The sequence below is a fragment of the Sphingomonas rustica genome (assembly GCF_039652585.1).
GTDB classification, from domain to species: domain Bacteria; phylum Pseudomonadota; class Alphaproteobacteria; order Sphingomonadales; family Sphingomonadaceae; genus Sphingomonas; species Sphingomonas rustica.
The window spans coordinates 455,476-570,818 of sequence record NZ_JBDIZK010000002.1; the positions used below are offsets into that span (position 1 = coordinate 455,476).

A 115,343-nucleotide genomic window follows, 5' to 3' on the forward strand; every position below is an offset into this window, starting at 1 on the left:
CCGCTATTATCTGTGTCGCCCCTTCCTAGCAGCGCGGGGCGAAAGGGGAAACCGCGTCGCGAGGCGCCGTCTCCCCTCCGATGCGATCCTAGCTTGAAGTGACCGGGATGACATTGTCGTCGCCGTTGCGATCGACATATTTGTTATAGGGATCGATCCCGGCAAAGGCCGGCTGGCGGGTGCTCACGATCCTGATCCGCTGCGCGCCCGAACGCACCGGTTCGCGTGTCATCGAGATGACGTCGGACTTCTTGAGCACGCCATAGCCCGGATTCTGGTCGAACAGGCCGATATCGATCCGATCGGCCAGCGGCGCGGCGCTTTCCTTGCCCTTGCCGTCGGCATAGGCCTTGCCCGCCTCGACCGTCAGGGTCGTTTCCCAGCGGCCATCGGCCAGCTTGCGCGTCGTCGCCGTCTTCGCCTTCAGGTCGTACAAGGTGATGCGGGTCAGCAGGTCGTCGACCAGCTGCCGCTCCTCGGCATTGCGGGCCAGGCTGCGGAAGCCGTCGACCAGCTCGGTCGAACGCGGATAGGGCGCGCCCTTGAAGCGATGCTCGGCGATCTTCTGGCGCAGCATCGCATTCACCCGGCCCTCGCCCAGCCGATCCTGGAGCAGGTACATGACCAGCGATCCCTTGCGATAATGGATATAGCCCTGGTTCTCGACCCGCTCGAGCGGCAGTTCCTCGATCGCCTCGCTGCCGCGGCTGCGCAGATAGCTGTCGAGTTCGTACTTCAGGAAGCGGCGGATATTATCCTCGCCATAGAGCTGCTTCATCACCATCAGCGCCGAATATTGCGCCATGGTCTCGACCCAGATGGTCCCGCCCTGCATGTCGGCGGAGATGACCTGGTGCGCCCAATATTGGTGGGCGAGTTCGTGCGCGGTGACATAGGTCACATAGTCGATCTTGTCGGCATCGCTGTTGTTCGCAAGGAAGCCGAGCGATTCCGAATAGGGCATCGTCCCCGCGAACGCCTGGGCAAAGCTCTGATAGCCCGGGAATTCGATGATCCGCGCATGATCGAACTGATAGGGGCCGAAATTGGCCTGGTAATAGCCGAGCGAGCTCTTCAGCGCGGCGAGCATCCGGTCGACGTTGAACGGATGCTTGCGATCATAGAATACCGTCAGACGCACGCCGTCGGCATCCAGCGACTTCTCGGCATAATCGGCCGACTGAATCGAGAAGAAGGCCAGGATCGGCGCCTCGGAGACGAACCGCGCCGTCCGGCGGCCTCCATTGGTCGTGTCCGCGACTTTGCGACCCGGCGCGATCGGGGTCTGACCCGCGTCGGTCGAGATGGTGATGTCGCTGCGCACCCAGGACGCATTGCCGACATAGTTGCGACGCTGCGCCGACAGGTCCTCCAGCTTCGCCTGGCGAAGTTCGGGGGGCAGTCCGTATTTGCGGCGCTTGACGCGGTCGCTCAGCAGGCCCTGGCGGTCCATGCCGATTGCGGGAGCAATCTCGAAATTGTTGAGGAACGTGCCGTTCCCGACGAGGCGGGTGTCGAGATTGTTGGCCCGCAAACCACGCGTCTCACGGGTCACGGTGAAGGCGATCGTCCCTGTCGCACCCGGCGCCAGCGGCTTGGGGAAGCGGAAGATGCGATAGTCGAAATCCTTGTCTTCCATCGCCAACGTCGCGCCCGGCACCGCGATCTTCGCGAGCTTGCTCGACCGGTCGGGGAAGCGGACATGAAGATCGCTCAGCGGCGCGCCGGTGTCGTTCACGAAGCGATACTCGCCCGTCGTCGTCATCTGCTGGCGCGACGGGTGCAGATCGACGTTCAGGCGGATGTCGGTCAATGACGGCTGGCGGACCGTCTCGTACTTGAGATATTTCTTCTCGTAATTCGCCAGCCGCTCGTCCTCGCCATCGCGGGTGCGATAGTCGTTGAGGACGTTCATATTATAGTAGAGCCAGCCGCCGCTGACCGCGGCGACGGCCACCGCCGCGCCCAGGATCATCCCGGGGGTGCCCGCCAGGCGCCGCGCACCGCGAGACAGTCGCGGACGCAGCCGCGTCTCGGTACCGCGTCGCCAGATGAGATGCGCCAACACCGCCAGTGCCAGGGCGAAGGCGCCCCAGTATAGCCGTAGCCACCACGCCGTCGCGCCGCCGACCTGATCGCCGTTCATGTCGGAGAAGCGCACCGTTCCGGTGGTGCCATAATTGTAGAGCGGGTGATCGAAGCCGATGTTGCTCAGCGTGATCGTCGCGACCAGGTAGACGACCATGATGCCCCAGCCGACATATTTGTTGGGACTGATCGCCTGCACGAACACCGCCAGCACGGCGAGGATCGCCATGTCGATCGTCATCGGCACCAGATACCAGGCGAGATACTGGCCGATCTCGATGTCGGTCACGCCGCGTGCGAGCTGGATGATGATGGCGGCGACAGCGGAGATCAGCAGCGTCGCGAACAGCACGCCGGTAACCGCCAGCGTCTTGGGTACCATATAGGCCCAGTTGGGCAGGGCGGTCGCATCGATGATCTCGTGCATTTTGCGGTCGCGGTCGCGCCAGACCAGTTCGCCCGAATAATAGATAGCGATGATGATCGGGATGATCCCGAACATGCCCTGCAGGTCCTGGATCGTGATGAAGGTGAGCGGTCGCGACGGCGTGCCGTAGATCTCGTTGGCGAACAGCAGCCCGCCGATCGTATTGAACATGCCGATCATCAGGAGGACGAGGAAGGCAGGGCTGCGGAAGACCAGCCCCATCTCGAACCGGCAGCGCTGCCACAGCTGGGTCCATGCGGCTGCTTCCGGACGGGCGGGGGGCAGGGTCTCGACGGTCTGCGGCCGGGTCGCGGCCAGCTTGTCCGCCTTGCGTGCCTGCTTGCGCAGCTTGCGGGCGGACACGCCCCTTTCCGCGAAGGAGAATCGCCAATAGGCGACCACCAGCGCGCAGAGCCCGACCACGCCCCAGATGAGCCGGTTGCCGAGCAACGGGCCGGTGAAGGCGGGCATCATCGCGTTCGATTCCGCGGCGGTCCAGTAACGGGTGACGTTGGAGAAGGCGGCGAGGCCGAACGGTTCGATATAGCCGCTGATCTCGCGCAACTCGGGCTTCGCGCGAAGGACGCTCATCAGCACGAAGTAGAGAACGAGGAAGACGACGACGCTGACATAGGAATACATCATCGACCGCGTCATCGTGGCGACCGCGAAGAAGATCGCCGCGGTGAACAGGACGTTGGGCAGGCCGAGCAGGAAATAGGCGTAGAGATAGTCGGACAGCCGGTTGGGTCCGAGCGTCTCGCTATCGAGCCACGGCATCATCGACCCGAGCCAGATGGCCAGCGGAATCGCGGCAAAAGCAATGGCGCAGATCACCGCTGCACCGGTGAAGCGCCCGATCAGATAGGAGAATTTCGACACCCGCGTCGACCGAACCATCGGCCCGAAGCCGCTCTCGTCATCGCGCACGATGATGTTCGCGACGAACGCGGTCGTGACGAACATGAAGAACAGCGAGAGGATCAGCATCATCTGCGCGATCGCCTCGGGGCTGTTCGCGTGGACGTTGCCTCCGGACCCGATCTGGATCTGCTCGACCGTCATCGCGCCGAAGGCGAGGAGGAAGAACAATATCGCGACGACCCAGAAGACGGGATTGCGCAGCTGGTAGCGAAGCTCGAAGCTCGCGATCTTTCCGAACATGCCGGTGTCTCCGCTCAGGCCGCGACGGCGTCGGTGACGGGGCGGCGGCTTTGCGCGAGCGTGGAGAAATAGACGTCCTCCAGCCCGCCATCGACTGCGGTGAATCCTTCGCCGGGATCCTGCGGCGACAGGATGTGAACGACGGTGCGGCCGGCAAACAGGCGCGTGGAGATCACTTCATAGCGCGTGCGATAGGCGTCGAGTTCGCTGCGATCGATCGTCTTGGCCCAGACGGTTCCGCGGGCACGGGCGATCAGGTCGAGCGGTGCCCCCTCCAGCTGGATCCGCCCGGCCGCGAGCACCGCCATGCGTGGGCACAGGTCGGCGACATCCTCGACGATATGGGTCGACAGGATCACAACGACATTCTCGCCGATCTCGGCCAGCAGGTTCAGGAAGCGGTTGCGCTCCTCGGGATCGAGGCCCGCAGTCGGCTCGTCGACGATGATCAGTTCGGGATTGCCGATCAGCGCCTGGGCAATGCCGAAGCGCTGGCGCATGCCGCCGGAGAAGCCGGCGATCGCCTTTTTGCGCACCGTCCACAGATTGACCTGGTTGAGGAGCGTCTCCACTGTGTCCTTCCGCTCGCGGGCGGAGGCAATGCCCTTCAGCACCGCCATGTGGTCGAGCATGTCATAGGCCGACACGCGCGGGTACACGCCAAAGTCCTGTGGCAGATAACCGAGCGTGCGGCGAAGCCGTTCGGGTTCGCGCACCACATCGATGTCGCCGAAGGTCACACTGCCTGAGGTCGGGCTCTGCAGTGTCGCTACGGTCCGCATCAAGGTCGACTTGCCGGCACCATTGGGGCCCAGCAGGCCGAACATGCCCTTCGGAATGGACAGCGTGACATCGTCGAGCGCACGCGTGCCGTTGGGATAGACATGGGTGAGCTGCTTCAGGTCCAACATGCGATTTCCCCCGTATGTGATGAGCAGACCATAACGGGTGTTTTACAAAGGTAAAGCAGCTGAAGCTGGTGTGATGCTTGAACATTCCCGATCTTGTCGGCTTCGCTGCAAAGCAGCATAGGTGGGGGCTAGCCAGCGGGGAGCCGATTTGCGCATCGCCATCATCGACGAGAGCGGACTGCGCGCGACGATCCTCGAAGAAGGTCTTCGAGAGGCGGGTTTCGACGACATCATCGTGATGCCGCCGACCGGCGCCTTCGTCGCCCGGCTGGAGCGGATGGCGCCCGATGTCGTGCTGATGAACCTGGGCAATCCCAGCCGCGATTCCCTCGAGGAGATGCTGGCCGTCAGCCGCGCGCTGGCGCGGCCGATCGCGATGTTCGTCGACCAGAGCGACGACGACATGATCGGTGCCGCGATCGATGCCGGCGTCTCGGCCTATGTCGTGGACGGACTGCGCAAGGACCGGGTGAAGCCGATCCTCGACCTGGCAATCCGGCGCTTCCACGCCTTTTCCAAGCTTCAGACTGAGCTCGACGCCGCCCGGTCGGAACTGGCGTCGCGCAAGACGATCGATCGCGCGAAAGCGATCCTGATGGAAAGCAGGGGGTTGAGTGAGCCCGAAGCCTATAGCCTCCTGCGCACGACGGCAATGAACCAGGGTCGTCGCGTGGTGGACGTCGCCGAAGCCCTGATCACCGCCGCAGGACTGCTGGGAGGCAGGTCATGACGCAATTGTCCATCGCGTTCCTGCCGCTGACCGACAGCGCGCCGATCATCGTCGCGGCGGAACTTGGCTTTGCCGAGGCCGAGGGCATCACCCTGAACCTGGTGCGGGACACCAGTTGGGCAACGGTTCGCGACCGGCTGGTCTATGGCCAGGTCCAGGCCGCGCACCTGCTCGCGCCGCTTGCAGTCGCGGTGACGCTGGGCCTCAGCCAGACGCCCTGCGCGATCGCAGCGCCGTTCAAGCTGAACGACAATGGCAATGCGCTGACGCTGTCGGCCGACTTCGCCGCAGCGCTCGATCCGGTGCCGCGCAACCGCATCGACGATCCGGTCGCCACGGCGCACGATTTTGCCGCGGCGATCGGCCTTCATCATCGCAAGCCGGTGATCGGCATTGTCCATCGCTTTTCCAGCCACGCGCTGATGCTGCGTTACTGGCTGGGATTTGCGGGCGTTAACCCGGACCGCGACCTGACGCTGCGGGTGTTGCCGCCCTCGCTGATGACCGAGGCGCTTCGTGCCGGCGAACTCGACGGGTTCATCGCCGGCGAACCCTGGAGCAGTGTCGCAGTCGATGCGGGGCTGGGGGAGATTGCCGCGGTCGGCGTCAACATCTGGAAGCGCGGTGTCGAGAAGGTGCTCGCCACCCGCGCCGACTGGGCCGACGCGAACCCGGAAGTGCTGGACCGTCTGTTGCGTGCCCTGTCGCGTTCGGCGGCGTGGTGCGACGATCCGGCAAACCGCGATGCCTTGTCCGACCTGCTGTCTCGCCCGACGCATCTCGATCAGTCGCCCCGCCTGATTGCGCAGGCCCTCGCGGGGCGGATGCCGTTGCGGTACGGGGCAGACCCGGTCGAGATTCCCGACTTCACTGTTTTTCACCGCGGCGCAGCGAACTTCCCGTGGCGCAGCCAGGCGCTGTGGATCTACTCGCAATTCGTGCGCTGGAAGATGATCGATCCAAGCCCCCAGGCCGAGCGTGCGGCCGCCGGCGTCTTTCGATCCGACCTGTACCGCCGCGCGCTGGCCGGCGAGCGGATCCCGATGCCAGGGGCCAGCATGAAGGTGGAGGGCGCGACCGAGGCACCGTTGAGCGCCGGCAGTCACAGCGGCAGCCTGACGCTGCCGCCGGATCGCTTCTTCGACGGGCGGACGTTCGATCCCGATGCGATCGCGGACTATTTGCGCAGCCTCAAGGCGATTCCCGGCGATTGATTTTTTTGCACTTGCGAAGAGGTCGATGTCTCGTCAGGTTTTGAGAGTCGCCCAGGGACGGGGAGACGTCAGCGGAAGGTTTGGCCGATGAAGGCCTGACATTCCATCACACGACAGCAAAGCCGCTGTCCGATCACTGCCTTTCGGGCGGCGGGTCGGAAGCGGCTTTTTTCGTGCCTGCGCGGCACCGGGGAATGCGGCGATGAAGATGACGGAAGTGATGCAGGCGGGATACGCCTTTGCCGGAGGCGGCAGCGATGTCGATCCGCGACCAGCACGGGCGCGATCGGCGTTCTGGACCAGCGGGCATACGCCCACGCTGATCGCTGCGTTTCTCTATTTCGACCTGGCCTTCATGGTCTGGGTCCTGCTGGGGCCGCTGGCGCCCGACATTGCGAAGACGTTGCAGCTGACCGCTGCGCAGAAGGGGCTGATGGTCGCGACGCCGACACTGGCCGGCGCAATCCTGCGCGTGGTCAACGGACTGCTCGTCGATCGCATCGGTCCCAAGCGGTCGGGCGCGATCAGCCAGGTGATCGTGATTGCCGGGCTGCTCTTCGCCTGGGGGATGGGCGTGAACAGCTTCGCCGGAACGCTCGCGCTGGGCGTGATCCTGGGCTTCGCCGGCGCCAGTTTCGCAATCGCGCTTCCGCTGGCCAGCCGCTGGTATCCGCCGGAGCATCAGGGCAAGGCGATGGGACTGGCCGGCATGGGCAATTCGGGCACGGTGCTCGCGGCGCTGTTCGCCCCGGCGCTGGCCAAGATGTTTGGCTGGAACTCGGTACTGGGCCTTGCCTGCATTCCGCTGACCCTCGTCTTCATCGCCTATATGATCATGGCGAAGGACCCGCCCAATGCACCTGCGCCGAAGCGGCTGGTCGATTATTTCGAGCCGCTGAAGCGCGCCGATGCCTGGTGGTTCATGGGCTTCTATGGGGTGACCTTCGGCGGTTTCGTCGGGCTGGCGGCGTCGCTGACCATCTATTTCACGGACCGGTTCGGGTTGAGCACGATCATGGCGGGCTATTGCACCGCGGGCTGCGTGTTCGCAGGTTCGCTGGTGCGGCCGATGGGCGGGGCGCTGGCCGATGCGATCGGGGGCGTGAAGACGTTGAGCGTCGTGTTCATCGTCGCTGCCTTCGCGCTCGCAGGTGTCAGTGGGGCCTCGACGGTCACGGCGGCGCTGGGCCTGTTCGTGCTGGCGATGTTGGCGCTCGGCGCAGGCAATGGCGCGGTGTTCCAGCTGGTGCCGCAGCGCTTCTCCAGCGAGATCGGGGTGATGACCGGGCTGGTCGGCATGGCCGGCGGCGTCGGTGGCTTCTATCTCGCATCGTCGCTGGGGGTCGCCCGGCAGGTGACCGGCAGCTACCAGTCCGGCTTCCTGGTCTTCGCGGCGCTGGCGCTGCTCGCCTTTGCCGGGCTGGCAATGGTCAAGACGCGCTGGCGCGGCAGCTGGGGCGCGGCCGAGGGCGTCCGCATCTGAAGGTGGGCGCACGGGCGGCCTGCCGCCGCCCGTGCCGGCTCTTGGGGGAAATCCGATGAAAGTTGCACTTGCAACGGCGGCCGCACTGGTCGCCGCAGGGGGAGCGCATGCCCAGGACCTGGCGGTCCAGCCGCTGGTCGAGGCACGGCTGCGCTCTGAACATGTCGATCAGCAGGGCCTGGCCGATACCGCCGATGCGGTCACGCTGCGCGTTCGCGCCGGCGTATCCGCCACCCGCGGGCGGATCGCGGCGCTGGTCGAAGCCCAGGGAAATCTGGCGATCGTCGATCGCTATGATGACGGGCTTCACGGTGTTGCGACCCGGCCGATCGTTGCCGACCCGGAGAATGTCGCGCTGTATCGCGCGCAGCTTCAGTATCGGAGCAAGCCGCTGACGGTGACGCTCGGCCGGCAACGGATCGCGCTGGATGACGAGCGATTCGTCGGCGCGGTCGCCTTTCGCCAGAATGGCCAGACCTTCGACGCGGTGCGCGTCGAATGGACCGGAGTGGCGGGACTGAAGGCCGATGTCAGCTATGCCTGGGGCGTGCGGACGATCTGGGGAATCGACGGCATGGGCGCCCGTCAGCGGGCCGTGTCGGGCGACAATGTCTTCGCCAATCTCAGCTATGCCTCCCCGGTCGGCAATGTCACCGGCTTCGCCTATCTCGTCGATCAGGACGAGGGCGCGGTCCAGGGATTCCGACTGTCGAGCCAGACCTTCGGCGCCCGGCTTGCCGGGTCGCGCAAGCTCGGGCCGGTTACATTGGGCTATCAGTTGAGCGGCGCTCGCCAGCGCGACTTCCGCCACAATCCCAACCGCTACACCGCTGACTATCGTCTGGTGGAGGGATCGCTGGAACACGGCCCGTTTCGCCTGGGTGCGGGGCAGGAGGTGCTGGGCGCGGACCGGGGCGTTGCGCTCACCTCGTTCCAGGCACCGGTCGGGACCTTGTTCAAATTCAACGGCTGGGCGGACAAGTTCCTGATCACGCCCCCCGATGGCCTGCGCGATGCCTATGCGACGCTGGGTTTCAACAAGGCCATCGCGGGACCGTTCAAGGCGCTGGCGCTGCAGGCTAGCTATCATCGCTTCGACAGCGATCGCAGCGTTCGCCACTATGGCGATGAGATCGATCTGCTCGCGAGCGTCAAGATCGGTCGTTACACCTTCGCGGCACGTTATGCGGATTATGATGCCGACCGGTTTGCGACCGACACCCAAAAGGCGTGGCTTCAGCTCGACTGGGCATTCTGAAGATGCTGCATTGCAAAAATAACACTTGATCGTGTCAGTTACAGTCCGCATCATGCGGACATCGGGCGACGCTGTCCGAACGAGACATAGCTGCTGTTTCCACTGACGGAAGCGTGCGGTGCATCGGACGGGAACTCCCGTTCAGGGTGATTGGCAAGGCCGCCATGCGGGCACTTCTTCGGAAGTGACCCTCATGGCGGCCTTTTCGCGTTTGGAGCAGGCGAGATGGAGTTTTCGGGGAACGACTGGAGCAGCGAGGATAGCGGGGAGACGCCCGGCGTCCCGCCGCGGCGCGAGCATCTGGTGGTGATCGGCAACGGCATGGCCGGATGCCGCGCGGTCGAGGAACTGCTGGCGCGCGATGCGGGACGCTACCGCTTGACGATCTTCGGCGCCGAGCCGCATGTGAACTATAATCGTATCATGCTCTCGCCCGTCCTGGCGGGTGAGAAGACCTTCGACGAGATCATCCTCAACACGCATGACTGGTACCGCGACAACGGCATCGAGCTGATCGCCGGTGACGCGGTGGTCGCGATCGATCGGGCGGGTCGGCGGGTCACCGCCGCCTCGGGACGCAGCGTCGACTATGACCGGCTGTTGATCGCGACGGGATCCGACCCGTTTATCATCCCCTGTCCGGGACACACGCTCGATGGCGTGATCAGCTTTCGCGACATGCACGATGTCGACCGGATGCTTGCGGCAGCCGACCGGGGCGGCGACGCGGTGGTCATCGGCGGCGGCCTGCTCGGTCTCGAGGCAGCGCACGGGCTCAGCCTGCGCGGCATGAAGGTCACGGTGCTTCACCTGATGCAGACGCTGATGGAGCGCCAGCTCGACGAGGCGGCCGGCTGGTTGCTGAAGACCGCACTGGAGACGCGAGGCCAGACGATCCTGACCGGCGCCGATACCGCCGAGATTTTGGACGACGGCAACGGCAAGGTCCGCGGCGTCCTGCTGAAAGACGGCACCGTCATCCCCGCAAGCATTGTCGTGATGGCCGTAGGCATTCGCCCGAATGTCCGGCTGGCGCGAGAGGCTGGGCTGGCGGTCGGTCGCGGCATCCAGGTCGACGATCACATGGTCACGTCGGACCCCGCGATCCTGGCGGTCGGCGAGTGTGTCGAGCATGACGGCAACGTCTATGGCCTGGTCGCGCCGCTGTTCGACATGTGCCGGTCGCTCGCCGACGGCCTGGTCGAGCGCCCCAGCGGCTATCGCGGATCGGTCACGTCGACCAAGCTGAAGGTCGCCGGGCTCGACGTCTTTTCGGCGGGCGACTTTTCCGGCGGCGACGGCGCGGAGGACATCGTGCTGCGCGATGCCTCCCGCGGTGTCTATAAGCGGGTGGTCCTGCGCGACGACCGGGTGATCGGCGCGGTCCTGTACGGCGATACCGCCGATGGTGGCTGGTATTTCGACCTTCTGAAAAAGCAGGAGGACGTGTCCGACCTTCGCGACGTGCTGATCTTCGGCCAGGCCTTCGCCTCGGGAGGGGGGCAGGCGGACCCTAAGGCGGCCGTTGCGGCGCTCTCGGACGATGCCGAGATTTGCGGCTGCAACGGCGTCACCAAGGGGCAGGTCGTCGCGTGCATCGGCAAGGGGGCGAGCAGCCTCGATGCGGTGCGTGCGGGGTGCAAGGCATCGGCAAGCTGTGGGTCGTGCACCGGCCTGGTCGAGACGCTGCTGGCGCTGACGCTGGGCGACGAGGTCGAGGCGGGTCCGCGGACTATGTGCAAATGCACCAGCTTCGGGCATGACGATGTCCGGCGCGAAATCGTCGCGCAGGATATGCGCTCGATCCCCGAAGTCATGCACAAGCTGCACTGGGGTACGCCCGACGGCTGCGCATCGTGCCGCCCGGCGCTCAACTACTATCTGCTGTGCGCGCTGCCGGGCGACTATGTCGATGACCAGCAGAGCCGCTTCGTCAACGAACGGATGCACGCCAACATCCAGAAGGACGGCACCTATTCGGTCGTGCCGCGCATGTGGGGCGGGATCACCAGCCCGCGCGAGCTTCGTGCGATCGCCGACGTGGTCGAGAAGTTCAATGCGCCGATGGTCAAGGTCACCGGCGGCCAGCGGCTCGACATCTTCGGCATCCGCAAGGAGGACCTGCCTGCGGTCTGGGCCGATCTGAACGCCGCCGGGATGGTGTCCGGCCATGCCTATGGCAAGTCGCTGCGCACGGTGAAGACGTGCGTCGGATCCGAATGGTGCCGCTTCGGAACGCAGGATTCGACCGGGCTGGGTGTCAGGATCGAGCGGATGACCTGGGGCAGCTGGATGCCGCACAAGTTCAAGATCGCGGTCAGCGGATGTCCGCGCAATTGCGCCGAGGCGACGATCAAGGATTTCGGGATCGTCTGCGTCGACTCCGGATACGAGCTGTCGGTCGGCGGCAATGGCGGGATCAAGGTTCGCGCGACCGACTTCCTCTGCAAGGTCGCGACCGAAGCCGAGGCGATGCACTATTGCGCCGCCTTCGTGCAGCTCTACCGCGAGGAAGCCCGGTATCTCGAGCGCACCGCGCCGTGGATCGAGCGGGTTGGCGTCGATTATATCAAGGCACGCATCGTCGAGGACGATGAAGGTCGCGACGCACTGGCCGAACGCTTCCTCTACTCGCAAAGCTTCAGCCAGGACGATCCCTGGGCCGAACGTGCGGCGGGCGTCGAGCGCATCCAGCACAGCCACATGGCCGAATTTCATCCCCAGGGAGAACTCGCATGACCCCCGACTGGCTCGATATCGGACGCCTCGACGAGATTCCGGTTCGCGGCGCCCGCACGGTGCCGGTCGCGGGCGGCGAGGAGATCGCGGTGTTCCGTACCGGCGACGACCGGGTCTTCGCGCTGGTCAATCGCTGCCCGCACAAGAAGGGCCCGCTCAGCCAGGGCATCGTCCATGGCCACAGCGTCACTTGTCCGCTGCACAACTGGAATATCGCACTCGCGACCGGTGAGGCGCAGGGTGAGGATCGCGGCTGCACCCCGACGGTGCCTGTGCGGATCGTCTCCGGCCGGGTGCTGATCGGCCGCGCCGCCGCGCTGGCGGCCGCCTGAGATGGGCGCGGCGATCCGCACGACCTGCGCTTATTGCGGCGTCGGCTGCGGCATCGCCGCGACCGTCACTGGCGAGCGCAGCGTCACGATCGCCGGCGACACGGAGCATCCCGCAAACCATGGCCGGCTGTGCTCGAAGGGGACGCATCTGGGCGAGACCACCAGTCTCGAGGGCCGGCTGCTTCATCCCGAGATCAACGGGCGGCGGGCGAGTTGGGACAAGGCGCTCGATCTGGTGGCGAAGCGGTTTCGTGACACGATCGCGCGTTACGGGCCCAACAGCGTCGCTTTCTACGTCTCGGGCCAGTTGCTGACCGAGGACTATTACGTTGCCAACAAGCTGATGAAGGGCTTCATCGGCTCGGCCAATATCGACACCAACTCGCGCCTGTGCATGTCGAGCGCGGTTGCCGGGCATCAGCGCGCTTTTGGTGAGGATGTGGTGCCTGCCAGCTATGACGATCTCGACGAGACCGACCTCGTCGTGCTCGTCGGGTCCAACACCGCATGGTGCCATCCGGTCGTCTATCAGCGGATCATGGCGGCCAGGGCGGAGCGCGGCGCGAAACTGGTGGTGATCGACCCGCGCCGGACGGAGACCTGCGCCGACGCAGACCTCCACCTGGCGATCCGGCCGGGCACCGATGTCGCGCTGTTCAATGGCCTGCTCGCGCATTGCCGCACCGAACGCCTGATCGACGAGACTTACCTGTCCCGAAGCGTCGACGTCCCCGACGACTTCTGGGGCAAGGTGGGAGAGGGGGGCGACCTGTGGTCGGTGGCGCGGACCTGCGATGTTCCGCCTGCCGACCTCAGGCGCTTCTTCGACCTGTTCGCTGCCAATCCGCGCACCGTGACGATGTTCAGCCAAGGGGTGAACCAGTCGCTGCGCGGGACCGACCAGGTCAATGCGATCCTCAACGTCCATCTGGCGACCGGCCGTATCGGCAAGCCCGGGGCAGCGCCCTTCTCGATCACCGGTCAGCCTAACGCCATGGGCGGCCGGGAAGTGGGCGGGCTGGCGTCCACGCTGGCGGCGCACATGGACTTCGCACCGGAAAACGTCGCCAGGGTCGCTCGCTTCTGGGGTAGCGATCGCGTTGCGTCGAAGCCCGGCCTCAAGGCGGTCGACCTGTTCCGCAGCATCGCGGAGGGGCGCATCAAGGCACTGTGGGTGATGGCCACCAACCCGGCAGTATCGATGCCCGACGCCGGCGCGGTGCGTGACGCACTGGCCGCCTGTCCGTTCGTGGTCGTATCGGACTGCATTTCCGACACCGACACCGGCCGCTTCGCCCATGTGAAGCTTCCAGCGGCGGGCTGGGGCGAGAAGGACGGCACGGTCACCAATTCGGAGCGGACGATCAGCCGCCAGCGCCGCCTGTTCGACCTGCCGGGCGAAGCGAAGCCCGACTGGTGGATCATCAAGGAGGTCGGCCGGCGCATGGGCTGGGTCGGCGAGTTCGCCTATAGCCGCCCGGCCGACATCTATCGCGAACATGCCCGGCTCTCGACCTATGGGAATGACGGCGCACGGCTGTTCGACATCGGGCATCACTCGGCGATCGGAAATGCCGACTATGACGCGATGGGGCCGTTGCGCTGGGGCGAAAAGCCGTTCGCCGACGGGCGTTTTCCAACGCCGAACGGTCGGGCGCGTCTGGTTCCGGTTATGCAGATGACGCTGGCGGCGCCGCTGGCCAAATGGCCGCTGACGCTCAACACCGGACGATATCGCGATCAATGGCACAGCATGACCCGCACCGGCCTTTCGCCCAAGCTGGGCACGCACCGTCGCGAGCCGCTGGTCGAGATCCACCCGGAGGATGCGGCGCCGCGGGGCATCGGCGAGGGCGACCTTGCCCGCATCTCGACGCCGCAGGGCGAGAGCGTGTTTCGCGCAACGCTGAACACCGATCAGCGCCGCGGCGAGATCTTCACCCCGATCCACTGGACCGATCGACAGTCGACCGGCGGTCGGACGGGCCTGTTACCGCGCCCGCTCGTCGATCCGCATTCGGGACAGCCCGGGTTCAAGTCGACCCCGGCAGCGGCGTGCCGCGTCGAGATTGCCTGGCGTGCTTTCCTGGTCAGTCGTGAGGAACCCGGCAGCATCGATGCGCTCTGGGCGACGCGTGTCCGGGTGGCGAACGGGTGGTTGGTGGAACTTGCGGGGGAGGGAGACCCCGCCCGGCTGATACGGCAATTGCTGCCGCACGGCGAACGCATCGAGGCAATCGATGCGGTGCGCGGACAGAGCCGCCACGCGGTGGTCGTCGATGGACGGCTTGTCGCGGCTCTCTATTGCTCGCGCGGCGATCTGCCCTCGCGCGACTGGCTCATCGCCCAACTCGACGACGCTGCTGCGGCGTCTGCGATCGAATTGCTCGCCGGCCGCCCCGCCAGGCCCGCGCCTGATCGCGGCCCGATCGTTTGCGTGTGTTTCGATGTCGGGTTGAAGACGATCCTCGCGACGATCGCGGAGCAACGGCTGACGAGCGTCGAGGCGGTCGGAGGGGCATTGTCCGCGGGGACCAATTGCGGCTCGTGCCGCCCCGCGATCCAGCGCCTGCTCGCCGACCACAAGGAAGCGGTTCATGGTTGATCTGATTGCACCGGGTGAAGTCTGGCTGGTCGGCGCCGGTCCCGGCGATCCCGATCTACTGACGCGAAAGGCGGAACGGCTGATCGAATCGGCGACCGTCATCTTCTACGACGCACTCGTCGGTCCGGCGGTGCTGGACCTGATACCGGACTCCGTGCGGCGGGTGCCGGTCGGAAAACGGTCGGGCAGGCACTCCAGGGCTCAGGAGAGCATCAACGACCTCCTGCTCGCCGCGGCTCGCAACGGAGAGCGCGTCGTTCGGCTGAAGGGGGGCGATCCCTCGGTTTTCGCCAGGTCTGCCGAAGAGATGGCGCATCTTCGCGCTCATGGCATCTCGGTCCGTGTCTGTCCGGGCATCACCGCCGCAAGCGCGCTGGCCGCCAATGCCGGGGTTTCGCTGACCTTGCGCGGCATGGCACGGCGGCTGCAGTTCATCACCGCACATGCCCGCGCCGGCGAACCGCTCGATCTCGACTGGGCCTCACTCGCCGATCCGGGCGCGACGCTGGCAGTCTATATGGGTCGGGAAGTCGCACGCGACGTCGCGCGCGGCCTGATGGGGCAGGGCATGCCGGCCGATACGCCGGTGCTGATCGCCGCCAATGTCAGCCTCCCGGACGAGCGCCTGCTCTTTACCCGGCTCGACCTGCTCCACCTTGCCGTGGCGTCCTTTGCCAATGGCGATCCCACGCTGCTGCTGATCGGGGACGCGGTGGCGCAGTCGACTGCGCCTGTCGGTGCTGCGTCTCGCCGCGCCTGCTCGGCGAACCCGGCGCTGTAGGAGCTCGCCGATCCCATAGTTGGTCTTGCCCGGCGGGGCCCAGGCGTGAAGAAGGCACGGGGTCTGATCTTCCGGAAACTGCCGCCAATGCCGATTCGAACGCTCTCGTCGCTGCTGGGCCCCGGTGAAGCCGGTTTCCGGACCGCGCTCTCCGACAAGACCCGCTGGCACTGCCCGGAAGCGATCGAAACAGTGGAGGCGAACGCGTTGCTGCCGCTTCTTTCGCTAGACCGCATGTTCGGCAGCGGTGCCGTTCCGGTGCAGCAGCTGCGCGTGCTGGTAAACGGCGCCGAGGCGATGCAGTCTCTATATGTCGACGGCAACGGCCTTCGCACCGATGCGCTTCAGTCGTTTCTCAAGCAGGGCGCGACGCTGTCCATCGCCGACATTGGCGCGATCGTGCCGCAGATCGGCGAACTCGCGGCTGCGATCGAGCGGGACCTTGGCGTTCGCTGCGGCGTGAACGCCTATATCACGATCGGCGACAAGGCGGCCTTTCGTCCGCACTATGACGGTCACGACGTGCTGGTGCTGCAGTGCCAGGGTGCGAAGCGGTGGTATAGTCACGGCACCACCCACCCATATCCGCTGGTCGGAGCGCAGGTCTCGGCCGCGCCCGAGCCGGTCTGGGAAGCGGTGATCGGCGCCGGCGACCTTCTGTTCCTGCCGCGCGGGGAGGTCCATTCCACCCGCCCGGAGACCGCGCCGTCGGTGCATCTGACCTTCGGGCTGACCGAGCCCACCGGGGCGGATTTCCTCACCTGGCTCAGCGGACGAGCCGGCGAGATCGAGGCGCTGCGACGCGATCTCGGCACGACGCTGACGCCGGACGATCGCTCGGTGCGGGAGAAGACGATCAAGGCGGCGATTCACGAGCTTGTCGACGATGCGTCGATCGAGCAGTTCCTCCAGCATCAGGTGATGCGCAGGGAGCCAAGACCGGTAGTGAACCTCGCTCGGGTATCGACCTTGAACGGGTCCGCATGCCTGACCACAGCATTGCGTCGGCGTGTGGACTTGAAAGGCGATGAACCCGGCGACCTGGCCGTGACGCTGGGGTCGAAACAGTATCGGCTGTCGCAAGCAGCTCGCAGGATTCTCGCGCTGCTCGGAGAGCAAGACCGGGCGCGGCTTGCCGACCTCGCGCTTGCCACCGGCCTGGATGCCGCTTCGGCGGAATTCATATCAGCGGTGGATATATTGCTTCAGTCTGGCCTGGTTGCCACTACCGATTGAGAGATATGGGCGATCTTCGTCGTCGGTATGTGAAGACTATGCAGGGGTAAATGAGCGCGATTTTCGGAATCATCCGGTTCGACGGCAAGCAGGTTACGGATGACACGCTGAAGCGGATGGGCGCGGCGATGCGCACGCGTGGTCCCGACGGCATTCGTCACCTGAACATCGGCCCGGCCGGCCTGGGTCACTGCCTGATGCGAGTCACCCGTGAAGACCGGTTCGAATGGCAGCCGATCGAGCAGGATGGGTTGGTTCTCGTCGCGGATGCGCGGATCGACAACCGCGACGCGCTGGCAGAGACGCTCGACATCGCGCCCGATCGGCTGGAGCGGATGGCCGACAGCGACCTGATCCTTGCGGCCTATCGTGAATGGGGCTCGGAATGCGCCGACCATCTGCTCGGCGATTTCATGTTCGCCATCTGGGACGATGCGCGGCAACGGCTGTGCCTGGGACGCGATCCCATCGGCATGCGTGGGCTCTACTGGTATCAGGGTGATGGTTTCGCCGCGTTCGCAACCGAAGCGAAGGCGCTGATGACCCTTGTCGATGTGCCGCGCAAACTCGATGACGTCCGTCTGATGCGGGCTATCGTCCGGGACTTCCGGACCGGTGAGAACAGTTCCCCGGTGACGGGACTGACGACGATCAGGGGGGGCACGATCCGCTTCGTGTCGCTCGACGGCGTGGTCGAAGACACCGTCTATTGGGAGCCGCATGCTGCATCCGAACATGTCGGTCGCGATGCCGCTTACTATCATGAGACCTACCGAAGGCTGCTGATCGAAGCCATCGATTGCCGCCTGCGCAGGCTGCTCGATCCGCCCGGCCTGTTGCTCAGCGGCGGCTTCGACAGCGCCATCATCGCCGGTATTGCGGGGCAGGGCATGGCCGGGACCGGTCACAGGATACTGACGATTACATCGGCGATGGCGCCCGATGAACGCGATGCGTCGCATCGCGACTCGGATGCGCGGCGGGGCGCGCAATGGTGCCTCGACCATATGCCGCATCTCGATCACAGTTGGTGGGTCCAGTCGGACGAGGACTTCCTGAAGGCGGCGGGCACGGCAGAACATGTCGGCGACGATGTCCCGCTGCAGCTCGGCTTCGTCTTCGACGAGATGTACCGCGATCTGCGAAGCCGCGGCGCGCGTACCGCGTTCGACGGCATCGGGGGTGACGAGACGGTCAACCCGCGCATCCGCTCCGCGCTGGCCAGCTTGTGGCGAGCCCGTCGATGGGGGCGATTCTGGCGTGAGGCGAGGATCGAGGCGCGGAGCGCGCATGTCGGTGCACTCCGGCTGGCGATCGGGGTGATGTTGCCGCAATGGCTCCGGCGACTTGTCCGTGGCCGCCCGGGCGTTGACGGCGTCCACTGGACATCGCGATATTGTGTTTCGGAACAGCTAGAGGCGTTCGTCGAGGCAGGAGACGTCCAGCTTCCCAAGCAGGTTATCGTGGGCGATCTGGGCGCTCGGCTGCGCACCCTCGAACTGCTGCGGTCCCGCGCGCGCCAGAACAACGCCAACGAGGCAGCTGCGCAGGGGCTGGAATTGGTTCGGCCGATGCTCGACCGGCGCCTTATCGAATTCGGGCTCGCGGTGCCGGACAGCGTGCAGAGGGTGAACGGCCGCTATCGCGCGCTTGCCAGAGCGGCGCTCGCCGACATTCTGCCGCCGGAGTTCGCGACTCGGCCGCCTGGACAGGAAATGCTGTTGCCTGGAAGTGAACGAATGATCCGCGGTGCCGCATCGGCAATGCGCGAGGATCTGATTCGCTGGCAGGACCGGCCCGAGCTCAGCTCGCATCTCCGGATCGATCGACTTGTGGAGGATCTGGCGCCCGACCGCGTCGAGACGGCCGACGGCATTCAACTTGCCGTCATCGCGCGCATGTATCTCACCGCGCGCTATATTGCATGGTTCCGCGGGCTGAACTGACCGTCGCGACGACGATCAGTTCAGCCCGGGCTTCGACAATCAGGAAGGCCGGTCGGTCGGAACCGTGGACTCGAGGAAGGTCGGCAGCTGGTTTGCAGCGGTGTCCGCCGCAGCCGAGGTGATGATCTGCGGTGCGACCCAGACCCGACGCGCGCCTTCGCGCGATTCCGAGCTGACGTCGCGGTTCGAAATGTCACTCATTACGATCCCCTGTTTACTTGAACCGACCGGCGGTTGCCCGGTCATGATCATTTCGTCAATAACCTGTGCTGCAACCTTGCCCATGTTCCTTCGAGCAGTACGGGCCGATCGATTAGTCCATCAGGAGGTTGCGACCTAAGTAATGTTACCTGTTTCCGTTTGGCCGATCAACATCGAGCAGGATGCGCTTTGGTTCCAGCGAAAGAAAAGGCCTCGGGACGTTACTCCGATAGAATCGCCATTTTGAGTACATTGGAGTTAGCCAGGCCCAAGCGAACGCCAGCCGAGTTTCCGGGTCTGGCGATCGGGGCCCGGCAGTCGCTTGACTCATCAATCGAGGTGGACAACGAGCAGTGCGTTCGTCGCCGGATGGGCACGTCGGAGGCTCGGTGCGTCGGTGGATCCGACTGCCGTGGGACGATCGACAGTGCCGGGAGGCTATTGGGGTAGGCTTTCAAGTCTGGGTGGGTAAGTGGTGCAGTATCTTGTTTGCGGACTGGCGGTCGAAAGCGATCTTCTGCTGCCGGCGTTCAGCCCCCCATCGGTCGGCCCCGTGGGAGTGCTCGATGCCATCATCTCCCTCCAATCGGAGTTGCCCGAGGTCACCGACGTCACGCACCGGGGCCCGAACTGGACGTTGGGGCAGGACCAGTATCGCCTGAAGGTGCCGGGCATCGTCGATATGCTCGTTCGGGGCGGACGGACCATCGATTACCATCTGCTCGGCGGGACGGCAGCGGATGCTGCTGCATTCGTTGCGTCTACCGGCCTCGGCGCACTTCTCCACCAGCGCGGCGATGTCGTGCTTCATGCCAGCGCGGTACAGGTCGGGCAGGGTGCCGTCCTCTTCTGCGGCCCGTCGGGCGCGGGGAAGTCGACCATCGCGGCGGCGCTCGTCGAACGCGGTTACCCGCTGGTCAATGACGATTTCTGTGCGGTCCGCACCCTGGGCGATCAGGTGCTGCTGTACCCCGATGGCCGTCAGCACAAGTTGTGGGAGCAGGCCGTCGATCATCTGGCGGCGGGTGACCGGGTGGGCCAGCCGATCCGTCCTGCGCTCAGCAAATTCTATGTCGCTCCGCGTCTGGCAAGCGCCAATGGTGAGCCACTCCCGATCAGCGCCGTCTATGCCTTGCGGGAGGATCGCCGCCCGGACAGCGCAACGATCGAGAAGTTGAACGTGGTGGACGCCGCCCGGGCGTTGCGGCGCAACGCCTATCGCCCGATGTTGACGCGACTGATGGGTCAGCAGCAACTCTATTTCGAGATGAGCGTCCGCCTCCTCCGCCAGGCGGTCGTCGGCGAATTGGTGCGCGCGATGGACTTTGCGTCGATGCCGGTGACGCTCGACCGGCTGGAAGCCGAATGGGTGCGTTCGGGACTGCTCCAGGCCGCCTGATGAAGCGCTATTGGCTCGCCTCCTATCCCAAGTCGGGAAACACGTGGCTACGGCTTCTGCTCGCCAATATCGGTCGTGAAGAGCCTGTGAGCATCAACGGCTTTGGCGGAAGCCGTACCGGTATTGCCAGTGCGCGGGGTTGGTTCGAGACGGCGCTTCATTTGCCATCCGGGCTGCTGACCCATGCGGAATGCGATGCCCTGCGCCCGCTCGTCTACGCCTCCGACGAGATGATCGAGGAGGATGGGCAGCTGGAGTCGAGCCCCCTTGGCGACGTCAGCTTTTGCAAGGCGCATGACGCCTATGTGCATGTCGCCGACGGTATTCCCCTGATGCGCGGCGGTGCGTCGATCGCCGGGGCGATCCTGATCGTGCGCGACCCGCGCGATGTCGCGACATCGCTCGCCAATCATCTCGGGCGAGATGTCGACCAGGCGATTCGGTTCATGTCTCGTCCCGATGCGGCGCTGTGCGAGGCAACCGACGGCCAGCGCAACCAGCTGCGGCAGACCCTGCTTGACTGGGGCGACCATGCCCGGAGCTGGCTCGACCAGAGCGACCTCCCGGTCCATCTGCTGCGTTACGAAGAACTTCACGCGAATACCGAACGTGCACTCATGGAGGCACTCGAATTTTGCGGGATCGCCATTGACGAGGCGGAGGTGGCGCGGTCTGCTGCCTTTGCGGACTTCGGCACCTTGCGTGCCCAGGAGGATCGGGAAGGATTTCGCGAGGCTCCGGTCTTCGGAAACGATACCGCTCGCTTCTTCAGAAGCGGGCGCGTCGGAGGCTGGCGCGACGAACTCAGCGAGCAGCAGGTCCGTGCGATCGAGGCTGCCCATGCTCCGGTCATGCGACGCCTGGGGTACGAACTTCATTATGCAAAGGAACATTCATGATCTTGGCACAACAGACCGGCTGGCTGGTTTCTCATGTCGGTGACGAAGTCCTGATGCTCAATATCGACCGCGGCGAGTATGTCGGGCTGAACCCGAGTGGTGCCGCCATCTGGGAATTGCTCGAGGCACCGAAGACGGTACCGGCGCTGATCGACGAACTCGTCGCCCAGTTCGAGGTGACCCGCGACCAGGCAACCGCCGATGTCGATGCGTTCGTCGAAACCGCCCTGCAGCGCGGAGTGCTGGTCGAGGTTCCGGAAGCGCGCGACTGACTGTTGCGTTCTCGTCCGGTGCCGGCCCAAATGATCCCGGCATCGCGATCATGACTGCCATCGCCTCACATCAGGCCAAATCGGCTTAAAAAAAGATCCTGCGGGCCGTGGATCGGTCTGCGCTGTCGTTGACTCGTCCAAGCATCTGCCTCACCCTCGATCAATATTCAGAATGCGTCGGCGGATGTGTTCTCGGGGTATAGTTGCAGCCTATTTATGGACGTGTCGAAGATGGCGGCGGTCTCGGCGATCTGTGCTTCTTCCAGATCTGAAACCTTTTCTGGAAGGCTTGGCCGCCTCGGGGGCGGCGTCGCATGATGAGTGCGGCGGAGATGCTCGACCGGATCTTCGTCACCGTTCCGATGCTGCGCGTGGAAATGTGCGGCGAAACCGTGTCGATCAGTAATGTTGCAGCGGGTACTGCAAAGCGGTGCGGACCCGAGATCCTCGAGCTCCTGGAATATTTCCGGGAGCCTCGGACGCTGCGCAGCTGGCTCACCAGACCTGGCGCCTCGCCCCAGAATGTTCCGACCGCGATCAGCCATGCGTTTCTGATCGATGTCGATCAACTCGTGACGGCCGAGGTTGGTCCGATCGGCAGCGCCACGCGCGTCTCGGAGCTGCTCGCGCAGGAGGTTAGGGCCGACACCGTGATTTTCGGCGCGCCCGTCGATGTTGCCTCGACGGGACGGGGCGGGGCACGTTGCGGACCGATGGAGATCCGGAAGCAGATGCAGCTGCCGTTTGCAGCCGCGGGCACCGCAGCGGGCACTGTCTATCTCGATTTCGAGATGCGCCGCCAATATTCCGGGCCGCCGCCGTCGATCGCTGATCTCGGGTCGGTCGCCGGACTGGCGGGAGAAGGGATGGCCACCTACGGTCCGAGGATCACGCTGCTGTCCGAGATGATCCTGGGAAGCGGTGCGGTTCCCGGCATGCTCGGCGGCGACCATTCCTGCACGGCGTTCGCGCTGGAGGCGCATCTGCGGCACTGGCCTGCCCTCGGCATCCTGCATTTCGATGCCCATCACGATCTGTGGCCGCCGGCTGGACCGCAGTTCGATTATTTTACCCACGCCAATGTCTTTCATCGGTCGCTGGGGTCTCCGATGTTGAAGGCGATCCGCCAGTTGGGACTGCGCGTCTTCGAGGCGGCCTCGGCACATCGGCTGCAGGACGACTCGCGCGTGAGCTTCTTCAGCGCGCGGGAGCTTCAGCGAATGGAACCCGAGGCAGCGTTGGCCGGGCTGCCGCGCGACATTCCCTATTATCTGACGTTCGACATCGACTGCATCGATCCGATCCAGGCGCCCGAAACCGGCACGCCGTTGCCGGGTGGGCTAAGCTATCATCAGGCGCTCGATCTGGTCGATTATGCCGCCCGCGAATTCGAACTGGTCGGCTGGGACATCGTTGAAGTAGGTCAGGCCTCGGGCGCCTTCAACGGCGCCGCCGGCTGTGCTGCGCGGCTCGTTCGGCAGCTGTTGTTGGGCAACAGGCCGTTTGAGCCGCTGGGCGCCTACACCCAACCCGTCTCGACCTCATTGCGGGCTCCGGTGGATCCGGCGTCGGCCGCGCGTCGCCAACCTCAACTGGATGGACTGGGCATTTGGACCGGCTCGAGCCACTGACCCTCGCCCGAAATCGCACGCTGGCCGGCGCGCTCGACCAAGTGGCGCCGTTTCTGCCCGATGTGCTGATGTCGCGGCAGAGCCTGGATCACACGCGCCGGGTCGCGGCGCTGTTCCCATCCGACGCGGTCGATTTCTTCGGTTTCGAATCCCGCCTCGGCGATGTGGCCAGCAGTTCGACCGATTGCGCCCTCAACCTGTCGCCATCGGGTGCGCGGGCGCTGGCACGCGACGCGATCGGCCCGGACACCGAATTGTGGCGACGCATCGGCCGCTTCTACCGGTTGTGGGAAGAGACCCACCGCGATCCGTTCGCCGACGCGCCGGCCACCTGGCTGGAGTTCGATGCAAGCGCGGTCGAGCCGTCGCCCAACCTTCTGTTCGGCTATTGGCCCGATGACGAGCAGGCCGATCGGCCGTGGCGGTGGATGCAGGATAGTGTCTTCCCGATGCTGTTCGGCGGAAATTACTCGGCACCGCTGCGGGACAGCCTGGATCGCTGTTTCCACGCCTGTCCGCCGGGGACGGTCGATTTCCAGATCGGGCTGATGCTCAGCCGGCCGATCCAGGCGGTACGGCTCTGCATCTTCGACCTGCCGATCGACGCCTTGCCGGGCTATCTCGACGCGATCGGATGGACCGGGGACCGGGCAGGGCTGGAACGGCTGATCGGCGCATTTCGGCCGCACTGCGATTTTGTCGGGCTGCATTTCGACGTGGCCGCCCAGGTCTTTCCCCATATCGGGATCGAGCCGAATTTCCGGTCGGGAAGCTGGTCGCGCCAGCCCCATCGCGAGCCGCGCTGGCAGGGCTTGTGGCAGGTGCTGACGGAGGCAGGCCTGCTGCGCGAGGCGAAGCGAGATGCGCTGCTGGGCTGGACGGGCCACCAACAGGTGATCCTTGATGACATGCCGACGCTGCTGCTGCGCGGGCTCAGCCATATCAAGGTCGTTCAGGCGGCCGATGGCTCGGCGATCGCGAAGGCCTATTTCGGGATCGCCCTGCGCGAGGCTGCCCAGCCATGACGCTACTGCTCGCCGCGTCCGCACGGCTCGACGCCGCTATTGCGCGGGCCCAGGATTTTCTCCTGTCTGCGCAGGATGCCAATGGCGGCTGGCGCGATTTCCTGCTGCCGGCGGGGCTGAGCGACGGGTGGGTGACCGGCTATGTCGGTGAAGCGCTGATCGAGGGGGAGGGCCCGGATCGCCCGTGGCCGGCCGCGCGTCGGGCGTGGCGGTTTCTGCAATCTGCCGAAACCCCGCTTGGCGGATGGAGCTACAACGCGAACGTCCCCGGCGATGCCGATAGCACCTTGTGGGGACTGAGGTTCGCGGAGGCGATCGACGAGGCGACGATGCCCGTCGCCGAACGCGCCTATGCGTTTCTTGACCGCCATATCCGAAAGGATGGCGGGCTCAGCACTTATGCCGAGGCCGGGCCGATCCGCGACTATACCGGGATGCCCGCCTTCGTGCCGTTCGATGGCTGGGTCAGGTCGCATGTCTGCGTGTCGGCGGCCGGAGCCAATCTGTCGCGGCGGCCTGCCGGGCTCATCGACTATCTTGTGTCGCAACAGGATGAGGATGGCGGTTGGTCGGGTTATTTCTGGTTCGATCGTGAATATGCGACCGGCGAGGCCGTGCGCGCCTTGTCGCGCATCGGGCCCGACGATTCCCGGAGCCGTGATGCGATCGATCTCGCCGCCACGTGGCTGACGCGCCGTGTCCTGCACCTTGCTGCGGCCGAGGGGCGGGTGCGCCCGACCTTCGCGCTGGCCTGCGCCGCCCGTGCGCTTGCCGATGTTGCACGGAACCGCGATGCGCGCGAGGCGCTGGCGCGGGCGGCGGACAGCCTGGTCGAGTGGCAACGCGAAACCGGATCGTGGGGCCCCTCCGCTCGCCTCAGGGTGCCCCCCCCCTATGCAATCGTTCCACCGGAAGAGGCGACCTGGACGCGCTGGGAAGGTCTTCCGCCCGACACATCGTCGTCCGCCGAAGTGCTGGCGGCGACCTTCACCAATTTCAGTCCCGATCATCGCGGGCTCTTCAGCGCGGCGACCGCGTTGCGGGCGCTGCGCGCCATCGCCCGAGGGAAGGTGTCGTGACGATGGCTGCCGTCCGCCCGAGGCCCGATCCGCAACAGTCGGACTTCGCCGCGCAGGGGCATTGCCTGATACGCGCTGCCCTGCCGGCCGAGACGGTGGAGGCCGCGGCGGGCCCGTTCCGGGCTTATGTGCGCGATCGCCACGCAGGCCTCAACGGCTTCGAGCGCTCGCTGGGCGCAAGCGCGACGCGCACGGTCTTCGACCTCGCCACCGCGCCATCCTCGATCCGTGAACTGGTCTGCTCACCGGTGCTGGGTCGCATCGCCGCGGACGCGCTCGGGGTCGCGGCGGTCCGGGTGTTGCACTTCAACGGGTTCTACAAGCCGGGCGGCGGCATGGCCACGCCGTGGCACCAGGACATGGGCTATATCCCGCTGACGTGCGACGCGGTCGTGACGCTCTGGCTTCCGCTGGTGCCGGTCACCGCGGAGATGGGGCCGCTGATCTTCGCCAGCGGATCGCACCATGACGGCGCGCTCGACCTTGCCGGGATCGACCAGCGCTATCCCGTTTCGGTGAACGCGCCGATGCAACCCGGAGACCTTTCGCTGCACAGCGGCTGGACGGCGCATCGATCGGAACCCAATCGCTCGGGCCGCACGCGCGAGGCCGTGGCGATCAGCTATTTTCCCGACGGCGCTCGCGTCCGATCGGCACATGGCGGACCGCCGATGATGGCGAGCCTGCTGGCGGAGGCGCTGGCCGGGATCGAACCGGGGTCGCCGGCACGCGGCGACACGGTGCCACTCGTCTATGCCCATGGAGGCATGCCCCCATTCGAAAGGGATCATGGATCATGATGCTGGCCGATCTGCCATCGCTCGACAGCCATTATGCGATCGCAACGCAGACGATCGCCGACTTCCGCCGGGACGGTCATCTCAAGCTGAGCGGCGTATTCGAGCGGGAGGAAATCGCGGCCTTCCGACCCGCGCTGAAGGACGCGGTCGCACGTTCCAACGCCGACCATCACTCGATGGAGCAGAAGGTTGCGGGCAACGGCAAGAACTGGATGTTCGTCAACAATCTGTGGACGCTCGATCCGATCGCCCGCCTCTTCATCCTCGCGCCGCGACTGGGTCAGATCGCAGCCGATCTGATGGGGGTCGATGCCGTCCGCCTGTTCCGCGACCAGAGTTATTTCAAGGGGCCGGGTGGTGCCAACACGCCCTGGCATCAGGACGCCTATTTCATGCCACTCGACAGCGACCAGATCGTGACGATGTGGATCCCGCTCACCGACATCGTCCCCGAACTGGCGCCGATGAGCTACGTCACCGGATCCCATCATCATGGCTTTATCGGCCCGTCCAACGGCGACGATGAGTCGATGGATGCGTTCGAGGCCGAAATGCGCGGGCGCGGCCTGGGCATTCACAATTATCAGCGGCTGAGCGCCGGCGACGTCGCGGTCCATTCGGCCTGGACGATGCATTCATCGCGATCGAATACGGCGGACCAGCTGCGCGAGGCGATCGTGATCGTTTTCTTCGCCGACGGGGCGCGGCTGTCGGCGGAGCGCCCGATGACCCGGGACGCGCCGCCGCAAGAGTTCTTCGCGCGGTTGATCCGCAAGCAGAATCGCGAGACGTCGCTCCCCGGACTGCAACCCGGCGATCTCGCGGCTGGCGACATGACGCCGCTGGTATTCTCGCGATGACGATGGCCTCCAGCGAGACGGCTGCCGTCACGATGATCGACCCGGCGCCGCGCGATCCCGACACATTGCGGTTCGAGGATCTGATCTTTCCGCTGCGGCGAAACGAGTTCCTCGCCGACTATTGGGAGCAGCGGCCTTTCGTGTCGCGCGCCCGTTCGCCGAGCCATTTCCGCGCCTTGTTCTCCAGCCGCGACGTCGATGCGGTGATCCACTATCAGCGGCCGCGTCCGGGCAGCATCGATCTGGTGACCGACCATGGTTTCGTTCGCGACAATTTCTTGAACGCCGACGGCACCGCCAACATCAATCTGGTCTATCAGAGTTATCTGAAGGGCAGCACGGTGATCCTCAGCGGGCTGGAAAACAGCTGGCCGCCGCTTGCGACCTATTGCCGCCACCTGGAGGGGGACCTCAATCATCCGGTGGGCGTGGCAGTCTATATGACCCCGCCGCACACCGCGGGGGTGAAGCCGCATTTCGATACCCAGGAAGGCTTTCTGGTCCAGGTCGACGGGTCGAAGCACTGGAAGGTCTATCCGCCGCTGCAGGAGTTTCCCAAGGTCGAGGGATCCTACAGTCCGGTCGAACGGGCGATGCTGGCAGAGCCGATCCTGGAGGTCACGCTGGCGCCGGGCGATGTCCTGTATATCCCGCGCGGCTTCCCCCACGAAGGCGTCTCTGCCGATGATGGCGCATCGCTGCACATCACGCTCGAGATTCATGTCCGGTCATGGTTCGACCTGATGTCGGATGCACTGGAGGCGCTGGCTGATCGAGACAAGCGCTTTCGCCAGTCGGTCCCGCTCGGCTTTCTGGAGGATGCGGCGGCGCGCGAGATCCTTGTCGGCCAGTTCGACGCGTTCAAGGCGCGGTTCCACCGCGACAGCCGGCTGGACGATGCGGTCTTCAAGCATGTCGAGCACCTCGCGGTGCAGAAACCGCCGCTTCCCGACGGCCATTTCTCGAAGATCTTTGCGGACATTGCGCTCGATACCCGGCTTCGCAAACGCCGGATCGCGCTGTCCCGGCTGTTCGAGGTGGAGGGAACCGCGGGCATGCAATTCTCCGGCAACAGCATCGCCGGGCCGGCGAAGATCGGCCCGGCGCTGGCGTTCGTCCGGTCGGTCGACGACTTTACGCCGGCCGATCTTCCCGGGCTGGGCGACAGGGAGCGGCTGGTGCTGGCGCGCCGACTGGTCGCCATCGGCCTGCTGACGCTTGCCTGACATGCTCGCGACGCGAAACAGCCTGCTCGACCGCCTCGTCGCCCCTCTTTCGGCACGCAGCTTTCTCGACGACTATTGGGAGCGCAGGTCACTGGTCCTTTCGGGCGACCCGTCGCGGTTTCAGCATTTCTTTGCGCTCGGCGATGTCGGGCGCCTGCTCCATTATCTGAAGCCGTCGCCGCCCGAGGGCATGATGCTGGTCAGGGAAAGCCAGCATTATGCCCGGCGCTGGACCAATGCGGACGGAACTCCGCGGCCGTCATCGGTGCGGGCGGCGCTGGGCGAGGGCTATTCGCTGATCGTCAACGGGATCGATAAATTATGGGAGCCGGTCGAGCGTTTTGCCGGCGAACTTCAGGCGCAGTTGCAGCATCCGGTCGACGTGAACCTCTACGTGACCCCACCTGGTGCGCGGGCATTCTCGCATCACTGGGACATCATGGATGTGTTCATCCTACAGGTGGCGGGAAGCAAGACGTGGCAGATCCGCGAAGCCGCCGTGGATCGTCCCTTGCCCGACGAGCATGCGCCGGTCGGCGACCCGCCGCCGCCTCTGGTCTTCGAAGGTGATCTCGACGCAGGCGGTCTGCTCTACATTCCGCGCGGTCACGTCCATTCGGCCTGCACCACGCGCAGCCTGTCCATGCATCTGAGCGTTGGCGTGCACCCCAAGACCTGGCTCGACCTGATGTCCGCCGCAATCAAGGCCTCGCGCGGGGACAGCAGGCTGCGGGGGGCGCTCCCGCCCGGCTATCTCGATGGCAGTGGCGTTCAATCGGGCTTTAGGGAACTTGCAGCGGCACTTCCCGCGCTGCTCGATCCCGACCGTGCGCTTGGGCAGTTGGCGCAGGACTGGCTCGTCAGCCAGTCGCCCCCGCCGGGCGATGCATTTCTGGATGCGGGACCTGACCTGGCAGCGGATTCCGTGGTCCGGCTTCGTGCCGATATGCTCTGCCACGTGTTCGAGGGCGAGGGGCGCGCGGGAATGAGCTATTCCGGCGGACAGATCGCCGGGCCCGCGAAGATCGGGGCGGCGCTGCGCACGCTGTCGCAGCGGGGCGCGGTAGCGATCCGCGATCTCGACCCGCGGCTCAGCGAGCGCGAGGCGCTGGTGCTCGCGACCCGACTGTATCGGGACGGGCTGCTGGAGCTCGAGTGCCAGCACTCGTGAGAAAGGGAGCGGCCGACGAGGCCTATCTGCGTCGCATCGTCGAAGAGTCGGCGACGATCGCCGAGCGGGTGCATGGCGAGTTCGAGCCGGTCATCGGCTCCGCCTCCGCTGACCTGGCGAGCGAGCGGCTTTCGCGGTGGCGCGCCAAGCTGTCGGTGACCAACCCGAGCGCATTCGATCGGCGGCTCGACTGGCTCGGGACGTCCGCGGCCGAAGTTGCGCCGCTGCTGGGGGAGGTGCGTTTCGCGGGCGAACTGCCGCCATGGTCGATATGGCTTGGACATGCGCTTGAAGCGCCTTCGGCAGGGCCTGCACCCGACTGCCCCTTCGGTGCCTTGATCGCACCCTTTGTCAGCCAGGCGCGCCAGGCGATCGCGCCTGCTCTCCACAACGGTTTCACCTCCGAAGCGATCGAGGCGCTGCTGTCGGACCTGGCCGAGGAACTCAGCCATATCGCCGCGCCAAGCTTCTACCTGGCCTTTTCGGCCTTGCGCTCGGCCAGGGGGGGCGCTGTTCCGGGGGCGACGACCGTCTATGACTTGTTCGTCGCCGACATGCTGGCGGGGGGGATGCACGACTTCCTGCTCGATTATCCGGTACTGGGTCGGCTGCTGGCGGTCACGCTGTCTGATTTCGTCGATAACAGCCTCGCCTTGGGCCGGGCGCTGCAAGCCGATCTGGAGGCGCTCGAGCAGGAATTCGCTGGTGGACGCACGGTCGAAAAGGTCGTCGCCGTGCGCAGTTCGCTCTCCGACAGGCACAATGGCGGGCGCACCGTCTCCTTGCTCAGCTTCGCATCAGGCCAAAGGCTGATCTACAAACCGCGCGACATCGGCGTCGAACGGGCCTGGTTCGATTTGCTTGCCGAATTGAATGCGCGCGGCGGCGGTGAGTTCGGGCTGTTGCGCGTTCTTGCCAGGCCGCTTCACGGGTGGGTGGAATTTGCCGAACCGGCACCCTGCGCGGATGCGGCGGACCTGACGCGCTATTACCGGCGGGCGGGGATGCTGCTCGCCATGCTCTACGCCATGGAAGCGTCGGACTGCTTCTTCGAGAATATCGTCGCGCGCGGTGCCTGGCCGCTGCTGATCGATATGGAAACCCTGATGCATCCGGTGATCAGGGGCAGGTCCGATCTGTCGCCGGCCGAGATGATCGCCGACGACATGTTGTTCAACTCGGTGTTCCGCGCCGGCTTTCTCCCGGCATGGGAGATGGGGCCGGCGGGGCACTGCGTCGATATCAGCGGGCTCGCCGCTGAACCGGGCCAGGAAACCTCCTACGTCAAGCGCGTCTGGCGCGATGCCAATAGCGACGCGATGACTCTGGCGCAGGAGCCGATTTCGGTCGACCGCAGCGATCACCTGCCGATTATGGGTGGCGCGCCGGGACGGGTGGCCGACCATGTCGAGGACGTGATTGCCGGATTTACCCAAATCTATCGGCTGATCCTGTCGGACCTGGCCGCCTTTGCCGGCCCGGAGGGAATCGCGCGGCGCTTTGCCGGCAGCGAGATCCGCTTCGTGTTTCACGCGACCCGCATCTACGGGCTGGTGCTCAAGCGGCTCGGCGCCCCGCGTCACATGCGTAGCGGGGTCGAACGCAGCATCGAGATGGACGTGATCAGCCGCTTCTATCTCGACTCGCACAAGCAGGATCGATTCCGCCAGATCCTCGACGCGGAGACTGCGTCGCTCGACCGGCTCGACATCCCCAAATTCACCGTTCGCGCCGACGAACGGTCCCTGCGGCTTCCGACCGGCGTCTGCCTGGACGATCTTTTCGAGGAATCGGCGATCGAGCGCGTTCAGCGTCGGGTCGCCTCGTTCAGCGAGGATGATCTTCGCCTGCAAAGCGAGTTCATCCGAGCATCGCTGGACCTCGCTTCGACGGTCATGCAGCACGAACCCATCGCAGCCGCGGTGGCTCTGGACACCATGCCACCGGTCAGCTCGGACGAACTGATCGCCGAGGCGCAGGTGATCGGCGCGGAACTGGCGGCCAGGGCGATCATGTCGAGCGACGGCGGGGCCACCTGGATTGCGCCGCAGTTGCTGCCCGGCGCCAATCGTCACGAGTTCCGGCCCCTGCGCATGGACCTTTACTCCGGCGTCGCGGGCGTGGCGCTGTTTTTCGCCGCGCTCGACCGGGTGACCGGGAGCGGTCGCGATCTCGCGCTGGCGGCTTTGGCACCGCTGCGTCGCTATCTGAAAACCGCCGATGCCTCGCGAATGGTCCGCGACGGCTATACGCTTGGAGCCGCGACCGGCGTGGGGTCTTTCGCCGCATCGCTTGCCTGGTGTGGCGAGCTGCTCGACGAACCGGTCCTGCTCGTCGAGGCGGTCGCGTTCAGCAGCGGGCTGTCCCCGAAATGGATCGATGACGACGACGCCTATGATGTCATGGCCGGATCGGCCGGGGCGACCCTTGGGTTGCTGAGCCTGTATCGTCGCAGCGGCAGCGCCGACGTGCTGGCGAAGGCCGTGGCATGCGGCAACCATCTGATCGCGCGGGCCGACACGGTCGATGTCGGGCTTGCCTGGCGGCCGCCCGGCGGCGGACGCCATCTCACCGGCCTGTCGCATGGGACTGCCGGGATTGCGACGGCGCTGTCCCAACTCGGTATCGCGGCGGGGGAAGCGCGCTTCGTGAGAGCGGCCGAGCAAGCAATTGCCTATGAGCGTGCGGTGTTCGATCGGGAGCATGGCAACTGGCCGGATTTCCGGCAGGGCGGGGAGGGAACAGCCAGCTTCATGCACAGCTGGTGCCACGGTGCCCCAGGCATCGGGCTGGCGCGTGCTGCCGGCGGCGGCGACCTGTCGGCATATGACCGCGCCGATCTGGAGGCGGCCTTCCGGACGACTGCCCGCCACGGGATCGGCGATCGCGACGGGGTGTGCTGCGGTGCGCTGGGCCGCGCCGAATTGTTCCTCGTGAAAGCCGCGCTCGACAGCGATGCCGAAGCTGACACCCGCGCACGGCAATGGGCGGCGCAGGTGCTGGCCCGAAAGCGCAGCGCGAACGGCTATCGCCTGACGGGACGCGCCGGGCAGGAGTTCTTCGACCCGTCCTTCTTCCAGGGACTGTCGGGAATTGGATACCAGCTGCTTCGAACCGCCGACCCGCGCCTGCCGTCGGTCCTGAGCTGGCAATAGCGTTCCATGGGGAGCACGACCACAGTCGGCACCTGGTTGAAGGCAAATGCACACGCGGTGGGGCCGGACGATCTGCGACTGCTGGAGCAGGCGGCGATCCTGTTCGAGGGCGCCAACGTCCATCTGCGGCAGCGGGAGGCGCGCGGCGTGGATCCGGTGTTCGCGCTGCAAAGGCTTCGCGCGTCGCCACCGGCCGACAGGGCCGGCCTTTACCGCGACCTCATGGCGATTTTCGCGCGGTTCGGCGACCGTCACACGCGCTGCATCTTGCCTCCGGCCTGGGATCGGCAGTTTGCCTATCTCCCGCTGACGGTCGCGGAGTGCTGGCAAGACGGCGCGTGCGAGATGATCGTGACCGGCTCGGCCGATCCGCGACTGCGCCCGGGCGACCGGCTGGACACGTGGAACGATCGACCGGTCAGCGAGATCGTGGAAGCCCATGAGGCCGGGCAACTCGGTGCCAATCCGGCGGCGCGGCGTGCAAAGTCTTTGCAGACGCTGACCGTCCGCCCGCTGGCGCTGTTGCCGCCGCCCGAAGGAGCCGTGAAGCTTACCGGCAGCAGAGGGAGCGTGCACCTCGAATGGCGGATGGCGGACATGGCGCAGCTCGGGCGGGACCTCGCCGCGTGCATCGCTCCCGAGCCCGACTTCGAGGACGCAGCCGCCGGTCTCGGGGTCCGACGCGTATCGACATCGGCCGGTCCGATCGGATGGATCAAGATCACATCGCTCCGCGTCCCGGCCGACGCATTCTTGCCAGCGCTGGCCGCGGCGCTGGAGCACCAGCCGAGCCTGGGCGTAGTCCTGGACCTGCGCGGGTGTGAGGAGGGATTTGTCCAGACCGGGGAGGCGATGCTTCGCCTCTTCACGGATCGACCGATCGAACCGCTCCAGTTCGAACTACGTGCCACCGAATGGATGCGCGATCTGGTCCGCGCGAGTGCCGCCATGGCCGACTGGCGCGGTCCGGTCGAGACGGCGGCGGCCGCCGGACGGGGCTATTCCCTTGGGCGCCCCCTGACCGCGGAAGCTGCTTTCGAGACTGGATTAAAACCCTATCGCGGACGGCTGATCGTGCTGGTCGATGCCCTGACCTACAGTACCGCGGAGATGTTTGCCGCCGGTGTGCAGGATCATCGCATCGGGACAGTGATCGGCGTCGCGCCCTCTACCGGCGGCGGGGGCGGCTCTGCCTGGTCGCATGAACTGATCCACCGGCTCAGCGGGGACGCGTTTCTGGCGCCGGCTGCCGACGCCCCGCGGCTGCGCATGGCGGTGCTGCGATGCCGCCGGACCGGCGCGAATGCCGGTCGGCTGATCGAGTGCGAGGGCGTCGTTCCGGACCTGATCCACCTGCCGACGCGCCGCGATCGGCTTGAGAGCGATTCCGACCTTATCGACGTCATTGTCCAGCGGATGGAGGCATGTCCATGACCGATGCATATCGTCAGGCCGGGGTGGCGCTGGTGCGGGGCGCGATCGACCCCGCACTGATCGATGAATGGCGGGACCCGATCATTGAAACAGCGTCGCGGCTTCCGAACACCGCGCGCGACAACGAGATCACCGCCATTCTCCAGCCGGACCGGGCCGATCCTCTCATCCTGAATATCCTGACCTCGCCCTTTCTCGGGCGCGTCGCGGCCGAGGTTCTCGGGACCGATCGAATCCGGCTGATTGCGGGGGCCGTGTATATCAAGCCGCCGGGAGCACCTGCGACGTTCTGGCATCAGGATCTGTGGTTCTTCCCGGTCGCCGACGCGCCCATGACGACCCTGTGGCTGCCGCTGACCCGGGTCGCGGAGGATAATGCGCCAATGCTCTACGCTGCAGGGTCGCAACAGGCCGGCTTTATCGACTGGGAGGAAGAAACCCTACCGACGGACTGGTCTGTCGAATGCCTGTGCCCGATGGCAACGGGCGACGTCGCCATTCACGATGGCTGGACGCTCCACGCCTCGCGCGCGAACACCAGTGACCGGCCGCGCGAGGCGGTCGGCCTGTCCTTCATCCCCGACGGCACCCGCTTCGCGACCCGCGACTCATTGAGGCGTGAGCCGGCGCGGTGGAACCGGCTCTCATCCTATCTGGATCATGACGGGTATCGGGAGGGCGATGTCATCGAAGGTCCCGGATGTCCGCTGGTCGCGCTGAGCTAATCGGATTTGCGCCGGAACCGAACGTGCCAGACCCGTTCCGTACTCACCTCCATCGAATCCACGGCGCCGTCGGCGTCGCGGCGGAAGCGGATCGACAGTCCGCCCGGGCAGGCGAACTGGTCGATCGAAAGCGGCGTGAGCGGGTAGGTGCCGCGCCTGCCGCGCGACAGCAAGAGCGCCGGACCATCGCCCACGACATCATAGGCGATGTCCAGTTCCTCGCTGAAATAGCGGCCCGAATAGTCCTGGTGCGGCGGCAACGTTTCGGTTGCCTCCGCCGCGACTGCCTCCAGCATCGCGGTCTCGGTCCCGCCATAGAAGGTTCGGAAGCGCATCGGCTTGTCCGGGATAGGCTCGAACAGGCAGGTTGCGTCCAGTCCGGCAAAGGCAAAGCGATCCTGCCCGAGCGGGATCAGCTCATAGTCGGGCCCGCCGGGAGAGGCGAGGAACAGGCGACCGTCACGATACGCAATGTCGGCCAGATCGTGGCCGCCGGGCTCGCGGTAACGCCCGCAATAGTTCAGCAGCGTGTCACCGTCCGGGGCCGTGATCCCGGTCGCTCGGCTGGCCTGGGCAGCCGTCACATGGCTTTCGGTTTCCCTGGCGGAGAAGGCATCCGACAGGATCAGGTCGGCGATCTCGCGCGCCAGCTTTCCAGGCGGCGCAGCGGGCGTGTTGCAGAAGATCGCGATCGCCAATCGATGATCGGGGAAGCGGATGAAGTGCGCGCGAAACGCCGCGTCGCCGCCGGCATGTTCCGCGATCCGCAACCCGCGATAGGTGCCCAGCGCCAGACCATAGCCATAGCCCGTCGACTGTCCGTTGCCGAGCGTGCCCGGCCGGTGCATCTCGGCGATCAGATCGGCGCTGCAGATTTGCGGAGAGGCCAGGTGACGTTCCCAGGCCGCGAAATCGGCTATCGTGGTGAACAGGCCGGTCGGTCCCGCAGTGCCATAGGCGGGGTTGTTGATGCGCAACGCGCCGGTGTCGTCCTCGTCATAGGCATCGGCACGGCCGGGCACGATTCGGTGGAACTCGTCGTGGAAATGGGTGCGGCTCATGCGCAGCGGATCGAAAACCTGTTCCTGCGCGAACTCGCGAAGCGACTGACCGGTAATCTGTTCGATGATCGTGCCGATCAGCGTGTAGCCGGTGTTGATATACTGAAATCGCGAGCCCGGCGCGAAATTCAGGGAATGCTGGCGCGTGGCCAGGCGAACGATATCCCCGGTCGTCTTGAGGTCCTCGTGGCGCCAGCCGGCAAGGTCCAGAAGACCCCATTGGTCGCGAAGGCCGCTGACATGGTGGAGGATCTGCCGCAATAGGATGTCGCCACCGGCCTGAAGCTCCGGCAGGAGCTCGCCGAGCCGCGCATCGAGATCGAGCAGACCGCGTTCCGCCAGAAGACCGGCGCAGAATGCTGTGACCTGCTTGGAGAGAGACGCGATGTGGAAGACAGTGTCCGCTGTGATCGGGACATGCTGTTCGATGTTCGCGAGCCCGTACGCGCGCATCAGCGCCGGCTCATCGCCGCGATAGATACCGACCGCGCAGCCCGGGCCGTCCGTTTTGACCCAGTCGAATAGCGCGTCGATATTCGACACTGCAATCGGCGCGCCGTGCGACGGCTCCGTCATCGGCGCCATGTCCGGTGCCGCATGCGGCTGACCGCTTCCGGTCACGGGTCGGCCCTGTCGTTCAGGGGGCGTACCGGAAGCGGCAATCGACCTGCGCGATTCAGCAACCCTTGTTGCAGTTCGCACCCCAGGAGCAGGAGCCTTCGGCCATCTGCAGCAGTTGCTCGTCGGTCAGTTCTTCGCCGAGTGCCAGATCGATATTGGCCTCTTCCGAATTGGCGGCGGGGTTCAGTTCATGGTCCATGTCATGCATCCCATTTGCGCCGACGCGCCGGATCCGCATCGGAACCCGGCGCTTCGGACCTTTTCACGAAAGACGGCCGCGGCGATCAGCCGCGGCAGTTGGCGCCCCAGGAGCAGGAGCCTTCGGCCATCTGCAGCAGTTGCTCGTCGGTCAATTCCTCGCCGATTGCGCTCTGAAGCGCAGCTTCGATCCGGTCTGCCGAGGTGTCGCCGGTCGAGAGTGTCTGTTCGCTGTCCATCTTGTTTCCCCGTTTGCTGATATGACCGTGATGGTCGTCCTGCAGTGTGCGGCGCGCGATGGCGCCGCCGGCGGTTCAGTAGCTCTTGGCCGGTGCGCCCGAGACGTGCGCAACGGTGGCGCCCAGCGCGAACCAGATCACCTCATCGGGAACGCCGGAAGGCTTCTCCTTGACGGTGAACGTTGCCGTTTCGCCGCCTGGATTATACTCGTAACCGATGACGGTCTTGCCGAGCCCGGGCGTATCGGTCGTCGCCGTGCCCGAATTCTCCCCGTCATAGACGGTCTTGTGCTGTTCCGTGCTGGCCGACTTCAGGGCGGCCCAGTCTGCCGCCGAGAGATCGGAGATCGTATTGCTGCTCATGGATGGGCCTCCTTGAGGGGTCCGTGAATTCGATCCGTTTCGAGTTCACGCCGGGATGGTGTACCTGCCCAGAATTGCAGTCAACTTCAATCGAGTCCGATTCAGCAGTGAAATGACAGTATCGCTAGTCTATTGGACTCGAAAACATCTTTGGCGATACATAATCTATAGTTGTAGGTGAAAGTTGACAGTCCCGAGGGTTCAACCGCGGCCCGTAAAGCTGGTCACCCGATTGCCGCTTCGGCCGGCCGCTGGTCGGCATACCAGGCGGCAACGTCTGTCGTACCGCCGGGGAACTCGGCAGGCGTATCCGGGATGCGCATGACCTGTCGCATGGTCAGCGCCAGGTATCGCTCCCCGTGATGAAGCAGCAGCTGTCGCCGCTCCAGATCGTCGAGGATCGCCAGGATTTCCGCTTCGCCCGGCTGCTCGGGATCGTCGCGAAGAAGGGTCTGCAACGCCGGGAGCGATCGAACACTGTCGCACAGGTCGTGGACGCGCAGGCTGAGGCCACTGAGCTGATGCTGTTCGGCGATCGCGCCCGGTCGGGTGTCGGTGATCCGCATGCCCGATGAATCCCGCACACCGTGCAGCGTCGGCTTCTCGCCGACGACCGGTCCGGCAAGCCCCCAGAGCTGGTTCCACCGCCCGACGATCTGGATCACCCGCTTGAGATGCGGGCGCGCGTCGAGCGCGACCTGGGCCGGGGGACGTCCGACCGCGTCGAAATAATAGGCGAGCTCGGACAACTCCGCTTCGGCCACCGGATAGACCGAGCGATAGGCGGGGTAAGGAGTCAGTGTCAGCCCGAACTCTTCGGCGCGCTGATGATAGGGGCTGAAGCGGTGGAACTGGATGCGGTCGATCCCGGGCGGCTGAAGATGCGAGACATTGGGAAGCCAGTCGGCCATCTCGCCGTACATCTCGTCGGTCTCGCCAGGTACGTCCCACAGGAAATTCCAGGTGATGAAGATGCCGAGCTCGCGCGCCCATTTCAGCAACTGGATATTCTGGAGCGCGGTCGTGCCCTTGTCGATCAGGCGCAGGATGTCGTCATGCATCGTCTCGACGCCGGGCTGCAGGCGGCGAATCCCGGCATCTGCAATGACCTCGAGATGTTCCCGCTTCAGGTTCGCCTTCGTCTCGAAAAACAGGGTGTAGGGGTCGTCGCTTGCCAGTCGCGGCAGCAGGTCGCGCAAATATTTGAGGTCGAGGATATTGTCGACGACGTTGAACTTGCGGATCCCGTACTTGCCGGACAGATTTTCCAGCTCATCGAACACGCGATCGGCCGATTTCGACCGGAAGGCCATGTTGCCCCCGTTCAGGCCGCAAAAGGTGCAATGCTTCTTTGCGCCCCACCAGCATCCCCGGGAGGTCTCCATCGCTAGACCGGGAGCGATGTAGCGCCGCAGCGGCGAGCCTGCGAGCGTATCGAAATAATCGTCGAAATTGGGCTCGGGCACATCGTCCATCCGCAGGACGGCGGCACGGGGGGCTGCCTCGCCGGTGCCGACTCGGTCGATATTCGCATCGCTGATCACGCCCGTCGCCAGCGCCTCGGGCGGCAGATCGCGACCTTGCTCGATCAGCTTGTCGCACAGATCCGGAAAGAGCAGGTCGGCCTCTCCCGACACGACGAAATCGACCCAGGGGAAGCAACGCTTCGTCGCGACCCCCATTGCGGCCTCGCAGTTGGCGCCGCCGATCACGGTGATCACGTCCGGATCGAGCGCGCGAATGCGGCGCAGAAGTGCCAGCGAGGCGGTGTGTTGGAAGAAGGTCGAGGTACAGCCGACGACCTTGGGGCGGGCGGCCAGGATGCGACGTGCCACCCGGTCGACGAACCCGGGCGCGGCGTCCCGCGTCCGGATCAGCGCGGCGCGCGGGTCCTCACGAAATCCGCTGCGCAGCGACAGGCCGCGGGACACTGCCGCGGAGAGGACAATGTCGAGATAGGCGTGGAGGTCCGGCTTGAACTCGGGAAACGCCGCGCCCGCAAAGGTCCATTCGCCGATCAGGAACTCCTGCTTGCTGTCGGCAATGAAGGAGAAGACATCGAGGCCGATCTCCTCGGCGAACCACAGGCAGGGATACCAGCTGCGAGCGGTGATGCCGCGTCGTTCGAGCGCACTTTGCAGCAATCCGAGTGCGACCGAGGGCTGGTCGATGATCGGATAGGGCATCGAGACCAGACAGACGTCGCTGGCGAGGCCGGGCTCCGCTGTCTCTTCCGATCGCCACGATGGGAGGGGAGGGGCTGAGGCCCCGCGCCAGTTCGGCTCCGCGTGCCAGGCGAGGCTGCTCGGATGCTGGACTCCGTCGCTCACCCTTCGAGCAGCGCGCGCAGATAGTCGTTGTAGAACAGGCCGTTCGGGTCCTGCGATCGGCGATAGTCATTGAACGCCTGGAGCGGCGTGCCTCGGCGGGTGCGCAGTTCCGCAAGGAAATTGGGATTGAACGCCGCACCGAAATTGCCTGCCGCGCCTTGCGGATCATAGAAGCCGTACATCTTCCCGTTGTGCGGGAAGCCGCCCATCGCGACCCATTCGCGCTCCACGTCGGCGAAGAACTTCAGCAGCGCTGCGGGATAGTCGGAGGTCGGCGTCGCGCGGATAAAGCCGATCAGGTCGAGATTGACGAACGTCGCATCGGGATTGGTCGTGTAGGTGCCGGCCATCGCGATGTCGCTGCCTTTTACGAAGCGGAACTCCATCGGGGCGGCGATGTAGAAGCTGCTGCCGCGCTGCATGCGCTTGCCGACCACCTGAAGGCTGTCCCACACCTTGCCGAGCGACGCCGCGTCGATCGCGGGCATCTCGATGAAGTAGGACATGAACATTACCCGGGCGGCCTCGGTCAGCCACACATCGGAATAGGCGGCGTTTGCCTTTGCGACATTGATCGCGATCGTGGCCATGCCCGCCACGGTAACCCCGCCCGCCAGGAATTTGGCGCCTTGCGCGATGATCGCCGCTTCCTCGGCAATATCCTCACCGGGCAGCATCGGCGCGCCATATTCGTCATCGGCCGCCAGGGTGCAGGCACTTTCCGCGGGGATCGGCTGGTTCGGGATCTTGTTGGCCGGGTTATCGACCACGTTCCACCATGCCGCGAAATATTCATTGGTGATCGGCGGGAAATAATAGGGATTGTAGAAGGTCTCGATGCGATCATGCGTTGTCAGCAGCGTCTGGAAGGTGGCGGCGAACTGGTCTCGCGTAGGGGCATCGAACGAGGTGCTGCCGCCGTCCAGTGTCGTGGCATAGGGCCGGTCGAGCACATCGATCGTCACCGACGTGACGATGCCCAGGCCGCCCAGATTGACCCGGGCGAACTGGAGCGGGTTCCAGCCGTTGACCGACGGTGTCGACTCATCGATCGTCACGACGGTCCCGTCGGCACGCAGGATGGTGAAGGCCGAGACCGTGCCGGCAAAGACCGGCGCCGCGACTGTCGCGCCATGCACATCCACCGAGGTCATGCCACCCACGCTGAAGAAACCGCCGGCGGTAACGGTGCGCAGCATCAGGTTGTTCTGGGTGAGCAGATCGATGATCTGGTCCTCGCGAACGCCGGTATTTACCGTGATCTGCTTGTTCGCGACATCGACGATCATGTTCTGGTCGCCATTGGGGCCCAGGTCGGCGTAGCAGGACATGTCGACAAGATAGTTCACGGCACCCGTCGATGACGTTGCCGAGGTATCGATCACCAGCGGCGGTTGTGAATGGCGTTGGCCGGACACGCGCAATACGGCATTGTCGGTGGTCCCCTTCTGGAGAACTGCCTGTAACTCGCTAAGGTTGCTGGGTGAAAAATAGTAATAGGAAACGCTGGGCGGCGGTTGATGGACAATATTCTTTGTCCAATTTGTCCAAATTGGGTTGGATTGTTCGGGAAGCGAGCCGGCGTCCATCATCGCTTGTCTCCAAAAGCTACTGGAGTCGTCTTACGCACATTGACCTGGACCAGCGGCGAAGGTCATCCATCTTCAGTCGCAGCGCAATGGTGTTAATTGGCCGAAATGGTTCGATATGAATTGCGCAGAGGCGATGGTCCGATGCGGCCTTGGCAACGCGTCGTGCGTCAATGGCCTATCCGCAGTGGGTGGCGCGCCAATCTGCTCCGCCGTTCCTCGCACGGAACTGGATCGTGTGGGCAAACGATCCCGGCACCCGGGATCGTGGGGCGTACTGCTTTGCCTCTCGGGCAGGCGTGGTTACCTGCCGGCGAGGTCGATTGGACGGAGGCGCAACGGGGCTTTCACCTGCCTGGACGCCGGCCCTTCAGCGCTTCGATCGCACCTCAGTGCGGCGCGGCGCCGTCGAGAAATGAACGGACCAGGAGGCAGGCTTCATCAGTTGCGGCGTCGAGAAAGCCGTGGGTCCATTGGGGCGTCTCGACGATCCTGCCGTTCACCAGGAGGGGCGCCGCGCGACGGGTATATTCCGTCAGGTCGTCGTCATTGTTGATGACCAGGATCGGCTGGCGGACCTGGGGCAGGCCCATGTCGGGCAGGTGATTGAAGGCCGCCCGGTGGCCCCACCAGCCACGGCCACGGCCCAGCAGGGCATCGGGAAACATGTCGGCGATCGCCTCGAGCGGCAGGCCGCTGGGCCGGTTGTGCCGCAGCCAGCCATTCCAGCGCTTCAGGATATGCGATCCGTCTTCCTTCGGCGTCTCGGGTGCATAGAGCGTGCGCATCGCCGTCCGCTCTTCGTCGGTGAAGATCGGGGTGGAGACGAGGACGAGGCGGCGGACCTGGCCGGGCCGTGCCCGCGCGACATCGCACGCGATCATCGACCCGGTGTGATAGCCGATCAGGTCGACCGGTCCGGCAATGCCCAACGCATCGATCGCCGCCATCATCGCACGCGCATAGTCGGCGATCTCGGGTGGCGAGTCCGGCGTATCGGACATGCCGAAGCCCGGTGTATCCACCGCGACCACCAGCCTGTCCTCGCCCATCTGCGCCATGAACCCGGTATAGATGCGCCCCGTCATCGGGCTCATGTGGAAGCAGATCAGCGCCGGCTTCGCGGTCGCTTCGCCGGCGATGCGCAGGTGCAGCTGGCCGAACGGGCCATCGACATAGTGACGCCGGACTTCAACCACGGATGATGCCTTTCGATATCGTCAGACGAGCGGACAATAATCTTCCTTCTCGACCAGATCGTAGGCGAAGATGAACTTCGCCATTCCTGTCAGCACCGCCATCACGACGCCCAGCTCCACGAGTTCCGCGTCGCTGAAATGCCGTTTGAGGCGGGCGTAAAGCTCGGGCGAGACCGAGCCCTTGGCATTGGTCAGCACCATCACGTCGGCGAGTTCTAGCGCTGCCTTCTGCCTGTCGTCGAACGGGCCAGTCGCATAGTCGCCGATCGTGTCGATTTCCGCATCGCTGAGGCCCGCTTCGCGCGCGGCGATACGATCGCTGCGATTGCAGAAGGCGCAGCCATGCACGTTCGCGAGGCCAAGCCGGACCAGTTCCAGCACCTTGCGATCGCAGCGACCGGAATGAAAGAGCTGTCCGTAGAACTGGTCGGCATACCATTTGGCGACTTCGGGCGCGTTGCCCATCACCTCGACGAAGGTCGTGTCGCCGTGCAGCGCCTGGGTGGTGTCCCACATCGGCAGCAGCGCGGGATCGAGCGCCTCTCGCGGGACGCGGTTGAATGGTGTGTCGGGCAGCATCAGCAGGTCTCCTCGGGGGCGTCCAAAGGCGAGCCGGTGAGTTCTTCGAGCTGGAACAGCGAGTCCATATATCCGCCGACGACACCCTTGACGTACAGATGGTCGCCATCGGTCGAGAGCCACATGTCATAGGGCGGGTGGTTGTTCGTCGTGCCGCGCAGGCGAATGCGGCGGCATTCGAATGTGCCCGCAGGGACCGTCACCGTTTCGAGCCCGACATATTCCAGCCCACTGTGCGTCGTCGTGAAATACGGCCCGCTCGCACCCAGATGGTGCAGGCTGTGCATCAGGTTCGTTCCCCAGAACTTGACGTGCCCCGGGCCTTCCTCGAACGGAAAGCTGGCGCCCAGCCAGCCGTCGCTCTGTACGGCATGGACGCCGAAGCCGCGCAGCGGCCGCTGGATCGGCATCCGCTGCGACAACCGTCCCTCCGCCTCGGTGTAGGTCTCGCACTCGGCATGCGATTGGTCGAAGCGGAACCAGCCCGTGCCGGTCAGCCGGCCGCCGTTCATGATCCGGACATAGGCGTCGCAGGGCTGGAAATCGGCGTCGACCGACAGGACGCTGTCCCGCACGACATCGTCGCTGCCGATCGCCATCTCGCAATGTGCGCTTAGCACGCGCCGACCGTCGCCGCCCCGCGTGATGCCCCAGCGCTCGGTGCCCCACAGCCCGCCATCGGCATGGCGATAGGTGATGAGTCCGTCGCGCCGGGGAAGCGGGGCGAAGCGCGTCATCCGCCGATCCGCACCAGCGCTCGGCCCTCCGTCCGGCCAAGCGCGACACGCTCGATCTGGGCGCCGGCCTGTTCCAGGCCGTCCGCCACGTCCTGCACCTCGATCAGCCGGCCGTCGCGGATGAACGGAGTCGCGTAGGCGACCCATTCGGCACGGCGCGCGAAATAGTCGTACACGACCAGTCCGAAAAGCTGTGCGCGCTTGCCGATGATCGGCCCGACCGGCAGCCGGGCGACGCTGCCGTCGCCATAATGCTGCGCGAGGCCGCACAGCACCATGCGGGCGTTGATGGCGAGGCGCGGGAGCACCGCGTCCAGCACCCGTTGGCCGACATTCTCGAAATGGACCGAGATGTCGCTCGGCAGCTTCTGTTCCCAGCCGTCGAGCTTATAGTCGATACAGTCGTCGAAGCCGTAGCGCCCGGTGGCGATGGCGCATTTGTCGGCACCGCCGGCGATTCCGATCACGGTCGCGCCCTCGATCTTCGCGATCTGGCCGGCGGTTCCCGCGACAACGCCCGCGGCGGCATCGACGGTGAAGACGTCACCCATCTTCACCCGGGCGAGCTGGGTCATGCCTGCCCAGGCGGTAAGGCCGGGCATGCCGAGAATGCCGAGATGCTCGGCGACCGCGATGTCGGGATCGACGCGGCGCAGGCGCGATACCCGGACGATCGCCTCTTCCGCCCAGCCGCAATTACCGACGACATGGTCCCCGACGGCAAAGGCCGGATCGTTCGAGGCGAGGACGACCGCGACGCTTTCCGCAGGCAGCGGCTCGCCCGGGGCTGGGGGCTTTTCGCCCATGTGCCGCGCGCGCAACGTCTGGCCAACATAGGGGTCGAGCCCCAGCCACAGCAGCCGGACCCGGACGCTGCCGGCGGGCAGCGTATCCGGCAGGCGGCGCTCGACGATCTCGAAGTCGCCGGCGACCGGCGCATCGGTGACCGCGTGTCGAAGCACGACTTCACGCACGGCGCTCATGCGATGTCTCCCACGCAGACGGGGCAATCCTCGATCGGCGCATCGGCGATCGATGCGATCATGGTCCTGAGCAACTCGACTCTTCCTTCTCTTAGGGGCGGCGCCTGCACGATCGGGGTGGCGGCAAGCGCGGCCTTCACCCCCTCGGCAAGCGGATTGATGACGGGGATCGATGCGGCCTGCGCGATGCGATCTGCGATCGGCGACATGCAGGTGCAGCCCAGCAGCACGGCATCGGCACCCCGGGCGGCCGCGCGCGCGACCGCAGCGTCGATCGCGTCCAGCAGCGCGGGCTTGCCGCTTTTCACGTCGGCCAGATAGCCATCCGGACCGGTAAGCCGATCGAGGTCGCCTTCCTGGCCGACATTGTCGATCCCCAGGCAGGCCTGGCCATGACCATATTCGTGCAGCAGATCGGTGACCACGAAGTTCATCGATTGCGGCCAGACCGTCACGACCGCGAAACGGCCATGGGCGGCGGCGCTCGCCATGCCCGCCTCGCCCGAGCCGACCGCCGGAACCGGGAGCGCGGCGCGCATCGCGGCGAGGCCGTAATCCCCGACACTGTCGATCACGACCGCGTCGCAACCCTGTTCCGCCGCGGTGATCGCGGCCTCGGCATGGCCCAGCACCTGCATCGCCCGTTCGAGCGGCGTGTGCGGAAAGGCGCCGACCCGGGACGGCCAGGCGCTGAGCGTCACGCCCGTCGGCAGCAGCGACGCGAGCTCACTTGCCGGGGTACGGCGTTCGAACGGATTGAAGGGGGTGCCGATCAGGCCGATGCGGTTCATCGCGCGATCTCCACCAGCTCGAGCAATTCGCCGGCCGGCCCGACAACCGTCGCCGCGCGGCGACCTTCGTAAAAGGCGTCGTCGCGGACCCGGGGCGGGGTGATGAAGTCGAGCCCGAGACCGTCGAGCGTGTCCACCGCCAGCGTCACGAGCGCATTGCCCGGCGGCAACATGCCCTCGTCGCGCCGCCGCTGGTCCGCCTGTTCGGGATAGTCGTCGATCTCGACGATCGGCATCCGTCCCTTCTGCGCCATGCTGATCGTCGTCAGCGTGGCGGCATCCAGCCCGAAGGCCTTGTTTATCATCGAATAGGGGATGGTGTAGGTGCCGCCTTCCTCAAGCCCGAGCCGGTCTTCGTACCAGCGCATCGCCGCCGCGCGGTCGGGGGCGGCGAGGATGACGATGAAGAGGTGGTCGACCGGCGATCCGGCGCGCGGCAGGTCGGAGGTCGGCGTGTCCTGACGGACTTCGTTGAGATACACCATCTCGCGACCGCGCCCGAGCATCTGCATCGCGACGAAATAGGGCAGGCCCGGGATTTCCTTTGGTACGCCGACGATGTCGAACCCGCTGTCCTTTAGCCGTTCGGGCCAGCCGAACACATCCTGCACGGTGATCTCGTACGCCGCCCAGCCATAGCTGCGGGTCGGGGTGAAATCGGCACGCAGCGGCTGTTCGACCAGCCGCAGCCGGCACGGCGCGCCGCTGGCGGGGGCAAGCGTGGCGAAGCGTGCGCCTGCCGCTGCCGGGCAGCCCCAGCTTGCGGCGAGATCGGGCGGAAGGGTGCCCTGCTCGATCGCCTCGAGGCCAAGCGCGTCGCGATAGTCGGCGAGCGCCGCATCCAGGTTGGGCGTGGTCGAGAGGCCGCCGATGATGCGGCCATGGGTCAGGAAGGTCATGCGCCGCCCCCTGTGACGAAATCGGGTTTGCGCTTGGTCAGGAACGCGTCGACGCCCTCGGCGAAATCGGGGAGCGAAAAGGCTTCGGCGAACAGTGCCGACGTATCGGCATCGTCATCGGTCTGGCCATCGAGGATGCGGCGGACCATCGCCTTCGACTGGCCGATGCTGTGCGCCGAATTGGCTGCGATCGTCTCCACGAGTGCCTGCGGATCGTCATCGATCATATCGATCAGGCCGATGCGCAGCGCTTCCTGGGCATCGATCAACGCGCCGGTGAACAGGATCCGCTTTGCCTGGGACGGGCCGACCAAGTCTACCAGAAGCTTGGTGTCGTGGAGCGAATAGACGAGGCCGAGCTTGGCCGGGGTGATGCCGAAACGCGCGGGCGTGCGGGCGACGCGAAGATCGCAGGCGATGGCGATGCCACAGCCGCCGCCGACGCAGTCGCCCTCGACAAAGGCGATAATGGGCTTTCCTGCGCGGGCGATGGCGCGCTGGGCATGGGCGATCGCCGTCTGATTTGCAGCCCGCCATTGAGGATCGCGAGCGCCCGACCCGAACTCGGCGATGTCGGCACCGGCGGAAAAGGCGCCCGGCTCGGCCGCGCGGACCACGACCACGCGCACTGCGGGGTCGGCGAGGGCGGCATCGATCAGTTGCGGCAGCGCTTCCCACATCGCCTGGGTGAAGGCGTTGCGCTTCGCCGCGCGGTCGATCAGCAGATGGGCGACCGGCCCGCGCGTCTCAAGCCGAAGCGTCATGTCGGATCGACCCTGGCCAGATGATGCGCGATCTCGCGCCGCGTCGCGATCCACACATCGCCATGCCCGCGGACATGGCGCAGGAATTCCTCGAGCGCCCAGATACGCGCCGGCCGCCCGATGATGCGCAGGTGAAGCCCTAGCGACATCATCTTTGGATTGCCCTCGACGCCCTCGCGATACAGCTGGTCGAAGCAGCGGCGGGCATAGTCCAGCCAGTTATGCGGTGCATAGGCCGGGTCGGTCCACATCTTCATGTCGTTGGTATCGAGCTGGTAGGGCACGATCGCGATCGGCCGGCCCGGAACGGTGTCGCGGTCCCAGAAAGGCACGTCGCCCGAATAGTCGTCCATATGATATTCGAAGCCTGCCTCGATCAGCAGGCGACGGGTATTGTCGGTGTGGAAATATCGGCTGAGCCAGCCATAGGGCCGGGTGCCGGTGGTCCGCTCGATCGACTCGACCGCCTTGGCTATGAACGCGCGTTCGGCGTCCTCGTCCATCTTGAACTGATGGACCCAGCGCCAGCCATGGCTCACCGGCTCATGGCCCAGCTCGCGGATCGCGGCGGCGATTTCCGGATGGTTCTCGAGCGAGAGCGCGGCGACGGTCCAGCTTGCCCGCACGTCATGGTCGCGCAGCAGCTTCACGATGCGCGGCGCGCCGGCCTTGATGCCGTAGCGATAATTGCTCTCGTTGCCGTAGTTGCGCAGCGGACCCTTGATGTGGATGCCAAGCTCGTCGACCGGCTCCATGCCGCGGTCGCCGCGCAGGACCGTCATTTCGGAGCCTTCCTCGACATTGACGACGACCGACAAGGCGATCTTCTCGCCGTTCGGCCAGTCGATCCGTTCCTCGCGCATCAGTGCATCTCCTCGCCGCCGGAGACATTGATCGCTTCTCCGGTCACATAGCCGGCCGCATCGGACGCGAGCCACGCACAGGCGGCGGCCGTGTCGCTGGCCTTGCCCGGACGACCCATCGGGTTCTTCCTGGCCATGTTGGCGAGGTACGCCTCGGTGTCGGCGAAGCCGAGCAGCTGCGAGAAATAGGCGTTCTGCTGGGCGCCCAGGCCGGTGGTGACGTGATTGGGGCAGACCGCATTGACGGTGATCCCGTGCGCGCCGAGTTCCAGCGCGCTTGCACGGGTCAGGCCGATCATGCCGTGCTTCGAACTGACATAGGCGGGCAGGTGCGGGAAGGCCGACTTGGCGGCCTGGCTGGCGATGTTGATGATGCGCCCGCCCTGGCCGTGCGCGATCATCGCGCGCGCCGCGGCCTGGGTGGCATAGAAGGCGCCCGACAGGTTGACGGCGATCACCGTCGCCCAGTCGGCCGGATCCACGTCGAGCAGGGGCTTCATCATGAAACCGATGCCGGCATTGTTGACGAAGATATCGACCCCGCCGAACGCGCGCACGGTCCCATCGACCAGTGTCGTGCACTGCGCGGCGTCGGAGACGTCGCAGGCTATGGCTTCGACCTTCGCGCCGGTCGCGCGCAGGTCATCGGCGACCGAGATGGCCTCGTCGTCGATGACGCGGTCGGACACGATGCAGTTCGCGCCCTCCTCGGCGAAACGACGCAGGATCGCCTGGCCGAGCCCCTTGTCCTTGCCCGATCCGGTGACGACGATCGTCCGTCCTGAGAACTGGGCCATTACAGGTCTTCGGTCAGCAGGAACTGCGGATGGTCGGCGAAATCCGCGAAGGCGCCCGCCACCTTCTGGAAGGCCTCGGTCGACACTTCCGCCACGAACGGGTCGAGCGCGACGATGTCGATGACTTCGACATAGTGATAGGGTGCGGGCGCATCGCTGCCGAACAGGCCGGTCGTGCGATGCACGCTGAAGCGCTCCACCGACTTGAGCGCGTTGACGCCGGGAATGTCGGCTTCGCGCGCCCAGGCTTCATAGGCGGCGGCATCGACACCGGGCTTGAGGTTGAACAGGACGATGATCCGCATCGATAGTCTCCGTCAGGCAGGGTTGAGCGGCGCGTCCGCATCGACGCGCGCGACGAGGGTCCGGGCAAGGGCGATCAGCGCGACTTCGCTGTGCGCCGGTCCGATGAGTTGTACCGCAACCGGCATGCCGTCCGCGTCTCGACCGGCCGGGATCGACAGCGCGGGAAGTCCGGCGACGTTGGCGAGCGCCGTGAAATCGGCCTGATTGGCAGGCGCCCGGCCGCCCTGTTCGAACGCGACCTGGGGCGCGGTCGGCAGCAGCAGCACGCCATCGTCGCGGATCGCCTCGCGAAGCGCGGTGGCGGTGACGGCCAGCAGCGTCGGGTCCGCGACGGCGCGATCGGCATAGTCGAGCAGCCAGCGAAGTTCGCTCGACAGCAGCTCGGCCTTCTCCACGCGATCCTTGCCCAGCCAAGTCGACAGTTCGCGCGCGCTCTTTACGAACCCGGCCGTGCGGATCGCCGCAAGGTCGCCGAGGCGGAGGGCCGCCCGGTCGAGACGATCGAGCGCAGCCAGCGCGCGATGGTAGGCCGCAATGACGGCGGGCTGGCACTTGACACCTCCGAGCCCGTCGAGCAGCACGAGCCGGTTCAGCGTCGGCGCATCGTCCCGGTCGGACACTGCCCGCCAGATCGCCTCGACATCGTCCAGCGAGCGGGCGAGCGGTCCGATGCAATCGAGCGATCGCGCCAAGGGGACCAGCCCATCGTCCGACAGAGTGCCGTTGGTCGGCTTGAGGCCGAGGACGCCGCAATAGGCGGCGGGAATCCGGATCGACCCCAGCGTGTCGGTGCCGAGCGCGGCGATGCAGAAGCCGGCCGCGACCGCTGCGCCGCTGCCCCCCGAGGATCCCCCGGGCGTACGCCCCTGCCGGCGCGGATTGATCGCAGTGCCGAACCAGACATTGTTGGTCGTCGCGCCGAGCGCGGCCTCGTGCATATTGAGCGTGCCGAGGATGATCGCGCCGGCATCGCGCAGGCGCGCGACGCACGGCGCGTCCCGGTCGGCGACGATTCCGCGACGCAGACCCATGCCGGCATTCCATTCGAGGCCGGCGACCGCGATGTTCGACTTGACGCCGATCGTCACCCCTTCGAGCGCACGCGCGGTGCCCGCTGCAAACCGCGCGTCGCTCTCCTCCGCGGCCCCGCGAGCAGTGTCCCGGTCGAGTTCGATGAAGCTGCGCAGCGCCGGATCGCGCAGGTCGATATCGGCCAGCGTCGCCGCCACCAGCGCGCCGATGCTCGTCTCGCCCGAGCGCACTGCCGCATGCATGCCCGCGATATCGGGTCGATCGGGCGAGAGGGCTGCGACCGTCATCAGCCGCGTTCGTCGATCAGGCGGATCGGCTTTTGCCGGACGTCGATCTGGGTCAGCGGCGCGGTGCCGCCGGGCGTCTCGAATTCGACCAAGACCTCCACGCCGAGCCCCTGGCGCAGCACCGCGGCAAGCTCGTCCCGGGCGCTGCCGCCGCGGCTTTCGAGCACCACGACCATGTCCTCGCGCTGGGTCGCAGGATCGCGGACCATGCGGCAGACGAACTCGCCGGTCAGGTCGGGGCGGTTTTCGATGATCGCGCCGATGGCGTGCGGGAAGACATTGATCCCGCGCAACTTGACCATGTTGTCGCTGCGACCCTTGAACCCGGCGATCCGCTTGAAGACGATGCCGGTGTCGCTCTGGCCAGCAAGTTCGTGCGTGATATCGTGCGTGTTGAAGCGGATGCAGGGCGCGATGTCGTCCTTGTAGAGGCAGGTGACCACCATGTCGCCTGTATCCCCCGTTTCGATCGCGGCACCGCTGTCGACGTCGAGCAGTTCCAGATACTGGGCATCTTCCCAGACATAGAGGCCGTTTCGATCGGGCCCTTCGCCGGCAATCGCGCCGGTGTCGCCGACGCCGTACCAGTCATAGGCCTTGGCCCCGCCCCACGCGGCCTCGACTGCCGAACGGTCCTCGGTGCCGAGATGCGCGAAGATCATCCGGATGTTGAGCTGTTCGAGCAGTCCCTCGTCGCGCGCGACATCGGCCAGCTTGCGCAGATAGTCGATGAAGCCGGCCAGCACCGTCACGCCGAAATCGGCCATCAGGCGGACCTGGTTGATCGATCGCGTCTCGATCCCCGTACCGGCCGACAGGAAGATCGAGTTGGTGTAGCGGGTAACGGCCTCGCGGATATAGTGGCCGCCGTTGATCATGCCGTGTCCATATACCGACTGGACCACATCGGCAGGCTTGAGGCCCTGCCAGCGATACATGCGGCCGACGAGCAGGTTCGGCACCTCGCGCCCCTTCGGACCGAACAGCAGCGGCTGCGGGCGGCCGGTGGTGCCAGACGTCGTGTGGAAGATCACCGGGGGATGATCGTCGCCCTCGATGCCTGCAAAGTCGCCGAAAGGCGCATATTCGGCGACCGAGGCCATCAGGTCCGACTTGTCGTAGGTCGGCAGCTTCGTGATGTCGGCCAGCCCGCGAATGTCGCCCGGCTCGATTCCCCTGGCGCCCCAAAGGCGCTGGTAGAAGGGGATCTGCCAGCCGCGGATCATCAATTTGCGGAATTGCGCATCCTGCAGCGCGAACAGCTCGTCGCGGCTCATCCCGGTATAGCGTGCCTCAAAGGCATCGCCGACCGGATAGGCGTCGAGCATCGCCCGGGTATCGAAGGCTTCGAAATAGGTAGGATAGGTCATGCCGCCTCCGGTTGCGTGAAATAGGCCAAAGGCGCGTCGAAAAGGCGCGGATCGACCGCCGGGTCCGCCAGCTCACGCGCAAGGTTGCGCTTGGCAGCGGTGCCGGCGGCATCGAGCGGGGCGCCGGGGCTGCCGAGCGTGCCGGATATCGGCCGGCTGATGCGAGTGCCATCGATCAGGGTGACGGTCAGCCGCTGGGGCGAGAGCGCATTGGGATCGGGATTGTCGTCGACATGGACGACCAGCCTGGCTGCGAGCGCCTGCAACTCGGCATCGCCGAAACTTTCCGGCGTGAAGCGCCGCGGGTCGATACGGCCGTCGCGCAGCATCATCGCGGCGAGAAAGGGCAGGCACAGCCGGGCATAGGCAGGTGCCATGGCGTGCGCGAGCGGGCGATCGACGAGACGTGCGATCAGCGGCGGCACCTGCGCATGGATCGTGGCGACGGTGTCGGCCCGGATGCTGCCGTTGTGGATCAGGGAGGCGAGCGTGCTCAGCGTCGCATGGCTGGCACGGCCCGAGGGATAGGGCTTGATGCTGACCTCGCCGATCCGCCAGACCTTGCCCAGCTCGCTCGTGTAGGTCGCCAGATCGCCCTCGTCGATCAACCTGAAATAGCCGAACGGGCCTTCGAGTGCATCATGCGGTCCGGTCAGGCCGGCGCGGGCGAGGTCTACCGCGGTGATTGCCGCGCGGGCCGCGGCCGCGACCTGCAGGGGAAGCGCGACCGATCCCTCCACATGTGCCTGCATCGTTCCGGCGCATGCCGAGTAGGCGAGGCCCAGCACATCGTCGAACCCCGCGCGGTCCAGACGTTCGATCCGTGCGACGGCGAGTGCAGCACCGATGCAGCCGGCAGTCGCCGGGCGAAAGAAGCGCAACGCGCTGGTGGCGGCGATGCCCAGGCCGCTGGCGATATCGACGCCCACCGCGACCGCGGTCAGCGCTTCGTCTTCGCTGCAGCCGCCGCGACGGTCGATCGCTGCGCTGACGGCGGCGGTGACCACCGAAAGGGCATGGACGACGGCGGGCTCGTGCACCGCATCCCATTCGAGGCAATGCACGGCGAAACCGCCGAAGAACGCAGCCGAGGGGGCGGGGAGGCGACCGGTGAGACCGATCGGCCGCGCATCGCTGCCCTTGCCCCAGGCGGCAACGGCCTCCGAAACCGATCGGGCGGCGGGCGATGCTGCGCCGGCGGCGCCAACTGCCAGCGTATCCGCGAGCAGATCCGCAGTCGTTGCGCGAACAGAGGCCGGCAAGTCGTGCGCGGCGTACGCAAAATCGAGCAGGGCGGCAGTCGCGCTCACGCCCATGTCTCGATCCAGTCGAGCGCCGCGCGGGGATCGTCGCTGTCCAGCGCGGCCGTCAGTGCGGCGTCGATGCCGGTGTCGCTCACACCGCCCCAGCCGAGCAATGCCGTGGCCTTCGCAACGATCGCGTCGCGGTCCATCGGCCGTTCGGGATCGCCCAGCGTGTCTATCCGAACGACCTCTCCGCTCGCGCTGCGGATCGCGGCGCCGAAATGCGCGGGGTATCGGGAGGTGAAGTCGGCGCCCTCGCGAACTGTCACCTGCGCGCGTGCTTGCGCCAGGGCGTCGAAACTGTCCGGCTCGAAATCGGCGAGCGCCGGCTCGCCGCGTTCCATGACGATCGCGACGGCGTGCTGGAGCGAGAATTTCGCCTGGTTCACGCTGGCCGGCGTCAGACGGTCGCAAAAGGTGACGGCATCGGCATAGGTTTCGACCTCGACCCAACCGTTCAGCTGGCCGCGTCGTTTGAGTTCGAGCGCGGCGTCGATCGCGGGATGCGCGTGGCGACAGGCGCCCCACGGCTTGAAGCTGACCTCGCCGATCCGCCAGCCTTCGCCGAGCATCAGAGGTCGCGGTGTGTCACAGGTTGCGGCATGGAGCCCGAGTTGCCCCTCCAGTATCGCCCTGGGACCCGTCACGCCTTGCTTCGCCATCCGCGCTGCACGGCGGCCTGTCTCGACGCAGTGGGCGATGTGCCATTGTTTGGCGTCGTTGCTCTCAAGCCGCATCTGCCACAGCCCGCCGGCCACCGACCCGGCAAGGCCCAGCGCGGCGACATAGTGATCGGCGTCGGCGTGGTGGAGACTGGCGGCAGTCGCGGCAGCGCCGAAGCCGCCCGCGGTCGCACTGGTGTGGAAATGCGCATAATGGCGCGCATCGAAGGTCGCGCCGATCGCAATGACGGCTTCATAGCCCCGCACTGCCGCATCCAGCAGCGTCGCGATGTCGACCGCTTCACCCTGTAGCGCGGTCGGCCACACGACCGGGCCGGGATGCAGGATCGCGCCGCGATGCACGTCGTCCATCTCGAACAGATTGCCGAGCCAGGCCGCGCGCCTGATCGCGGGTTCCCCCTCCAGCTTCAGCGCGACGGGACTGCGCCGCGCCGCGCCGACGCAGCCTAGCCAGTCGAGCATGTGCAATCGGGCGCGATCCCGCGAGGCCGCGTCGACCGGGCGCATGAGGTGCGCGGCCAGTCGCTCGGTAATCGTGGGATCGCGTTCCGTCATCCGCCGAGTTCCGGTGCCGGGGCAGCGGTCCAGCGTTCGCCGGCGAAGCGAATTGCGGGCGCGAGATGATGGGCGCCGTCCGCCTCGATCAGGAGGTTGCGCTCCGCGATGTGCGGTTCGCGCAGCGCCTCGGCGAAATCGAGGACGGGGGCGAAGGCGACGTCGCGATGGGCGAACCACTCGGTCCATTCGTCGCGGGTCTTCGTCGCGAAGATCTCGCGCAGGAAGGTTAGGGCAGGTGCCTGTCCGGCGCCTGCCTCGCCTTCGGCGGCGGCGATCAGGTCCGTGCGGTCGAGCGCGGTCAGCAGGGTGCGGACGAACTTGGCTTCGCGCCCGCCGAGCGAAATGTGGCGGCCGTCGGCGGTGCGATACACCTGATAGAAGGCGGCGCCTCCCAGCGATCGCTGGGTCGCGGAACGGGGTGCCGTGCCGCCTGCCAGAGCGTCGCCGGCGACGTGCACGCACCAAGGCAGCAGCGACTCGAACATCGCGATGTCGAGATAATCGCCCCGCCCGGTCTGCGCGCGACCCAGGAGTGCCATCAGCACCGCGGACAAGGCGGTCAAGCCTGCGGCCATGTCGGCCGCGGGAACGCCGGGTACGACCGGCGTGCCGTCGGGTCCGTCGTTCACCGACAGGAAACCCGCCAGCGCCTGGACCACAAGGTCGTGCGCGGGGTGATCGGCGAGCGGGCCGGTCTGGCCGAACGCGCTGACCGAGCAATAGACGACGCGCGGCGCGCGCTGTGCGACCAGTTCGGGCGGAAATCCAAGCCGCGCCATCACCCCGGGGCGAAACCCTTCGACGAACACGTCGGCGCTTTCGATCAACGCCCAGAGTTCCGCCTTGCCCGTGTCGGTCTTGAGGTCGATGACCCGGCTCTGCTTGCCGCGGTTCAGGTTGCGGAACCAGACCGACTGGCCGTTCTCGAACGGCGCCATCGCGCGCACGGGATCGCCGGCAGGGGGTTCCACCTTGATGACCTCGGCGCCCTGGTCGGCCATCATCACGGTCATCATCGGCCCGGGCAGGAATTGCGAGCAATCGACGACGCGGATTCCGGACAGCTTGCCCATCAGATCACCCGGTCGTGACGCAACGCCGCGACCGCTTCCGCATCATAGCCGGCCTCGGCCAGCACCGCGTCGGTATCCTCGCCCAGCAACGGCGCGGCACGATTGGGCAGGCGTTCGCCGTCGATCCGGATCGGATTGGCGAGCACCTTCATCGCGGCGCGGTCGACGTGCGCCACCTCGTCCACCATGCCGGTCTCGGCTAGATAGGGGCTGTCGAGCGCACCATCCAGGCCATGGACCGGCGCCACCGGCATGTGGCCCTGCAGCACCGACAGCCAGTGCGCGGTGGGATGGCTGGAGAAGTGCGCATCGAGCTCGTGCGTCAGCGCATCTCGGTTGGCGGTGCGATCGGCCGGCGCGGCGAAGCGAGGATCGTCGGCAAGGTCCAGTCTTCCGACACGGTCGAGCAGGATGGTCCAGAATTTCGGCAGCTGCGCCATCACGAAGATCCAGCCGTCCGCGGTACGGAACAACTGGCTCGGCGTCACCGACGGATGACTCGAGCGCGGGGTGCGCCCCAGCATGTCGCCCTCGTTCAGATACCACATCGCCGGATAGCTGGTCTGGTGCAGCGCGGCGGAAAGCAGGTCGACATCGACGTCGCGACCGATTCCGGTGTCTTTCGCCGCCAGCAATGCGGCAAGCAGTCCGACCGACATCATCGTTCCGGTCATGAAATCGACGATCGACAGGCCGAACCGCGAGGGCGGGCCATCCGGTTCGCCGGTCAGCGACAGGAACCCGGCCTCGGCCTGCATCAGATAGTCATAGCCCGGCCATGTCTCGCGACTATTGCCGCGGCCATAGGCGGACAGATGCGCACAGACGATGGCGGGGTTGACCGCCTTCAGTGCGTCATAGGTCAGGCCCAGCTTCGCCGGCAGGTCGCCGCGCTGGTTGTTGGCCACGGCGTGGCTGCGTGCCGCCAGGCGACGGAAGACCTGCTGGCCGGCATCGCTCTTCAGGTCGAGCGTGATCGAGCGCTTGTTGAGGTTGAACGTCTGGAAGAACAGGCTCTCGTTGGCCCGAAGGAAATGCGGCCCCACCGCGCGCGCCGTGTCACCCTGCGCGGGCGGCTCGATCTTGATGACCTCCGCGCCCAGTTGCGCCAGGAACATGGTGCCATAGGGCGCGGCGCCATATTGCTCGGCGGACAGGATGCGGTAGCCGGCCAGCGGCAGCGATCGGGTGGGGCCGTGGGTCATGCCGGGTTCCGCTTCACCCATTGCTTGGAAATGATGATCCGCTGCATCTCGTTGGTGCCTTCACCGATACACATCAGCAAGGCGTCGCGATAATAGCGCTCGATCTCGAATTCCTTCGAATAGGCATAGCCGCCGAAGATGCGCATCGCTTCCTCGGAATTGCGCACGGCGGCCTCGGATGCAAAATACTTCGCCATTCCCGCTTCCATGTCGCAGCGCTCGCCACGATCATAGGCTTCCGCCGCGTCGAAGGTCAGCAGCCGCGCGGCGCGCGCGCGGGTCACCATTTCGCCCAGCTTCAGCTGGATCGCCTGATGCTCGGCGATGGGCTTGCCCATCGATTCGCGCACCTGCGCATATTCGGTCGCCAGGCGCAGCGACCCTTCCGCCAGCCCGACACCGCGCGCTGCGACGTTGATCCGGCCCAGTTCGAGTCCACCGGTCGCCTGGAAGAAGCCCTGACCCTCGACGCCGCCGATCAGATTGGCTGCCGGGATGCGATAGTCATCGAACTGAAGCTCGGCCGAATCGATCGACTTGTAGCCGAGCTTGTCGAACTTCTTGCCGACCGAGAAGCCCTCGCCCTTGGGCGCGATGAACAGGCTCATGCCCTTGTAGCGCGGATCCGCGGACGGATCGGTCTTCACCAGCAGCGCGAAGCAGCTGCCGTGGATTCCGTTGGAGATCCAGGTCTTGGTACCGTTGATCACATAGTCGTCACCGTCGCGCACCGCGGTGGTGCGGATCGCCTGCAGGTCGGTTCCGGCATTGGGTTCTGTCAGCGCCAGACCGCCGCGGATTTCGCCGCTGGCCAGGCGCGGCAGCCATTCGCGCTTCTGCTCCTCGGTGCCGAACCGCTCGATCGCGACGGCAAGCATCAGGTGCGAATTGAAGATGCCGGTGACCGCCATCCAGTACGACGAGATCATCGACACGATCTTGGCATAGGTGACCGCCGGGAGGCCGAGGCCGCCATATTCGGGCGAGATCACCGCGCCGAACAGGCCGAATTCGGCCATCTGCTTGACGATCGCCTCGGGCCAGATGTCGCCATGGTCGTGTTCGATCACGACCGGACGGACATCCTTGTCGATCCAGCGCGCGATCGTTTCGAGCAGCGCCGCTTCCTCTTCGGGAGGCAGGGCGGCGGAGAGCTTGCGGGTGTCGTGACTGTTCATGGTTCGATCAATCGTCCACCGGGCCGCAGCCGCTTTTCCAGATCAGCATTGTGCGGTTGAACGTGCAAACCACATCGCCATGCTGGTTGCGACCCGTGGTGCGGACCGTGACGATCCCCTGTTCGGGCCGTGAGCTCGATTCGCGCTTCTCCAGTACTTCGCTCTCGGCATAGAGCGTGTCGCCGGGAAACAGCGGGCCGGTCAGCCGGATATTGTCCCAGCCGAGGTTGGCGACCGCCTTCTGGCTCAGGTCGGACACGCTCATTCCCACCATCAGCGCGACGGTGAAGGGCGAGCAGACGAGCGGCTTGCCGAACTCGGTCTTGCGCGCGAATTCATAGTCGAAATGCGCGGGGTGCGTGTTCATCGTCAGCAACGTGAACCACACATTGTCGGTGTCGGTGATCGTCCGGCCCGGGCGATGCTCGTAGATGTGCCCGACGACGAAATCCTCGTACGCGCGGCCGAATACCTCACGGAACCGGCCCGGTGCAATTTCCCTTGCCCCCTCACGCATTCTTCATGCTCCTTCGATGATCGGATTGGGCGACGATGCGGCGTAGGCGGTGCATCACCGGCGCCTCCAGCATCCTGCCCCTGAAACGAATGGCGGCACCGCCGCCGGCTTCGAACGCAGTGATCGCGTCTCGCGCTGCTTCCACCTCTTCGTCGCTCGCGCGCATGACGTCGTTGATGACGTCGATCTGCGACGGGTGGATCGCGGCCTTTGCCTGAAAGCCGAACGCCTTCGCGCGACGGGTCTCGTCCGCAAGGCCCTCGATATCGGCAAGGCCGAGGAACGGCACGTCGATTGCAGGCTTCGCCGCCTCGGCACAGCCCAGGATGAATGCGCCACGCGCCGCCGCCAGTGGCTCCCAGGCAAGCTCGACGCCCAGTTCGGCCGACATGTCGCCGCCACCGAACATCATTGCGGCGACCGCCGGTTCCGCGGCGATCCGCGCGGTTTCCCTAAGGCCCGCGGGGGTCTCGATCAGCGGAACGAGATCGACGCCCGGCAGGATGCCGGCAACGATCCGGATCTCGCTGGCTGACTCGACCTTGGGCAGCAGGAGCAGCGACGGGCGATCGGAATGATCGGTCAGCGCCAGCAGGTCACGAAGCCCCTCGGCCGTGCCGATCGGATTGGTCCGCAGCGACAGGCGAGGTGACGAGCCCATAGCCTTCAGCGCATCGGTGCGCGCTACGGCCTTCGCCTCGGCGGGAACCGAATCCTCGAGATCGACGCACACCGTATCGGCGTCGCTGTCGAGCGCCTTGACGATTCGCGCAGGCGTCGCCGCCGACACGAAGAGCAAGGAAGTGAGATGCGCTGCTGACACTGTTCCACCTCGATTGACAGGGCTATAGAGTTGTCCGGACAACAGGGGCGGGTCAAGATGTTTATTTCATCCGGGGTCAAAACACCGGCCAGCGGTTAGATTCCCAGCGTTCAGCTTAAGCTGGTATGATTATAAATAACTGAAATATATAAGCAAAAAGTGGCGTTCATGCTCGTCCCGCGGATTTTGGGTGACGGCGCCGTCGCTCGGATCGGCGGCCGTTGCGCACGGCTTGTCCCTGCCGCATTTTGGCGCTTGACAAGCCAGACCTTTCGCCTGAACTTGTCCGGACAAATAAAAAATAGCCCGCAGCTGGAATGGTTCGCAATTTGAGAGGGTCAGAGTCATGAGAATGAAGCTTCTTGCTTCCGCAAGCTTCCTTGCCGTTGTCGCGACGGTTCCAGCAGGCGCGCAGACAACCGGAACGACGACACCTCCGCCCGTTGCGGCGGACGCGCCAGCGCAGGACGCGCCTCCTCAGGATGCGGCAGAGTCGCAGGGCGGCCTTACCGAGATCGTGGTGACCGCGCAGCGCCGCAACGAAAGCGTGCAGAGCGTGCCGATCGCCATCTCGGCCTTCTCGGCGGAGGCGCTGCAGACGCGCGGGATCACCAACACGCTCGAGATCGCCCAGTTCGTCCCCAACATGGTCGCGCAGGCGAATACCGGGCTGGGTTCGGCGAACAGCTTCTACATTCGTGGTCTCGGCAATACCGAGACGATCCCGACCTTCGATCCGCCCGTCGGCACCTATATCGACGACATCTATATCAGCCGGCAGAGCGCCAACAATCTGAGCCTGTTCGACGTCGAGCGGGTCGAGGTGCTGCGCGGGCCGCAGGGTACGTTGTTCGGCCGCAACACCACCGGCGGTGCGGTCAACGTCATCATGGCGCAGCCCAAGCTGGGCGAGTTCGGCGGGTTCGCCGAGGTCGGCTACGGTACCTACAACAAGAAGCTCGCGCGGGCGTCGGTCGATCTGCCGCTCGCGCCCACCTTCTCGGCCAAGGTCAGCGGATACTGGCAGGACGATGACGGCTATGTCCGCAACGTCACCACCGGGCAGCGGATGAACGACGATGACGGCTGGGGTGTCCGCCTGGGCCTTCGCGGCGAGCTGAGCAGCCGGGTGCGCTGGAATGGTTCCTATGCGTATATCGAGGCGAATGGCGAGAATATCCTCAACTTCGCCTGCAATCCGCGAGTGCCCACCGAATGCGACGGGCGCTATTCATCGACGGGCTATCGCGCAGGCGACACGGCGACGACATCGCCGTTCGCGCCGCTGGTCATCAGCGGCCGCAAGGCGAATTTCCTCAACGGCAACCGCACGCAGAGCAACCTCGTCACCTCGAACTTCGCGATCGATCTGGGGGGCAAGGCCACCTTGTCGCTGATCACCGGCTATGTCCGCCAGGAACAGCAATATGGCCTGGATTTCTATGACGGCCGGTCGGCGCCGACGCTTGCCAATCCGAATCCTGCGGTGTGGGGCGATGCGCGCGGCGGCTTCGTCATTCTCAACGACAGCTATGCCGACCAGTTCAGTCAGGAAGTGAAGCTGAACGGGACGATCGGAAACGATCTGATCGAATATGTCGCCGGCTTCTACTACATCACCGAGAGCAACTATTCGGACTTCGCCGACATCTTCAGTACGTCGCCGACGACGACGCTGTTGCTGGCGGACCGCACGATGCGCAACACGACCGAGGCCTATGCCGGCTATGCGCAGGCCGATCTCAACATCACCAACGCGCTGAAGCTGACCGCCGGCATTCGCTACACCGACGAGAACAAGACGATCGATTTCCGGGACAACCGTCCCCAGTGCAGCAGCGGCGCGATCGCGGTGACCTGCCTGGATACACAGAACCTGATCGCGGCGAACGGCGCGCGCATTCCGACCGAGCTGAATTCCAAGATCTGGACCCCGCGGTTCGCGATCAACTATCAGCCGTCGCGCGACCTGCTGATCTTCGCCAGCGCAACGCGCGGCTTCAAGTCGGGCGGATGGGCGGCACGGGTAAGCTCGCCCGCGAACGCCTTGCCCTTCGCACCGGAGAAGGTCTGGAGCTATGAAGCGGGGGTGAAGTCGGAATTCTTCAACCGTCGCGTTCGCGTCAACCTTACCGCCTATCTGACGGACGTGTCGGATCTGCAGACCCCGGCCGGCCTGGTGTCGCCGACCGGCGCCGTCACCTTCATCACCCGGAATTTCGCCGATTATCGTAACAAGGGCATCGAGGCGGAACTGACGTTCGCGCCAGTCGACGGGCTCAACCTCTTCGTCAATGGCGGTTACCAGGATGACAAGTACATCATCGATGCGGGGGCGCCCGAGTTCGACGAATATGGAACCCGTTCGGTCGCATCGCAGCAGGCGGCCTGCCGGGCGTTGATCGCAGCCGGCGCGGTCGGCGGCGGACCGGGCACGACGACCGTGTGCGGTGTGGGCATCGTCAAGGCGGACGGCAGTCTGGCGAAGCCGGTGCGCACCCCGGACTTCACCCTGTCGATGGGCGCCAGTTACGAGATGCCGCTCGGCTCGCTGTCGCTCGTTCCTACGGTCAGCGCCAGCTATCGTTCGGCGCAGGAGGTCCAGTCGGCCAACCTCACCTACTATAGTGGTGATATCTCCGGCACGAACGGCAACTTCACGATCAACCCCTATGGCAATGGTGACATCGTCCTGGGGTCGGAATCGCCCGGGCTCTGGCAGGTCAATGCCGGCCTGTCCCTCAACGGACCGGACCGTGCCTGGCAGTTGTCGGTCACCTGCACCAACTGCCTGAACGATTACGGCGCCAACACCTATCTCGGCTATAACTACATCAACCCGCCGCGCACGGTGCTGGCGCGGCTGCGCGTCAACTTCGGACGGTGACCACGCCTGTGGCCTCTTCCGCGTCGCATATGGCGGCACCCGCTTCGTCCGAGTTCCGGCTCGGCGGGCGGGTGCTGGCCGCCGCACTCCTTGGAACGGCATGCGGGGCTTCCCCGCTGCCGTTCAACGTGTTGCCGCTGGTCATGGGACCGATCCATGACGAGTTCGGCTGGAGCTTCGCAGCGATCAGCGTCGGGGTGACGATCTTCGGCACCACCGCGTCGCTGCTGGCACCCGTAATCGGCGGGCTGGCGGACCGGATCGGCGTACGCGCAGTCGGCCTGTGGTCGCTGCTCGCATTCGGTATCGTCTTCGCCTCCTTCTACTTCGTGCCGGGAAGCCTGGCCGGCTGGTACGCCTTCTGGCTGGTTCTCGGAATCATCGGGATCGGTTCGACGCCGGTGACGTGGAGCCGCGCGATCAGCATGTGGTTCGCCCGTCACCGCGGCCTTGCGCTCGGTATCATGCTGCTCGGCACCAGCCTTGCGGCGATCATCGTGCCGCAAATCGCTGCGCGTGCGATCCTGGCGGACGGGTGGCGGCTGGCGTTTCCGGCGGTGGCATTGCTGCCGTTGCTGGTGGCGCTGCCGGTCACCTATTTCTGGTTTCGCGAACCCCGGCCGGAGGAAGCTCCCTCCGACATCAAGAGCGCGGACGGCAGTATCGCCGGGCTGACGCTGGGGGAGGCGATCCGCGGGTATCGTTTCTGGATGCTGATCGGGTCGATCGTCCTGATCTCGATCGCCTATGGCGGCGCGCATATCCACATGGCGCAGATCGTCGGTCTGCACGGCTTCACGCCGCAGACCGGCGCAAGCGTGCTGGGCGTGGTCGCACTGGGCATTCTCACCGGACGCGTTCTGGTCGGCATCCTGTTCGACCGGGTCTGGGCTCCGGGCGTGGCGTTCGCATCTATGCTGCTGCCGGCGCTGGCGTGTACCCTGTTGATGGGCACCGGCACCAGCCTCACGCTGCTGATGACGGGCGGGTTCCTGCTCGGCTTCGCTGCCGGTGCTGAATCGGACGTGATCGCCTTTCTTACCGCGCGCTATTTCGGCATCCGCCACTACGGTCGGATCTATGGCATGCTCTATATGCCGTTCGGCATCGGCTCGGGCATCTCGCCGATCCTGTACGGGGCGGTGCGCGACCGTACCGGCAGCTATGATGCCATGCTGATGGCCGCGATCGTCATGTTCGCGGTCGGAGGTGCGATGCTGCTTACCCTTGGACGCTATCCCACTGGAGAACAACGTGGTCACCAGAATGTCTGATCCACTGACTGCACTCGAAGCGGTCGCCGAAGCCGTCGGCGCCGACATGCTCGTCACCGACGAGGCTGAGCGCGATTTCGTCGGTCAGGACATCTTCAGTGTCGGCCGGCGCCCGGCCGGAATTTTCCGTCCCCGCGACATCGACAGCCTGTCGCGCGGGATTGCCGCCGCGGCCGCCGCAAAGCTCACGATCGCGCCGCGCGGCGGCGGCATGAGCTATACTTCGGGCCTGCTTCCTGCCGAGGAAGGTGCGCTCGTGGTGGACGTGTCCGCGATGAACCGGATCCTGTCGGTCGACGAGGCCGATATGACCGTGACTGTCGAGGCCGGCTGCACCTGGGCGAAGCTGTATGAGAAACTGCACCCGATGGGCCTGCGCCCGCCGGTGTGGGGAACCCTGTCGGGCCTGATTGCGAATGTCGGCGGCGGGATGAGCCAGAACGGCGTGTTCTGGGGCGCTGCACGCGGACCGATCGTGTCGAGCGCGCTGTCGTTCGACGTGGTGCTGGCGGATGGCAGCGTCATCCGCACCGGCAATCGCGGAATGCGGTCCTTCGGTCCCGACGTCACCGGCCTGTTCGCCGGGGATTGCGGTGCCTTCGGCATCAAGGCGCATATCACGCTGCCACTGATCCGCGAGGCGAAGGCCTTCGCCTATGGCAGCTACGCGTTTCAGGATGCCGAGGCGTTCATCACCGCGACCAGCGAGATCGCGCGCGCAGGTCTCGCGACCGAGGTCTTCGGTTTCGACCCGTTCCTCCAGGCCCAGCGCATGAAGCGCGAGAGCTTGGCGAAGGATGCGAAGGCGCTGGTCGGCGTGATGAAGTCGCAGGGCGGATTCTGGAAGGGGTTGAAGGAAGGCGCGAAGATCGTCGCGGCCGGCCGCTCGTTCCTCGACGATGCGGGCTTTTCGATCCACACCATCTGCGAGGGTCGCAGCCAGGCGTCGGCCGATGCCGATCTGGAGGCGATCAACGCGATCGTCCAGGCGGCGGGCGGGCGCCCGGTCGAGAACACCATTCCCAAGGTGATGCGTGCCAACCCCTTCCCGAACGTCAATTCGATGGTCGGACCGCAGGGTGAGCGCTGGGTCCCGACGCACGGCGTGCTGCGCCACAGCAAGGCGCTGCCGACGCTGAACGCGATCGTGGCGCTGTACGAGAAGCACCGCGCGGAGATGGAGCGGTTCGACATCGGTGCCGGCTATCTGTTCCTGACCATGGGCACGACCAACTTCCTGATCGAGCCGGTCTTCTTCTGGCCGGACCAGCTGGAACAGGTGCATGAGCGCGCGGTCGAGCCGGGCCATTTCGCGAAGCTGACCCGCTTCCCGGCCAATCCGGAGGCACGCGCACTGGTCGACCGGCTGCGCGCCGGGTTGATGGAGATTTTCGGCGAGATGGAGGCGGGGCATTTCCAGATCGGCCGTTCCTATCCGCTGAAGGCGCGGAGCGACCCTGGTGCCTGGAACATCCTCGAGGCCGTCAAGCACACCGTCGATCCGGATCACCGCATGAATCCGGGTTCGATCGGCTTGTGACGTCACCTGCACCCTTCGCCGCGATCGCGCTCCAGCTTGCCGCGACCTCGGTGGAGGGGTGCACGTCGCGCGAAGCGGTGGCGGCGAGCATGGCGGAGACCATCGCGGCGACGCAGCGAAAGCTCGTCGCCTCGTGCCGCTTCGTCGAGCAATATGGCGGCACCCGCGTGAAGCTTGCGGTTCTGCCGGAATATTGGATGACCAGCTATCCGGGTCGCATCGGCGTGTCGGAGTTTGCCGAGAAGGTCGCTATCGACATGGACGGTGCCGAATATGCGGCGCTGGGACGTGTGGCGAGCGACCTCGGGCTGTTTCTCGCCGGCAATGCCTATGAACGCGATCCGGCCTTTCCCGGGCTGTATTTCCAGACGAGCTTCGTCGTGGCGCCGTCGGGCGCGGTCGTGCTGCGCTATCGCCGGCTGAACTCGATGTTCGCGCCGACGCCGCACGATGTGTGGACCGCCTATCTCGATCGCTACGGGATCGAGGGCGTGTTCCCGGTCGCCACGACCGAGATCGGGCGGATCGCCGCGATCGCGTCGGAAGAAATCCTGTACCCCGAGATTGCGCGTGCCCATGCCCTGCGGGGGGCGGAGATCTTCGTGCACTCCTCGTCGGAGATCGGGTCGCCGCTCTCGACGCCGAAGGCGGTCGCACGGCAGGCGAGGGCGTTCGAGAATATCGCCTATATCGTCTCCGCCAATACCGCCGGGATCACGGGCACGGCGATGCCTGCAGCCTCGGCGGACGGAAATTCGCAGGTGGTCGATTACAAGGGCCATGTCCTGGCCGAGGCAAATCCCGGCGAGACCTTCACCGCCTTCGCCGACCTCGACCTTCCCGCGCTGCGCGCGCAGCGGCGTAAGCCCGGCATGACCAATCAGCTCGCGCGCCAGCGCCTCGAGCTGTTCGCCCCGATCTATTCCGGACGCGTCGTGCAGCCTGCGGACAGCCTTGCCGGAACCGATGGCGGGTTTCACATTCCCGATCGGGAGCATTTCGCGCGCGTCCATGCCGGTGTGATCGAGCGGGCCGCGAAGGAGGGTCTGATATGAAGCACGATGTTCCACCGCCCTATACGGCGGTCACCCGTCACCCGGTGTTCCCGCAGGCCAGTCATGACGAGGCGGCACGGTTCGACTTCCTGGCCAACCTGAACAAATATCTCTCGGGCACGATCGGCGCGGGCAACAAGCGCGCCTATGACACGCGCGTGCTGCCTGCCTTCCGTGCCGAGCATGGACGCGATCCGGTGGACCGGTTCGAGATCCGCCGCGCGATGAACAAGGATCCCTGGCACCGGTTCTGGTCCGCGCTGAAGCGCAACTCGATGGAGATGCGCCAGCAGAACGGACGCCAGATGGCGCTGCGCCAGATGGACGAGCTCGACGCGCGCGTGCGCCAGTTCAACGAGGGGCGCGACACGCTGCAGCTGGACGAGACCGTGGCGGTGCCGCGCTACCAGGCGGCGGTCGATATCCACTGCATGCCGGGCAGCTATCATGGCGAGGATCGGCCGGGCGACGTGTCGGCGGGCGCCAATTACGACGCGGGCATCTTCGCCACGACCGGCGGCGGGCTGGGTGCGCTGTCGGATGGCGGAGGGCAGGCGCTGGTGGAATGGATCCGGCGAGAGCGACCGGGCTGGACTCCGCGCCGGATCCTCGATCTAGGCTGCACGGTGGGGCACAATATCGTGCCGCTGGCGCTCGCCTTTCCCGAGACCGAGGTGGTCGCGATCGACACTGCCGCGCCGTCGCTGCGCTATGGCCATGCGCGCGCGCAGGCGCTGGGCGCGCGCAACCTGCGCTTCGTCCAGATGAACGCGGAGGACATGAGCCGGTTCGAGGACGGGCATTTCGACTGGGTTCAGACGACGATGTTCCTCCACGAATTGTCGGGCACCGCGCTGCCGCGCATCATCCGCGAGGGATATCGCGTGCTCGCCCCCGGCGGCCTGATGTTCCATCTCGAACAGCCCGAATATTCGGATGCGATGCCGTTGTACGAGCAGTTCATTCGCGACTGGGACGCGTTCAACAATAACGAGCCCTTCTGGTCGGCGATGCATGCGCTCGACATGAAGCAGCAGATGATCGACGCCGGCTTCGCGCCGGACAGCCTGTTCACGACCGGTGTTCGTGCGGTCGTCGACACCGATATCTTCCCCCAGGCGAAGTCGGGCGGCGACGAGGATCATGGCCGGGCGGCCTTCTGGCACGCCTATGGAGCGTGGAAGACGGCGTAGCCCGCGCGTTTTTCAGCTGAGACAGTGATCGTCCGCGTGCAGTGGCGCGGACGGCAGGAGATTGATGTGAGCGACGACCCCATCGACTGGATCACCCTGGCGGGCAAGCGCGCCAAGGGGAAGCGACCCGACTATTTCGACGATCCCGCCGTCGACCGCCTGCTGTCGATCGTGATGGCATTGGTGGGCGAAGTCGCGGTCCAGCGGCAGCGCGGCGACACGCTGGAGCGGTTGCTCGAGGCGAAGGGCGTCGTGACGCGCGAGGACATCGAAACCTATGTCCCCGATCGCACCGCCGCGGAAGAGCGCGGCATCGCCACCAAGGCCTATATCGCCCGCGTCATGCGCGGCGTGCAGCAGGCGATGGAGGCGACGGCGGTCGAGGAGAAGCCGGTAGAACAGGTCAGTGAGGAGTTGAAGAAACTATGATGCCCCACCGTCAGGTCCGCGGCAAAATCCGCTACACCTCCAAGAAGCCCGAGATGCTCGACCAGGAACGTGGTCGCGAATGGTTCGCCTTCACGCATCATGGAGACGGATCGACCGTCCTGCGCGCCCAGTGCGAGATCGAGGAACCGGCGCCGACCGTCCTGCGCGACATCGTCTATTCGGTGGGTCCCGACGGGTCGCCGCGCAACCTGCACGTGCACCTCACGGTGGGCGATGCGTTCATGGGGTCGGGCTGGTTCAACGTGACGGCCGGACCCGACGGCGGGACGATCGAGTGCGAAAGCTATGGGCCGAGCATCGGACGCCTGTCGCAGACGGTTGCGTTCGACGGGCCGATCGACGGGATGGGGACGCATCCGATCATCGCCGACGCGTTCACGACGCGGTGCATGGACGTCTCCAGGGGCCCGCACCGCCGCACGATCCGCGCCTATCTGCCGTCGCCCGATCACCGCGGCGCCACCCCGCCGATGGCGGTGGAGGTCAAGATCGACCTTGAATATGTCGGCGACGAAACGGTGACGACCGCCGCAGGCACATTCGACTGCCGCCACTTCCGCTTCGTCGATGATTCCGACAGCGGCATGGGCGGAACCACGCACCCGCACTACGACCTGTGGGTCACCGCCGACAAGGACACGATCTTCGTCCAGGGCGGCGTGAGCGGATATATGCAGACCTGGTACGAACTGGTCGAACTCGACCGCTAGGGGCGCTGGCCCAGCGCTTCTTCCGAGTAGGCGGCGAGGGGCAGGGCCCCTCCCGTCTGCCGGATCAGCGCCTGCTTGCGGAAGAAGCGCATCAGCCCCGCCTCGCCCATGCGCGAGGGGCCCAGGCCGGACAGGCCGAAGCTCGATTTCTCCGCGTCCCAAACCATCGATGTCAGCGCACCGTCGTTGATCGAGACTGCGCCTGCGTCGAGCCGCGCGGCGACCGCCTCGGCTTCTTCCGCGCTGCCTGCCAGGACCGCGGCGGACAGGCCGAACTTGCCCGAATTGGCCAGCCTCACGGCGTCGTCGATGCCATCGAACGCCATGACCGGAATGACCGGCCCGAAGGTTTCCTCGCGCATCACCTCCATGTCGGCGGTGACGTCGACCAGAACGGTGGGCCGCAGGTAGAGCCCGCCGCCCAGCGTCTCCACCGCGCCGCCCGTCATGATGCGGGCGCCGGCCGCGACGGCCTGGTCGATCTGCCGCTGCACGATCGCGGCCTGCTTCGCGCAGATGAACGGACCGATCTCGCCCCGGTCGATCGCGTCGGCGTTCAGGCGCGTCGCGGCGGCGGCAGCCGTCAGCGCGGCCAGGAACTGCGGATAGAGCGAGCGCGCCACATAGACCCGCTCGATCGACTGGCAGGCCTGCCCGGTGTTCACGACCGATGCGCGCAGCGCCACCTGCGCGGCCCAATCCGGATCGGCGCTGTCCAGCACCAACATCGGATCCTTGCCGCCCAGTTCCAGGCTGGCGGGGATGAATGCGCGCGCAGCCGCCTCGCCGACCTTGCGGCCGGTCGCGACCGATCCGGTGAAGGCGATCATGTCGACGACGGACACGATTGCCGCGCCGGTCGCGCCATCGCCTTCGACCACGTCAAGCACGTCGCTCAGCCCGGGCACGTCGTGGATCGCGTCCATCATCGGCGCGATGAAGCGCGGCGTCACTTCGGACGGCTTGACCAGCACGGCGCAACCGGCGGCGAGCGCGGGGATCGCATCGATCATCGCCAGCGTCAGCGGGAAGTTCCACGGGCTGATGATGCCCACCAGCGGATAGGGACGCAGCCGCGTCGAAAGGGTGATGCCGGTCATCGCGCTCGGACGGGTCGCGGGCGAATGCCGGCCGATCGTCTCGGGCGCCTGCCTGGCCCACCGGTTCAGCATCCCGATGACGCCGTCGATCTCCAGTGCGGAAATCGCGCGTCGCCCAGTGTCCGCGCAGAGGGCCGCCAGCAGTGCCTCGCGGCGGCGTCCGATCGCCTCGGCCAGCGCCATCAGTGCCGCGCCGCGGGCGGATGGGTCGAGCGCAGCCCAGCGAGGCTGCCCCGCGCGCAATGTCGCCGCCCGCGACGCCACGGCATCCGCATCGAGCGGCGCGATGCGATAGTCCTGCTCGCCCGTACGCGGGTTGCGGACGGGCAGGGTCCTCACCGTTGTGCTTCCCACGCCTCGACGATGGCGCCGCCCGGCGCGACCCATGCCTGGGCACGGTTCGCAAGGTCGGCGATCAGTGCCTCGATCGCATCGATCCGGTAGGGCAGGGCGGAGATATAGGGCGTGAGGTGGATCGGCAGCAGCCGGGCATGCTGGTCGCCCGCCTCCCGCGCCAGCCAGTCGAACGCATCGCGAAGCTGCTCGGCATAGCTGTCGGCCGATTGCTGCTGCACGGCGATCACCTGCCGGTCGGACAATTCGTGATTGAGCGGCAGGTTCACCACGCCGTTGGCGAACCGATAGGGCAGCTCGTCATTGACCCAATCACACATGTAGCCGAGCCCGGCCTGCTTCAGCAGCTCGGGCGTGTTCCAGCTCTGCGAGCGGGCGATCGACAGCCAGCCCTTGGGACGGATGCCCGAGACCCGCTCGATCGTGTCGAGCGACGTGGCGATCAGCGCGCGTTCGTCCTCGATTGGCAGGCCGCTCGCGATCGTGCCGTTCATGTCGGTCGAGTGGGCGACGATTTCATGCCCCGCGGCGACGATGTCGGCGATGATCTTGGGGTAGCGCTCTGCGATCGCCGAATTGGTTGCGATCGACGCAGTCACGCCTGCCTTGGCGAAGGCGTCGAGCAGCCGGTAAAAGCCGACCCGCGTGCCATATTCGCGTGCGGTATAGTGGCGATAATCGGGATAGGGCGTGACCATGTGCCCCGGTGCGCGGAACGGCGTATCGCCGGGCGTCAGCGGAAACCATTCCAGGCTGACGCAGAACCACAACGCCACCCCCTTGTCGCCCGGCCAGCGCAGTGCCGGACGCTCCTGGATCGCCGACCAGGGGTACAGGTTGTGATCATAGCCGTACCGGCGCTTCGGATAGGTGAGATAGGCTGGGTCCAGGCTCATGCGGCATCTCCCGACTGCTGGGCGCGCCATGCGTCGACGATCTCGCCCGCGCGTGCGACCCAGGCGCGGCCGTCGGCTGCAATATGCTCCAGCACGCGTTCGAACGCACCGATCCGGTGCGGCTGGCCGATCAGATAGGCGTGCAGCGGAATGCACATCACCGTTCCCGATCGCTCGCCTTCGGCCGCCAGCCGCTCGAACTGGCGGATCAGCGTGTCGGCATAGTCGCGAGGCGACATGTTGTAGACGAAGAAGCCGTAATGGTCGTTGACCTCGAGACTGTAGGGGATCGAGGCCAGGCTCCCGTTCCTGACCTTCACCTCGCCGACCTGATCGTCATGATAGAGGTCGCAGGTGTAATCGAGGCCGTATTCGGCGATCAGGTCGAGCGTCGCCGGCGTGTGCGTCAGTGCTGGGGCGAGCCAGCCGCGGATCCGCTGGCCCGTGGCCGCCTGCACCGTCGCGATCGAATCCTCGATGATGGCGCGCTCCTGCGCCTCGTCCATCCCATAGGCATAGCGGGTATTGTAGATGCCGTGGCTGAAAAACTCCCAGCCGCGCTCCGCGGCATCCTCGACCACTTCCGGGTGATGCTGGCACAGCGCGACGGAGAGCGACACCGATCCGGGAAACCCGTGGCGGCTCATCGCCTCCGCCATGCGCCAGTGCGATACCCGGTTCGAATGGTCGCGGTGACCATAGCCGACCACATCGGGGTGCGGCTTCGTCCAGCTCTTGCGATGCGGATTGGTGGGCGGGTCGATCTCGTAATATTCCAGGTTCGGCGCGACCCAGACCGCGACGCTCTTGCCGCCCGGCCAGACGATGCGCGGCCGGTCGCGATAGCGCTGGAACTCGTACAGTTGCGGGTCCGTCCGCTGTGCCTCAGTCACGACGCGCCTCCAGCCAGTCGATGACCGTCTGCACCGGCTCGACATCGGCATATTTGAGCTGCAGGTCTGTCAGGTTCGCGAAGTGATAGCTCGCATGCTTGTCGGCGCAGGTCTCGATCGGGACGATCGTCCGATATCCCCGGCTCAGGCTGTCGACCGCGGTTGCCCGCACGCAGCCCGATGTGGAGCCGCCGGTCACGATCACGGTATCCACCTTGTGCCACACCAGCAGGCTCTGCAGCGGCGTTTCGAAAAAGGCCGATGGCATGCGCTTGGTATAGACCGCATCGCGCGGATCGATCTCGCAGCGATCGTCGAACGCGTGGCGGCGGCTGTCGACCTTGATGTTCTGCAGGCTGTCGGGCGTGTCGGTGCGGGTGCCCCAGACACCCGCGTCGCTGCCATCGTCCATATAGGCGACATGCGTCCAGATCACCGGCATGCCGCATGCCCGGGCCAGCCGCGAGATCGTGTTGGTATGTTCGATCTGTCGCGGATCCGTCTCGTAGGCGGTCTTGAACTCGTCGATCTGGGTATAGGCGTTCTGGAAATCGACATTCACGATCGCGAGCTTCTCGCCGAAGCCGAACTTGGCCCGCGACGGATTGGCCATGACCGCGTCGAAGATCTCTCGTGCCGTCCGGCCGTCCTCGACCATGCGGGTGCCAACGATCTCGCCCATCTGCGCCTCCAAATTCGGTGGACGCGAACATGCACGACACGAAAAGGGCTTGTCTAGTTGAATTTGTCCGGACAAGTTGGGCGCATGACGATCACCCGCCACTTCGTCGATGTCGGCTCCCGCCGCGTCCATTATCGCCGCTCGGGCACCGGCCCGGTGCTGCTGATGGTGCATCAGAGCCCACGGTCCTCGGCCGAGTACGAGCCGCTGATGCGCGACTGGTCGAGTCGCTTCACCTGCATCGCACCCGATACGCCCGGCTTCGGCCGGTCGGATCCGTTCGACGATCCTGAGGCGCCGATCGAGACCTTCGCCGACTCGCTGGTCGCGTTCCTCGACGCGATCGGGATCGACCGGGTCGCCGCCTATGGCTTCCACTCCGGCGGGATCATCCTGGTCAATGCGCTGAAGCGGCACCCCGCCAGGTTCACCGCGCTGGCGATCGGCGGCTATGCGATCTGGACCGAGTCGGAGCGCAGGATCTTTTCCGAAGGCTATTTGCCACCGTTCCGCCCGCTGACCTATGGCGAGCACCTGACCTGGGCATGGAACCGTATTCTGGAGCAGACCTGGTTCTTCCCCTGGTTCGCGGTAGAGCCGGCGACACGCATGTCGGTGGCGCATGCCGACCCGGCCCGCGTCGATTCGACGATTCGCGACCTTCTCGATTCGGGCGACGCCTATCGGACAGGTTATGGAGCGGTGCTGCGTGCGGCGCGCGACATTCCGGCACCGGGCGAGCCGACTGCGCCGGTGCTGATCAGTGCCTATGCCGGCGATCCGCTGCAGGACCATATCGACCGGCTCGGCACGCTTCCGCCCGACTGGACCGCGCGCAAGGTGGCCACCCCGGCCGAGCATCAGCGCGAGAGCCTGGAGCATGTCGCGCATCATGCCGTGGCGGGCCCGGATCACCTGGGCGAAGCGGTCGACGAAGGCTTCGTGCATGTCGCCGCGGCCGGCTTCGACGGATTGATCCACTGGAAGGGCGCGCGCGGCGCCACGCTGACGGTGCACGGTCCCGGCCGCGCGCTGGAACTGGTGCGCGATGCCGCGCTTGCGATCGACCTGCCCGGCCACGGCCTGTCCGATCCCTGGCCGGACGTGCCACCAAGTGAGGCCGCGCCATGGCGAGACGTGATCGAGACGGCAGCGCGGGCGCTGGACGCGAGCGAGATCGCTTATGAGGCCGCGCCGCAGGGCGATCCCGAACTTCTGTTCCCCGCGCTCGATCCCGACCGCTTCGGCGCCTATCTGACGCGGGCCTGGTCGATCGTGCGCGCAGGCCACTTCTTTTCGCCCTGGTACGCGGCGGAGGCTGGGGCCGCGGTCGATTTCGACCCGGCCGATGTCGCACCCGATCGCCTCGCGATCGAACATCGCGCGCTGATCCGGTCGAGCGCTGCGCGCGAATGGCTGATCGCTCGTCGTCAAATGGAGGAATGACATGGGAATTCGCGAAGCCATGCCGCTGCTCGCGCGTCACGAAGGCGTGTGGGACGGTGTCTATATCTATTACGATGCCGCCGGCCAGAAGATCGACGAGCACAAGTCGCGCCTGTTGTGCCGAGTCGATGAGGACTCGCCCAACCCCTATCACCAGACCAATTTCTATACTTGGGACGACGGCCGCACCGAGATCCGCGATTTCCCCGCCGAATATCGCGACGGGCGCATCTGGTGGGACAACGAGCTGATCGTGGGCTGGGCGGCGGAAGTCGCGCTCGACGACAAGAATCGCACGCTGATGCTCTATTGGCAGCGAACCGGCGATCCCGATCTCTATCTCTACGAGATGATCCAGATCTCCGACGACGGCACCTATCGCTGCCGAACCTGGCACTGGATCCGCGGCGGCCGGATCGAAACCCGCACCTCGATCGAGGAGCGGCTCGTCTCGCGCGACTGGCGCGGGATCGAGGCGGAGATGGCCAAGAGTGCAGCCTGAACCGCGCACCCTGTTCGACAAGCTGTGGGAACAGCACCGCGTCGCGCGCCTGAACGGTGAGGACCTGATCGCGATCGACCGGATCTTCCTGCACGAACGCACCGGGGCGGTGGCGCTGCGCTCGCTCGCCGCGGCGGGCCGCGCCGTCGTCGATCCGGCCCGGGTGTTTGCGGTGACCGATCATATCGTCGACACCCGGCACGGCCGGACGGGCACGCTCGTGCCGGGGGGCGACAGCTTCCTGTCCGCCACGCGTGAGGAAACGCGGGCCGCCGGAATCCGCCTGTTCGACGTGGGCGTTCCCGACCCGGGGATCGTCCACGTCATCTCGCCCGAACTCGCCATCGTGCTGCCGGGTGCGACGCTCGTCTGTCCCGACAGCCATACCTGCAGTCAGGGCGCACTTGGCGCGCTCGCCTGGGGCATCGGATCGACCGAGGCCGAACATGCCATGGCGACGGGGACGCTGCGCCTCACTCGGCCGCGCGCGACGCGCGTGACGTTCGAAGGAGCGCTCGCGCCCGGCGTCACCGCCAAGGACATGGCGCTGACCCTGATTGCCCGTCACGGCGCGGGCGGGGGGGAGGGCGATGCGATCGAATTCGCGGGCGATGCGGTGCGGGCGCTGGATATCGAAGGCCGACTGACCCTGTGCAACATGGCGACCGAATTCGCCGCGATGAGTGGGTTCATCGCGCCGGACGAGGTGACGTTCGACTATCTCCACGGCCGGCGGTTCGCGCCGCGCGGGGCCGAATGGGACGCCGCGGTGGCCGCCTGGCGTGAGCTGAAGACCGATCCCGGCGCACGCTTCGACCGCGAGATCGTGATCGACGCAGGCGCGATCGTGCCGATGGTCAGCTGGGGTACCAGCCCGCAAAGCGCGGTCGGGGTCGATGGCCGCGTGCCGGGGCAGGGCGAAAGCGGCCTTGGCGCCGACGGCTATGCCCGTGCGATCGACTATATGGGGCTTGCCCCCGGCCAGCCGCTGGACGCGCTGCCGATCGATGCCGCCTTCATCGGCAGCTGCACCAACAGCCGCATCGGCGATCTGCGGCGCGCAGCGGCGCTGGTGAAAGGACGCCGGGTCGCCGCCGGGCTCCAGGCGCTCGTCGTCCCCGGATCATCCGCCGTCCGCCGCGCGGCCGAGGCGGAAGGTCTCGACCGCATCTTCGTCGATGCCGGTTTCGAATGGCGGATGAGCGGCTGCTCGCTGTGCTTCTATGCCGGCGGCGAGGGGTTCGCGCCCGGTTCGCGCGTCATCTCGTCGACAAATCGCAATTTCGAAGGCCGGCAGGGGCCCGGTATCCGCACCCATATCGCCAGTCCCGAAACCGTGGCGGCCAGTGCCATTGCCGGCCGCATCGCCGATCCGCGGGAGCTATCGCGATGACCGCCTTCCCGCCCGTTCCGCGCGTCGAGGGTGTCGCCGCACCGCTATTGCGCGCCAATGTCGATACCGATGCGATAATCCCCTCGCGCGAGATCAAGGGCGTGGGCAAATCCGGGCTGGCGGACGGACTGTTCGCCGGCTGGCGCTACACCGCGCCCGGAACACGCGATCCCGTCGCCGGCTTCGTGCTCAACGACCCGCACTACACCCATGCGCCAATCATGCTGGCGGGCGAGAATTTCGGGTGTGGTTCCAGTCGCGAGCATGCCGTCTGGGCACTCCACGAATATGGCGTGCGCGCAGTGATCGCGCCCAGCTTCGCGCCGATCTTCCGCGGCAATTGCATCCGCAACGGTATCGTTCCCGTGGTGCTGAACGAGGCGGCAGTTCAGCGCGTCGCGCAGGTGGACGGGCCCGTCGTCGTGGATTTGCTGGCCCAGCAGGTCGAGGCGGGCGGTTCGCGCTTCGCGTTCGACATCGATGCCGAAGCCAAGGCGATGCTTGCCGAGGGACTGGACGGCATCGACCTGACGAAGCGGTACGGCACGGCGATCGACACCTTCCACGCCGCCGACCGGGCGGCGCGACCCTGGATCTATCTTAGGCAGGACCCATGACCATTCTCATCAGCGAAGTCGGCCCGCGCGACGGGTTGCAAAGCATCGATCGCATCATGCCGCTCGAGGCGAAGAAGGCGTGGATCGCCGCAGAGGCGGCGGCCGGCGTGCGCGAGATCGAGGTGGGCAGCTTCGTGCCGGCAAGCCTGCTTCCACAGATGGGCGATACCGCCGAGCTGGTCGCCTATGCCAACACCATCCCCGGCCTCGCCGTCGCGGTGCTGGTCCCCAACCTCAAGGGTGCGGAGCGCGCGCTGGCCGCTGGGGCGGGAAAGCTCTCGATTCCGCTGTCGGCTTCCGAAACGCACAGCCTGAAGAATGTCCGCCGCAGCCATGACCAGATGATCGACGAGATTCGCGCGATCGCGGCGTTGGTCGCCGGCGCGCCGGCCGACCGCCCCGTTCATTTCGAGGTCGGGCTGTCGACCGCATTCGGCTGCACGATCGAAGGTGCGGTGCCCGAGGACAAGGTCGTCGAACTCGCCGGCCGGGCCATCGAGGCGGGGGCGGTCGAGGTCTGCCTGTCGGACACCACCGGCTATGCCGATCCGGCGCAGGTGCGTCGCCTGGTCCGCCGCGTGAAGGCTGCTGTCGGCGACGAGCGGCTCAACAGCCTTCACCTGCATAATACCCGCGGCCTTGGCCTCGCCAACGCGCTGGCGGGACTGGACGAAGGCATCACCACGCTCGACGCGTCGCTGGGCGGCCTGGGCGGCTGCCCGTTCGCGCCCGGTGCATCGGGCAATATCGTGACCGAGGACCTGGCATTCATGCTGCACGCGATGGGGTACGACACCGGCATCGACCTGGATGCGCTGATGAAGGTGCGCGAGATCGTCGCGGTTGCACTTCCCGGCGAACCGCTTTACGGCTTCACCCCCGACGCCGGCCTTCCGCTCGATCTCGATCGGCGCGCGGCATGAGCGCGCCGCTGCCGCTCGCCGGGCTGACGGTGGTCGAGTTCACCCACATGGTGATGGGTCCCGCCGCTGGTGCGATTCTCGCGTCGCTGGGTGCCGAAGTGGTGCGGATCGAGCCGATCGGCGGCGATCATACGCGCAACCTGCTCGGGTCGGGCTCGGGCTATTTCCCGATGTACAACCGGCACAAGCAGAGCATCTGCCTCGATCTCAAGTCCGAAGACGGCATTGCGACGGCGCGTGCCCTGGTCGAGGATGCCGACATCCTGATCGAGAATTTCCGGCCTGGCGCGCTCGACCGGCTCGGCCTGGGCTATGATGCGCTGGCGCAGGTGAATCCGCGGCTCGTCTATTGCTCGCTGAAGGGATTCCTGCCGGGCCCCTATGAAAACCGCACCGCGCTGGACGAGGTGGCGCAGATGATGGGCGGGCTCGCCTATATGACCGGGCCGCCGGGGCGCCCGCTGCGTGCCGGATCGAGCGTCATCGACGTGACCGGCGGCATGTTCGGCGTCATCGCGATCCTGGCCGCGGTCGAGGAGCGTCACCGCACCGGAAACGGTCAGAAGGTGCAATCGTCGCTGTTCGAGACCACCGCCTATCTGGTCGGCCAGCACATGGCCCAGTTCGCTGTGACCGGAAAGGCGGCGGCGCCGATGCCGGCGCGTGTCTCGGCATGGGCGATCTACGACGTGTTCGAGACGCGGGACGATCCGGTCTTCATCGGCGTGGTCACCGATGCGCTGTGGCAGAAATTCTGCACGCTGTTCGGCCTCGACGATCTGTGGGCGGACGAGGGGCTGCGGCGCAACAATGATCGGGTGCTGGCGCGCGACCGGATCTTGCCGCGGATTCGCACGCTGATCGCGACCTTCACCCGCGACGAGGTGATCGCTCGGCTGGAGGGGTCGGGCCTGCCCTTCGCGCCGATCGGCCGGCCCGAGGATATGTTCGACGATCCGCACCTCGCCGCCGGCGGGCTCGAGCAGGTCACGCTGCCCGACGGGCGCGAGACGCGGCTGCCCGCGCTTCCGATCGAGATGGCCGGACGCCGGCTTGGCCGGGCTGCGACATTGCCCGAACCTGGCGCGGATGACCAAGTAATCCGCAGTATGATCAGCTGATCGTCGCTTGATCATTGTCCGGCGCTGGCATCTGCGCCATGACGGTGCGGGGCCTACGCAAGGGCACCTAAGTCATTGGAGCAGGATGTGATCCGCGATGCTATCGCCCGGGGGAAGGCGCCGCCGCGCTATCTGCAAGTTGCCGAAACGTTGCGGTCTGCAATCCTGTCGGGGGAGCTTTCGCCCGGCGATCAGTTTCCGACCGAGAGCGACCTGTGCAAGGCCCATGGCATCAGCCGGTTCACCGTGCGCGAGGCGTTGCGCCGGCTGGAGACGGAAGGCCTGATCGCGCGACGTCGCGGGTCTGGCACGGTCGTTCGCCCCGCTGCCGCACGGGGCGGAACGCTGCACCAGCCGCTGTCGAACGTCGGCGAGATCCTGCAATATGCCCAGGATACCTCGATCACCTTCACCGCCGAAGGCGCCTCGCGGCTGCCGCGCAAGATCGCCGAGGAAATCGATTCTCCTGCGAACGAGAAATGGTTCCGGTTCCGCGGAACCCGTCTCCGGTCGGGGGACGACCTGCCGATCGCCGTCACCGATGCCTTCGTCCATGGCCGGCTGGCGGACGTGGTGGGATCGTTCGACCTGAACCAGAGCACCTTGTTCCGCCAGATCGAGCAGTTCGGCGGCGTTCGGGTCGGCCGGATCACGCAGGATATCCAGGCGGTCTCGGCAAGCGCCGAGATGTCGGTATTGCTGCAGGTCCAGCGGCGCAGCGCCTGCCTGCGAATCCTGCGCTGCTACTATGATGTCGAGGATCGGCTGTACGAGATCTCCGCCAGCTATCACCCCGGCGAGCGCTTCGCCTATTCCATGCATATGGAGAGCGACCGCTAGCAGGGGGCGCTACCGGTATCGCGATGCAGCTTCTTTCTTGGCTGCGGTACCGGAAGCGGTTGCACAGACCAGATCGCTCTGCTTAAGTTGTCCGGACAAATGTGACGGCCGGGAGCTTGCCTTGAGCGTATATGCCTATCCCTCGCTGGTGTTCGTGCACCTGCTGCTGTTCGTCCTGTGGCTGGGCGCCGATGTCGGCGTGTTCGTGCTCGGCCAGCATTTCCGCAAGCGTCAGAGTTATACGCTCGATCAGCGGCTGGCGCTGCTGAAGCTGCTGGTCGAGGTCGACATGGTCCCGCGCACGGCATGGGCGCTGATGGTGCCGGTCAGCCTCTCCGTCGTCGCGATGGGTGGCTTCTGGGCCGTGCCCCAGTGGCTGCTCGTGCTGGCTTGGGCGGTTGGTGCATTCTGGATCTGGCTGGTCTGGGACGCGCACCTTCATGACCAGACGCCGCGTGCCGCGCGCGACCGCCGGATCGAGTTCGTGCTCAAGATCGGCCTGACGCTCTTCTATCTCGGGCTGGGCGGGTTGTCGCTGGCAGGGCAGGGTCCGCTTCTGGACGTCTGGCTGGCCGCGAAGGCGCTGTTGTTCGGCGTGATCTTCGCCGCCGCGATCATGATCGACGTGGCGTTCAAGCCGGTGGGTCCGCTCCTGGTCCGGTTGATCCGGGAAGGATCGAGCGACGCGACCGAAGTCCCGCTGCTGCGCACGATGAACCGTACGCGGATCTGGGTCTGGACGGTGTACGCGCTGCTGCTCGCCACTGCCTATATCGGGTCGGTGAAGCCGTTTTGATGCGCTGGCTGGCGCTTGCCGCTGCGGTATCGCTATCCGCCTGCGGCACGCCTTCGGCGCCAGGGGCGGCCGACACGGGCAACGTCGCCCTGTCGGGATGTGCTGCATGTCACAGCCTGTCGGCGGACGGTGCGCGGGGATCGGGCCCGGCTCTCTCCGGCATCGTCGGACGACGCGCGGGCGCTTTACCGGACTATGCCTATTCGCCGGCGCTGAAGGCCAGCGGAATCACCTGGTCCCCGCAAACGCTGGACGGTTTTCTTGCCGATCCGGGCAAAGTCATCCCCGGTACGCGCATGATGACGCGCGTACCGGACCCGGCGCAGCGTAAGCGCATCGTCGATGCGCTCACCGCTCAGTAGGTCAGTCCAGGTCGACGAGGACCTTGCCCATCGACCGCCCCGAGAGCAGCCATTCGACGGCGTCGGGAATGTCGCCGATCCCCTGGAACGGCTTGTCGTCGCGGACGACCTCGATCTTCCCGGCCTCGTACAACGCGAACAGCCGCTCGCGTGCGGCGGGCCACAGGTCGGTCAGCAACCCGTTCATGAACCCGCGCACTGACACGCCCTTATAGTAGATCGAGTGCGCGATACGGGGCGCGGAGACGATTTCCGGCTTGCCGTCCAGATCCTGCGCCGCGCCCGATACGACCAGCCGCCCGTGCGGCGCCATATTGGCGAGGAAGGCGTCGAAGATGCCGCCGCTGACGCTGTCGAGCGCGACGTTGAGGCCCTTGGGATATTCCGCACGCAGCACCGCGTCGAGATCCTCGGTCCGATAGTCGATGACGCGATGCACGCCCAGCCGCTTGAGCATCTCGCCCTTTCGTCCTCCACCGCACACGCCGATCACGGTGCAGCCGCGCAGCAGCGCGAGCTGGACGAGCAGATGGCCCAGTCCTCCGGCAGCAGCCGAGATTGCGACGGTATCGCCATCGCGAACCTCGCCGATATGTTCCAGCGCCAGCAGCGCGGAGACCCCGGTGGTGACCAGCGTCAGGATGTCGGCGGTGGCGGCGGGAACGGGAACGAACTCTGTCGCAGGCGCGATGCTGATCTCGCGATAGCCGCGTCCGAACCGGGTGGTGGCGACCGGGTCGCCGACCGCGAACCCTTCGACATCCGGGCCGACGGCCTCCACCGTTCCAATCGCCTCGACGCCACAGAAGCTGGGCAGGGGGATCGTGATATAGTCCACCGCATTGCGGGCGATCTGCGTATCGAAAATGCCGTTGATGCCGCAAATCCGGTTGCGAACGCGCAGCTCGCCCGGACCAGGCGTGACCACGGGCAGTGTGATCAGCTTTGACGATTCGCGAAATGTGGGAGCGAACTCGACGATCTGGAGAGCCTGATAGGTTGCCTCGTCTTCCAACATGCTTGACCTCCAACGTCGCGAAACACTTAAAGTTGTCCGGACATATCAGGCAATGCCGGCCGGGCAAGCCGTTTCTGTTTCCGGAAGGTTCGGGATGGCAGCCACCGAGAAGCGCTTGATGGGCGACCTGTCGCGCGCACTGGTCCGGACGAGGGAGCAACGCTAGCACAGCCCCAGCCTGCGGCGAATTGCGAGCAACGCCTAAATCTTCCTATCAACCGGTGCGTGGAGCATGGCTAATTGATTGCAAAGAGTGAAGTCTCTTCTGAAACCGGGCGTAGGCGACCGTAACTTCGTCTCTTAAATCGGCCGCCCGCAAAGTATGAGTAGTTTTCCGCGATCCGACATTATCGACACCATGTGCGACATCGTTTAGAAGTTCTTCGGATCGAAAGGGGTGTAGCGCATTATTGGCGTTCGACAGCCAGTATTGCCTGCATGTCATTGCAAGTACATGGCCGCGCGGTGGGGAGTATGAAATGCAAGGTGATCGATCGAGCCGCCTGACACCCTTGCTCACCCCGGCTGCCCGTCCGGTGGCATCTCTTGCAAGCAAGCGTGGTCATAGATTGCGCGCCAGGGAACAGCACGGCGCCGCGCTTTTCTGGTTCAAACTGGCCGATCGGATATCTCCCGGGCAGGCGAACGTCACCGGTCATATCGGCGCCAGTCTGATGGAACTTGGGCACTATGACGCGGCGCGCCCCTGGTTGCGCGCCAGTTGCGATGGCGTTGCCGCGCGAGGGCGGGAGTTGTTGTGCACCGCTCATTGTCTGGTCCGACTGGGCAAGGCCGACTTGGCGGCAGATGTATTTTCTCGCGCCTGCGACCTTTCACCCGACGACGCCCAGGTCCTGTCAGAGGCCGCCGGGTTTTTTAGAACAGTCAATCAGCGCGAGAAGGCTCGGATGCTGCTTGAACAGGCGATGGTCCTGAGGCCGGATGATCCGGAGATCGCGCGAATGGCACTGGCGGTGAGTCCGCGTAACCGGACCCATGTCGATAGGCTTCACTTCGTGACGATCGGGACCACCGGACTGTGCAACGCTTCCTGCGTTCATTGTCCCACGGGCAAGGCAGAGACTGCGCACGTCCCGAGAATCCCCATGGCGATGCCGCTCTTTCGTCGGATCATCGACGGCTTGAGGGACAGTCGGCTGCCAATCGTCGAAGGCGTCATTTTCGGCTTGTTCGGAGACGGGCTGGTCGATCCGTACGTGGTGGAACGGGCGAAATATGTCAGAGCGAATCTGCCGGCCATACCGCTGGTCATCAATACCAACGGCGCCGCATATGATCGTAAGAAACACGCCGAGCTTATCGACCTGGTCACGACCATCAACCTGCACTGCGAATCGCTCAAGCCCGATGTCTATGACCAGTTGATGGCGCCGCTCCGCATGGAGCGGACCCAAACCAAACTGGACATGATCATGCAGAATTTCGCCGGGCGGGCACAGGTAACCATACCGGTCAGCCGAGCCAACCGACACGACATGGCCGCCCTGCAAACCCATTTCCTTGAACGCGGTGCGGTGAGCGTCGTGTTCACACCCCTGTCGTCACGTTGCGCGCGTGACCAGAGTGCGTTCGACCGGCTCGCGTTCGATCCGAAGCCGATCCGTTGCTCGACCGATCTGTTCGACAATCTGACGATCGACTGCGATGGAACGGTCGTGGCCTGCTGCAACGATTTTTCCCGCGAAGTACCGATTGGCAACGCCAATGAGCAATCCATGGACAGCTTGCTGCAGGACGAACGCAGGCTGAAGATGGTCGAAGCCTTCCAGCAGGACAGGCACACGGACTATTCGACCTGCGTCCGGTGTCGTGCCGATGTGACAATTCCTGCCTACGCCTGATCCCGTCGAAGCGGTAAGACAGGACGCGGCAGAGGCCGCATCGTCATCAGTCGCCGCTGATGAAGGTACATGGCAGTCCGGCTCAACTTCAGGCCGCCGTTACTCGCCGGGTCATCGCTGCATTGTGACGCTGTGCCCACGATTTTGGAACGGTTGCTCCTTCCGCCGCCTGGGCTGGACCTGGCGATCCTTGGCCGCAGCCTGGCGGGTCGAACTATCCTTGTCTTGCGGTGCACTGCGGCAGGCAGCGACGTCAGATCCGAATTAATTGGCGACGCATCTAATAACGCCGATTGAGCGGTCTGAACCTTTAGCCGAGATTTTACATTGGTTTGCGGGCCAAATCGCGGTAGCGAGTCCGGTTATAGAAGTTTCCCGCACATCAGGCCTGAACGGCGACAGCTTGCTCCACCAAATTCCCTCGAATTCCGCACGCCGCGCGCTGGACGTGCTTGGCGACCGCTGGACGTTGATGATCCTGTATCTCGCCTTTGGCGGGGTAAGGCGGTTCGAAGGGTTCCAGGGGCGTATCGGAATTGCGCGGAGCTTGCTCACCAACCGTCTGGGACGGCTGGTAGATGCTGGCGTATTCCGGCGAGCCCGATACCAGGATCGTCCCCCGCGATACGACTATCGCCTGACCCCGATGGGCCTCGACCTGTTCGGGGCGTCGCTGATGATCATTCGCTGGGAAAAGCGCTGGTTTCCCGATCCGGAGGCACCGATCCATTCGCTGCGCCATCAATGCGGACATGTCTTCACTCCCGAACTGCGCTGCGCGGCGTGCGATGACGAAGTGGTTCCGCGCGACGTCTTCGCGACGGAGGGGCCTGGGGCCGGGCTCGAACCGCCGCAGGCGCCACGCGCGCAGCGGCGATCTTCGGTCGAGCGCGGCAAGCTGGATCCGCACGAGAAGATGCTGGAACGTGCGCTGGAAGTACTCGGCGACCGCTGGATCGCGCACACCATCGCCTCGGCGTTCAGTGGCACCCGCCGGTTCCGTGAATTCGAGGAGCAGTTGGGCGTGGCGCCCAACATTCTGTCGGAGCGGCTTGCGCGCCTGGTCGCGCTGCGGATACTGGAGCGGCTGCGCTACCAGGAAAAGCCCGAGCGGTTCGAGTACCGCCTGACTGCCGAGGGGCGCGATCTGTTTCCGCTGATCGTCGAATTGATCCGCTGGGGCGATCGCTGGCTCGCGGGCGAAAAGGGCCCGCCACAGATCCTGACGCACCGGCCGTGCGGGCATGTGCTGCGGTCGCGTATCACCTGCGACCAGTGTCATGCCGAGGTGACGGTAACCTCGACGATCCTGCCCTAGTGCAGGGACCGGCTCAGTTGGTCAACGCGCGGACATGGTCGGGTACGGCTTCGCCCGCGCGAAGCTTCTCCATTCGGCGCGTGTCGAGATAGTCGCGCCAGGCTGCTATGCGATCGCCCTCGAACTCCACAACCGCGGCATAGGGCATTTCGATCTCGACGCCGGTGGTGCGGCAATAGGCATCGATCCCTTCGACGAACAGCAGATCGCCGTCCTCGGCGTGCCGCAGGATGCGCCAGCGCGTGTCAGTCATGTCGGCTCGCAAGTGGGTGAGGAAGGCGCGCACCGCCGCCTTGCCTTCGAGGGGTGCGAAGGCGCCCGCGGCGACGTGCCAGCGCACATCGTCGGTCATCACTGCGAGCACACCGTCGATGTCGCCCGCATTCCATGCCGTCACCAGCCGTGTGAACAAATCGTGGCGGGTCAAGCGGGTCGGTCCAGGATCAGCTCGCGCAGCTCGCGGCGCGGCACCTTGTTCATGGCGTTGCGCGGCAGCGCATCGAGCAGCACGAGCTGCTCGGGTAATTTGAAGCGTGCGAGGCCGCGTTGCTCCAGCCAGTCGGTGATCGTCGCAAGATCAAGCTGCTGACCGTCGACCGGCACGACCGCCGCGCACATTCGCTCGCCCATCCGCTCGTCGGGCAGTCCGACCACGGCGGCTTCCCTGATCGCGGGATGGCCTGCGAGCAGGTCGTCGATCTCCGCCGGGGAGATGTTGACGCCGCCGCGAACGATGATCTCCTTGCAGCGTCCGACGAAGCGATAGAAGCGCGGCACCGGTCCGTCTCCCGCGATCTCGAACAGGTCGCCGGTGCGGTAGAAGCCCTGCGCGTCGAAGGCGTTCGCCGTGGTCTCGCGATTATTCCAATAGCCTCCAAAGGTCGCCGCCCCCTGGAAGCGCAGCTCGCCGGGCTTCCCGGCTTCGGTAATGTCGGTCTCGGTCTCGAGATCGACGAGGCGCGTCTGGATCATCGCGTTGCTGACGCTATCCGGCCAATCGACCCCCTCTACCCCCATGCGCGGGAAATATCGGGCGCGCTCGCTGTGGTCGGGCATCGACCTGGCGTCGCTGAACAGCGAGGCGCCCTCGTTCGAGCCGTAGATATTGCAGACCTCGATCCCGTATCGTTCCGCAAAACCTTCGATCATGAAAGGCGACAGCGGCGCCGAACCCGACCCGATCGCGCGCAGTGACGAAAGGTCCATGCTGTCGAGCAGCCCGGGTGCCTTGAGCAGCGCCGTGAGGATGGCGGGTGCGGCGATGGTATAGTTGACCCGCTCCTCGACGATCTGGCGCAGGAACAGCTGGAGATCGAACGGGTGGTGGAGGACCAAGGTCCCCTGTTTCATCAGCCACGGCGTCACGAGCCCGAACGAGCCGATGTTGATCAACGGGAACGGGTTCAGCAGCACTTCCGCATCGCCGATATCGGCAGCCTCGGCAACCATCTGGCCGTTGACGATCCACTGGTTCTGATCGCGCGGCACGCCCTTCGGACGCGCTTCGGTCCCTGACGTCCAGAAGATCGTGAAGACTTCCGCCGGCCGCATCGGCTGGGCATCGTGATAGGCAGCGGCACGCGCAGGATCGGCGATGGCGATATGGGCGTCGAGGTCGATCGTCCCCTCGACTGCATTCCCGCCGGTGACGAGCACCCGGCAGTCGCGATCCCTCGCGACGTCGAGCGCCATCGCCGCATGATCGAAGCCCGCAAATGTGGCGAGCGTGACGATCGCGCGCGGACGAACGGTGTCGGCGACATGGGTCAGCTCGTGCCGGCGATAGGGCATCGCCACCGGTGAGATGATCAGCCCGATGCGAGAGGCGGCGAGCGCGAGGATCACCGTGTCGGCGATATTGGGGAGCTGATAGGTGAGAATGTCATCCTTGCTCAGCCCGCAGTCAAGCAATGCGGCGCCGACGCGGTCGACCTCCTCGCCTAGTTGCGCCCAGGTCAGACGCCGGGGCGGCCGGCCGTCGAGATCGGTCCGGTTGGCCGGATCGACCAGTGCGATCCGATCGGGAACCTCGCGCCGGTTGCGCTGAAGCCAGTCGTCGAGCGTCAGATCGCCCCACCATCCCCGGGCGGTATAGTCATCGACCTTGTCCTGCGGCGTCAATTGCATCTCGGCTCTCCGTTCAGGTGGCGCGCTTGGGCGGCCAAGGGACGAAGCCCGAGGTGCGCGCGATATAGTCGGCATAGTCGGGCTTGGTCTTGCGCATGCGAAACTCCAGCGTCGGCGCGCCGGACCATTTCATCAGCGTCCAGGTGAGCAGCAGCGGCCCCGGGAGCGCCCACCAGCCGATCGCCGTTTCCGCGCCGATCAGGAACAGGCCCCACCAAACACAGGCGTCACCGAAATAATTGGGATGGCGGGTATAGCGCCACAGGCCTGTCGACAGCACCTTGCCCTGGTTGGCGGGGTTCTTGCGGAAGCGGGTCAGTTGCCAGTCACCGACGCTTTCGAAAGCGATACCGAAGATCGCAAGCGCGGCGCCGACATGGGCGAGCGTCCCGAGCGCCAATGGTTCGGCCTGGATCATTCCCAGCATCACCGGCAGGGCGACGATGAATTGAAGCGGCGCCTGCGTCGCGAACACGAGCCAGAACGACGCCTTGCCATAGGACCAGCCGCGCTTCTCCTGAGCCTTCTCCATCATCCGAACGTAGCGACGGTCGGGACCATGATCGCGCCAGCGCCAGAAGAGATAGCCGCCGAGCCGGACGGCCCAGACCATGCAGAGCGAGAGCAGCAGGACGCGCCGGTCGGTTCCGCCGCCAAGCTGCACGAAGGTCGCCAGTGCGAGCAACGCCATGCCCAGCGCCCACCAGGCATCGACCATCGTGACATCGCGGATCGACGCGCAGATCGCCCAGAGCAGGGTGAACGCGATGATGACCGTCAGCGCATTGATCGCCAGGATTTGCACGATTGCCATTGCCGTTTCCTTTCCCCTTCCGATTGCCGGATCAGCGCCCGGTCGAAATGCTGTCCATGTCGAGCATCCGCGCCAGCGCGCGCTCCTGCGCCTTGGGATCGCGGGCCATCGCCGCGCGGACTTCCATCGCCATGCGGTCGGTGTCGATCTCGTCGGCGCCGCGCCGGATCGCGGAAAGGCCAATGCGCGCGATATCCTCCGGGCGCTCCTTCGTGCCCTCGACATGCGCGGCCATGCGCGTGTCGACCGATCCGACGATCAGCGCGGTCACCGAGGTGCCTTGCTTTGCCAGTTCGGCGCGGATCGAGGTGCTGGCCGCGCGCGCGGCGAATTTGGACGGGCTGTAGCCGCCCATTGCCGGCACAGCGACCAGCCCGCCGGAGGACAGGACATTGACGATCGCGCCACCGCCATTGCGCTTCAGGATCGGAGCGAAGGCGCGGCACATGCCGAGCAAGCCGAAATAATTGACCTCCATCTCGGCTCGGGCCGCGTCGATCGTATCTGCGCCGATCAGCCGCTGATTCAGGAACGCGCCGGCATTGTTGACCAGGATCGAGACGTCGCCGGCATCGCGCGAGGCCGCCTGAATCTGCTCCGGATCGGCCACGTCGAGGGTCAGGACCTCGACGCGCGACCCGCCTTCCGCTGCCAGATGGCTTGCATTCGCCGGGTCGCGGGTGCCGACATAGACCTTCGCCGCGCCATGGTTCAGCAATGCGCGGACGAACGCCTCGCCGATGCCGCGATTGCCGCCGGTGACCAGCGCCGTCGAACCCTCGATCTGCATGCCCATCACGCGGCGTCCCGCTTGTAGAGACTGTCGTCCGGCTTCTTCGCGCTCATGACCAGCTCGGTGCCGGGCGGGAACATCAGTCCGCGGCCCCAGCTTTCGGCATGAGGCATTTCGTGGTTCCATTCCCATACCAGCCGGCGATGGGCGATCTTCCACAGGCTGTCTCGCCGCTCGAACCGGTCGAGCGCGCGGGCGAGGGTCAGCGTGTCGAACGTCTCGCCGTCCTTCTTCATCCGCGCAAAGGCCAGAATATAATGTTCGGCATGAGCAATATCGCCGTCGAGCTCGATCACCAGGTTGGTGGCGAGATGGTTCATGATGCCCGCGCGCGGCAGCATCTTGCCCATCAGCGCGACATAGTCGGATGCCGGCCCCTTGAAGACGCCGCCATGGTCCTCGATCGCGTCAACATGATAGGCCGCGGCGATCAGATCGATATCGGCACGATCGGCGCCGCGCAGATACAGGTTGATGACGTCCGTGATGGCCTGCCGGTCGAGCAGCGCCTGGATGGCGGGGTCGGTCATTTGGCGTCTCCCAGATCGATGATGTCGGCGTCGGGCATATCGGCGTAGAGGCGCGCAACCTGATCGGCGCGGCGATCGATCACCGCGCGGCGGTTGATCGTTCCCTTGTCCGACATCTCGTGCGCATTGGCGCTGGGCGGTTCGTCCAGCAAAAGCGCGCGGCGAATGCGCGATGCGCTGCCCTGCTGACCGGCGTTGAACGCGGCGAGCGCGGCGGCGATCTCCGTGCGAGATGCCGATGGTGCCGACCAGGCGAGGAGCGTTAGATAGGGACGGTCGGCGTCGCACAGCACCACCTCGCGGACCATCGGTGCCAGCGCCTTGAGCAACTGGTCGCGCAGTGCTCCGCCATAGACCCACGCGCCGCTCGAAAGCTTGAACTCCTCGGCCACCCGACCGGCAAAGGCTAGCCCGGCCTCCGGACGATCGGGATCGTTGAACACCGCCATGTCGCCGGTCCGGTAAAAGCCCTCCTCGTCGAAGGCGGCGGCGGTCTTGTCCGGCTCGTCGAGATAACCGCGCGTGACCATCCGTCCCTTGACCCGTACTTCGAAGCGGTCGCCCTGCGGTACCAGCTTGACCGTGGCGCCGGGGGCGGGGAGGCCGATGCCGACCCGGTCGGTCTCGAAATAGATCGCCATGAAGGCCGATACCGTCTCGGTCGCGCCATAGCCGGAGGTCAGCATGATGCGATGGCCGGTTTCTGCGATCGCGGCGGCCTGAAGCCGGTCGTAGACCGGCTGGCTCAGCCCGGCACCGCCATAGAGCATCACGCGAAGTTTCGAGAAGAAGGTGCGGCGCAGCACAGCGTCGCGTTCGAGCGCCTCGACCAGCATGCCGTAACCCATCGGTACGTTGTTGTAGAAGCCGACGCCGATCTCCCTCAGATTGCGGATCGACTCATCGAACAGGCCGGGCACCGGCTTGCCGTCGTCGATGTACAGCGTGCCGCCCTCGGTGAGCGTATTGCGCAACACCGATGCGCCCGCGGCATGATGCCAGGGCAGCCAGTCGAGCATCGCGTCGTGCCACCCCGCGGCCTCGCCGACCATCTGGCGGCACTGGATCGTATTGGCGCCGAAATTGTCAAAGCTGAGTTCGACCAGCTTGGGCAGGCCGGTCGAACCCGAGGTCAGCATATAGGCGGCGAGATCGTCCGGCTGGATCGCATCGATCGCCGTCGCCACCGCATCGGTGGGCAGGGAGGCGTAGAGCGTGTCGAATGCGGTCGCCATGGCCCCGATCGCCGAAGGGATGTCGGTCACGATCAGCGCGTCGCCGGTATCGAGTTCGCGGATCGCGCCGGCCATGCGCGCGGCGTTGCCCGCCACGATCACGCCCGGGCGAGTCTTGCGGACGACGTGCGCCAGCCGGCCGTAATCGCCGCCAAGCGCGGCATAGGCGCTACTGACCGGGACCACCGGCAGGCCCGCCGCCCAGCCGGCGAAGCTCATCACTGCGAAGGCAAGACCGTTGTCGGCGATCAGCAGCAACGGCCTTCCGTCCGGAGCATGATCGAGCAGCCATTGCGTCGCCGCATCGATGTGTTGCTTGAGGTCGGCATAGGCGACCGTGCGCCAACCGTCATGGCCAGCTTCACGCCAGGCAAGCGCCGGCTTGTCCGGCTGGATTCGTGCCGCACGTGCGAAAGCGGCCGGCAGGTTCGCGTCGAGTTCGGCGAGCGCGATGTTCGTCGCCAGGACGATCGTGCCGTCGTCGCGGTGGTCGACGGATAGATCGACCGGCATCAGCCGCGCTTCGCGAAACGGCGGCGGCGTGGCGGCGGCCATCGTCAGACCGCCGGTCGCGTGAGCATCGCCTCGACATGCTCGCTGACCCCCTGGCCGGCGAGCTGGTTCTCCTGCAATCGGCCGTCGAAATATTCGCGCCAGTGGCGGATCAGACCGTCTTCATAGTTGAGTATCCCGCAATAGGGGATGGCGACGCGGATGCCGTCCGTGGTGTCGAATTCATCGACGCCCTCCATCCAGACGGTGTCGCCGACCTGCGCCACGTCGAACAGCCGCCAGCGATTGTTGGTGATCCGGCCCTTCATCGCCTCGAGCGCCTTGCGCATCGCGTCGCGTCCCTTGAGCGGAGCGCGGATGCCGCCGGAGTTGTTCCAGACGACGTCCGGATGGAGGCAGGCGAGCACTCCGTCGATGTCCGCGCGGTGCCAGCTTTCGATTACGCGCCGCAGCGTCGCAACATGGTCGGTCATCTCTCTCTCCTTCGCAAATGCCGGGAGGGGTTCGACCAGCAACAGGGCCGCGCTCCCGATCATCAGGGTTCGTCGGCGGATCACTCGCGCGTGACGATCAGGCTGACCGTCGTCGTGGTCGATCCTCCGATATTCAGTGTCTGAACGGTACGTGCGCCTTCGACCTGATAGTCGCCCGCGATGCCGGTCACCTGCTTGTGCCCGTCGAGCGCCATGCGGATGCCGGTCGCACCGACCGGGTGCCCGCCGCCGATCAGCCCGCCCGAGGGGTTGACCGGATGCGCGCCGCCGATCTCGATCGCGCCGGACTCGATCGCCTTCCATGCCTCGCCGGGCGCTGTCAGGCCGAGATGGTCGATCGCCATATATTCGGTGGTGGTGAAGCAATCATGGACCTCGAACGCGTCGATCGCCTCGACCGGGACGCCGGCGCGCGCACGCGCTTCCTCGGCCGCGCGCTTCACCTGCGGAAAGACATAAGCCGCACCGTCGGAATCGGAGATCTTGCGCGCGTAGGAAATCGGTGCGGATCGATGTCCCCAACCCGAAATGCGCGATAGGCGATCCATCGCGATACCGCGCCGTTCGGCATGGGCGGCGGCGCGGCGGGGCGAGGCGAGAAAGATGACGCTCGCACCATCGGTCACCTGCCCGCAATCGGTCTTTCGGATGCGTCCCTCGACCACCGGATTGGCCTCGTCGTCCGGCGTGAAGCTTTCCGGCGTGAACCGCCAGCCACGCGTCTGGGCGTTGGGGTTCCGGCGCCCATTGGCGAAATTGATTTCGGCGATGCGGCCGAGGTGCCGCGGGTCGATGCCATAGCGGCGATCATATTCCTGCGTCAGATCGGAAAAGGCGCGTGGCCAGACATAGGTCGCATCGCCGAATTCGTGCCCCGTCCATGCCGCCGCGCCGAGATGCTGTGCGGCGGTGAGTCCCGGCACGTTGCGCATCTGCTCCAGGCCGATGACGCAGGCGAGGTCGTAGCGGCCGGATTCGAGATCGGCCATCGCCGCCATGATCGCGACCGAGCCGGATGCGCAGGCCGCCTCGTGGCGCGCGGTCGGCAGCCCGTCGAGCGCCGGATCGACCTGGCCGAAGAAGCCGCCCAGCAGGCCCTGGCCGGCGAACAGTTCGGCGACGAAATTGCCGACATGCCCCACTTCGATCTCGCTGGCATCGATCTGCGTGGCGGCAAGGCCGGCCTGCAGCGTCTCGGCAAACACATCAGCCATGTCCTTGCCCTCGCGCGCCCAATTGGTTGCGAAGTCGGTCTGCCATCCACCGAGAATATAGGTCATATATGCTGCTCCTGCGGATGTCGGGTCGTCGCGATCATCGCCGCGACTGCGTGCCGGAACGGGCCGACGGATAAGAGAACGAGCAATCCGGCCGCGGGCCCGAGCACGGCTGCGGCGACCGCGATCGCGGGCCCAACTGCCTGCGGATCGCGAAACACATATTCGGTGATCAACGCGATGCTGACCGGCCCGATGGTGAGACCGACGATGCCGAGCGTGAAGAAATAGAGCGCGGCGACGCGTCCGCGCAGCGTGCCGGGCGCCGCCTCGCACAGTGCGGCGACCGCGATTCCGCCCGAGGCGGTGAAGAAGATCAGGCCAGGCACCAGGATGGCCAGCGCGATCCAGCCGGACGGGGCAAGGCAGGCGGCGACCAGGAAGGGCGTCACCAGCAGGATCGACCATCCGGTCACCTTCAGGCTGGCAGCCTCGACTCCCCGCTGCGCGAGATGGGAAGCCAGCCAGCCAGCGCCCGACAGGCCGAAGCCGCCGAACACCAGAACGACGAAACCATAACGCAGCCCGACCTCTGCCGCGCTCCAGCCGAAGCTGCGCATGAAATAGGCAGGCATCCAGGACAGGACGCCGTAGATCAGCGTGCAATAGAGTGCCATGCCGCCCAGATGGCGCAGGTGAAAGCCGGGGTGCCGGCGGATATGCGCGAGGAGGCCCGTGCCGGCCTGCGCCGGGGCCGGCACTTCGCGGCGCACCGGCTCGGTCACGAATGCGAGCAACATGACGACGACCAAGCCCGCCAGTCCCACGATGATGAAGGTCGCCTGCCACGGCGCAACGGCGCCGATCACCGGCAGCACCACCTCCGGGCTTGCCGCGACTGCGCCGATCACGGCGCCGCCCACCATCAGAGCCAGTCCCGCGCCGATCGAGCTGGCCATCGAATAGACACTGATCGGGAAGGCGCGCTTTTCGGGGGGGAAAGTGTCGCCGATCATCGAGATCGCGGCTGGCGAAAGCGTCGCCTCACCCGCACCCACGCCCATTCGCGCGACGAACAGGTGCCAGAAATTGCCTGCCAGGCCGCATGCGGCGGTCGAGAGGCACCAGAAGGCGACTCCCGCACCGATCACCCGCTTGCGTGAGATCCGGTCGACCAGCCATCCGATCGGAAGGCCCATCGCGGTGTAGAACAGGCCAAACGCCAGCCCCTGCAACAGTGCGATCTGCGTGTCGTTCAGCCCCAGATCGGCCTTGATCGGGTCGATCAGCAGACTGAGGATCGTCCGGTCGACGAACGACACGACATAGCCCAGCGTGAGTACCGCCACCGCGAACCAGCTGCGCGATGGCGGCGGCCAGTCTGCAGCCGCGGCCTGCGCTCTGGCATCAGGCGCGGCTGAGGCATGGGGCGGGGCGGCGGTGGCCATCTGCGGCGCCCCCTATCGGGTGCTCGTATCGAAATCCTGCGCCATGCCCATCTCGCTGAGCAGATGGTGGCGATCATAATATTCGCGCCAGACCTTGATCTTGTCGCCCTCGAACTCCAGCGCGCCGCAAACGGGGGTAGCCCCGGGCTTTCCCTTGCACACGAACCGATCGAGCCGCTCCATGTAGAGCGTGCCGTTGACCACGCCGACGTTGCGCACTTCGAGTGCGATGCTGTCAGCCAGCGCGCCCAGGCCGGAGATGCGTTTGTGGATCGCGTCTCGTCCGACGATCGGGTCGATCATCATCGAGTGAAGCACCGCGTCCTCGGTCATCAGCGACGCCGCACGGTCCCAGTCCATGTCGTTCCATGCGTCGATCATCTCGCGGCCGACAGCAATCATCCGCTCATCCGATACGGACATGCGCCTCTCCCATAGTCTGTTTATGCAAGTAGCTTGAAGGCGCTTGGCGTGCATGTCAACAAGTAAGTCTTGACAAGCAAGCGACCTCATATGAACCTACTTGCATAAAGCGACTGATAGGCGCCGCGGTACGAGCCGGGCGAGTTTGAGGGAGAGAGCATGATGATTGGCGACCTGCGCAAAGGCGTGATTCGTTCGATGTTGACCTCGACCGGCCTCGCGGCCGGCCTTGCTGCCGTGATGTTGGGCGCGCCCGCCCTGGCGCAGGAAGCTGCACCTGAAGAGGAGCGTGCGCATGCCGACGGTCCGCAGGTCAGCGACATCGTCGTCACCGCACGCAAGCGCGAGGAGAGCCTGCAAAACGTGCCGATCGCGATCACCGCCTATGATGGAGATACGATTCGCGACGCACAGATCGTCAACCTGTCTGAATTCGCCGGGCGTACGCCCAGCTTCACCTTCCAGTCGCAAAGCTCGCTCGAGCAGGAAGCCTTTATCCGCGGCGTGGGTACGGTACGGCTGAACAGCGCCACCGCCGATCCGTCGATCGGGTTGTTCCTCAACGAGGTCTATATCGGCCGCCGCGGGTCGGCGACTCCGCCGATCTTCGACCTGGAGCGAGTCGAGGTGCTGCGCGGGCCGCAGGGTACCATCTTCGGCAAGAATGTGGTGGGCGGCGCGGTCAGTCTCGTCACCGCTGCGCCCAAGTTCAGCTCGGCCGCCGGGGTGTCCATCTCGGTCGGGAATTACAACAGCATCCAGACTGAGAGCTACGCCACCGGAGCACTGAGCGAGACGATCGCGGCGCGCGTCGCGCTCTACACCAACCGCCACGACGGCTTCAGCCGCAACATCGTCAACGGACAGGAGCTGGAGAATCTCGACAGCTATGGCGCGCGGCTGTCGCTGCTTGCGCGGCCGACCAGTAACCTGACGATCAACGTGGTCGGCGATTTCAGTCGTGACAATAGCGGCGGTCAGGCGCGCCACGCCGTCGACGATCCGACCCGGCCGGGGATCGGACCGATCACGACCGGTCAGCTTTCGAAGGATCCGCGCACGACGGAGACGCCGTACGATCAGTTCAACCGGCGCAAGACCTACGGCGTGACGGGACGCGTCGATTACGACGCGGACTTTGCCACCTTCACCTATCTCGCCGCACTTCGCGGTGGCGATTCCGGACAGCGCTACAGCCAGGCGGGCGCCGCGTCGCCGCCATCCTTCACCGACTCGGTGCTGACCCAGTTCGAGAAATATCAGGGCATCACCCAGGAACTGCGAATCGCATCGAACGGCACCGGGTCGCTGCGCTGGCTGGCGGGTCTCTATTACCTGCGCGAGGAAACCGACCGCAGCTCGCGCAATACCGCGAACAGCTTCCTGCCGGGCGGGCCGGGCAGCACGCGCGATAGCCTGGATGGTGAAAATATCTTCGACCAGTTCGGGGTTGCCCAGAACTATGCGGCCTTCGGCGAAGTGTCGTGGTCGATCATCCCGCAGCTTACCGTAACCGCCGGCGCGCGCTATACGGTCGACAAGAAGCGGATGGACGGCGAGGCGCGCATCCTGAGTCTCGGCCGGCCGGGCGACATCCTGTCGCCGGCTCCGCTGCGTGAACCCTATGCGGTCGAGGTCGAGAAGACCTGGCGAGAGGTGACGCCGCGCTTCGCCATCGAGTTCAAGGCGACGCCGGATATCCTGCTCTATGCCTCGGCCGCGCGCGGGTTCAAGGGAGGCGGCTGGCAGTCTGCGACTCCGGACCGGGCAACGGCGCTGCGCCCCTTCGACCCCGAGACCGCCTGGAACTATGAAATCGGCATCAAGAGCGACTTTTTCGACCGCCGGGTTCGCCTGAACCTGGCCGCGTTCCAGCTCGACTTCAAGGATCTTCAGGTCGAACAGCTCGACGACGTGCTGCTGACCACCGTCGTCGCCAATGCCGCGGACGCCCGGATCCGCGGTGTCGAAGGCGAGTTGACCGTCGCGGTGACCCAAAACCTGACGCTGTCGGGATCGGGATCGATCATCGACGCCAAATATCTCGACTATATCGATCAGGGCCGCAAGCTGGACTTCACCGGAAACAAGCTGCCGCGCACCTCCGACTTCCAGTATTCGGTCGCGGCCGATCATACATTGCCGCTGGGTACCAATCTCGCGCTGCGGACCCATATCGATTATGTCTATCAGGACGCGTTCTTCTACGGACCCGACAACACCAATGCCGAGCCGGGCTATGGTCTGCTCAGCGCCCGGATCGGCATCGGCGCGGCGGATAATGGCTGGGCGCTCTCGCTATGGGCCAAGAACCTGACCAACCGGCTCTACCGCGTCAGCGTGATTCCGTTCCTGGGCGACGAGTCCTCGCTATACGGTGCGCCGCGCACCTATGGCCTGCGCCTGTCGACCCGGTTCTGACGTTGCTCGCCCCGTGAAGGCCGCTACCCGCGCTTGCTCCCAGACGGCGATCACAAAAGGAAATCGTCCATGAAACTGTTTCGCCATCCGCCGGTCGTCACCAGTCTGAAGCCGAGCAATCACCCCTATCTGACCGGTGCCTGGACCCCGTTGCACGAAGAGGTGGATGCGGAAGACCTTGAGGTGATCGAGGGCGTCGTGCCGACCGATATCGCCGGCATCTATGTCCGCAACACCGAGAACCAGGTGCACCAGCCCCTGGGGCGGCACCACCCGTTCGACGGGGATGCGATGCTCCACCGGATCGAATTCTCGAACGGGCGGGTCCGCTATGGCAACCGCTTCGTGCGAACGCGGTGTTTCGCGGCGGAGCAGGAGGCGGGCGAATCCCTGTGGGGCGGGCTGGCCGATCCGGTGAGCACGGCCAAGCGCCCGGGCTTCGGCGCCCATGGTGCGATCAAGGACAGCGCCTCGACCGACGTCGTCGTCCATGCCGGCAAGATCCTGGCGACCTTCTATCAATGCGGCGAGGCATATCAGATCGATCCCGATACGCTGGAGGATCTCGGCGTTGCGCCCTGGGCGCCGATCGACGGCGTATCGGCGCATTGCAAGGTCGACGAGACAACCGGAGAGCTGCTGTTCTTCAACTATTCGAAGCATCCACCCTATATGCATTATGGCGTCGTGGGCGCGGACGGGCGGCTCAAATCCTATGTGCCCGTTGCGTTGCCGGGGCCACGCCTGCCGCACGATATGGCGTTTACCGAGCACTATTCGATTCTCAACGATTTGCCGACCTTCTGGGACGAAAGGCTGCTCGAACGCGACATCCACGCAGTACGCTTCCATGATTCGCTGCCGTCGCGCTTCGCGGTGATTCCGCGGCACGGCGGGGCCGAGGACATTCGCTGGTTCGAGGCGGCGCCCTGCTATGCGCTGCATTTCGTCAACGCCTACGAAGACGGCGACGAGATCGTGGTCGATGGCTATTTCCAGGAAGAGCCCACCCCTGGCCCCCTCGCAGAAGGCGCGGTCGCCGGGCACGAGCATCTGATGGCCTATCTCGACATGCACAGCTTCAAGAGCCGGCTTCACCGCTGGCGCTTCAACCTGAGGACCGGAGAGACGGTCGAGCAGCGGCTGTCGGACCGGATCGTCGAGTTCGGCATGATGAACGCCCGACATGCCGGCAAGCCCTATCGCTATGTCTATTCGGTCACGGCGAAACCCGGCTGGTTTCTGTTCAACGGGTTCGTCAAGCACGACCTGCTCACCGGCGAGACGACCGAGTTGATGCTGGAGGAAGGGCGCTACGCCAGCGAGGCGCCGTTCGCGCCGCGCATCGGCGCGGTCGACGAGGATGACGGCTATCTGATCAGCTTCGTGATCGACGAGAATCGTGGGACGTCCGAGTGCATCCTGGTCGATGCGAAGGATCTTGCGGCCGGCCCGGTGTGCCGGATCGCGCTGCCGCACAAGATCAGCAGCGGTACCCATGCAGTATGGGCGGACCGCAGCGTCGTCGATACAGGTCGAGCGGACTGACTCGGTGGTCTATCGCGTGGTTCAATGGGCGACCGGATCGATGGGGCGGACCGCGCTGCGGCGCGTGATCGATCACCCCGAACTCGAACTGGTCGGGTGTCACGTCTATTCGGCCGCCAAGGCCGGTCAGGATGCCGGCACGCTGGCCGGGCGCGATCCGGTCGGGGTCACCGCGACCAATGATATTGCGGCGATCCTGGCGCTCGACGCCGATGTGGTGCTCCACATGCCGCGGATCACCTTGCCCTATGCGGCGATGAATGCGGATGTCGAACGACTGCTAGCGGCTGGCAAGAACATCATCTCTATCGCCGGTTTCCACGCACCCTGGGCGCACGCGCCGGACTATGCCGAACCGCTGCGCGCCGCCTGTGTCGCAGGCGGAAGCACGCTGGCCGGCCTGGGCGTCAATCCCGGCGTGATCGTCGAGCGCATCGCGCTGGCGGCGACGGGCCTGTGCAGCCGGCTGGATGCGGTACGCGTTCATGAGACGGTCGACGCCTCGGCCATGACCTCACCCGGTTTCGTGTTCGGCCTGATGGGGTTCGGCAGCGATCCCGATACGGACGACGTTACGCGAGGACCGCTGGCACAGCTCTATACGCAGCTCTTTTCCGAAGTGCTGCATCTCGCGGCGCAGGGGCTGGGCGAGAGGATCGCACGGATCGAGCCGGCGCATGAACTGACCCGCGCTCCCCGCGACATCCATGTCGCGGCGGGCGTGATCGCGGCGGGGCGGGTCGCGGCGACCCGCTGGCGCTGGCTTGCCATGCTGGAAGGCGGGGGGCGGATCGAACTGGCGATTCTGTGGACCGCCGACCCGTCGCTCCACCCGGAGATCGGTGCGGCGCACTGGACGATCGCGATCGAGGGGCGGCCCAATATTCGCATGACGCTGTCGATCGACGAGGGGGATCCGGCGATGCCGCGTGCACGTGCGCTGACCGACGCGACAGTCGCCGTGGCGCTGGCGGCCATCCCGCACGTGGTCGGGGCACCGCCCGGTTTCTTCGCCTATCCACACCCGCCGGCATGGCGCGCGCGGCTTTCGGGAGACAGCTTGTGACGGTGTATATCCGCGAGGCGCTGCGCACCCCGCGCGGCAAGGCGAAAGCGGACGGTGGCCTGGCGGGGGAAACGCCACATGGCCTGGTCGCCGCCCTGGTGGAGGCGCTCGATGCGCGCGGGGCGCACCCGCGACGGGCCGATGCGCTGATGCTCGGCTGCGTCGGACAGATCGGCGCACAGGGCGGCAACATTGCCGAGGTGTCGAAACTGGCGGCGGGCCTGCCCGACCCGGCCGCCGCGCAGACGATCAACGCCTATTGCACGTCGGGCCTGGTCGCCATCGGTCAGGCGGCGGCACTGATCGAGACCGGCATTATCGATCGCGCCTTGGCCGGCGGCGTCGAGATGATGTCGCAGGTGCCGTTCATGGCGGACCAGGCGCGCTATTACGAGGATGACGGCTTTGCGCCGCCCGCGCGCTATATTCCAGTGGCGTTGTCCGCCGACCGTCTCGCGACCCGATTGGGCATTGACCGCGCGGCGATGGACGCGGTGGCGCTAGCCTCTCAACAGGCGGCCGCGGCCGCGGAACACGAGCCCGGGCTGATCGCATCGCGCATTCGCTTTGGCGGACTGGAGCGGGACGAGTGCGTGCGGGGACGCATGACCGCCGAAATGGCCGGGGCGATGGAACCGGCATTTGCCGACCTGCGCGACGCCTATGCTGGCGCACTGGGCGACGCGGCGTTCGAGCCCCGCCTGACCCTGGCCCACGCGCCGCCGATGTGCGACGGCGCGGCGCTGGCGATGGTGTCGCGCGAGGCGGAAGGCGCGCGGGCGCGGATCGTCGCCTATGCGCAGTGCGGCGGATCCGTCGATGATTCCCTGCTGGCCGGGTTCGACGCGATGGCGCGCGTGCTGGATCGCGCGGGGCTGACGCTCGCCGATATGGACGCGATCGAGTTCATGGAGGCGTTCGCAGTCGTGATCGCGGCGTTCCTGCGCGATCACCAGGTCGATCCCGCACGGGTGAACGTCGGCGGCGGCCATCTGGCCAAGGGGCATCCCATGGGTGCGACCGGCGCGATCCTGGTGTCGACCCTGCTCGACGTGCTGGACGTTCGCGATGGTCGGTACGGGCTGGTCGTGGTTACCGGGGCTGCCGGGATCGGAGCGGCGATGATCGTGGAGCGGGTTTCGGGATGAGTATCACCAAGGGTCTGAGGCTGCCGGTGCTGGTTGCGCCGATGTTTCTGGTGTCGGGCGTCGAGATGGTGGTCGCTGCGGCGCGGGCAGGCGTGCTCGGCGCATTCCCCACGCCCAATTGCCGCACGGCGGCGGAACTCGATCGCTGGATGGCCGAGGTCGCCGCGCGTGTCGAGGGCAGACCATGGGCGGTCAACGTCATCACCCATTCGAGCAATCCGCGCCTGGCGGACGATCTTGCGCTGATCGCCAAATATCGTCCGCCGGTGCTGATCACTGCGCTGGGCAGCCCGGCAGCGGCCGTGGCGACCGCGCACGGCTATGGCGGCATGGTGATGGCCGATGTGCCCAACGTGGCGCTTGCTCGCAAGGCGCTGGCGGCCGGTGCGGACGGACTTGCCTGCCTTGCTGCCGGAGCCGGTGGTCATACCGGATCCCTGTCGCCGTTCGCCTTCGTCTCGGCTGTGCGGCGATTCCATCGCGGGCCGCTTTCGATCGGTGGTGGGATCGGCGATGGCGCGGGGATCGCGGCGGCGCTTGCCGCCGGCGCCGACATGGCGTGCATGGGCACGCACTTCATCGCCTGTGACGAGAGCCTGGCGGGCTCCGACTACAAGCAGGCGGTTGTGGCGGCGGGTCTCGAGGATATCGTGCTGAGCGACCGGGTGACCGGAACGATGGCATCCTGGCTGCGCGCCAGCCTCGCGGCCGCCGGATATCTCGCCGACGACGGCTCGACGCCGAACCGAAACTACGAGGCCGGTGCTGCAGCCGGACGCTGGCGCGATATCTGGTCGGCAGGGCAGGGCGTCGGCGCAATCCGGCACACTGCGCCGCTGGAAACGATCATCGACGAACTCGAGGCGGAGTACCGGGAGGTCGTATTGCGGCTACCGAAGATGATGTAGCTTCAAGATGATGGAGCAGGCCGTGCGCGATCCGACAAGATCGGCATGTCTGTCGTCGGCCCATGGCTGCATCAGGAGCGCGAGCACGGCGCAGCAAGGTCTTCTGTTGGTCGCTTGCTTGCAGCTTCCGTCATGAGTTGCGAGCCATCCATCTGGATGGACACCCTGGCACGCGAAAAACGACATTCTCGGAAATTTGCCAACATCGCAACATCTTAGAGACCGTTTGGAAAATCGGCTGGAGGGGTTGCCGGAAGGGTGTTGGTCTGATTCATCCTCCGGATGTGGACACAGCAGAGCCGGGGCGAATGGCCCGAATTGCCAGGAAGACGAAGCGCTACCCCAGTGACCTGACCGATGAGGAACGGGATCGTCTTGCGCCGCTGATGCCCAAGCCGGGACGCCGTGGCCGCCCTCGTGAGGTGGATTTCCGCGAAGTCATCAACGCCGTGCGCTATCTGGTTCGCTCGGGTTGTGGGTGGCGTATGCTGCCGGTCCACTTCGGCGCATGGCAGACGGTCTATGGCTGGTTCCGGGAACTGGCGCGGCGCTTCCTGTTCCAGACGATCCACGACGTCGAATTGATGCTGGACCGCGCACGGCAGGGTCGGGAAGAGAGCCCGAGCGCGGCGGTGATCGACAGCCAGTCGGTCAAGGCCCCATCGGCGGAAATGCGCGGTTTTGACGCGGGCAAGAAGGTCGTCGGGCGCAAGCGGCACATCGCCGTCGATACCGATGGCCGGCTGCTGATGGTGAACCTGACCACGGCCGACATCTCGGATAGCGCAGGCGCCCAGGCCATTCTCGATGCCATCCGCAAGCGCTGGCCGTGGGTGAAGCACCTCTTCGCCGATGGCGCCTATGATCGCCTCAAGCTCATGGACAAGGCCAGCTATATGGACTTCGTTGTGGAGGTCATCCGCCGCAGTGATCGCCAGCAGGGTTTCAACGTCTTGCCCCGGCGCTGGGTCGTCGAGAGAAGCTTTGGCTGGATGACACGATGGCGCCGGCTCGTCCGCGACTACGAAAAGCGGATCGACGTCTCGCACGCCATGATCCTCGTCGCAATGGGCGGCAATCTCCTACGACGAAACGCTCACCCCTGATTTTCCAAACGGACTCTTAGCGGGAGAATGGTGGTAAGCGTCCGGTCTTGATCGTCTAAATATAAGAGTGGGCCAAAAATCGCCCAGTTGCGGACATCCGGCATTTCTGCGAGTCATCGCGTAATGAAGCGTAGGATGATAATTGGAATCGCACTTGCTAGCGCCGTGCTCAATGGGCTTGCGGACAAAGCAGTCGCGCAGGATTCGGGTGATACGTCCTCCCCGCTTGCGCCATCACGAGAGGCGATTCAGTCTTTTTATAGGAGCTTTTTGGACAAGCGGTCATGCCGCCCATCCGTGAGCTGTACAGGGCCTTTGAGAGACCGAGTCAGCGAAGTTGACTGCGCGCCCGCGAGAAATGGTAAAGTACGGTGCAGCTTTCTATTCATCACTGAGGATTCCATGCGGGGAAAGGCCATTACGAGCCTCGCGACAGAGGCCCGTATAGAACAATGTGCTGCTATGTTTCAGTGGAATGGAAAGCAATGGCGTATGACAGCGGCACTTGATGATTGCCCTTCTCGCTTGAACGCTTTCAAAGAGCGGTAACGCCACTTCACACAAGAACTGGGCAGCTATGCCTACAACATAGACCAATTCCAAGGAAGCAACTCGTCGATCCGATTTATAGGATGGCCCTTGCCGATACGATCGAGCACATCGGCAAGCCAAGTCTGCGGGTTCACATCATTGAGCTTGGCTGTCTCCAGCAGGGAATACATCGCGGCTGCCCGCTCGCCACCGCAATCGGCACCCGCGAAGAGGCAGTTATTCCTGCCGACAGCTATGCCGCGCAGGGCGTTCTCCGCGAGGTTGTTGTCGATCTCAAGCTGGTCTGCATCTCGCTGGCAAGGCCGGGGCGGCGGATCACCTCGGCGAACAGTCCCTCGGTCGGTAGGTACATGATCGCGAAATCGGTCGAGTGTGGGGAATGAGCGACACGATGACAGCGCAGTTCGTCACCCACGCTTGCCGGGCCCGGAACGTTCAGCGGCTGGGATCGACGGCGATCATCGCCTTCGCTGCCGCGGCAAAGGCGGCGCAGTCGTCCCGGGCGGAGGGGATTGCCTGGCGGAATGTGATGAAGCCGTGGATCATACCCGCAGCCTCCAATTGCGTGACCGAGACATTCGCGGCGCGGGTACGGTCTGCATAGGCCCGGGCGGCGTCGCGCAAGGGGTCCAGCCCGGCGGTGTGAACGAGCAGCGGGAAGGGCGGGATCGGGCCATCCAGACAATCATGCCGGATATCCCCCGCGATTGCCCGATACTGCGCATCGAACCACGCCATCTCGTCGCTGCTCAGGAAGAAGTCGGTGCCGAAGTCACGATAGGAGGGCCAGTCGGTGCCGCCGCCGACATAGGGGTACAGCGCCCAGCAGGCCTGGACCGGTACCTGCGCGGGCCGCAGCGCAAGTTGCTGCATCGTGACGATCGCCAGGTTGCCGCCCGCGCTGTCGCCGCAGGGGATCAGGCCGGTGACGCGAAATCCGAAAGCGTCCGGCTCCTGTGCCACCCAGCGTGCGGCAGCCTCGGCATCGTCCGGGGCGGCGGGGAAGGGGTGTTCGGGCGCGAGGCGGTAATCGACCGCGAGCAGCGGCAGATCGAGCGTATCGGCCAGCCAGGTGCAGAAGCTGTGATGCGTATCCAGATCGCCCAGAACGAAGCCGCCACCATGAAAGAACAACACCAGCGGGCTGTCGCTGCGTCCGGTGCGGCGATCGTACAGGCGGGCAAGAAGTGCGCCAGCCGGCCCGGGAACCACGATATCCTCGATGCGCGCGAGCGGGACAGGCGGCGCGTCGGCAAGCGTGCAATTCGCCCGCATCACCAGCCGCGCGGCCTCGACCGGCAGCGCCGAGACTGGCGGGGCGGCGCTTTCCGCCAGATAGGCGAGGAAGGCGGCAACGTCCTCGCGCGGGGCGGGATCGCTCATGCGTTCTGCTCCATCAACAGCACCGGTTTGATCACCGCGCCGCTTTCGGAATCATGCACCGCCTCGTCGATCGCGGCAAAGGGATAGGTGCGCACGAGCTTCTCCATCGGCAGGCGGCCCGCGCGATAATGGTCGATCAGGTCGGGGACGAAGCGCTGCGGATCGATACCGCCCTCGACCACGCCGACGATGCGGCGTCCCATGCTCATGATCGCGGACGCGTCGATCGAAAGCCTGGGATCGGAGGGATAGGCACCGACCAGCGCCAGCGTCCCGCGCGCGGCGAGCAAGTCGACCGCCGCACCCAACAGGGCAGGCGCACCGGTCGTGTCGACGATATGGTCGAACGGCCCGGTCAGCGTGTCAGGACTTTCCGCGCTCTCAGTGGCGCCAAGCTCGCGCCCGAGTTCGAGCCGATGTCGGTGACGATCGAGAAGCGCGATGCGGCCCGCGCCCGCGATCACGGCGGCCATAACCGCCGCCAGGCCGACGGCGCCCGCACCGAAGATCGCGATCGACTGACCCGGCTTCAGCCTGAGTGTGTCCAGCACCGTGCCCGCGCCCGTCTGAATGCCGCAGCCGAGCGGAGCGAGGAGAGGCAACGGCAGGTCGGCATCGACCTTCACCACGTTGCGCGGGTGCGCCAGCGCGTAGGTTGCGAAGGACGACTGGCCGAAGATGTTGCTGCCGATGCGCTCCCCGCCGCGCCGCAACCCACCCTGACCGGGTTGCAATGCGCCGAGGAAGTTTCGCGGGAAGAACTCCGGGCAATAGCCTGGCTGGTGATCGCTGCACGCCGAACAGGCGCCGCAGCTGTCGAAACTGAGCAGCACATGATCGCCGGGGGCGAGGCCGGTCACGCCCGGCCCCACCGTTTCGACGACGCCCGCGCCCTCATGCCCGAACACCGCAGGGAAGGGCACCGGCAGCGCCCCGTCGCGCATCACCATGTCGGTATGGCAGACGCCGCAGGCGACGATCCGCACCAGCACCTGATCGGGGCCCGGGGCTTCGATCGTCAGCCGCTCGATCCGGAACGCCCCGCCCGCCGTCTCGGTGACGGCAGCTTGAATGTCCATGGGACGCCTTCCTAGAATTTGAAGCCGAACCGCGCGTACCATTCGCGCGGACGGTTATAGGTGCCGAAGAAGGTGCCGTCCGCGATGTTCGCACCGCCCGAGGTCAGGTAGCGGTTGTCCGTCAGGTTGGTGGCCCCGACCCCTAGCGTCCAGTGACCGCCCGGCTCCTGATAGGCAATGCTGGCATTGACCAGATCGCTCGCATTGCGGCGCAGGATATACGTGCGCTGCGTGTCGTTCCATGCGCTGGTGGCATGGCTCCAGTCGGCCAGGAAGATCAGCGATCCCCCATTGCCGATCCGCGTTTCATAGCGCGGCGACAGGTTGATCTTCCAGTTGGGGGTCTTGGGCAGCGGCGCGCCCACGATGGTCCCGGCCTGGAACGGGCTGGGGCCGCCGACCGCCGCGGCTGCCGGCGAAACGCGGGTGTAGGTCGCGTCGATATAGCCCACCGAGGCGTTGACGGTCAGACCGCGCACCGGCGCCACGATCGCTTCCAGCTCGAACCCGCGGATCCGCGCGTCGCCCGCATTGGCGATGGTGGGTGAAGTGCCGATCTGGATATTGAGCTGAATGTCCTGATAGTCGGTGGTGAAGGCTGCGGCGTTCAGCTGCAGCTTGCGGTCGAGCAGCGTCGACTTGACGCCGACCTCGACCGTTGTTGCCTGCTCCTCGTTGAAGTCGGGCGCGACATTGCCCTGCGGGTTGGTCAGGCGCGTGGTCCAGCCGCCGGTCTTGTAGCCGCGCGACCAGCTTCCATACAGCATCACCGCATCGGTCGGATGGAGCTGGACGCCGAATTTGGGGGAGAAATTGCTGAAGCTCTTGCGGTTCGTGCCCGGCACATAGACCCGCACCGGATTAGTCGGATCGGGATAGCTGAGCCCGGTCTGGCACGTCACCGGCGCGAGCGGGAAGGGGCCGTTGGGGGTGATGTTGCCGTTCGCGTCGGAACAGCCGAACAGCTTGTAGTTGAACCCGTTCAGTTCCTGCTGGCCGCCCTCGAACCGCTTCTTCTCGTTCGTGTAGCGGCCACCGACCGTCAGGCCCAGCCACTCGGTCGGGCGATAATCGATCTGGCCGAACGCGGCATAGTTGGCGGTTTCAAGCCGGTTCGGGCCATCGACCTGCACCTGTCCTTCGGCAAAGGTGACATAGTCGTGAAGGTTGCCGGCTTCCTTGAAATAATAGCCGCCGAGCACGTAGTTGAGCTTGTTGTCCAGCGCCTTGCCGAGCAGCTGCACTTCCTGGCTGAACTGCCACTGATCCATGGTGAAACTGAGCTGGAGGAAATTGAGCGGCGAGCCGTCGGCGTCGAGCCCGGCGGCCCAGTCGAGCTGGCGATAGGCAGTGATCGACTTCAGCGACACGGCGTCGCTCAGGTCGAAATCGACCACGCCCGAAAAGCCCCAGTTCTTGAGGTCGGAGAAGCTGTTGCCGGTGGCATAGCTCCGGTCCGGATCGGCGATCAGGTAGCGGCTGTCCCAGGGCAGTCGGTCATTGGCCGGATTGCCGTCCACATTGACGCCGGCATAGCTCGGGATCTGGAAGCGCGGATTGAACTGCGTTCCCGACGTCCCGCACAGCGCCTGGGCATTGCGCGCCGCGATCTGGCCCGAAGTCGCGCCGATGCAGAAATTATAGAGGCCGGCGAAATTGAAGCCGGTGGTGCCGGTGGGATCGAAAGCGGTGCCGGGCAGATTGGCGGTACCGGCGAAATTGCCCGGGACCGTTTCTGCCGTGCCCAGCAGCTTGTTGGCGCTGGTCCCCTTGTCGCGGCTATAGTCGCCGGAGAGGGTGAGGCTGACCGGACCCCCGTTGGACCATTTCAGCTTGCCGCGCAGGTTCCAGTTGTCGTTGCCGCCTTCACGCTCGCCATTGCCGTAACCGGCAGAGGAGAAGGCGGTGTAGGACGGCGTGTTGTTGGCGCGCTGGTCGGGATAGGGAACGCGCTTCAGATAACCGTCGCGCGACTTGACGCCGAAACTCAGGATCGCGCCCAGTGCGTCGGTGATCGGAATGTCGACCGATCCGCGTGCGCTCAACAGATTATAGCTGCCCGTCGTCACGTCGCCCTGAAAGCCGAATTCCTTGCCCGGATCGCGGGTGACGATCGAGATCGCGCCGCCGATCGTGTTGCGGCCGAACAGCGTTCCCTGCGGCCCCTTCAGAACTTCGACGCGCGCAACGTCCATCAGGTCCTGGTTCGCGCCAACTGTGCGGGCAAGATACACGCCGTCCAGATACAGGCCGACGCCGGGATCGATGTTGAAGGCGAAATCGTCCGACCCGATTGCGCGGATATAGGCCGAAAGGACGGCCGGTGATCCCGAAAAGGGTGTCCCGGCGTCCAGATTGACGTTGGGCGCGATCGCCGAAAGCTGCGCAACGCTGTTGACCGCGCGCTCCTGAAGCGTGACCGATTCGAAGGCGGAGATGGCGATCGGGACGTTCTGCACATTCTCCGCGCGCTTCTGCGCGGTGACGACGATCTCGGCGATGCCGCTGTCCTGCTTGCTATCGGCCTGAGCGTCAGGCTGGGCAGGCGGTTCGGCGGTTTGGGCCCAGGCGGGGGCGACCCATGCCGCCGACGCGAGCAGGGCCGTGGCGAGACCAATGCGCATTCTTCCTCTCCCGATGACACGCCCATTCTGGCGTTTGTCAGCAAAGGCTAGCGTGCACTGGTCGACCCGTCTTGGACGGGTGCGCACCGCGATCAGGACGGACGCGCACCCGAAACCCGCCAGTCGCGCGGCGTGGTCCCGAAGCGGCGACGGAAGCAGCGGCTGAAGAATGCCGCGTCGTTGAAGCCGAGCGAGAAGGCGATGTCGGTCACGCTGCGCCCCGGCTCCGCAACGAGAATCTCGGCGGCGCGGGTCAGGCGACGGTTGGTGACGAAGGCTGTGGGCGTCAGGCCGGTTTCGCGAAGGAACGCCTTCTGGACCGCGCGCGGGCTGAGACCCGTCGCGGCGCAGAGGCTCGCCGTGCCGAGTTCCGGATCGCTCAGATGGCGCAGGGCATGGGCAACCGGCGTCTCCGCGCTTGCCGCGATGAAACTGGCCTTCCGGCGCTCGCGGCAGACCAGCCGCGTCGCATCGATCAACAGCTCGCCCACCCCATCGTCGACATCGCCCAGCACCGCCCGCTGATCCCACAGGCCCAGCAGCATGTGATTGAGGAACGCGACATGCGGATCCTGTCCCGGCAGCAGCCGGCCATGGAGCGCGCCTCGCCCGATATCGTCGCCAAGCAGCAGCGCAGGCACCTGGAGGATCAGGCACTCGTTCGCGTCGGAAATGTCGATCGAATAGGGTCGGCTATCGTCCGCGACCAGGATGTCGCCCATGCCGCCCGACACTGCCGCATCGCCGTGCAGCATCGTCAGGCGGCCCCTGCGTTGCAGGTGAAGCAGCACATTGTGCCCGTCGCGATTGCCCTCGCGCCGTACCTGCGCCCGGGCGCTGCGGGCCCGCGCGATGCCGACCGGCCCCAGGCGCCAGCGAGCCAGTTCGGCGCGAATGCCCTCCGGTGCGATGGCCGTCATGCCGGGGAAAGCCTGGGCGACGACCTCGCGCCAGAACAGGTGCCGCCGCGGGGGCGGCACCGTCTGGGTGGTGAAATGTTCGACCGTGCTCAGGCAGCCGGCTCCAGTTCGACGGCGTTCACGACATGCGCTTGGGTATATTCATGCAGGCCGGACTGGCCCAGCTCTCCGCCAAGGCCCGACTGTTTCGATCCCCGGAAGGGAATGGTCGGATCGATGGCGAGATGCTGGTTGACCCAGACCGTGCCGGAATCGATCTTCATCGCCACTTCGGTCGCGCGTGCCACGTTCCGGCCCCAGATCGTGCCGCCCAGGCCATAGTCGGAATCATTGGCGCGGGCGATGACCTCGTCGATGTCGCGATATTTGAGCACCGGAAGCACCGGGCCGAACTGCTCCTCGCGCACCAGCGGCGCATCGTCGTCCAGGTCGCGGACGATCGTCGGCGGGATGAAATAGCCCGGGCGGTCGAGCGGATCGCCCCCAGCCAGCACGGTGCCCCGCTGTCTGGCATCCTCGATCAGTGCCTTCACCTTTTCGAACTGCATCGCATTCTGGATCGGGCCGACCTTCGCGCCCTGCTTGGCGCCGTCGTCGACTACGGTCTCGCGGGCAAGCCTGGCGATTTCCTCGCAAAATTCATCGTACATGCCTTCCGGCACATAGGCGCGCTTGACCGCGACGCAGATCTGGCCGGCATTGTACATCGCCCCCTGGAAGACCTTCTGCGCAGCCAGCGCCGGTTCGACATCGTCGAGCACGATCGCGGCGTCGTTGCCGCCCAGTTCCAGCGTGACGCGCTTCACGCCGTCGGCGGCGCTTGCCATCACCTTCCTGCCGGTCGCGGTGGATCCGGTGAAGGCGACCTTGGCGACATCGGGGTGCGCGGTGAGCAGCGGACCCAGGTCATTCTGATCACAGATGATGTTGACCACGCCCGCGGGCAGCAGCTCGGCGAAAATCTCGCCCATCAGCAAGGTGGTCAGCGGGGTGGTCGGCGCCGGCTTCAGCACCATGGTGTTGCCGGCGACGAGGGCGGGTCCGATCTTGTTCGCCGCCAGGATCATCGGGAAGTTCCACGGCGTGATCGCCGCCACCACGCCCAGCGGGGTGCGATGCTCGACGACGCGGTTGCCGCCTTCGTCGCGCAGCACCTTGGTCTCCGGGCGCATCTGGGCGAAGGCGCGCAGCGTGAAGACGGTGCCCATCACTTCGCCGGTCGCCTGATCGAGCGGTTTGCCCTGTTCGCGGGTCAGCAGGCTGGCGAACTCGCTCATCCGTTCCTGCAGCCGCGCGGCGACGGCATCGACCAGAGCCGCGCGTTCATCGACAGGTGTCGCGGACCAGGCAGGGAAGGCGCCCCTGGCCGCGGCAACCGCGGCGTTCAGCTGGTTTGCATCGGCCTTGGGACAGCGCGCAAACGGCTCTGCGGTAGCCGGATTGATGACGTCGAATTCCGACGCGCCGCTGACGGCTTCGCCATTGATCAAAAGCGTGAATGTGCGTTCCAAGGCCACTCTCCCAAACACGTCGCGACTCATGGCGACCGACCGTTCTTGTTCTGCAAAATGTATCCTAGGCATACCGAATCGGCAAGGTCGGCTAAGTTACTCTACTGGCTCGATATGCTGATTGCGCAGGGCCGGGGCGCTGCTGGGTCCAGCGTTCGCACGGGTGGCATCGGCGCTCTACCCTGCTAAGGCACGCCGCTGATACACTGTCATGCGAGGGGCGTCGCGATGATGAAGGAAGGTCAGGACCTGCTCGAGATCGTGGGTTATCAGGTTCAGCGGGCCGAATTGCTGATGGATCGCGACGCGCGCGCGACGCTGTCGCCCTATGACGTCACGCCGACCAAGATGACGGCGCTGATCCTGATCCGCGATAATCCCGGCAGCGACCAGTCCGCACTTGGCAAGGCGTTGCGTGTGAACAGGTCGAGCGCGATGAAACTGGTCAATCTGCTGGTCGATCGCGGATTGATCGAACGTCGGCCGGGCCGCGACCTCCGCACCAATGCGCTGCACCTTACTGACGAAGGGGAAACTCTGGTCGCAGCGATGCTTGCGGATCTCCGCGCCTCCGATGCGCGTATGACCGCCGCGCTGACCGGCGAGGAGATCAAGACGCTGGTGCGCTTGCTGCGCAAACTCGGGCGACCGGCCCCGAAACCGCGCGCGCAAAGCTGATCGCGACGGAAGCGCATCGCCGCGACTTGCGGTAAATGTATCCCGGGGATACAGTATCGGCATTGTCGAGGTCGGCGCTGGGAGTGGAAGCATGTCGAATGATGCGATGGTCGAGGCTGGCGTCCCATCGGTCGGTATGCGCGAGGATTCGCCAAGGCTCGATGCCCTGCTGAATCCGTCGTCGATCGCGATCATCGGCGCGTCGGACAAGCCGGGGGCGCTGGGTGCATCGGTGCTCGCCAATCTGGAACGGCAAGGGTTCGGCGGATCGATCCACCTGGTGAACCCGAAGCGGACGCACATTGGCGAGCGCACCTGCGTGCCGACGGTCGACGACCTTCTTCCTGGCATCGACGCCGCGGTGCTCGCAATCCCGCGCGATGGCGTCATCCCCGCGCTTCGCGGCCTGGCCCGCCGCAAGGTGCGCGCTGCCGTCATCTATTCCGCGGGCTTTGCCGAGGATGGTCCGCAGGGGAAAGCCGATCAGGAGGAAATCGCCCGGATCGCCGCGGAAAGCGGGATGGTGATCGAGGGGCCGAATTGCCTGGGGCATGTCAATTTTCGCGACAGGGTGTCGCTGACCTTCATCGACATGCCCGACGCGACCGCCGAGGGTTCGCGCCGGGTCGGCATCGTGTCGCAGTCGGGTGCGATGGCGGCCGTGCTGGCCACGACGATGATCCACCGTGCGGTGCCGCTCGACTGCTACATCTCGACCGGCAACGAAGCCTCGACCGGGATCGAGGATTATCTGGCGCATCTGGTGGCGCGGCCCGGCGTCGCGGTGATCGCGCTGATCGCCGAGCATATCCGCAGCCCGTCGCGCTTCCTGGCGGCCGCGCGTGCCGCCCGGGCGGCGGGCAAGCAGATCGTGCTGCTTCATCCCGGGCGCAGCGCCGCGGGCGCAGCCAGTGCGGCGACCCATACCGGCGCGATGGCGGGCGAGCATGCGGTGATGTCGGTTCATGTCCGGCACGCAGGCGTGGTGCTGGTCGATACGCTGGAGGAACTGGGCGACGTGGTCGAGATCCTCGTCCGCTGCCCCGATCTCGGCTCGGGCGGCGTCGGCGTCATCGCCGAGTCGGGCGCCTTCAAGGCGATGATGCTCGATCTGGCGGAGGACGTCGCGCTCGACCTGCCCCAGCTTCACGACGATGACAGCCCGGCGCTGCGCGCCGCATTGCCCGCGTTCGTCCCGGTGACCAATCCGATCGATATCACCGCCCAAGGACTGGTCGACCCAGGCTTGTACGGGAGTGTGCTTGGCGCACTGACTACAGACGACCGGATCGCGACGATCCTGTTGACCCTGATCCAGACTGAGACGCGGACGTCACACGTCAAGATCGCCGCGGTGCTGGACGCGCTTTCCCGCGGCCCGGCCAAGCCGGTGATCATTGGCGGCGTCGATGAGGGCGGCGGTGTCGAGCCGGCGGACATTGCGCAGCTGCGGGACATCGGCGTGACCTATCTACCGACGGCCGAACGCGCCCTGCGCGCCATCGCACGTGTTGCCGATGCGCTGGGACGCGACCGGCAAACGGAAGTGCTGACTGACGTGCGCCCCGCCGATCTGGCGGCGATCGGCAGCGTGATTCCCGAATATCGTTCGAAGGCGATCATGGCTGAATATGGCGCGAGCTTTCCCGAATTCGAACTGGTGCAGACCCTGGACGCGGCAGTCGCGGCGGCCGGGCGGTTGGGCTATCCGGTCGTGCTCAAGGCTCAATCTGCGCAGATTCCGCACAAGAGCGATGCCGGCGGTGTGATCGTGGGGCTGGGCGATCGCGATGCACTCATCTCCGGCTGGCATCGGCTCAGCGCCAATCTAGCCGCATCCTGCCCCGGGCTGGGACTCGACGGCATCCTGGTCGAACGCATGGCGGACAAGGGCGTCGAGCTGATCGTCGGCGCGCGCAACGATCCGCATTGGGGCGTGACATTGCTGGTCGGCTTCGGCGGCGTGGCGGCCGAATTGCTCCATGATGTCCGGCTGCTACCGCCCGATCTGACACGCGGAGCGATCGCGGCGGAGATCCGGAAATTGCGCATGGCCCCGCTTCTCGGCGGCTTCCGCGGGGCACCCAAAGCCGACGTCGCCGCGGTGGCGGTGCTGGTCCAGCAATTGGGACGGATGATGATCGCCAATCCGGCGATCCGGGAAGTCGATCTCAATCCGGTGGTCGTCGCACCTGTCGGGCAGGGCGCGGTCGCGCTGGACGCCTTGATTACGCTTTAGCGGCCGGCCCCGGCTTCACAGCTCGTCGCGCGTCACCTCGACCGTGACGCCAGCGACCCCTCGGGTCAGCGCAAACGGCTTCTCGATGCTGACCTGCGCGCGCTGCACCGTCGGAAACGCCAGGCAGCGTTCGCCAAGCCGGCGCGCGAAGGTCTCGATCAGCGGAATGTGGACGAGCGCCAAGTCCTCTGCCGTCCGCGCGACCCGGCGATAATCGACCGTCTCGCCGATCGCGTCGATCGGCCCCGCCACCAGGGTCAGCTCGACCGATACCACCAGCGGTTGGCGGCGGCCGATCTCGTCGGGATTGATCCCGATATCGGCGAGCAACGGCAGGTCGCGGACGCGGACCCGGGTCGAAGTGCGCAGTTCAGCCACCGCGCGCGCGTTCGGCAGCGGTCACGGTGTTCTCCAGCAGGCACGCGATCGTCATCGGCCCGACCCCGCCGGGGATCGAAAGTCCGGCCGCAATCTCCTGCGCGACGACGCCTGTCGGACGCGCAACGATATACTCCAGAATGTCGATCGTACGCATCGCCGATTTGACCGTCGGTGGCGCAGAGCCAGCCATGCGCAGTAATGCCCCCTGTCAGAAGATCAGGCTGCCACGCCTTTCCGAAAAGCGCCAGCCATCGTCCGTACGGACGAAGCGATCATGGAAGCTTCCGACTTTAGGGGCGCCGGCGTCGGTAAACAACAGCATCGCGCTTTCGCCTTCGGCTTCATCCAGACCGATGACCTCGATCACGATATTCGAGCAGAAGTGGCGCGTGACGCGGGACGGACGCGCCTGGAACGCGGCGAGGATTGCGGCGCGCCCGACGATCCACTGATCGGGCGCGCTCGGCCGCGCCATTCGGCCGTCCTCGGCATAGAGGGCGGCCAGTTCTTCCCACCGGGCGGCATCGTTGAGATTGGCGTAGCGCGCGATCAGTCTGGCGCAGTCCTGCTCGATCGCGCGAATGTCGGCGCGGGGGCTTTCTTCGTTCGACTCCATGCCGGTGTCAGTTCGCCGGTGCCCTGGCCTTGGACAGGTCATAGCTGCCAAGCCCCGGCTTGTAGCTTTTCTCATCGATGAACTGGCGGATGCCCTCCTTCCTGCCCTCTGACTTGTCGTGGAAGTTGCAGGCTTCCTGCATCCGCACGAGATAATCCTCGGCATCGTCATAGGTCATCAGATTGACCCGGCGGACCGCATCCTTGGCGAATTTCAGGGCAACGGGATTCTTCTTGAGCAGCAGCTCGGCGACCTCGGTCGTGCGCGTCTCCAGCCGGTCGAGCGGCACGCTCTCGTTGACCAGGCGCATCGTCGCGGCCTGCCTGCCGTCGATCAGGTCGCCGGTCAGCGTCAGCCACATGGCGTCGCGCATCGGCAACAGGTCGACCACCACCTTCGTCACGCCGCCGCCGGGAAGGATACCCCAGTTGATCTCGGACAGGCCGAACTGCGCCTCGTCGGCGCAAATCGCCAGGTCACAGGAGAACAGCGGCCCAAATCCGCCGCCGAAACACCAGCCATTGACCATCGCGATGGTCGGCTTCTGGAACCAGCGCAGCCGGCGGAACCAGCCATAGCTTTCGCGCTGCGACTTGCGCACGCCGCGCAGCCCCTGCGCCTCGGTCTCGCGGAAATATTCCTTCAGGTCCATGCCTGCCGACCAGGCCGATCCCTCGCCGCCCAGCACCAGCACGCCGACATCGTCGCGAAACTCGAGCTCGTCGAGCACGACCATCATCCGCCGGTTGAGCGTCGGGCTCATCGCGTTGCGCTTTTCAGGCCGGGCGAACTTTACCCACGCAATGCGGTTCTCGACATGGACCGAAACGACGTCCTGATCTTCCATCACCCGACTCCCTCACCTTGCTGCACACGGCAATCTGTATCACTTGGATACAATGAGGCTGGGTTTATGTAAATCGCGCTCCCATCACAAAGCGCAATCCCAGGGCGCTCCATCTGTATGCCTGTCACACAAACAGGGCTGCGCCACGGAAGTGGATCGCTATCCCCGTGGTACGAAACGAACTGGCGATGGCGAGCCTTGCCGAGGGCCGGGCGCCGAACAGGGGAGCAGCAATCGCATTGGCAAAGTCCCGGTAGCCTAGCACTACTTTGGCACTTTAGGTTCGGCCGGCGTGCCGAGTGAGCGCTGACAGTGCGGGCATCGGGAGGGTGGTGGTCGTGCGAAGAGGT

Annotated in this window: 100 protein-coding genes and 2 pseudogenes; 49 read left to right on the forward strand and 53 right to left on the reverse strand. The window is 65.7% G+C overall.

What is annotated here, in order from left to right:
- Positions 1-88: 88 nt before the first annotated feature.
- Positions 89-3,679, reverse strand: a complete 3,591-nt coding sequence (locus TPR58_RS05075; RefSeq protein ID WP_346245531.1) for an ABC transporter permease/M1 family aminopeptidase — start codon at positions 3,677-3,679, stop codon at positions 89-91.
- Between the two features lie 14 nt (positions 3,680-3,693).
- A complete protein-coding gene (locus TPR58_RS05080) occupies positions 3,694-4,590 on the reverse strand; it encodes an ABC transporter ATP-binding protein (protein WP_346245532.1) in 897 nt (298 codons plus the stop codon).
- Positions 4,591-4,738: 148 nt separating this feature from the next.
- Between TPR58_RS05080 and TPR58_RS05085 the strand changes: the two genes are divergently transcribed.
- From TPR58_RS05085 to TPR58_RS05130, 10 genes are all read left to right on the forward strand, one after another.
- Complete coding sequence (locus tag TPR58_RS05085; RefSeq protein ID WP_346245533.1) at positions 4,739-5,320, forward strand: ANTAR domain-containing response regulator; 582 nt, start codon at positions 4,739-4,741, stop codon at positions 5,318-5,320.
- On the forward strand, positions 5,317-6,534 hold the full coding sequence (locus TPR58_RS05090) for a CmpA/NrtA family ABC transporter substrate-binding protein (RefSeq protein WP_346245534.1): 1,218 nt from the start codon (positions 5,317-5,319) through the stop codon (positions 6,532-6,534). The genes TPR58_RS05085 and TPR58_RS05090 overlap by 4 nt, the downstream gene beginning before the upstream one ends.
- A gap of 220 nt (positions 6,535-6,754) precedes the next feature.
- Positions 6,755-8,017: a nitrate/nitrite transporter gene (locus TPR58_RS05095; RefSeq protein WP_428835694.1), complete on the forward strand. Its 1,263-nt coding sequence runs from the start codon at positions 6,755-6,757 to the stop codon at positions 8,015-8,017.
- A 55-nt stretch (positions 8,018-8,072) separates the two neighbouring features.
- On the forward strand, positions 8,073-9,275 hold the full coding sequence (locus tag TPR58_RS05100; protein ID WP_346245536.1) for an alginate export family protein: 1,203 nt from the start codon (positions 8,073-8,075) through the stop codon (positions 9,273-9,275).
- Between the two features lie 225 nt (positions 9,276-9,500).
- Positions 9,501-12,014: a nitrite reductase large subunit NirB gene (gene nirB / locus TPR58_RS05105; protein WP_346245537.1), complete on the forward strand. Its 2,514-nt coding sequence runs from the start codon at positions 9,501-9,503 to the stop codon at positions 12,012-12,014.
- Positions 12,011-12,346 (forward strand): nitrite reductase small subunit NirD, encoded by a 336-nt coding sequence (gene nirD / locus TPR58_RS05110; protein ID WP_346245538.1) that lies wholly within the window; start codon positions 12,011-12,013, stop codon positions 12,344-12,346. The genes nirB and nirD overlap by 4 nt, the downstream gene beginning before the upstream one ends.
- A 1-nt stretch (position 12,347) precedes the next feature.
- The gene (locus tag TPR58_RS05115) at positions 12,348-14,951 is read left to right on the forward strand and encodes a molybdopterin-dependent oxidoreductase (protein WP_346245539.1); all 2,604 of its coding nucleotides are present in this window, start codon (positions 12,348-12,350) and stop codon (positions 14,949-14,951) included.
- On the forward strand, positions 14,944-15,732 hold the full coding sequence (gene cobA / locus TPR58_RS05120; RefSeq protein ID WP_346245540.1) for a uroporphyrinogen-III C-methyltransferase: 789 nt from the start codon (positions 14,944-14,946) through the stop codon (positions 15,730-15,732). Before TPR58_RS05115 ends, cobA begins: the two co-directional genes overlap by 8 nt.
- Positions 15,733-15,777: 45 nt before the next feature.
- Positions 15,778-16,968: a JmjC domain-containing protein gene (locus TPR58_RS05125; RefSeq protein ID WP_346245541.1), complete on the forward strand. Its 1,191-nt coding sequence runs from the start codon at positions 15,778-15,780 to the stop codon at positions 16,966-16,968.
- Between the two features lie 50 nt (positions 16,969-17,018).
- Complete coding sequence (locus TPR58_RS05130; protein WP_346245542.1) at positions 17,019-18,914, forward strand: asparagine synthase-related protein; 1,896 nt, start codon at positions 17,019-17,021, stop codon at positions 18,912-18,914.
- Between the two features lie 39 nt (positions 18,915-18,953).
- On the opposite strand, the gene TPR58_RS05135 is transcribed toward TPR58_RS05130, so the two are convergent.
- Positions 18,954-19,199 carry a hypothetical protein gene (locus TPR58_RS05135; RefSeq protein WP_346245543.1) on the reverse strand — a complete coding sequence of 82 codons (246 nt, stop codon included), beginning with the start codon at positions 19,197-19,199 and terminating at the stop codon, positions 18,954-18,956.
- 391 nt (positions 19,200-19,590) lie between these two features.
- Between TPR58_RS05135 and TPR58_RS05140 the strand changes: the two genes are divergently transcribed.
- From TPR58_RS05140 to TPR58_RS05200, 13 genes are all read left to right on the forward strand, one after another.
- Positions 19,591-20,514 carry a hypothetical protein gene (locus TPR58_RS05140; RefSeq protein ID WP_346245544.1) on the forward strand — a complete coding sequence of 308 codons (924 nt, stop codon included), beginning with the start codon at positions 19,591-19,593 and terminating at the stop codon, positions 20,512-20,514.
- Positions 20,514-21,413 carry a sulfotransferase domain-containing protein gene (locus TPR58_RS05145; protein ID WP_346245545.1) on the forward strand — a complete coding sequence of 300 codons (900 nt, stop codon included), beginning with the start codon at positions 20,514-20,516 and terminating at the stop codon, positions 21,411-21,413. The genes TPR58_RS05140 and TPR58_RS05145 overlap by 1 nt, the downstream gene beginning before the upstream one ends.
- Entirely contained in the window at positions 21,410-21,685 is a 276-nt protein-coding gene (locus TPR58_RS05150) for a PqqD family protein (protein WP_346245546.1), read from the forward strand. The genes TPR58_RS05145 and TPR58_RS05150 overlap by 4 nt, the downstream gene beginning before the upstream one ends.
- A gap of 314 nt (positions 21,686-21,999) precedes the next feature.
- A complete protein-coding gene (locus TPR58_RS05155) occupies positions 22,000-23,316 on the forward strand; it encodes an arginase family protein (RefSeq protein ID WP_346245547.1) in 1,317 nt (438 codons plus the stop codon).
- Complete coding sequence (locus TPR58_RS05160; protein ID WP_346245548.1) at positions 23,295-24,341, forward strand: hypothetical protein; 1,047 nt, start codon at positions 23,295-23,297, stop codon at positions 24,339-24,341. The genes TPR58_RS05155 and TPR58_RS05160 overlap by 22 nt, the downstream gene beginning before the upstream one ends.
- Positions 24,338-25,420, forward strand: coding sequence for a prenyltransferase/squalene oxidase repeat-containing protein (locus tag TPR58_RS05165; RefSeq protein WP_346245549.1), 1,083 nt, complete (start codon positions 24,338-24,340; stop codon positions 25,418-25,420). The genes TPR58_RS05160 and TPR58_RS05165 overlap by 4 nt, the downstream gene beginning before the upstream one ends.
- A 2-nt stretch (positions 25,421-25,422) precedes the next feature.
- Entirely contained in the window at positions 25,423-26,220 is a 798-nt protein-coding gene (locus TPR58_RS05170) for a phytanoyl-CoA dioxygenase family protein (protein WP_346245640.1), read from the forward strand.
- Positions 26,217-27,080, forward strand: coding sequence for a phytanoyl-CoA dioxygenase family protein (locus tag TPR58_RS05175; RefSeq protein ID WP_346245550.1), 864 nt, complete (start codon positions 26,217-26,219; stop codon positions 27,078-27,080). The genes TPR58_RS05170 and TPR58_RS05175 overlap by 4 nt, the downstream gene beginning before the upstream one ends.
- Positions 27,077-28,306, forward strand: a complete 1,230-nt coding sequence (locus TPR58_RS05180; protein ID WP_346245551.1) for a cupin domain-containing protein — start codon at positions 27,077-27,079, stop codon at positions 28,304-28,306. The genes TPR58_RS05175 and TPR58_RS05180 overlap by 4 nt, the downstream gene beginning before the upstream one ends.
- A 1-nt stretch (position 28,307) precedes the next feature.
- Positions 28,308-29,477, forward strand: coding sequence for a cupin domain-containing protein (locus tag TPR58_RS05185; RefSeq protein WP_346245552.1), 1,170 nt, complete (start codon positions 28,308-28,310; stop codon positions 29,475-29,477).
- A complete protein-coding gene (locus TPR58_RS05190; RefSeq protein WP_346245553.1) occupies positions 29,462-32,632 on the forward strand; it encodes a type 2 lanthipeptide synthetase LanM family protein in 3,171 nt (1,056 codons plus the stop codon). The genes TPR58_RS05185 and TPR58_RS05190 overlap by 16 nt, the downstream gene beginning before the upstream one ends.
- A gap of 6 nt (positions 32,633-32,638) precedes the next feature.
- Complete coding sequence (locus TPR58_RS05195; RefSeq protein WP_346245554.1) at positions 32,639-34,066, forward strand: S41 family peptidase; 1,428 nt, start codon at positions 32,639-32,641, stop codon at positions 34,064-34,066.
- Entirely contained in the window at positions 34,063-34,791 is a 729-nt protein-coding gene (locus TPR58_RS05200; RefSeq protein WP_346245555.1) for a phytanoyl-CoA dioxygenase family protein, read from the forward strand. The genes TPR58_RS05195 and TPR58_RS05200 overlap by 4 nt, the downstream gene beginning before the upstream one ends.
- Here the strand turns inward: TPR58_RS05200 and TPR58_RS05205 are convergent.
- The 25 genes from TPR58_RS05205 to TPR58_RS05325 form a co-directional block, all read right to left on the reverse strand.
- Positions 34,788-36,473 (reverse strand): serine hydrolase domain-containing protein, encoded by a 1,686-nt coding sequence (locus tag TPR58_RS05205; protein ID WP_346245556.1) that lies wholly within the window; start codon positions 36,471-36,473, stop codon positions 34,788-34,790. The genes TPR58_RS05200 and TPR58_RS05205 overlap by 4 nt on opposite strands.
- A gap of 55 nt (positions 36,474-36,528) precedes the next feature.
- Positions 36,529-36,672 carry a hypothetical protein gene (locus TPR58_RS05210; protein WP_346245557.1) on the reverse strand — a complete coding sequence of 48 codons (144 nt, stop codon included), beginning with the start codon at positions 36,670-36,672 and terminating at the stop codon, positions 36,529-36,531.
- An 85-nt stretch (positions 36,673-36,757) separates the two neighbouring features.
- On the reverse strand, positions 36,758-36,910 hold the full coding sequence (locus TPR58_RS05215) for a hypothetical protein (RefSeq protein WP_346245558.1): 153 nt from the start codon (positions 36,908-36,910) through the stop codon (positions 36,758-36,760).
- A 75-nt stretch (positions 36,911-36,985) separates the two neighbouring features.
- A complete protein-coding gene (locus TPR58_RS05220; protein ID WP_346245559.1) occupies positions 36,986-37,273 on the reverse strand; it encodes a hypothetical protein in 288 nt (95 codons plus the stop codon).
- A gap of 224 nt (positions 37,274-37,497) precedes the next feature.
- A complete protein-coding gene (locus tag TPR58_RS05225; RefSeq protein ID WP_346245560.1) occupies positions 37,498-39,603 on the reverse strand; it encodes a RiPP maturation radical SAM C-methyltransferase in 2,106 nt (701 codons plus the stop codon).
- A complete protein-coding gene (locus tag TPR58_RS05230; protein ID WP_346245561.1) occupies positions 39,600-41,195 on the reverse strand; it encodes a D-arabinono-1,4-lactone oxidase in 1,596 nt (531 codons plus the stop codon). Before TPR58_RS05230 ends, TPR58_RS05225 begins: the two co-directional genes overlap by 4 nt.
- 386 nt (positions 41,196-41,581) lie before the next feature.
- The gene (locus tag TPR58_RS05235; RefSeq protein WP_346245562.1) at positions 41,582-42,391 is read right to left on the reverse strand and encodes an alpha/beta fold hydrolase; all 810 of its coding nucleotides are present in this window, start codon (positions 42,389-42,391) and stop codon (positions 41,582-41,584) included.
- A gap of 21 nt (positions 42,392-42,412) precedes the next feature.
- Positions 42,413-42,970 (reverse strand): carboxymuconolactone decarboxylase family protein, encoded by a 558-nt coding sequence (locus TPR58_RS05240; RefSeq protein WP_346245563.1) that lies wholly within the window; start codon positions 42,968-42,970, stop codon positions 42,413-42,415.
- Positions 42,970-43,707, reverse strand: a complete 738-nt coding sequence (locus TPR58_RS05245) for a DUF3108 domain-containing protein (RefSeq protein WP_346245564.1) — start codon at positions 43,705-43,707, stop codon at positions 42,970-42,972. The genes TPR58_RS05240 and TPR58_RS05245 overlap by 1 nt, the downstream gene beginning before the upstream one ends.
- The gene (locus tag TPR58_RS05250; RefSeq protein ID WP_346245565.1) at positions 43,704-44,690 is read right to left on the reverse strand and encodes a zinc-binding dehydrogenase; all 987 of its coding nucleotides are present in this window, start codon (positions 44,688-44,690) and stop codon (positions 43,704-43,706) included. The genes TPR58_RS05245 and TPR58_RS05250 overlap by 4 nt, the downstream gene beginning before the upstream one ends.
- Positions 44,687-45,481 carry an aspartate/glutamate racemase family protein gene (locus TPR58_RS05255; protein ID WP_346245566.1) on the reverse strand — a complete coding sequence of 265 codons (795 nt, stop codon included), beginning with the start codon at positions 45,479-45,481 and terminating at the stop codon, positions 44,687-44,689. Before TPR58_RS05255 ends, TPR58_RS05250 begins: the two co-directional genes overlap by 4 nt.
- Positions 45,478-46,380 carry a VOC family protein gene (locus tag TPR58_RS05260; RefSeq protein WP_346245567.1) on the reverse strand — a complete coding sequence of 301 codons (903 nt, stop codon included), beginning with the start codon at positions 46,378-46,380 and terminating at the stop codon, positions 45,478-45,480. Before TPR58_RS05260 ends, TPR58_RS05255 begins: the two co-directional genes overlap by 4 nt.
- Positions 46,377-47,144, reverse strand: coding sequence for an enoyl-CoA hydratase/isomerase family protein (locus TPR58_RS05265; RefSeq protein WP_346245568.1), 768 nt, complete (start codon positions 47,142-47,144; stop codon positions 46,377-46,379). The genes TPR58_RS05260 and TPR58_RS05265 overlap by 4 nt, the downstream gene beginning before the upstream one ends.
- Positions 47,141-48,007, reverse strand: a complete 867-nt coding sequence (locus TPR58_RS05270) for a polysaccharide deacetylase family protein (protein WP_346245569.1) — start codon at positions 48,005-48,007, stop codon at positions 47,141-47,143. The genes TPR58_RS05265 and TPR58_RS05270 overlap by 4 nt, the downstream gene beginning before the upstream one ends.
- Positions 48,007-48,804, reverse strand: a complete 798-nt coding sequence (locus TPR58_RS05275) for an SDR family NAD(P)-dependent oxidoreductase (RefSeq protein WP_346245570.1) — start codon at positions 48,802-48,804, stop codon at positions 48,007-48,009. Before TPR58_RS05275 ends, TPR58_RS05270 begins: the two co-directional genes overlap by 1 nt.
- Positions 48,804-49,109: an REDY-like protein HapK gene (locus tag TPR58_RS05280; protein ID WP_346245571.1), complete on the reverse strand. Its 306-nt coding sequence runs from the start codon at positions 49,107-49,109 to the stop codon at positions 48,804-48,806. Before TPR58_RS05280 ends, TPR58_RS05275 begins: the two co-directional genes overlap by 1 nt.
- 12 nt (positions 49,110-49,121) lie before the next feature.
- On the reverse strand, positions 49,122-50,429 hold the full coding sequence (locus TPR58_RS05285) for an amidase (RefSeq protein WP_346245572.1): 1,308 nt from the start codon (positions 50,427-50,429) through the stop codon (positions 49,122-49,124).
- Entirely contained in the window at positions 50,429-51,799 is a 1,371-nt protein-coding gene (locus TPR58_RS05290) for a phenylacetate--CoA ligase family protein (RefSeq protein WP_346245573.1), read from the reverse strand. The genes TPR58_RS05285 and TPR58_RS05290 overlap by 1 nt, the downstream gene beginning before the upstream one ends.
- Positions 51,796-53,109 carry an MmgE/PrpD family protein gene (locus tag TPR58_RS05295; protein ID WP_346245574.1) on the reverse strand — a complete coding sequence of 438 codons (1,314 nt, stop codon included), beginning with the start codon at positions 53,107-53,109 and terminating at the stop codon, positions 51,796-51,798. Before TPR58_RS05295 ends, TPR58_RS05290 begins: the two co-directional genes overlap by 4 nt.
- Positions 53,106-54,341 carry an MmgE/PrpD family protein gene (locus tag TPR58_RS05300; RefSeq protein WP_346245575.1) on the reverse strand — a complete coding sequence of 412 codons (1,236 nt, stop codon included), beginning with the start codon at positions 54,339-54,341 and terminating at the stop codon, positions 53,106-53,108. Before TPR58_RS05300 ends, TPR58_RS05295 begins: the two co-directional genes overlap by 4 nt.
- A complete protein-coding gene (locus TPR58_RS05305) occupies positions 54,338-55,417 on the reverse strand; it encodes a CaiB/BaiF CoA transferase family protein (RefSeq protein ID WP_346245576.1) in 1,080 nt (359 codons plus the stop codon). Before TPR58_RS05305 ends, TPR58_RS05300 begins: the two co-directional genes overlap by 4 nt.
- Positions 55,417-56,622, reverse strand: a complete 1,206-nt coding sequence (locus TPR58_RS05310; RefSeq protein ID WP_346245577.1) for a CaiB/BaiF CoA transferase family protein — start codon at positions 56,620-56,622, stop codon at positions 55,417-55,419. Before TPR58_RS05310 ends, TPR58_RS05305 begins: the two co-directional genes overlap by 1 nt.
- On the reverse strand, positions 56,619-57,800 hold the full coding sequence (locus TPR58_RS05315) for an acyl-CoA dehydrogenase family protein (RefSeq protein WP_346245578.1): 1,182 nt from the start codon (positions 57,798-57,800) through the stop codon (positions 56,619-56,621). Before TPR58_RS05315 ends, TPR58_RS05310 begins: the two co-directional genes overlap by 4 nt.
- Before the next feature lie 7 nt (positions 57,801-57,807).
- Positions 57,808-58,317, reverse strand: coding sequence for a MaoC family dehydratase (locus TPR58_RS05320; RefSeq protein ID WP_346245579.1), 510 nt, complete (start codon positions 58,315-58,317; stop codon positions 57,808-57,810).
- The gene (locus TPR58_RS05325) at positions 58,310-59,140 is read right to left on the reverse strand and encodes an HpcH/HpaI aldolase/citrate lyase family protein (protein WP_346245580.1); all 831 of its coding nucleotides are present in this window, start codon (positions 59,138-59,140) and stop codon (positions 58,310-58,312) included. Before TPR58_RS05325 ends, TPR58_RS05320 begins: the two co-directional genes overlap by 8 nt.
- 352 nt (positions 59,141-59,492) lie before the next feature.
- Here TPR58_RS05325 and TPR58_RS05330 point away from each other — a divergent pair, with 352 nt between their 5' ends.
- From TPR58_RS05330 to TPR58_RS05360, 7 genes are all read left to right on the forward strand, one after another.
- Complete coding sequence (locus TPR58_RS05330; RefSeq protein ID WP_346245581.1) at positions 59,493-62,027, forward strand: TonB-dependent receptor; 2,535 nt, start codon at positions 59,493-59,495, stop codon at positions 62,025-62,027.
- A gap of 29 nt (positions 62,028-62,056) precedes the next feature.
- Positions 62,057-63,301: an MFS transporter gene (locus TPR58_RS05335; RefSeq protein WP_346245582.1), complete on the forward strand. Its 1,245-nt coding sequence runs from the start codon at positions 62,057-62,059 to the stop codon at positions 63,299-63,301.
- Positions 63,294-64,841 (forward strand): FAD-binding oxidoreductase, encoded by a 1,548-nt coding sequence (locus TPR58_RS05340; protein ID WP_346245583.1) that lies wholly within the window; start codon positions 63,294-63,296, stop codon positions 64,839-64,841. Before TPR58_RS05335 ends, TPR58_RS05340 begins: the two co-directional genes overlap by 8 nt.
- On the forward strand, positions 64,838-65,896 hold the full coding sequence (locus TPR58_RS05345) for a nitrilase-related carbon-nitrogen hydrolase (RefSeq protein ID WP_346245584.1): 1,059 nt from the start codon (positions 64,838-64,840) through the stop codon (positions 65,894-65,896). The genes TPR58_RS05340 and TPR58_RS05345 overlap by 4 nt, the downstream gene beginning before the upstream one ends.
- The gene (locus tag TPR58_RS05350; protein WP_346245585.1) at positions 65,893-67,089 is read left to right on the forward strand and encodes a class I SAM-dependent methyltransferase; all 1,197 of its coding nucleotides are present in this window, start codon (positions 65,893-65,895) and stop codon (positions 67,087-67,089) included. The genes TPR58_RS05345 and TPR58_RS05350 overlap by 4 nt, the downstream gene beginning before the upstream one ends.
- Positions 67,090-67,155: 66 nt before the next feature.
- Positions 67,156-67,518, forward strand: coding sequence for a hypothetical protein (locus tag TPR58_RS05355; protein ID WP_346245586.1), 363 nt, complete (start codon positions 67,156-67,158; stop codon positions 67,516-67,518).
- Complete coding sequence (locus tag TPR58_RS05360; RefSeq protein WP_346245587.1) at positions 67,518-68,249, forward strand: DUF3108 domain-containing protein; 732 nt, start codon at positions 67,518-67,520, stop codon at positions 68,247-68,249. Before TPR58_RS05355 ends, TPR58_RS05360 begins: the two co-directional genes overlap by 1 nt.
- Here the strand turns inward: TPR58_RS05360 and TPR58_RS05365 are convergent.
- The 4 genes from TPR58_RS05365 to TPR58_RS05380 are packed head-to-tail and all read right to left on the reverse strand — an operon-like array spanning position 68,246 to position 72,174.
- Entirely contained in the window at positions 68,246-69,688 is a 1,443-nt protein-coding gene (locus tag TPR58_RS05365; RefSeq protein ID WP_346245588.1) for an aldehyde dehydrogenase family protein, read from the reverse strand. The two genes, TPR58_RS05360 and TPR58_RS05365, sit on opposite strands and share 4 nt — an antisense overlap.
- Positions 69,685-70,599: a polysaccharide deacetylase family protein gene (locus TPR58_RS05370; protein WP_346245589.1), complete on the reverse strand. Its 915-nt coding sequence runs from the start codon at positions 70,597-70,599 to the stop codon at positions 69,685-69,687. The genes TPR58_RS05365 and TPR58_RS05370 overlap by 4 nt, the downstream gene beginning before the upstream one ends.
- Complete coding sequence (locus TPR58_RS05375) at positions 70,596-71,492, reverse strand: polysaccharide deacetylase family protein (RefSeq protein WP_346245590.1); 897 nt, start codon at positions 71,490-71,492, stop codon at positions 70,596-70,598. Before TPR58_RS05375 ends, TPR58_RS05370 begins: the two co-directional genes overlap by 4 nt.
- Positions 71,485-72,174 carry an isochorismatase family protein gene (locus TPR58_RS05380; protein ID WP_346245591.1) on the reverse strand — a complete coding sequence of 230 codons (690 nt, stop codon included), beginning with the start codon at positions 72,172-72,174 and terminating at the stop codon, positions 71,485-71,487. The genes TPR58_RS05375 and TPR58_RS05380 overlap by 8 nt, the downstream gene beginning before the upstream one ends.
- Positions 72,175-72,258: 84 nt before the next feature.
- On the opposite strand from TPR58_RS05380, the gene TPR58_RS05385 reads away from it, so the two are divergent.
- From TPR58_RS05385 to TPR58_RS05425, 9 genes are all read left to right on the forward strand, one after another.
- Positions 72,259-73,620, forward strand: coding sequence for an alpha/beta hydrolase (locus tag TPR58_RS05385; RefSeq protein WP_346245592.1), 1,362 nt, complete (start codon positions 72,259-72,261; stop codon positions 73,618-73,620).
- Position 73,621: 1 nt separating this feature from the next.
- Complete coding sequence (locus TPR58_RS05390; RefSeq protein ID WP_346245593.1) at positions 73,622-74,122, forward strand: DUF3598 domain-containing protein; 501 nt, start codon at positions 73,622-73,624, stop codon at positions 74,120-74,122.
- The gene (locus TPR58_RS05395; protein WP_346245594.1) at positions 74,112-75,515 is read left to right on the forward strand and encodes a 3-isopropylmalate dehydratase large subunit; all 1,404 of its coding nucleotides are present in this window, start codon (positions 74,112-74,114) and stop codon (positions 75,513-75,515) included. The genes TPR58_RS05390 and TPR58_RS05395 overlap by 11 nt, the downstream gene beginning before the upstream one ends.
- Positions 75,512-76,132, forward strand: a complete 621-nt coding sequence (leuD, locus tag TPR58_RS05400) for a 3-isopropylmalate dehydratase small subunit (protein ID WP_346245595.1) — start codon at positions 75,512-75,514, stop codon at positions 76,130-76,132. The genes TPR58_RS05395 and leuD overlap by 4 nt, the downstream gene beginning before the upstream one ends.
- Entirely contained in the window at positions 76,129-77,055 is a 927-nt protein-coding gene (locus TPR58_RS05405) for a hydroxymethylglutaryl-CoA lyase (protein ID WP_346245596.1), read from the forward strand. Before leuD ends, TPR58_RS05405 begins: the two co-directional genes overlap by 4 nt.
- Positions 77,052-78,176, forward strand: a complete 1,125-nt coding sequence (locus TPR58_RS05410; RefSeq protein WP_346245597.1) for a CaiB/BaiF CoA transferase family protein — start codon at positions 77,052-77,054, stop codon at positions 78,174-78,176. The genes TPR58_RS05405 and TPR58_RS05410 overlap by 4 nt, the downstream gene beginning before the upstream one ends.
- 87 nt (positions 78,177-78,263) lie before the next feature.
- Positions 78,264-79,016 (forward strand): GntR family transcriptional regulator, encoded by a 753-nt coding sequence (locus tag TPR58_RS05415; protein ID WP_346245598.1) that lies wholly within the window; start codon positions 78,264-78,266, stop codon positions 79,014-79,016.
- A gap of 121 nt (positions 79,017-79,137) precedes the next feature.
- Complete coding sequence (locus TPR58_RS05420) at positions 79,138-79,812, forward strand: hypothetical protein (protein WP_346245599.1); 675 nt, start codon at positions 79,138-79,140, stop codon at positions 79,810-79,812.
- Positions 79,812-80,174 carry a c-type cytochrome gene (locus TPR58_RS05425; protein ID WP_346245600.1) on the forward strand — a complete coding sequence of 121 codons (363 nt, stop codon included), beginning with the start codon at positions 79,812-79,814 and terminating at the stop codon, positions 80,172-80,174. The genes TPR58_RS05420 and TPR58_RS05425 overlap by 1 nt, the downstream gene beginning before the upstream one ends.
- Before the next feature lies 1 nt (position 80,175).
- On the opposite strand, the gene TPR58_RS05430 is transcribed toward TPR58_RS05425, so the two are convergent.
- Positions 80,176-81,192: a zinc-binding dehydrogenase gene (locus TPR58_RS05430; protein ID WP_346245601.1), complete on the reverse strand. Its 1,017-nt coding sequence runs from the start codon at positions 81,190-81,192 to the stop codon at positions 80,176-80,178.
- Between the two features lie 410 nt (positions 81,193-81,602).
- Here TPR58_RS05430 and TPR58_RS05435 point away from each other — a divergent pair, with 410 nt between their 5' ends.
- Positions 81,603-83,054, forward strand: a complete 1,452-nt coding sequence (locus tag TPR58_RS05435; protein ID WP_346245602.1) for an SPASM domain-containing protein — start codon at positions 81,603-81,605, stop codon at positions 83,052-83,054.
- A 268-nt stretch (positions 83,055-83,322) separates the two neighbouring features.
- Positions 83,323-84,372, forward strand: coding sequence for a winged helix-turn-helix transcriptional regulator (locus TPR58_RS05440; protein ID WP_346245603.1), 1,050 nt, complete (start codon positions 83,323-83,325; stop codon positions 84,370-84,372).
- Positions 84,373-84,385: 13 nt separating this feature from the next.
- Here the strand turns inward: TPR58_RS05440 and TPR58_RS05445 are convergent, their stop codons facing one another.
- The 10 genes from TPR58_RS05445 to TPR58_RS05490 all read right to left on the reverse strand — a co-directional run bounded on the left by TPR58_RS05445 (position 84,386) and on the right by TPR58_RS05490 (position 93,966).
- Positions 84,386-84,799: a nuclear transport factor 2 family protein gene (locus TPR58_RS05445; protein WP_346245604.1), complete on the reverse strand. Its 414-nt coding sequence runs from the start codon at positions 84,797-84,799 to the stop codon at positions 84,386-84,388.
- The gene (locus TPR58_RS05450; protein WP_346245605.1) at positions 84,796-86,499 is read right to left on the reverse strand and encodes a class I adenylate-forming enzyme family protein; all 1,704 of its coding nucleotides are present in this window, start codon (positions 86,497-86,499) and stop codon (positions 84,796-84,798) included. The genes TPR58_RS05445 and TPR58_RS05450 overlap by 4 nt, the downstream gene beginning before the upstream one ends.
- Before the next feature lie 13 nt (positions 86,500-86,512).
- Positions 86,513-87,313, reverse strand: a complete 801-nt coding sequence (locus TPR58_RS05455) for a DUF1295 domain-containing protein (protein WP_346245606.1) — start codon at positions 87,311-87,313, stop codon at positions 86,513-86,515.
- 31 nt (positions 87,314-87,344) lie between these two features.
- Positions 87,345-88,109, reverse strand: coding sequence for an SDR family oxidoreductase (locus TPR58_RS05460; protein WP_346245607.1), 765 nt, complete (start codon positions 88,107-88,109; stop codon positions 87,345-87,347).
- On the reverse strand, positions 88,109-88,636 hold the full coding sequence (locus TPR58_RS05465) for a nuclear transport factor 2 family protein (RefSeq protein WP_346245608.1): 528 nt from the start codon (positions 88,634-88,636) through the stop codon (positions 88,109-88,111). Before TPR58_RS05465 ends, TPR58_RS05460 begins: the two co-directional genes overlap by 1 nt.
- On the reverse strand, positions 88,633-90,426 hold the full coding sequence (locus TPR58_RS05470) for an AMP-binding protein (protein WP_346245609.1): 1,794 nt from the start codon (positions 90,424-90,426) through the stop codon (positions 88,633-88,635). The genes TPR58_RS05465 and TPR58_RS05470 overlap by 4 nt, the downstream gene beginning before the upstream one ends.
- 2 nt (positions 90,427-90,428) lie before the next feature.
- Positions 90,429-90,857 carry a nuclear transport factor 2 family protein gene (locus tag TPR58_RS05475; protein WP_346245610.1) on the reverse strand — a complete coding sequence of 143 codons (429 nt, stop codon included), beginning with the start codon at positions 90,855-90,857 and terminating at the stop codon, positions 90,429-90,431.
- 80 nt (positions 90,858-90,937) lie between these two features.
- On the reverse strand, positions 90,938-92,158 hold the full coding sequence (locus tag TPR58_RS05480) for an acetyl-CoA acetyltransferase (RefSeq protein WP_346245611.1): 1,221 nt from the start codon (positions 92,156-92,158) through the stop codon (positions 90,938-90,940).
- Positions 92,155-93,543: an MFS transporter gene (locus TPR58_RS05485; protein WP_346245612.1), complete on the reverse strand. Its 1,389-nt coding sequence runs from the start codon at positions 93,541-93,543 to the stop codon at positions 92,155-92,157. The genes TPR58_RS05480 and TPR58_RS05485 overlap by 4 nt, the downstream gene beginning before the upstream one ends.
- 12 nt (positions 93,544-93,555) lie before the next feature.
- Positions 93,556-93,966, reverse strand: a complete 411-nt coding sequence (locus TPR58_RS05490; RefSeq protein WP_346245613.1) for a nuclear transport factor 2 family protein — start codon at positions 93,964-93,966, stop codon at positions 93,556-93,558.
- 159 nt (positions 93,967-94,125) lie between these two features.
- Between TPR58_RS05490 and TPR58_RS05495 the strand changes: the two genes are divergently transcribed.
- The 6 genes and pseudogenes from TPR58_RS05495 to TPR58_RS05520 all read left to right on the forward strand — a co-directional run bounded on the left by TPR58_RS05495 (position 94,126) and on the right by TPR58_RS05520 (position 102,163).
- Positions 94,126-96,387 (forward strand): TonB-dependent receptor, encoded by a 2,262-nt coding sequence (locus TPR58_RS05495; RefSeq protein ID WP_346245614.1) that lies wholly within the window; start codon positions 94,126-94,128, stop codon positions 96,385-96,387.
- 69 nt (positions 96,388-96,456) lie between these two features.
- Complete coding sequence (locus tag TPR58_RS05500; RefSeq protein WP_346245615.1) at positions 96,457-97,935, forward strand: carotenoid oxygenase family protein; 1,479 nt, start codon at positions 96,457-96,459, stop codon at positions 97,933-97,935.
- Positions 97,936-97,939: 4 nt separating this feature from the next.
- Positions 97,940-99,001: an NAD(P)H-dependent amine dehydrogenase family protein gene (locus TPR58_RS05505; RefSeq protein ID WP_346245616.1), complete on the forward strand. Its 1,062-nt coding sequence runs from the start codon at positions 97,940-97,942 to the stop codon at positions 98,999-99,001.
- Positions 98,998-100,149 carry a thiolase family protein gene (locus TPR58_RS05510; RefSeq protein WP_346245617.1) on the forward strand — a complete coding sequence of 384 codons (1,152 nt, stop codon included), beginning with the start codon at positions 98,998-99,000 and terminating at the stop codon, positions 100,147-100,149. The genes TPR58_RS05505 and TPR58_RS05510 overlap by 4 nt, the downstream gene beginning before the upstream one ends.
- Positions 100,146-101,057: an NAD(P)H-dependent flavin oxidoreductase gene (locus tag TPR58_RS05515; protein WP_346245618.1), complete on the forward strand. Its 912-nt coding sequence runs from the start codon at positions 100,146-100,148 to the stop codon at positions 101,055-101,057. Before TPR58_RS05510 ends, TPR58_RS05515 begins: the two co-directional genes overlap by 4 nt.
- Before the next feature lie 282 nt (positions 101,058-101,339).
- Positions 101,340-102,163 (forward strand): annotated as a pseudogene (locus TPR58_RS05520) (IS5 family transposase).
- A 581-nt stretch (positions 102,164-102,744) separates the two neighbouring features.
- On the opposite strand, the pseudogene TPR58_RS05525 reads toward TPR58_RS05520, so the two are convergent.
- The 6 genes and pseudogenes from TPR58_RS05525 to TPR58_RS05550 form a co-directional block, all read right to left on the reverse strand.
- Positions 102,745-103,005 (reverse strand): annotated as a pseudogene (locus tag TPR58_RS05525) (transposase domain-containing protein); the annotation flags it as partial.
- A gap of 145 nt (positions 103,006-103,150) precedes the next feature.
- Positions 103,151-104,098: an alpha/beta hydrolase gene (locus TPR58_RS05530; protein ID WP_346245620.1), complete on the reverse strand. Its 948-nt coding sequence runs from the start codon at positions 104,096-104,098 to the stop codon at positions 103,151-103,153.
- Positions 104,095-105,177: an NAD(P)-dependent alcohol dehydrogenase gene (locus TPR58_RS05535; protein WP_346245621.1), complete on the reverse strand. Its 1,083-nt coding sequence runs from the start codon at positions 105,175-105,177 to the stop codon at positions 104,095-104,097. Before TPR58_RS05535 ends, TPR58_RS05530 begins: the two co-directional genes overlap by 4 nt.
- Positions 105,178-105,188: 11 nt before the next feature.
- Positions 105,189-107,801: a TonB-dependent receptor gene (locus TPR58_RS05540; RefSeq protein ID WP_346245622.1), complete on the reverse strand. Its 2,613-nt coding sequence runs from the start codon at positions 107,799-107,801 to the stop codon at positions 105,189-105,191.
- Positions 107,802-107,893: 92 nt separating this feature from the next.
- A complete protein-coding gene (locus TPR58_RS05545; protein ID WP_346245623.1) occupies positions 107,894-108,781 on the reverse strand; it encodes an AraC family transcriptional regulator in 888 nt (295 codons plus the stop codon).
- A 29-nt stretch (positions 108,782-108,810) separates the two neighbouring features.
- Entirely contained in the window at positions 108,811-110,232 is a 1,422-nt protein-coding gene (locus TPR58_RS05550; RefSeq protein WP_346245624.1) for an aldehyde dehydrogenase family protein, read from the reverse strand.
- A gap of 228 nt (positions 110,233-110,460) precedes the next feature.
- On the opposite strand from TPR58_RS05550, the gene TPR58_RS05555 reads away from it, so the two are divergent.
- Together TPR58_RS05555 and TPR58_RS05560 are read left to right on the forward strand one after the other, a co-directional pair.
- Positions 110,461-110,910 carry a MarR family winged helix-turn-helix transcriptional regulator gene (locus TPR58_RS05555; RefSeq protein WP_346245625.1) on the forward strand — a complete coding sequence of 150 codons (450 nt, stop codon included), beginning with the start codon at positions 110,461-110,463 and terminating at the stop codon, positions 110,908-110,910.
- 91 nt (positions 110,911-111,001) lie between these two features.
- Entirely contained in the window at positions 111,002-113,149 is a 2,148-nt protein-coding gene (locus TPR58_RS05560) for an acetate--CoA ligase family protein (protein ID WP_346245626.1), read from the forward strand.
- Between the two features lie 15 nt (positions 113,150-113,164).
- Here TPR58_RS05560 and TPR58_RS05565 read toward each other — a convergent pair whose 3' ends face one another.
- Genes TPR58_RS05565 through TPR58_RS05580 form a run of 4 tightly spaced genes read right to left on the reverse strand, consistent with a single transcriptional unit; the run spans position 113,165 to position 114,993 of the window.
- A complete protein-coding gene (locus TPR58_RS05565; RefSeq protein ID WP_346245627.1) occupies positions 113,165-113,527 on the reverse strand; it encodes a dihydroneopterin aldolase in 363 nt (120 codons plus the stop codon).
- Positions 113,520-113,684: a hypothetical protein gene (locus TPR58_RS05570; protein ID WP_346245628.1), complete on the reverse strand. Its 165-nt coding sequence runs from the start codon at positions 113,682-113,684 to the stop codon at positions 113,520-113,522. The genes TPR58_RS05565 and TPR58_RS05570 overlap by 8 nt, the downstream gene beginning before the upstream one ends.
- Positions 113,685-113,738: 54 nt before the next feature.
- Positions 113,739-114,146 (reverse strand): nuclear transport factor 2 family protein, encoded by a 408-nt coding sequence (locus tag TPR58_RS05575; protein ID WP_346245629.1) that lies wholly within the window; start codon positions 114,144-114,146, stop codon positions 113,739-113,741.
- A gap of 7 nt (positions 114,147-114,153) precedes the next feature.
- Positions 114,154-114,993, reverse strand: coding sequence for a p-hydroxycinnamoyl CoA hydratase/lyase (locus TPR58_RS05580; RefSeq protein ID WP_346245630.1), 840 nt, complete (start codon positions 114,991-114,993; stop codon positions 114,154-114,156).
- Positions 114,994-115,343: the final 350 nt, after the last annotated feature.

What these genes read in the sequence shown, in the direction of transcription:
- leuD (WP_346245595.1), top strand. Translation starts at nt 75,512, where the DNA reads ATGACCGCCTTCCCGCCCGTTCCGCGCGTCGAGGGTGTCGCCGCACCG.
- TPR58_RS05265 (WP_346245568.1), bottom strand. Translation starts at nt 47,144, where the DNA reads ATGACGCTTCGGCTTGAGACGCGCGGGCCGGTCGCCCATCTGCTGATC.
- TPR58_RS05095 (WP_428835694.1), top strand. Translation starts at nt 6,755, where the DNA reads ATGCAGGCGGGATACGCCTTTGCCGGAGGCGGCAGCGATGTCGATCCG.
- TPR58_RS05240 (WP_346245563.1), bottom strand. Translation starts at nt 42,970, where the DNA reads ATGCTGCCCGACACACCATTCAACCGCGTCCCGCGAGAGGCGCTCGAT.
- TPR58_RS05460 (WP_346245607.1), bottom strand. Translation starts at nt 88,109, where the DNA reads ATGGGCATGCAGATCGAGGGTTCGACGGCGCTGGTCACCGGCGGCAAT.
- TPR58_RS05270 (WP_346245569.1), bottom strand. Translation starts at nt 48,007, where the DNA reads ATGCGCGAGGAACGGATCGACTGGCCGAACGGCGAGAAGATCGCCTTG.
- TPR58_RS05485 (WP_346245612.1), bottom strand. Translation starts at nt 93,543, where the DNA reads ATGGCCACCGCCGCCCCGCCCCATGCCTCAGCCGCGCCTGATGCCAGA.
- TPR58_RS05540 (WP_346245622.1), bottom strand. Translation starts at nt 107,801, where the DNA reads ATGCGCATTGGTCTCGCCACGGCCCTGCTCGCGTCGGCGGCATGGGTC.
- TPR58_RS05165 (WP_346245549.1), top strand. Translation starts at nt 24,338, where the DNA reads ATGACGCTACTGCTCGCCGCGTCCGCACGGCTCGACGCCGCTATTGCG.
- TPR58_RS05185 (WP_346245552.1), top strand. Translation starts at nt 28,308, where the DNA reads ATGCTCGCGACGCGAAACAGCCTGCTCGACCGCCTCGTCGCCCCTCTT.
- TPR58_RS05255 (WP_346245566.1), bottom strand. Translation starts at nt 45,481, where the DNA reads ATGAACCGCATCGGCCTGATCGGCACCCCCTTCAATCCGTTCGAACGC.
- TPR58_RS05180 (WP_346245551.1), top strand. Translation starts at nt 27,077, where the DNA reads ATGACGATGGCCTCCAGCGAGACGGCTGCCGTCACGATGATCGACCCG.
- TPR58_RS05455 (WP_346245606.1), bottom strand. Translation starts at nt 87,313, where the DNA reads ATGGCAATCGTGCAAATCCTGGCGATCAATGCGCTGACGGTCATCATC.
- TPR58_RS05495 (WP_346245614.1), top strand. Translation starts at nt 94,126, where the DNA reads ATGATGATTGGCGACCTGCGCAAAGGCGTGATTCGTTCGATGTTGACC.
- TPR58_RS05385 (WP_346245592.1), top strand. Translation starts at nt 72,259, where the DNA reads ATGACGATCACCCGCCACTTCGTCGATGTCGGCTCCCGCCGCGTCCAT.
- TPR58_RS05080 (WP_346245532.1), bottom strand. Translation starts at nt 4,590, where the DNA reads ATGTTGGACCTGAAGCAGCTCACCCATGTCTATCCCAACGGCACGCGT.
- TPR58_RS05450 (WP_346245605.1), bottom strand. Translation starts at nt 86,499, where the DNA reads ATGCAATTGACGCCGCAGGACAAGGTCGATGACTATACCGCCCGGGGA.
- TPR58_RS05390 (WP_346245593.1), top strand. Translation starts at nt 73,622, where the DNA reads ATGGGAATTCGCGAAGCCATGCCGCTGCTCGCGCGTCACGAAGGCGTG.
- TPR58_RS05230 (WP_346245561.1), bottom strand. Translation starts at nt 41,195, where the DNA reads ATGATGGACGCCGGCTCGCTTCCCGAACAATCCAACCCAATTTGGACA.
- TPR58_RS05560 (WP_346245626.1), top strand. Translation starts at nt 111,002, where the DNA reads ATGTCGAATGATGCGATGGTCGAGGCTGGCGTCCCATCGGTCGGTATG.
- TPR58_RS05300 (WP_346245575.1), bottom strand. Translation starts at nt 54,341, where the DNA reads ATGACGGAACGCGATCCCACGATTACCGAGCGACTGGCCGCGCACCTC.
- TPR58_RS05480 (WP_346245611.1), bottom strand. Translation starts at nt 92,158, where the DNA reads ATGACCTATATTCTCGGTGGATGGCAGACCGACTTCGCAACCAATTGG.
- TPR58_RS05155 (WP_346245547.1), top strand. Translation starts at nt 22,000, where the DNA reads ATGATGAGTGCGGCGGAGATGCTCGACCGGATCTTCGTCACCGTTCCG.
- TPR58_RS05430 (WP_346245601.1), bottom strand. Translation starts at nt 81,192, where the DNA reads ATGTTGGAAGACGAGGCAACCTATCAGGCTCTCCAGATCGTCGAGTTC.
- TPR58_RS05150 (WP_346245546.1), top strand. Translation starts at nt 21,410, where the DNA reads ATGATCTTGGCACAACAGACCGGCTGGCTGGTTTCTCATGTCGGTGAC.
- TPR58_RS05145 (WP_346245545.1), top strand. Translation starts at nt 20,514, where the DNA reads ATGAAGCGCTATTGGCTCGCCTCCTATCCCAAGTCGGGAAACACGTGG.
- TPR58_RS05535 (WP_346245621.1), bottom strand. Translation starts at nt 105,177, where the DNA reads ATGGACATTCAAGCTGCCGTCACCGAGACGGCGGGCGGGGCGTTCCGG.
- TPR58_RS05490 (WP_346245613.1), bottom strand. Translation starts at nt 93,966, where the DNA reads ATGTCCGTATCGGATGAGCGGATGATTGCTGTCGGCCGCGAGATGATC.
- TPR58_RS05305 (WP_346245576.1), bottom strand. Translation starts at nt 55,417, where the DNA reads ATGGGCAAGCTGTCCGGAATCCGCGTCGTCGATTGCTCGCAATTCCTG.
- TPR58_RS05555 (WP_346245625.1), top strand. Translation starts at nt 110,461, where the DNA reads ATGATGAAGGAAGGTCAGGACCTGCTCGAGATCGTGGGTTATCAGGTT.
- cobA (WP_346245540.1), top strand. Translation starts at nt 14,944, where the DNA reads ATGGTTGATCTGATTGCACCGGGTGAAGTCTGGCTGGTCGGCGCCGGT.
- TPR58_RS05175 (WP_346245550.1), top strand. Translation starts at nt 26,217, where the DNA reads ATGATGCTGGCCGATCTGCCATCGCTCGACAGCCATTATGCGATCGCA.
- TPR58_RS05380 (WP_346245591.1), bottom strand. Translation starts at nt 72,174, where the DNA reads ATGGGCGAGATCGTTGGCACCCGCATGGTCGAGGACGGCCGGACGGCA.
- nirD (WP_346245538.1), top strand. Translation starts at nt 12,011, where the DNA reads ATGACCCCCGACTGGCTCGATATCGGACGCCTCGACGAGATTCCGGTT.
- TPR58_RS05195 (WP_346245554.1), top strand. Translation starts at nt 32,639, where the DNA reads ATGGGGAGCACGACCACAGTCGGCACCTGGTTGAAGGCAAATGCACAC.
- TPR58_RS05405 (WP_346245596.1), top strand. Translation starts at nt 76,129, where the DNA reads ATGACCATTCTCATCAGCGAAGTCGGCCCGCGCGACGGGTTGCAAAGC.
- TPR58_RS05100 (WP_346245536.1), top strand. Translation starts at nt 8,073, where the DNA reads ATGAAAGTTGCACTTGCAACGGCGGCCGCACTGGTCGCCGCAGGGGGA.
- TPR58_RS05090 (WP_346245534.1), top strand. Translation starts at nt 5,317, where the DNA reads ATGACGCAATTGTCCATCGCGTTCCTGCCGCTGACCGACAGCGCGCCG.
- TPR58_RS05250 (WP_346245565.1), bottom strand. Translation starts at nt 44,690, where the DNA reads ATGAGCGCCGTGCGTGAAGTCGTGCTTCGACACGCGGTCACCGATGCG.
- TPR58_RS05075 (WP_346245531.1), bottom strand. Translation starts at nt 3,679, where the DNA reads ATGTTCGGAAAGATCGCGAGCTTCGAGCTTCGCTACCAGCTGCGCAAT.
- nirB (WP_346245537.1), top strand. Translation starts at nt 9,501, where the DNA reads ATGGAGTTTTCGGGGAACGACTGGAGCAGCGAGGATAGCGGGGAGACG.
- TPR58_RS05115 (WP_346245539.1), top strand. Translation starts at nt 12,348, where the DNA reads ATGGGCGCGGCGATCCGCACGACCTGCGCTTATTGCGGCGTCGGCTGC.
- TPR58_RS05220 (WP_346245559.1), bottom strand. Translation starts at nt 37,273, where the DNA reads ATGAGCAGCAATACGATCTCCGATCTCTCGGCGGCAGACTGGGCCGCC.
- TPR58_RS05570 (WP_346245628.1), bottom strand. Translation starts at nt 113,684, where the DNA reads ATGCGTACGATCGACATTCTGGAGTATATCGTTGCGCGTCCGACAGGC.
- TPR58_RS05275 (WP_346245570.1), bottom strand. Translation starts at nt 48,804, where the DNA reads ATGGCCCAGTTCTCAGGACGGACGATCGTCGTCACCGGATCGGGCAAG.
- TPR58_RS05200 (WP_346245555.1), top strand. Translation starts at nt 34,063, where the DNA reads ATGACCGATGCATATCGTCAGGCCGGGGTGGCGCTGGTGCGGGGCGCG.
- TPR58_RS05215 (WP_346245558.1), bottom strand. Translation starts at nt 36,910, where the DNA reads ATGGACAGCGAACAGACACTCTCGACCGGCGACACCTCGGCAGACCGG.
- TPR58_RS05500 (WP_346245615.1), top strand. Translation starts at nt 96,457, where the DNA reads ATGAAACTGTTTCGCCATCCGCCGGTCGTCACCAGTCTGAAGCCGAGC.
- TPR58_RS05260 (WP_346245567.1), bottom strand. Translation starts at nt 46,380, where the DNA reads ATGACCTTCCTGACCCATGGCCGCATCATCGGCGGCCTCTCGACCACG.
- TPR58_RS05515 (WP_346245618.1), top strand. Translation starts at nt 100,146, where the DNA reads ATGAGTATCACCAAGGGTCTGAGGCTGCCGGTGCTGGTTGCGCCGATG.
- TPR58_RS05135 (WP_346245543.1), bottom strand. Translation starts at nt 19,199, where the DNA reads ATGGGCAAGGTTGCAGCACAGGTTATTGACGAAATGATCATGACCGGG.
- TPR58_RS05475 (WP_346245610.1), bottom strand. Translation starts at nt 90,857, where the DNA reads ATGACCGACCATGTTGCGACGCTGCGGCGCGTAATCGAAAGCTGGCAC.
- TPR58_RS05360 (WP_346245587.1), top strand. Translation starts at nt 67,518, where the DNA reads ATGCCCCACCGTCAGGTCCGCGGCAAAATCCGCTACACCTCCAAGAAG.
- TPR58_RS05130 (WP_346245542.1), top strand. Translation starts at nt 17,019, where the DNA reads ATGAGCGCGATTTTCGGAATCATCCGGTTCGACGGCAAGCAGGTTACG.
- TPR58_RS05330 (WP_346245581.1), top strand. Translation starts at nt 59,493, where the DNA reads ATGAAGCTTCTTGCTTCCGCAAGCTTCCTTGCCGTTGTCGCGACGGTT.
- TPR58_RS05410 (WP_346245597.1), top strand. Translation starts at nt 77,052, where the DNA reads ATGAGCGCGCCGCTGCCGCTCGCCGGGCTGACGGTGGTCGAGTTCACC.
- TPR58_RS05335 (WP_346245582.1), top strand. Translation starts at nt 62,057, where the DNA reads ATGGCGGCACCCGCTTCGTCCGAGTTCCGGCTCGGCGGGCGGGTGCTG.
- TPR58_RS05470 (WP_346245609.1), bottom strand. Translation starts at nt 90,426, where the DNA reads ATGGCCGCCGCCACGCCGCCGCCGTTTCGCGAAGCGCGGCTGATGCCG.
- TPR58_RS05350 (WP_346245585.1), top strand. Translation starts at nt 65,893, where the DNA reads ATGAAGCACGATGTTCCACCGCCCTATACGGCGGTCACCCGTCACCCG.
- TPR58_RS05575 (WP_346245629.1), bottom strand. Translation starts at nt 114,146, where the DNA reads ATGGAGTCGAACGAAGAAAGCCCCCGCGCCGACATTCGCGCGATCGAG.
- TPR58_RS05340 (WP_346245583.1), top strand. Translation starts at nt 63,294, where the DNA reads ATGTCTGATCCACTGACTGCACTCGAAGCGGTCGCCGAAGCCGTCGGC.
- TPR58_RS05280 (WP_346245571.1), bottom strand. Translation starts at nt 49,109, where the DNA reads ATGCGGATCATCGTCCTGTTCAACCTCAAGCCCGGTGTCGATGCCGCC.
- TPR58_RS05320 (WP_346245579.1), bottom strand. Translation starts at nt 58,317, where the DNA reads ATGCGTGAGGGGGCAAGGGAAATTGCACCGGGCCGGTTCCGTGAGGTA.
- TPR58_RS05580 (WP_346245630.1), bottom strand. Translation starts at nt 114,993, where the DNA reads ATGGAAGATCAGGACGTCGTTTCGGTCCATGTCGAGAACCGCATTGCG.
- TPR58_RS05315 (WP_346245578.1), bottom strand. Translation starts at nt 57,800, where the DNA reads ATGAACAGTCACGACACCCGCAAGCTCTCCGCCGCCCTGCCTCCCGAA.
- TPR58_RS05530 (WP_346245620.1), bottom strand. Translation starts at nt 104,098, where the DNA reads ATGAGCGATCCCGCCCCGCGCGAGGACGTTGCCGCCTTCCTCGCCTAT.
- TPR58_RS05310 (WP_346245577.1), bottom strand. Translation starts at nt 56,622, where the DNA reads ATGACCCACGGCCCCACCCGATCGCTGCCGCTGGCCGGCTACCGCATC.
- TPR58_RS05290 (WP_346245573.1), bottom strand. Translation starts at nt 51,799, where the DNA reads ATGACCTATCCTACCTATTTCGAAGCCTTCGATACCCGGGCGATGCTC.
- TPR58_RS05210 (WP_346245557.1), bottom strand. Translation starts at nt 36,672, where the DNA reads ATGGACCATGAACTGAACCCCGCCGCCAATTCGGAAGAGGCCAATATC.
- TPR58_RS05285 (WP_346245572.1), bottom strand. Translation starts at nt 50,429, where the DNA reads ATGACGGTCGCAGCCCTCTCGCCCGATCGACCCGATATCGCGGGCATG.
- TPR58_RS05370 (WP_346245589.1), bottom strand. Translation starts at nt 70,599, where the DNA reads ATGAGCCTGGACCCAGCCTATCTCACCTATCCGAAGCGCCGGTACGGC.
- TPR58_RS05245 (WP_346245564.1), bottom strand. Translation starts at nt 43,707, where the DNA reads ATGACGCGCTTCGCCCCGCTTCCCCGGCGCGACGGACTCATCACCTAT.
- TPR58_RS05465 (WP_346245608.1), bottom strand. Translation starts at nt 88,636, where the DNA reads ATGACCGACCCCGCCATCCAGGCGCTGCTCGACCGGCAGGCCATCACG.
- TPR58_RS05170 (WP_346245640.1), top strand. Translation starts at nt 25,423, where the DNA reads ATGGCTGCCGTCCGCCCGAGGCCCGATCCGCAACAGTCGGACTTCGCC.
- TPR58_RS05425 (WP_346245600.1), top strand. Translation starts at nt 79,812, where the DNA reads ATGCGCTGGCTGGCGCTTGCCGCTGCGGTATCGCTATCCGCCTGCGGC.